Here is a 111232-nt window from a genome sequence, read left to right as displayed (position 1 = left end):
GAGGTTGCCGGTTTCCTCGTGGCTGATGATTTCAGTGATCTGGTGGGCGGCGCAGAGGGATGCGAGGGTTTCGACCGCGTCGCCCTGGCGGATGATCAATGGCGCACCGAGGCCGGCGAGATCTGCGCGCAAACCCTCAAGGCTCTCCGCGACAAAGCGCCATTGGCGGGCGGAGGCGTCGGGCTGCGCCCAGGCCTCAGGCTCGGCAATGTAGAGCGGCAAAACGCAGCCGTCCCGGGCCGCGGCCAGGGCAAGACTTGGGTTGTCCTGCACCCGCAGATCGCGTTTGAACCAAACAAGAACATTTGCCATGAGGCAGAGATAGCATGGCCGTTTGCATCCGCAACCATCCGCGTCGGTTGCGCGCCGTCTGGTCGCGCTCTAGCTATGCAGGATAGCCCAAGGAGCATGCCCCATGAAAGATGCCGCACCCGCCGCCCCCGCGCCGATCCGGTTGGAGGATTATACGCCGTTCGGTTTTCTGATCGATAGCGTGGAGTTGCATTTTACCCTTCATCCGACGGCGACGCGCGTGCGGTCCAAGATCGCATTTCGGCCCAACCCGGAGACCGATGATCGCACGTTCTTCCTGCATGGTGAGGGTCTGACGCTGCTGCGTGCCAGCATTGATGGGCAGGATTGGAAACCTGCGGTCCGCGAGGATGGTCTGGTGGCCATGGTGCCCGATGCGCCGTTCCTTTGGGAGGCGGAGGTGGAGATCAGCCCTGAAACCAACACGGCGCTGGAAGGCCTCTACATGTCCAACGGCATGTACTGCACCCAGTGTGAGGCCGAGGGGTTTCGCAAGATCACCTATTACCCGGACCGGCCAGATGTCATGGCGCCGTTCAAGGTACGGGTGGAAAGCGATCTGCCCGTCCTGCTGTCGAACGGCAACCCGGCGGGTGCGGGCAAAGGCTTTGCGGAATGGCATGATCCGCACCCCAAGCCCGCCTATCTGTTTGCGCTGGTGGCCGGCGATCTGGTGGCGCATTCGGACCATTTCACGACCGCAAGCGGCGCGCCCGTGGACCTCAACATCTGGGTGCGGTCCGGGGATGAGGATAAATGCGACTACGCCATGGATGCGCTGATCCGGTCGATGCTCTGGGATGAAGAGGTTTACGGGCGTGAATACGATCTGGACGTCTTCAATATCGTCGCCGTCGACGATTTCAACATGGGCGCGATGGAGAACAAGGGGCTGAACATCTTCAACTCCAAGTACGTGCTCGCCTCGCCCGAGACCGCGACGGACGCGGATTTTGCCAGTATCGAGGCGATCATTGCCCACGAATATTTCCACAACTGGACCGGCAACCGGATCACCTGTCGCGACTGGTTCCAGCTGTGCCTGAAAGAGGGGCTGACGGTGTTCCGCGACCAGCAGTTCAGTGCAGATATGCGCAGCGCGCCGGTGCAGCGCATTCAGGATGTGCTGACGCTGCGCGCGCGGCAGTTCCGCGAGGATGCGGGGCCGTTGGCGCATAATGTGCGGCCCGAAAGCTATGTGGAGATCAACAATTTCTACACGGCCACCGTTTATGAAAAGGGGGCCGAGGTCATCGGCATGTTGCGCACCCTGATTGGCGAGGATGCCTATCGGGCGGGTTGTACGCTCTATTTCGACCGTCACGACGGGCAGGCCTGCACCATCGAGGAATGGCTGGCCTGCTTTGAAGAGGTCACGGGCCAGGACCTGTCGCAGTTCAAGCGCTGGTATTCTCAGGCAGGCACGCCCAAGGTAACGGCGCGTTGGGGCGTGGAGGGGGATGAATTTGCCCTGCTCCTGAGCCAGGAGGTGCCACCAACGCCGGATCAGCCGATGAAAGAGCCTGCGGTCATCCCGGTGCGTCTGGCGCTTTATAGTGATGGCAAAGAGGTGGTGCCGGAGACGCTGGCGGTCCTGGATGGACCAGAAATGCGCCTGTCCTGGCCGCTGGACCAGGTTGGGACGGGCGTTGTGATGCCATCGCTTTTGCGCGGGTTCTCGGCCCCCGTGACGCTCGATGCGCCGACGACGTTTGCGGAACGGCTGGCGTTGATGCGCGATGACACGGATCCGTTCAACCGCTGGGAAGCCGGGCGCAGTGTGTTGCGCGAGGATCTTTTGAACATGATCGGCGGGCAGGCGTTCGTGGCGCCAGATCTGTTGGCCTCGCTTGAAGTTGTGCTGCGCGATACCTCTGTCGATCCGGCGTTCCGTGCGCTGATGTTTGCCCTGCCGTCAGAGGATGATCTGGCGCAGGCCTGTGTGGAAGCCGGGATCGTGCCGGACCCCACGCTGATCCACGCCAAGCGCAAAGAGATGCGGCGCGCGATTGCCGAAGCGATGACGGAGGAATTGATCCGCCAATATGAGGCCAATGAACCGGCTGGTCCCTATAGCCCCGCCGCCGAGCCCGCAGCACAGCGCAGCCTGCGCAACACGTGCCTGGGATATCTGACGGCAGTGGAGGGGCCGGCGCGCGCTTTGGCGCAGTATGAGGCCGCCACGAACATGACCGATCAGATAGCTGCCTTTGGTCGCTTGCTGGAAGCGGGCGATCCGGACATCGCGGCGCGGTTCGAGGCGCAATGGCAAGGGGACCGGCTGGTGATGGACAAATGGTTCATGTCGCAAGTTGCCTTGGCCGCGCCCGAGACGGCCGTGGAGCGTGCGACGCATCTGACCCAGCATCCGCTCTTCGACTACAAGAACCCCAATCGCTTTCGGTCAGTGATTGCGGGGCTGACGGCGGGCAATCCGGCGGGGTTCCACGACCCCTCGGGCGCGGGCTACCGGTTTGTTGCCGATTGGCTGCTGAAGCTCGATGCGTTGAACCCGCAAACGACGGCGCGCATGTCGACGGCCTTTGACAGCTGGAAACGCTACGATGCCGACCGGCAGGCCATGATGCTGGCAGAGTTGGACCGGATGGCACAGGCCGAGGGCCTGAGCCGGGATCTGGGGGAGATGGTGGCGCGGATGCGCGGTGCCTGACCGCCTTATCGGATCAGTTGCGTGACGCTCCAGACCCGTCCGATGAGGATGGGCTGGTGGAGCAGGTAGATGATCAGGCTGTGTTTGCTCGGAAAGCTCAAAATTCTGAGCGTAGGGGACAGATCAGGCGTATGCAGGCGCGCCCAAAGGCCTGCGCGGTCCATCGCCTTGGCGGCAGCCAGGCCAAGCAAGAACGCCGCAAACCAGGGAAAGATCGGCTCATAATCGACGGTGCGCAGCGGGATGGTTTGCAAGCCGGTCCACCAGAGCCACGGGGCATTGAACAGGTCAGATCGCGCAAAATCCGGCGCAAAGAATACCGTGATGGCGAGAAGCGAGGTGATCGCGGCCGGCAATCGCAGCGCGGCCAGCCCGAAAAGCGAGCAAAGCGCGATCGAGTGCAGGATCCCGAAAAAGACAAATGCATCTGGAAAGGCCATGTAGGTGCCGATCGTGACCAGAAGGGCTGCGCCGCAGACCTTGCCAAAGCGCCACCAGAAAGCGCGCCAGTTTATGCCGGACCCATGGGCCATCCAGAGCGACACACCGGCCAGAAACAGAAACGCGCTTGCCGTGGCCACCGCCAAGGCCCGCCAGGGGCCGGGCAGGGTGGTTGTGCCCGGGTCGAGATAGCCAAACAGTTCAAGATCAAACGCAAAGTGAAACACCACCATCGCGAGCAGCGCCGCCGTTCGCGCTATATCGATTGCGGGTATGCGGGCGCGGGCGGTTACGCTCGGTGCGGCGGGGGGCATGTCGGTTGCTGTCACGGCCTGTCCGGTCCCATTCGGTGATCCATTACGCGGACCCTAGCAGGCCGATTTGCTGCGCAACAACGGGTAATCTGAGGCGAGCAAGCCCAGAAAAAATACCTGAACTGCCCTGACCCGGACGCAGGCTTTCCAAATTGTCGTCACTTTTTGGCTCTTTGGTAAATCCATGACAGAGACATATGAACATTCCGTACGTCCCGGCAGCGCCGCATTGAGTGTGCTGAGCTTTATCGGACTTGGCGTTTTGGCCGCGTTCCTGTGGCAGGTGGCCCCCAGCTTCGTGCTTTTGATGGCAATCCCGGCTTTGATTGCGTGTATATGGCAGGTCATGAGCCTGCCGAAATACGGCATCCGCATCACGCCATCGACCTGGCAATTGCTTGGGGTTGAGGACGATTTCGTCATTCCCACCAGCCAGATCTCGTATCTGCGCATTCAAAAGCGAGACGAAACGCCGATCGTGGGTCTGATGTTGACCGATGGGACTGAAATCCGGTTGCCGACAGAATTCCTGCCTGACCTCAAGCAGCTCGCGCGCGAAGCGGCGGCCCGCAACGTTCCGGTACAAGGCTTGGCTTAAGCGGCCTCTGGTCGCTGAACCGGGCGGGTTTCGAACCCGATGGATGGCTCCGCTTGCGGGGCCATTTCTGTGTCTGGTGCCTGGCCCAGGTTGGCAGGGCGCATCACGGGACGGGTGGGCGAGGGCGGCAATTGGCAATAGTCCTGCCCGCGGACCCATTGGCGCATATCCTCGCGTTTGCGTTGGGAATGGAATGGCCCCCAATCCGCCGCAACGCCGCGCATCCCTTCGGCGATGACCTGATCGCGTGGCACGGTGATGCCCATGATCCGAATGCCGCAGCGCAGGTTTGCCGCGCCGTCCAAAAGCGCCTGTCCGGATTGGACATCGCAGTTGCGCCAATCGGCGGTGCCGGGCGCAATCTGCACAAGGCCGAACCAACGTCCACCGCCGCCGACTGCCGTGGGGCGGTGGGTGCTTTCGTGCCAGGCGAGGGTGGAGATCAGGCCGGTCCAGAAGGCCGCACGCTGTGCGGGTGAGGCTTGGAGGTATCCAGGGCACCAGGCGGTGATGTCGCGCGGCTCGACCTCCAACAGCGGCGCGCCGGGGCCGCGCAAGGCTGACAAGACTGCGGCCGTCCATGCCGATCCTCGCGGGTGGTCATCCCACCGGGCCGCAGGCACCGCCCAGGTGTCGCGTGGGGCGGGGCGCAGGCTGATCGCGGGGGCGAGAGGGCTGATCGACGCAATGTCGCTTTCTTCTATAAGAGGATCGAATTCTTCAGGGAGGGAAAGGCGATCCAAGCCGATGCCGGGATCCATCGCGCCTGCCGTGACCTCCACATCGATATCGTTCGCAGCCTGCCCAAATGCACGCTCCGGCACGGAACTGATGCAGACGGCAAGACCGCCCAACAGATAGAAAAGACGCAAGGCGCCCATGGTTTGGCCATCCCCCCGGATTGGCAGCAGGCAGGTTATTTAGCCTTTTGATCCGTTCTTGGGCAAGAAAAACGTGGCGGGCTATTGGGCGCAGTACGGTTGCGCAGAGATCCAGTCGCGCATCTCTTCGCGTTTGTTGGCTTGTACGAACGGGCCCCAATCTGCGGCGACGCCGCCGCGCCCGGCGGCCACGACCCCGTCACGGGGCACAGTTTGCGCCCAAATGCGCAGCGCGCAGGAGATGTTGGCGCTGCCGTCGCGCAAGGCCGCCCCAGAGGTGGCCTGGCAGCCGTAATGACGCGCGGTGGCGGGGCTGATCTGCACCAGCCCGTGCCAGCGCCCGCCGCCGCCGATGGCCTCTGGGTTCCAGGTGCTTTCGTGGCGGGCAAGGGCCGACAGCAGGCCCGTCCAGAACAATTGGCGTTCCGTTTGCGTGGCGTCGGGGTAGGCGGGGCACCATTCGGCAATGTCGCCGGGCACAAGGGTCGGCAAGACGGCAGCATGGGTTTCAAGCGCTGCAAAAGCAGTGCGGGTCCATTCGCCAGCCTCCGGGCGGTGATCCCAGCGCATCGCGACATCGTCGAGCTGGATATCTGGTGCATCGCGTCCAAAACCCGGCAGGTTGAGGTCGGCAAGGGTGGCGCAGGCGGGAAGCGACAGGAGGGCGAGCGCGGCCAGAAGGGCAGCGGGGGCGCGGGCGAAAATCGAAGGCATACGGGTACCGGTAATCGTGAGCAGACGGCGCGGGCTAGCGCAGCGGGCTGGTGGCCAGCAAGGCGAACGTTGCGCAAGCAACTGAAAACGGCTGATTTTCGCTGATCGAGAGAGGCGGTATTGCAGCCCCCTCTGGCCTTTGGTCGTTCTCGGACCTGCCTTGTGGTGCGCGCGACGCCCCGTGGCACCGCGCGCCCGGCTGTTCAGTAGGTGCGGATCAGGCCGACCAGCTTGCCTTGCACCTTTACCTGGTCGTCGCGGAACATCCGTGTCTCATAGGCCGGGTTGGCGGCCTCAAGCGCGATCATCCCCGACTTGCGACGCAGGCGTTTGAGGGTGGCTTCCTGATCTTCGACCAGCGCCACAACGATATCGCCGTTATCGGCTGTATCGCCCTCTTCAATCACCACGATGTCGCCGTCGTTGATCCCGGCGTCGATCATGGAATCGCCTTTAACTTCAAGAGCATAGTGGCTGCGGCCTGTGCCAAGCATCTGCTGGGGCACGGCAACATGGGCGGCGACCTGGCTGATCGCCTCAATCGGTACACCAGCTGCGATTTTACCCATCACAGGCAGTTCCGTGGCAGCCGCCGCTTCCACGGGCATGGCCCCTGCGGGCGGGTCGGCGCGGTCGCCTTCGATCACGCGGGGGGTAAAGCCGCTGCCACCGCCATCGGCCATTGCGTCGGGCATTTTGACGATCTCAATGGCGCGGGCGCGATGCGCGAGGCGACGGATGAAGCCGCGTTCTTCCAGGGCCGTGATCAGCCGGTGGATGCCGGATTTCGAGCGCAGATCAAGCGCCTCTTTCATTTCATCGAAGGAGGGCGGCACGCCGTCCTTCTGCATCCGCTTGTGAATGAATTCCAGAAGGTCCCTCTGCTTGCGCGTCAGCATCCCCGTCTCCTCGATTGTTGCGCCCGGTTGGGCAACTGCTCAGCTCTGCGGGCATATTCTGTGCCCGTTCAGGGTATGTTCTACCCCTGTTCCGAACAATTTGTCAACGAATCAGGAAAATAGCTGTGCGAGAGGAACATATTCCACAAGATCGCCCGCCCGCTTGCGCCCTTCATCTACCGGACGCACCAGCAGGGCGGAAGCGCCGGAGAGGATCGTCAGCAGGGATGAATCCTGGCTGCCGAAGGGTGTCAGCACTGGCAGGTCGTCGCCAGGTTCCAGGCGCGAGCGCATGTAATGCTCACGCGGGCCATTGGCGTCCAGGTCGACGCCGAGGCGCGCCTTGAGCCGCGGGCGCGGGCCGGAGGGCAGCCCGAGTATCGCGTCGATCATGGGGATCAGGAACAATTCCGCGCAGACCATGGCCGAGACCGGGTTGCCGGGCAGACCAAGGAGCGTCGCGTTGCCCAGTTTGCCCGCCATCAGCGGTTTTCCGGGGCGCATGGCGATCTTGTAGAAGGCGCGGTCGAGGCCGAGGTCCTGGGCCACATCACCCACAAGGTCATGGTCGCCCACCGAGGCGCCGCCGATTGTGACGATCACATCGGCGTCCTTGGCCATTTCGAACACCTGCTCCAGGCTTTCGCGCTTGTCGCGGGCGATGGGAAGTAGGCGGGCATGGCCTCCGGCGGCCTCAATCCGCGCCTTCAGGCCATAGGTGTTGGAGGCGATGATCTGGTCGGGTGCAGGGTCCTCGCCGGGGCTGACAAGTTCATCCCCCGTTGCGATCAGCGCGATGTCGGGCCGTTTGGAGACAGTCAGTTTCGGCGCGTTCATGGCCGCGGCGAGTGCGATATCGGCAGGGCTGAGGCGGCGGGGCGTGTCTAGGGCGGCGCCAGCGACGAAATCCGCACCGGAGGGGCGCATATTGGTGTTCGATCCAAGGTCGCGGCCCAGAATGATCCGGTCGCCGTCGCGTGTGACATCTTCCTGGATCACGACGCGATCAGTGCCTGCTGGCAAGGGCGCGCCGGTGAAGATGCGAAGGCATTCGCCTGGGCCAATGGTGCCCGGCCAATGGTGGCCTGCCGGCGCTTCGCCCACGACCTTCAGGCGGCGGCCGGGGATCGCCTCGACGTCACGGACGGCATAGCCATCCATGGCGGAGGCGGAGAAGGGCGGTTGATCCCGGTAGGCGGTGACGGGTGCGGCGAGCGTTCTGCCGCCAGCGTCTGCGAGGTGCACGATCTCAGAGCCGACTGGTTTGGCCAGCGCGAGGCATTTCGCAAGGGCCTCTTCAACGGAGATCAAGGTGAGACCTCGTACCTGCCGGATTTGCCACCGTCTTTTAGAACGACGCGCAGGCCGCTGATCTCCATGCTTTTTTCAGCCGCCTTCAGCATGTCGTAAACGGTTAGGGCAGCGGTGGAGGCGGCGGTCAGCGCCTCCATCTCTACACCCGTCTGGCCGGTGGTTTTCACGGTCGCCGTGATGCGCACGCCGGGCAGGTCCGTGTCCGGCTCCAGATCGACCGCGACCTTGGTAATCGGCAGTGGATGGCAGAGGGGATGAGGTCGGCGCATTTCTTCGCGCCCATGATGCCCGCCAGTCGTGCGACGCCCAGAACGTCGCCCTTCTTGGCAGTGCCTTCTGTCACCTTTTCAAGGGTTTGCGGGAGCATCTTCACGTAGCACTCTGCCACCGCGACCCGGTCTGTCACGGCCTTGTCAGAGACATCGACCATGTGCGCCGCCCCCTGGCCGTCGAAATGGGTCAGCTCGGCCATCAGGCTGGCACCGGCTCGGCCAGCAGGGCCTTGGTGGCGGCCGTTACATCGTCCTGCCGCATCAGGCTTTCGCCGATCAGGAAGGTGCGTGCGCCGTGGCGGGCCATATCGGCGAGGTCGGCGGGTTCGAAGAGACCGGATTCCGAGATCAGCATCCGGTCGCCGGGCACCCGTTGCGACAGATCGCGGGTGGTTTGCAGCGTCGTCTCGAACGTGTTGAGGTTGCGGTTGTTAATGCCCAGAAGCGGCGATTTGAGCGCCAGCGCGCGGTCCAGCTCGGCCCCGTCATGCACCTCGACCAGGGCATCCATGCCCCAGGCGAAGGCGGCGTCTTCCAGCTCAGCGGCCTGGGCTCCGGAAACGGATGCCATGATGATCAGGATGCAATCGGCGCCCCACGCGCGAGCCTCGGCGACCTGATAGGTGTCGTAAAGGAAATCCTTGCGCAGGCAGGGGAGCGACACGGCGGCGCGGGCGGCCTGCAGGAACTCCGGCGCGCCTTGGAAACTTGGTGTGTCGGTCAGAACAGAAAGGCAGGTCGCGCCGCCAGCTTCATAGGCCTTCGCCAAGGCGGGCGGGTCGAAATCGGCGCGGATCAAACCCTTCGAGGGGCTGGCCTTCTTGATTTCGGCGATCAGGCCGTAGCCGTCGGACTGCGCTTGCTTCAACGCGGCGCCGAAGGGGCGAACGGGGGATGCGGCAAGTGCTGCGGCTTCAACCTCGGCCAGGGGGCGCGCGGCTTTGGCGGCGGCGACCTCTTCCAGCTTATAGGCTTTGATCTTGTCGAGTATCGTGCTCATGGGTCCCGTCTTAGGCAAGGGGGGCAGGGCTGTCGAGAGGCGGGGCTCAGGCAGGCGCTTGTTTGCGGATCACCAGCGCCGCAATCCCGCCGATGGCTGCGAAGACGATGCCAAAGATCGCGCTGACAAGGATCGTGAGGTCATCGGAGCGCGCCGAGATGAACCGATCACCGCGCGTGCCTTCGATCTCCAACGGGTCGTCGGGCAGATAGACGATTGGTATTCGAACCTCTTCCCCGGCCTCATGGGACGCGAAATCCGCCTCACTCAGTGTTACTTGAGTAACGGCGCGCCGGTTATCGACAAGATAGACGATCTGCCCGAGGGCATAATCCGACCGGTTGCAGACCTTGATGGTCCCGCCCCGGCACGACAGGCGTTCGACATACTCCGCTGACACAAGAAGGGCGTCGGTCGCCACGCCGTCATCGATCAGCTGTTCGCCGATCCGCAACTCCCGCACCATGTGCAGGTAGAGGACGAGCGTGATCGTCAGCAGGACCAGCCCGATAAAGCCGAACCCAAGGGGCAGGATGTAGCGCTTCACTTGGCCGAGGTCACACGGGCTACGCCCGCAACCGCCGCCTTGGCTGCACCGCTGTCGATGCTGTCGCGCGCGATTTCCACGCCATCGCGCAGCTCTGTCACACGGCCCGCCACGATGAGGGCGGCGGCAGCGTTCATGAGCACCGCGTCACGGTAAGCGCCTTCAGCCCCGTCCAGAAGCGCCCGGAATGCCTGGCCGTTCTCCTCGGGCGTGCCGCCGAGAATGTCCTTGAAGGGATGCACGGGCAGGCCTGCATCCTCCGGGTGCACCTCGCGGGAGCGCAGCTTGCCGTCCTTCAGCTCGACCACGTTCGTGAAGCCGGAGATCGAGATTTCGTCCGTTCCGTCCGATCCATGGACAAGCCACGCGGCCTCGGACCCCAATTCCAGCAGCGTTTCGGCCATGGGGTAGATCAGGTCGATGGCGAAGGCCCCGGTCAGTTGGCGCTTCACGCCTGCGGGGTTCGTCAGGGGGCCGAGAATGTTGAAGATCGTCTTGCAGCCAAGCTCCTGCCGGATCGGCATGACATGTTTGACGGCCGGGTGGTGCATGGGGGCCATCATGAAGCCGATGCCGGCCTCTTTGATGCTGGCCTCCACCACATCGGCGCCGACCATCACGTCGATGCCCATCTGGGTCAGCACGTCCGCCGCGCCGGATTTGGACGAGAGGTTGCGGTTGCCGTGCTTGGCCACCGGTACACCCGCGCCTGCCACGACAAAGGCCGTGGCTGTTGAGATGTTCAGCGTGCCCATCCCGTCCCCGCCGGTGCCGACGATGTCCATCGCGCCTTCGGGGGCGTTCACCGCGATGCACTTCTCGCGCATGACCTGGGCCGCAGCCGCATATTCGGCCACGGATTCGCCGCGGGCCCGCATTGCCATGATCAGGCCGCCCATTTGCGCCGCACTTGCCGCGCCATCAAAAAGGTAGCCAAACGCCTCCTCGGCTTGCGCGCGCGACAAGGGGCCTTCGGAAGCCGCAAAGATGATGGGCTTCATCGCGTCATTTGGGTCGGTCATGCAGGCTCGCTTGTCTTTTGGGTCGTCTCTAGGAAGGTCTTGAGCATCGCGTGGCCGTGCTCGGACCGGATGCTTTCGGGGTGGAATTGCACGCCCTCGATGGGAAGCTGCCGGTGGCGCACACCCATGATCGTGCCGTCGCTGAGTTCGGCTGTAACCTCAAGCTCCGACGGCAGTGAGGTGCGATCAACGACAAGGCTGTGATACCGCGTGGCCTCAAGCGGCGAAGGCAATCCAGCGAAGACGCCTTTGCCCTCGTGCTGGATGACGCCCATCTTGCCGTGCACGATGTCGGTGTGACGCTCCACTTTGCCGCCGAATGCCGCACCGATGGTTTGGTGGCCAAGGCATACGCCAAAAAGCGGCATCTGCGCGCCAGCCGCCGCTTTTGTCAGGCTCAGGCAAATGCCAGCCTGCTCGGGCGTGCCGGGCCCAGGGCTCAGCACGATCCCGCTTGCGCCCGAGGCCATCGCGTCCTGCACGGTGATCTGGTCGTTGCGCACAACGCGGACATCTGCGCCAAGCTCGCCCAGATAGTGCACCAGATTGTAGGTGAAACTGTCGTAGTTATCGATCAGGAGCAGCATCGTCAGGCAACCTCACGCGAAAAGGGGTGAAGGCGACGCGCGCCCGCGCTATACATGTTTCAAAGCCGTGCGCGCGGGTCAAGGTAGGCCGGCACATGGTGTTGAATGTTCGGGCGTTGAACCCGGGCCAGAGCAGACAGGAGCATGGGCCATGGGCGGTCTGAGTGTCGGTATTCTTTCAGGTCTTTTGGTCTCTGGGCTGGTGCTTGCGGCGGTATCACTGAACACGCCCCTACCGCCGCGCCCCGGTGTCGAGGATGCTCCAGCGCTTGACGTGACGGTGAGCGCGGATGGAGATGAAGCTGAAGCAGCGGCTGAAGAGCCGGTTGCAGAAGAAGCCCCTGAAAATGACGCGCCGAGCGACGAGGCGCCTGCGGCGGATAATGGCGCGCAAGATGCGTCTGCGATTGCAGAGGAACCCTCTGGCGACGCAGAAGCCGCAGAAAGTGAAGCGGCCGTTGAAGGCAGCGCCGCAGTCGCGCCCGTCACAGATGCGGAAGCGGCTGATGCGGAAGCACCTGATGGGACGACGCCCGCCCAAGATGCCGCCCCGTCCGAGGATGCGGCCCCGGCCGAGGAAAGCGAACCAGATGTGGACGCTGCGGCCAGTGACGGTGAAGACACTGGCGCAGCAGCCCCGGCCACGGACATCCCGCTGCCATCAGGCTCTGAATTCAACCGCCCGCCGCCTGAAGAAGAGGCCGCCTTGCCCGCGACGGACGCTGCGCCGAACGCTGCCGCGCCTGCGGCACCGCAGCCAGCGGGCCTGTCCGCCGCCCCAAGTTTCGACACGGCCCCGGCAGCGCAGCCGCAAGTCTCCGCCGAAACGCCCGCAACCATCGCCGCAGCGCCTGCACTGGGCACGGCCCCCGATGCGCCGTCTGGATCGACCGCTGTTGCGGCAACAGGTGATTCCCCGGCGGCATTGAACTTGCCGCAGGTCAGTGCCACGCCAGCCGTGGAAACGGCCACGGCCCCGCTGCCCGAACCGGAGCCAGCGCCTGAGCCAGCGCCTGAGGATGTGCCAGTCGCAGCCGCCGAAGAAGAAGAAGCGCCCGACGTGCCTGAAATCGGCGTTGAAGATGAAGCGGCGTCCGGCGAAGAGATCGCTGCCCTTGATGCGACTGAACCCGAAACGCCGACACTCAATTCCCCACGGTTCCCGACCATTGGCGATGACGCAGCTGACGCGGACGACGCTCCAGAAGATGTTCCAGCGGACACGGCAACGCCGCGCTTCCCGCAGGTCTCTCGCCTGCCGCAAGCGGGTGGTAACGCCACATCGCCCGTGCCGGATGCGGAGCCTGTCGCCGAAGCTGAGGCCGAGGCCGAGGCCGAGGTTGAAGCGGATGTGGATGACTTGCCCGCAATACAGGCCTTTGCTGCGCCGTTTGATCCGGCGGACGAGCGCCCGTTGATGGCAGTGGTGCTGATTGATGAGCCTGACAGCCGGATCGAACAGACGACCCTGACGCGCTTCACTTTCCCAGTGGCCTTTGCCATTGATCCGCTGCACCCGGATGCCGCCGCGCGGGCCGCCATCTACCGGGAGGCCGGGTTCGAAGTGGTTCTTCTTGGCTCAATGCTGCCTGAGGGGGCGACGGCTGTAGATACCGAGGTGGCGGTGAGTGCCGCGCAATCCGTGTTGCCCGAGGCCGTTGCCCTGCTGGACACACCAGACAGCCGGATCCAGGGCGATCGCCCCGTCCTGGATGCGACGGTTGCGTTGCTGGCCGAGACCGGGCACGGGCTTGTCGCCTTCCCACGCGGGTTGAATGCGGCCGAGCAGACCGCCAACCGGGCGGGCGTGCCGAGTGCGACATTGTTCCGTTTGCTGGATGATGAGGGGGAACGCGCCACGACGATCACACGGTTCCTGTCGCGTGCGGCCTTTTCGGCGTCACAAGAGGGCACGGTGATTGTGGCGGGCCATACGCGTCCCGATACGGTGACGGCGCTGTTTTCCTGGGCGCTTGGCGACCGGTCGGCGGGCGTGGCCTTGGCTCCGTTATCGGCGGTCCTTTTGCGCGCGTCTGAGCCTTAGGCCCCACTCGGATATTCTGTCAAACGGAGCGCCTTCGGCGCATTCCTTCTTTGAGGCTGGGGGCGCTGCCCCCGCCGCGCTTTGCGCGCCTCCCCCGAGGTATTTTTGACCAATGGAAGACAGGGTGTTGCTGCGAGGCGGCAGGTCGGAGGAGGGGCCGTACGGGTTAGCGGTTCCCGTCGCGCGAAAACAGGCTGGCATCCTCGGCAGCTTTGCGGATCGCGCGGGATTTGTTGACGGTTTCCATGAATTCCGCCTCGGGATCGCTGTCGTAGACGACGCCACCGCCCGCCTGAATATACAGCTTGCCGTCCTTCACGACCGCAGTGCGCAGCGCAATGCACATGTCCATGTCACCGCCCGCGCTGAAATAGCCGACGCCGCCGCCGTAGACGCCGCGCTTTTCGGGCTCCAACTCGTCAATGATCTCCATGGCGCGGACCTTTGGCGCGCCAGAGACAGTGCCCGCGGGAAGGCCGGCCAGAAGGGCGGAGAGAGCATCATGATCGTCGCTCAACTCACCCACAACGTTCGAGACGATGTGCATGACATGGCTGTAGCGTTCGACGATGAATTCCTCGGTCGGGCGAACGGTGCCGATCTTGGAGACTTTGCCAGTGTCGTTGCGGCCCAGATCCAGCAGCATCAGGTGTTCCGCCAGTTCCTTCTTGTCGGCCATCAAATCGGCCTCCAACGCGCGGTCTTCCTCGGGCGTTGCCCCGCGCGGGCGGGTGCCTGCGATGGGGCGGATCGTGACCTCTTTGTCGAAGACGCGCACCAGGATCTCGGGCGAGGCGCCCACAACCTGGAACCCGCCGAAATTGAAGTAGAACATGAACGGCGAAGGGTTCGTGCGGCGCAGCGCGCGGTAAAGCGCGAAGGGTGGCTCGGGGAAATCGAGGGTCCAGCGTTGCGACGGGACGACCTGAAAGATGTCACCGGCGCGGATATATTCCTTCGCCGTCTCGACCGCTTGCAGGTAGGCCGCGTGTGTGAAGTTGCTGACAGGCTCGCCCAGGGGATGCGCATCGCCCATCTCGCGCGCGGCCACCGACGGCGCGCGTTCAAGATCGCGCAGCGCATCGGAAACGCGTTCTGCCGCCTGTGCATAGGCGGCGCGCGCCGACAAACCCGAAGAGACCCAGGCGGGGCTGACAACCGTGACCTCCCCTTTCACACCGTCCAGCACCGCAATGACAGACGGCCGCATTAAGACCGCATCCGGCAGCCCGAGCGTGTCCGGGTTCACATCCGGCAGATGCTCCACCAGGCGGATCATGTCATAGCCGAGATAGCCGAACAGGCCTGCTGCTGCTGCGGGCAGCTCATCAGGCATATCGATGGCGGAGTCCGCCAGCAGGGCCCGGATCGCATCCAGTGGCGCATCTGTGCACGGCTCAAACGTCTCACGATCATAGCGCGCGGCGCGGTTGATCTCGGACGTCTCGCCATGACAGCGCCAGATCAGATCGGGCTTCATCCCGATGATGGAATACCGCCCCCGCACTTCGCCGCCGGTCACCGATTCAAGAATGAACGCATCGCGGCCCGCATCCGTCAGCTTCAGCATCACCGAAACGGGCGTATCCAGATCAGCCGCCAGACGGGCGTGGACCAGCTGGTTTTCGCCACGCTCCCAGCCTGCGCGGAACGCGTCAAAGTCGCTCAGCTCTGCCATCAGGGGAAGGCTGCGTGGACGGAGTTGATGACGCCGGAATTCGTGGTGAACCCGGCCTCGGCCTGTGTGGCCTGGCCATAAGCCTCAAAGATATCGGTCGCAATGGATTGCGAGATTGTCTGTTCGAGGATCAGCAGAAGGATCGACGTATCCGGCCCGTCGCGCGTGGCAGAATTGATCGCATCAAGGCGGATCACATGGGCGGCCTCGGCGCCGGGGATCATGACAACATCACCCACAGCGTCCATCTGGAACACCTGCGCCACGGTGGTGGGCGGAAGATCGGGCAGCAGATCCTGCCTGCGGATCAAACGCTCCTCAGCGGTGTCGCCCAGATCCTCCAGCGTGGCACCAGTGGCCATCTGACCCAGCAATTCCGTGGCCCGCGCCGCAACCGCATCGCGCAGGGCGCTGATGGTCCAGGCTTCGGCCACCTCATCTTCGATCCCTTCCAGCGGCGGCAGGGTGGGCGGCACGATTTCATCCAGACGCAGAGCGAACAGGCCACCATCGGAGAGTTCCAGCAATTCCGGGAAGTCACGTTCTTCGACGGCTGTCGCCGCATCGCGGAAATTGTCGTAGGCCGCGATGCCATCCTCGGACGCAAGCGTGTAGTCGATGGTGCCAAAGGTCATGGCGGTGTCGTCGGCCAATTCCTCCAGAGTGGCGCCCCCGGCCAGCAGGTCGTCGATTTCCTCGCGCATGGCATCAATCTCGCGGCGTGCCGCGTCTTCTGCCATTTCGGCAGCAAGGTCGTCGCGCGCTTCGTCAAACGTGATTTCCGAGGCCTCGAGCACGGCGTTCACGCGGAACAGGGCGGGGCCAAGCGAGGTTTCAACCGGCCCGATGATTTCGCTTTCCTCGTCGGAGAAGATCGCTTCCGCGGCGGCGGCGCCCAAATCGTCGGCCGAGACCTCCCCGATATCGACGTCTTCCAGGGTCAGGTCACGCTCTTCCACCAGGGTGTCAAAGTCCGTCGCTTCTGCGGCAATCGCGTCAAATGCGGCTTGCGCATCTTCGACCGTTGAAAAGGCCAAACGTTCCAACAGGCGGCGTTCGGGCTGAACATAAAGGCTCAACCGGTCCTCGTAGAGGCCGCGCAGCTCGTCTTCGGCAAGGTCGACGTCATCCAGGATCTGATCCGGCGTGATCCAGGCATAGGTGATGCGGCGGGCTTCGGGCCGGGTGAAGCGCTGCGGGTTTTCCTCGTAGTACGCGGCGAGGTCCTCGTCGCTCGGCTCGGGCAGGTCTTCCGCCAACTCACCACGGCCCACGGTCAGGCGCGTGAAATCGCGCGTCTCGCCCTGATAGGCGGCAATGGTTTCAGCAAAAAGCGCGGGCGGGGTCAGGCCGCCAACCACTGCGGTCTGCAACAGCGCACGCGAGATGTCGTCGCGGGTATCCTCTTCGAATTCACGGGGGAGGCCCCTTGCTGCGCGAGGACGAATTCGTAGGTGTCACGGTCGAAACTGCCGGCGGTGCCCTGGAACGCCTGGATTTGCTGGATCTGACGCGCGACCTCTTCGTCGCCCACAGAGATGCCCATTTGCGCCGCCTCGTGGTTCAGAGCTGCACGCGCGATCAGGCCGGTCAGCACCTGCTCGTCCACGCCACGGGCGCGGAGTTGGGCGAAGGTCACGACTTCACCGGTATCCGCAATCTGGGCGCGGATTTCATTGTTGAGCGCGCGGTAGTAATCATCGGCCGTGATCTCGACATCGCCCACGCTGCCAACCCGGCTGGCCCCGCCCGCGAAGGAGCCGATGCCAAAGCCCGCAAGCGCCACGAAGAGCAGGCCCATCAGGATCCAGACAAAGATATTGCCGACTTTTTTTGCAGCGGATTTTGCCATTGCTCACGAGGCCTTCAGGTTCGGGTCAAAACAGTTCGCAGATCGATAAGCAATCGGCGGGCAGGGGGCAAGCGGTTCAGGCCGTGATTGCAGATAGGCGGTTCACCATTTCGCCCAGACCTGCCGCATCTGCGTTGGCAAATGCGATGCGCAAAGTGGCCTCCGCCTGACCCGAGCCGCCTTGCGCCTTCAATGGCCCGAACATCGTGCCGGGCAGAACCAACAGGCTTGCCTCGTCGACGAGCCGTTTCGCAACAAGGTCCGAGGCCTGGTCGAACGGGTGCCGGACATAGGCAAAGTAGGCCCCGGAGCCAAGCAATTCCCATTCGGGCAGCCGCTGGAAGCCTGCCCGGATCGCGTCGCGGCGGGCCAGAATTTCCAGCCGTTCACCGGCGAGCCAGTCGCCAAGGTTCTGCATCCCCCAAAGCGCGCCGATTTGGCCTATCTGGGGCGGGCAGATCGCGACGGTGTCGAGGAATTTCTCAACTTCGGCCAGCCGTGCCTCCGACGCCATCACGGCACCGACGCGATGCCCGGTAAGCCTGTAGGCCTTGGAGAAGGAATAAAGATGGATCAGCGTGCCGTCCCAATCGGGGTCGGTGAACAGATCATGCGGTGCGCCCTCGGCGGAATGAAAATCGCGGTAGGTCTCGTCTACGATCAGCGCCAGGCCATGGGCTTTTGCAAGATCGTAAAACGCGCGCATCAAGAGGGCAGGATATTCGACACCGGCCGGGTTGTTGGGCGAGACAAGCACGATGGCCTTGGTGCGATCGGTGATCAGGGTTGCGGCCTGCTCGGGGTCGGGCAGAAGATCTGCGCCGGTTGGCAGGTAGACGCCGCGCACGCCGCCCATGTCCAGCCACATCTGGTGGTTGAAGTAAAACGGCAAGGGAAGGATGACCTCGTCCCCCGCACCCGCCAGCGTCGACATCACCGAAGTAAAGGCCTGATTGCAGCCCGCCGTGATCGCGACCTGCGCGGCACGCACCGTCCCGCCATACCCAGTGCTCCACTGCTGTGCCAATTCTTCGCGCAGCGCGCCAAGACCCAGCACAGGTCCGTAAAGATGCACCGACGGGTCCGTCAGCACCGCATCGGCCATGGCCTGCATCAACGGCTCTGGCGGCGGGTCGACGGGTGCCGCCTGGCTGAGGTTCATCAGCGGGCGATCGGCAGGGAAAACCTTGCCCTCGATCCAGCGCCGGGCCTCCATGACCGGGGGCGGAAAGGTTGCCACAAAGGCGGGATTAACCGGTTGCATCTGGATGACTCCTCATACCCATGGCGTGCGGCCTGCCCATTTTTGTTCCATGAAAATGCAAATCAACCCGGCCTCGCCCAACGCGAAACCGCCCGATGCTGCAAACACGCTTCGCCTCACGGAAGCAAATACGGCATAGAGGGCCGGCCAGCCATGGGCGCCAATGGCTGCATCTCGCCTAGAACGGGATTTCGTCGTCCAGGTCGGACCCACCGCCGCCGCCACCGCCGAAACCGCCGCCGCCTTGGCCGCCGCGGTCATCGCCGCCAAAGCTCCCGCCGCGATCGTCGTAACCGCCACCGCCACCGCCGCCATAGCCGCCACCACCGCTGCCGCCGCCGCCATCGCGACCATCGAGCATGGTGAAGGTGCCGTTCAGGCCCTGAATGACCACCTCCGTCGTATAGCGATCATTGCCGGATTGGTCCTGCCATTTACGGGTCTGCAGCTTGCCCTCGACATAAACCTTGGAGCCCTTGCGCAAATATTGCTCCGCCACGCGCACCAGGCCTTCCGAGAAGATGGCGACGTTGTGCCATTCCGTCTTTTCGCGCCGCTCGCCGGTGTTGCGATCTTTCCACGTCTCAGAGGTTGCGACGCTGAAATTGGCGACCTTACCCCCGTTCTGGAAGCTGCGGATTTCGGGGTCGCGCCCCAGATTGCCGATCAGAATGACCTTGTTGACCGAGCCTGCCATGTGAATTCCCCCTCTGTCTGTCTTGCACCGGGCCGCTGATTCAGGCCGCAGCGCTTTCGTCGGTTAGACCATCGCAACTTGGTGAAGAAAACCCTAATCCGGCGCGGATTGACCGTCGCTCTGGATCAACGCGGCCCAAGCCGCTATGTTACGGCCAATTATCCACAGCCCAGTTGTTGCGCCTCGTGTTCCATATTCGTCTGCTGCCCACTGCGCTTGCCGCCGCACTTCTCGCCGTGCCCGCCGCCGCCCAAAGCGGGCTGGACCGGCTTGATCGGATGATGAATGTGCTCGATGGACGTGCGGCCACCCAATACGAATTCTCAAACCGGCTGCGCCCGGAAAGTGAAGTGGAACGGGGTCTGCTAGACTATGAAGGCGGCTATGACGGCCCGTTTCTTGAGGTCGCCCGATCCGCCGCACGGCGGCACGGCATCCCGGAGGATATGTTCCTGCGCCTCGTGCAGCAGGAAAGCGGCTGGAATACCGAAGCGGTCAGCCACGCAGGCGCGCTTGGGCTGGCGCAGCTTATGCCAGACACAGCCGATCTTTTGGGGGTGGATCCGCTTGACCCGGTGGCCAATCTTGATGGTGGCGCGCGCTACCTTGCACAGCAATATCGCCGGTTCGGCAACTGGCGCCTGGCGCTTGCGGCCTACAATGCCGGCCCGGGCGCGGTTGAACAACATGATGGCGTGCCCCCCTTTGCCGAAACCCAGCACTATGTCCGCGTGATCCTTGGCTCGCGCAGCTGACGGGGTCCCTCCCGGACCCGAGGAGGAACCGCAGGATGAGAGCGCCTTTACGCTAACCAATGCGCTCAGATTCGTTGAAGGGCTGGCCTTTTGCTGCCTCGCGACCTTGATGATTGTCTGGGCCGTCGATCGCAGTCGCAACATCGATTTTGATCCGGTGACAGTGCAGATCTGCGAAGGCGCGGACTGTGCTACGCCGCCCGCGGACACTGCTGATCAGGCCTACGCGCAATTTACGGCGACACTTGATGGACGGGGCCTGATTGCCTTTTCATCCGCCAATACCTGCGCCTTTGCCGCCGACGTTCTGCAGAACCGCGCGACGGAGGAAAGCACTGAGCTGATGCTTGAGCTGATCCAGAGCCGCGGGACGATCACGCTGACGCGCCCGGGCGATGGCACCGCCATCGTGGCACCGGGGCCCAACAATGACGGATTTGGCGACATCCTACGCGATGCGTTCCGCTGGCAAGCGCCCAGAGGGTGCCACCCGATGAACTATGCCTCCATCTTCTGGCCGCTGTGGACGGTCTGGATGATTTTGATCAATTGGCGGTTGTTGCGCCACCGCCAAGGTGTGTGGGCAAGCCGCGACAGCTAGCGCCCTTACGCAATGGGCGTATCGGCCCCCAGCGCAACCAGCCTTGCACGCAATGCAGCGGCCCGAGCATCCCCGGCCTCCAGCGCGAACACATAGGCATGTGTCAAGTAGAAGGCCTTTGCTTCCGTGTGCGCCTCTGCCGCCTCCGCATAAAGCGTTACGAGTTTTGCACGGTCTCCGCTGGCATGGGCCGCCAGTAGCGCCGCATCCAGACCCGCTTTATCCAACCTGGTCAGCGTGCCGCCTCGATCCGTTCTGCAACCCAAGCGTGGAACAGATGCGTTGGCCCGTCCATCGCGGGGGAAAAGCGGCCACCATCAAAGCCCTGCGCGGCACGACCCTTCTGCATGCCTTCGACAACGAAAATGTCCTCTTCAAACACCGTCTTCCATTGCGCGGTATTGGCCGCGCGCAGCGCGTCGTCCGTTTCAGCCACCGGATAGTAGAGGTGAATATGCTCGCGCGTGCGGTTGTGGGCCAAAGGCTCCAGCACAATCGCGAAGGCATGGTCGCGATGCACCCCCATCAAGACGTTCGGAAAGACCGAGATATATTCGGCCCCTGCATCCCAATGGTCGCTGAGCCCCGCGAAATCGGGGAACATCGCGCCGTTATCGCCCTTGAGCTGGCGGTAAACATAGGTGCCCTGGCCCGAGAACTTGCCGGGTTCTTCGATATGATAGTGGTCTTCCAGCCGCGAATAGCTGTTCAGGCCGGGATGTACCCAAGGCAGGTGATAGCTTTCGCAGTAATTCTCGACCGCCAGTTTCCAGTTGGTCGCAACTTCCAAAGTAAACCGGCTGTCTGCGCCGCCATGGTAAATCGGTTGTTCGAACTCCACCCAGCGTTGCAGAAGATCCGCGTGCACCTCCTCAAAGGCTGGCGCATCGCCCGAGAGGTTGATGAACACCACGTCACGCCAGATATGGCTGCGCACCTCCGCCAGACCGAGCGTGGCTTTGTCTATCCCCGCATGGGCGTTTTGGCCCGGCCCGCCGACATGGGGCGTGGCCACAAGGCGGCCCGCTTTCGAATAGCACCACGAATGGTAGGGGCACCGGATCGCGCCTTCGATCTTGCGCGGCTCAGAGACGAGGATCATGCCCCGGTGGCGGCAGATGTTGAAAAACACCCGCACGGCCCCGTCATCGTCGCGCAGCAGCAAAAGCGGTTGGCCAAGGAACTCTATCGGTTTGGCATCGCCCGGCTCGGGCACGTCGGCGCCGACCGCAAGGGCGGCCCAGGTCGCCTCCAGCACAGCCTTGTTTTCCGCCGCGATAGTGGCGGGGTCTGTGTAATGTTCGTTGGGCAGGCCATGGGCGCGCTCAATCGGGGCCATGACATCGGCAAGGGGGCGCATCCGGTCGTCGGGCATGGGAAAGGCTCCTGCGGCAGCGAGTTATGCTGCTACTCTGCCGCCCTGTCCGCCGCTGCGCTTTTCCATGGGCGACATTTTTGCTGCCCATGAAGACATGGGCCGCGCTAGCCCGGCTCACCGCCCAAAAGGTCCGTCACCGGCGCACCGGGCGGCAGGTCGAGCACCTCGCGCAGCGTCGCGCGCCCGCGTGCCAGGCGAGATGTGACGGTGCCAAGGGGCAGGCCGGTCTTCCGCGCAATCTCGGCATAGCTGAGGCCATCCATAGCCCGCAGTCGTAAAAGCACCTGCTGATCTTGTGGCAGATCGGCCAGCGCCTCCAGGGCCTCGGCACAGGCAAGTCGCGTGACCCCGTCTGAGCCGCGCGGGGCGGCGATCTCTTCATCCGCCTCTTCGGTGGGCCGCGCGATGGAATAGCGGGCAAAGGCCCGGTGTCGCAGCGTGGCAAACGCATAGGCGCGCAAATCCTCGATCGGGGCAGCATCGCTGTGACCGTCCAAGATCATCGCCATGCGCGACCAGACCCGCAGCAACGTATCTTGCACAAGATCATCGGCATCATCGCCAGTGCGCGCCAACCGCCGCGCGCTGCGCTGAAGGTCGGTCAAAAGTGCCGTGAAAATGCGCGTGTGGGGCAGGGCGGTTGGATCATCGTCTTCGCCGAACGGCATCGGGGGAAGGGCAGAGGGAGCATCGGACATGGGCAGGCGACCTTTCGAAGGGAAAAGGCAGGTTCCGTGAGTGAGGCTCAAAGGCTCTGCCCGCCGCGCAGGTCCCGCAAGAACCCGGACACGCGCGGCCCAAGACGCGCCCTTTGCCGCCCATTACACGCCCCGTCGGGCAAGCGATTGCCGATGATTTCAGCCTCGGCGGGACGTCGCGCATGGACTCGGCCGGTGTTGGGCGGGCGGTTGCCGATCCGGGGCGGCGCTTATGCCCCGGCGGATCATAACGCCGTCCAGACCCTCTTCCCTAATAGACGCGCCGCCAATCCCGGTGACGCGTCTGAACGCAAACCTTTATGGAGGGAAATCTCCCATGCGATCCGAATTCAAAACTCCCCGTCTTGCCGCCGTCACGATTGCCGGCGCATTCGCCGTCCTGGTGGGCGGGGCGTCCTTGGCCATGGGCCAAGCCGAATCCGTGGACACCGATGGCGACGGGATGGTCAGCTTTGCCGAGCTGCTCACGCTTATGCCCGCGCTGACCGAAGAGGAATTCCAGGCGCTTGACGCAGATGCCGATGGCCTGCTCAGCGCCGATGAAGTTGGCGCTGCCGAAGATGCTGGCCTTATTCCGGCCGGATAATCAGTAGCGTTCTCTGACCGGTTCGCCCCTGAACCGGTCAGGGACAAGGCGCGGGGCGGGGCAGACGGCCTCCGCGTCTTGATATGATCTAATCTGCGAACGGGTCCGCGATGGGCGTATAACCCGGCAGCCGGCCCCGGTTCACGCCCCAGATCTGATCCAGATACCGGCCATCGGCCACAATCACCGCATCCAGAACCGACGCATCGGCGACATCTTCGCTGGCGGTGGCCAGCGGTTGGACGGTGACAAAGGACACCACAGTGTCCAACCCTTCGATTTCATAGCTGATGAAATAGACAGCCGTGGGCCCGGCTTCGGCAAAGCGGCCGCGCCCCTCGAATACGATCCCTTCTGATCCGAACCGCGCATGTAAATCGCCGCGCGTGGTCTCTCCGAATGTCAGCCCTTCGATGGGGGTGGGCTGTTGCCCGGCTCCCTCCGACCGCCACATCTCCAGATACAAGACCTCTCCGATTTCGGCGTCGCGGGTTGCCGACATCGAAAGGCCGTCCTCGAACTGCCACAGCGAATAGGCGAAGGGATGCGCCACTTCCGAGCCCAAAGGTTCGGGCGCCGTATCAGGGATCGGCTCGCCAAGAGTGACACCGCGGAAATCCTGCGCTGCGACCGGGCTGGCAAGGATCGCAAGCAGCGCCAGCGCCAAGCGCATCAAAGACCCCGCGCGATGGCGGCAACACCCGTCCGGGCCAGCTTCACTTCGCCAAGCGGGCGCATCAACTCCGTGAAGGCATCAATCTTGTCAGGCATGCCCGTCAGCTCGAACACGAAGCTCTCCAACGTGCTGTCGACTACATTGCAGCGGAAAATCTCGGCAATGCGCAGCGCCTCGACCCGGTGCTCGCCCTTGGCCACAACCTTGATCAGCGCAAGCTCACGGCTAACAAACGGGCCCTCGACCGTCAGGTCCGCCACTTCGTGGACCGGCACCATCCGGCCAAGCTGCATCTTGATCTGGTTGATCACCTGCGGCGTGCCGGACGTCACGATGGTGATCCGCGACCTGTGCCCGCCATGATCGACCTCTGCCACGGTGAGGCTTTCAATGTTGTAGCCTCGGCCCGAGAACAGGCCGATGACGCGCGCCAGCACGCCCGGCTCGTTCTCCACGAGGATCGCAAGCGTGTGCGTTTCAATCGCGTCAGACATATGGCTGCGCAAATCGTAAGCGGAATGGCTGGTGGAGCCTTGTTCGATATTGAGGGCCATGGGCGTCGTGTCTCCTTCGTCGCGGGCGGTGTGCCGCGCGCGGGGTGGAAAGGCAAGAGGTCAGGGGATCAGCGAGGGGAAGGCCTCGTCGATGGTTAGCGGGAAGAGGATGGGCGCGGTGCGGGGGCCACCCAGATAGGTCAGGTCCAACCCCAATCCTTCGAAGTGCGTGCGCAGCGAAAGGATCGCCGAGCTGAACACGGCGTCTTCCGGGATGGGCGGGACGTCCGGTTGAGGGTCTGACAGGCTTCCCCGAACAGGCAGGTCAAAACTCAGGATGACCAGTAAGTCAGGGTCGGAGGCATGGTCGAAGACGAGCGTGACCCTTCCATCAAATGCATTCGGTGCCACCAAGCCCGGCGTGTCGAGGCCCGGCGCATCCCGCCCCAAACGCTCCATCACCTCTCCAAGCGTCATTTCATTGATTTGAAGTCCGCCGTTGTCCGGCGCGCCTGAACCGAACGGAAAAGACGCGGAACTGAGGCGCTGGATCACGCCGGCATCATCGTAGACAACCACCACCGCCTGCTCATAGGGCAAAGGATAGCTGGACCGCGTCAGGCCGTTCACATAGTCGACGGCCGATGCCTCGCCAATCGGCCCAAGGGCTGAGGCATGCATGCCCGGGCGCAGCCCGCGAAAATCCTGCGCCGTGGCGGGCAGGGTGGTCAGCACGCAAAGGGCAAGCGCACGCAGGATCATGAGATCGGCACCCCGCAGGCCGGTTCCGGCGGAAGCTGCGGGAAGTCCGCGTCGAAACTCTCAAGCTCTACAAAGGGGTGCTCGGGCAGAAGGAAAGGCGGCTCACCATCAGCCAAGCCATAACGGTCGCCCGGAAAGACACCGCCCTGAACCACGGTCTCGAACAGGCGCTGTTCCGTGAAGCAGTGGAAGCCGCCGGGATCGAACGGCCCAAACGCCCCCGGCGCATATTCATAGCAAACCTGCGCGCCGAAGGTGGGCGTATCGAACAGGTCGCTCGAGTCGAGCCCCCCATCGCGCCCCTCATCGCCCGACCCGTCGTTCTGCCGTTCCTCAACTTCCGCGTCGCTATAAACACCCCAGGTGCCCACGATCACATCCTCGATCCCGTTGAACCAAAGATAGGCCGTGCCATCACCCGCCGTGTATTCGATCTGGTTGCCGCCAGTGTCGTAGAAATGCACCGTCCGCCCGCAGAGCAGGTCGAACAACGCATCCACGGCGCCCTGCGCGCTGGCAGGACCGGCGGCGAGAAGGGGCAACGCCCCGAGGAGCGTGCATTTACGAAGGAGTCTTTCAAACGACATGACTTCTCTCATTTTTGCCGAAGCATGCGTGCGAAAAAGGCTAGGTGACCAGTGGGTGCAATCCCCATCACCACTAAGAACCAAAACCAATCTTGTTCAAAAAACATCCGATATCGGCGAAAGTCGCTAATGTCATCGAATAGGCGCTCCGAAAAGCCTAGAGCGATTAGCCAACCGACAACGACGCAGATGAACACCAGTACAGCCCAACCCAGCAGCACACGCACCACGCTCAGTTGCGGCCGACCATAATCATCGTTCACCATCGACAGCCCGATCGCATAGATCGAACCAAATGAAATGGCAGCTGCGTTTAAAGCAGCTGTCAAGACGCAGGCAAAGATTGTCATGGGGTCGTCAAACATAAGTACCGTCATGATCCTGTAAAAAAGGAACAGGAACACAAACAGGAACAAACCCATCAAACCAAAACACCCCCGCATCGCCAATGACGCCTTGCGTTTCGGCCTCACCCAAAAGCATCTCGTTATGGGCTTTGCCCGACGGGATCATCGGGAAGCAATTCTCGTGCTTCTCCACGAGGCAGTCGAAAATCACGGGGCCTTCGTAGTTCAGCATCTCCATGATCGCATCATCCAGATCATCGGGATCGCTACACAAAATGCCCTTGGCGCCAAAAGCCTCGGCCAGCTTCACGAAATCGGGCAGGGCTTCGGACCAGCTTTCCGAATAGCGTTCGCCATGCAGAAGCTCCTGCCACTGGCGGACCATACCCAGACGCTCGTTGTTGAGGATGAATTGCTTCACCGGCAGGCGATATTGCACCGCCGTCCCCATCTCTTGCATGTTCATCAGCCAGCTTGCCTCACCGGCGACGTTGATCACCAGAGCCTCGGGATGCGCGACCTGCACGCCGACCGAGGCCGGGAACCCGTAGCCCATGGTGCCGAGGCCCCTGATGTCATCCACCGGTTCGGGTCGTCAAAGCCCAGGAACTGCGCGGCCCACATCTGGTGCTGGCCCACTTCGGTGCAGATGTAGCGATCCTTGCGATGCTTGGTCAGCGCCTCCAACCGCTCCAACGCGTATTGCGGCTTAATCGTCTTGCCTTCCTGCGTGTAATTCAAGCAGCGCACCGCTTTCCACGCTTCGATCTGGGTCCACCAGGTCTGCACGCCAGTCGCGTTCGTCTTACGGCCGCGTGCTTTCCAGACCTTCAGGATGTCCTCCAACACATGACCCACATCCCCGATGATCGGGAAATCAGCATGGATCACCTTGTTGATCGAGGAGGGGTCGATATCGATATGCGCCTTGCGGGAGTTCGGGCTGAAATCAGCGATCCGGCCCGTGATCCGGTCATCGAAGCGTGCGCCCACATTAATCATCAGATCACAGCCATGCATGGCAAGGTTGGCCTCGTACGTGCCGTGCATCCCCAGCATGCCAATCCACTTGTCGCCCGAGGCTGGATAGGCGCCCAGACCCATCAGGGTCGAGGTGATGGGGAAGCCCGTGGCCTCCACCAATTCGCGCAACAACGTGCTGGCCTTGTCGCCCGAGTTGATCACGCCGCCGCCGGTGTAGAAGACGGGCCGCTCGGCCTTTTCCATGGCGTGGACGAGATCGGTGATTGTCTCGATCTCACCCTTCACCTTGGGTTGGTAATGGCTGACCTTCGCCTTGGGTTTGGTCGTGTACTGGCCAGTTGCGAACTGCACGTCCTTCGGGATGTCGACCAGAACCGGGCCGGGGCGGCCCTCGGTGGCGATGTGGAAGGCCTGGTGGATCGTGTCGGCCAGCCGGTCGGTTTCCTTCACCAGCCAGTTCATCTTGGTGCAGGGGCGCGTGATGCCAACGGTGTCAGCCTCCTGAAACGCGTCCGATCCAATCATGAACGTCGGCACCTGACCGGTCAGGCAAACAATCGGGATCGAGTCCATCAGCGCATCGGTCAAGCCCGTCACCGCATTCGTCGCACCGGGGCCAGACGTCACCAGCACGACACCCGGCTTGCCAGTGGAGCGTGCATAACCCTCGGCCGCATGCACCGCGCCCTGTTCATGGCGCACCAGAATGTGCCGGATCGCGTTCTGCTGAAAGATCTCGTCGTAAATCGGTAGGACGGCGCCGCCGGGATATCCGAATACAGTGTCGACACCCTGTTCCTTCAGGGCTTCGACGATCATTTTCGCTCCGGTCATTTGCTCTGACATGCGCTTGTCCTCTTTATTCGCGCTTCGGTTTTGGTGTGCGACACAAAAAAGCCCCCGGTGGGGTTCCGGGGGCGCATGGTTCCAATATGGATGCCGGTTTACCGACCCATGCGCCTTTTTCCTACAAGTACGACAATTTCCGACAACATGCGGGCTTCCTCGTGTTCGCGTGGGCGGGACGATAGGAAGGGGGTTTTCGGGCGTCAACAGGGAAAAGGCCGGCGGCGTGAATAAAATGTCGTTTGAGCGGCCTCTTGCGCAATGAACTGCATTGGATACCCATGCGGCGGGCAGCTTTCACATGGCGCCCGTGTGGCGGCTTGGCCGAGTCGTTTGGTATGCGACGGGTCGGGGCTGGAATGCGACACTTCGGGCGCTGCGAAATAATGCGACTCATGGCGCAGGGGATTCGCAACATAATTTCGACTTAAAACCGCAAAGCATACGCTAAGTGCCTCATAAATAGGCGTAAAACCCAGCCAACTGCGACTACTTGCCTCAAAGTTGTGTTAGCGCAAAACACAACCATCTCAGGTGTATAACTCCCGCTTTTGGCGATATTGGTAAGAAAATTTTACAAAAAGTGACCGTTCAGGCAAGAAAAGCTGTTTTCGAGACATGCGCGCTTCGCTAACGTGCGCTCACTTATACCGACCTTTGACCCAAGCGGGGTCATTGGCGAGGATCCAAACGGGGAGGATAATACCAATGGATCGACGTTCATTCCTGCGCAATTCCACAGTGGGCGGTGCAGCAGCTGCAGCTTCTGCAACGCTGGCCGCACCACTTTACGCTCAGGGCAACCGCACCCTCACCATGGTTACTTCGGTGCCAGACGGGTTTGCGATCTTCGACGACGCCGCTCAGCTCGCGGCAGACCGCATCACGGCCCTGACCGACGGTCAGCTCACCATCCAGAAGATGCCTGCAGGCTCCCTCGTGGGCGCGTTTGAAGTGTTCGACGCCGTGTCGTCCGGTCAGGCCGACATCTACCACTCGGCGGACTACTACTTCCTCAACCAGCACCCGGCATTTGCCTTCTTCACCTCCGTGCCCTTCGGCATGACCGGTCAGGAATTTGCCAACTGGTACTACCATCGCGGTGGTCACGAGCATCACAACAACCTCGCATCCCTCTTCAACCTGCGTTCGTTCGCATGTGGTTGTACCGCGATGCAGCCCGGTGGCTGGTTCAACACCGAGATCAACTCGGCAGAAGACCTCCAGGGCCTTCGCTTCCGTATGCCCGGCCAGGGTGGTCAGGTTCTCGGTCGCCTCGGCGCCTCGGTTCAGAACATCCCCGGCGGCGAAATCTACCAGGCGCTGTCGTCCGGTCAGATCGACGGTGCGGAGTGGATCGGCCCCTATGCGGACGAGCGGATGGGCTTCCAGGAAGTCACCAACCTGTACTACACTTCGGGCTTCCACGAGCCGGGTTCGGTTCTGACGCTGTCGTTCAACAACGACGTGTTCGAGATCGCTGACACCGCAGCAGCAGCTGTTGGTCGACACCGTTACCCGCGCTGTCTACTCGGACAACCTGTCGCTCACGCTTGCTGAAAACGGCGCCGCTCTGGCCCGTCTGCAGGAAGCCGGTGTTCAGACCCGCGAATTCCCCGATGATGTGTGGAACGCCTTCGGCGCCGCCGCCGCAGAGGTTCGCGAAGAGAACATGGGCGACCCGATCTACGCCGAGATCGCAGAATCGTACTTCGGTTCGCTGGCCGAGTCGGCATCGTGGTTCGATCTCGCCGACGGCAACTACATGGATCAGCGTAACCGCGTGAACGCGGGCTGATTTAGGTCAAAGTCGTGACCGCTTCGCCCGGCTAATGTCGGGCGAAGCAGCATGAATTCCACAACAAACACATGGCTGCGCACTGTCCTGTGCGCGTGGGCTGTGGACTGGGAACCGGCACATGGGCGAATTCATCGTTTGGGTCCTGCAAAATTTTGCATTGGCTCCGTATCATCTGTTTCTGGCCATCACCAATCCGGGCGATTGGCTGAACTGGAGCAATCCCGAAGCGCTGGCGCGGTTCATCTATTACGGCGGCTCGGTCGAGTTCTTTTTCGTCGTCTTCACTCTATTCCTCGTGATCACGCTGCTCGGCATGGCCTGGAAGCGCGAGATCCTGTGGGGCTGCGTGCGGGGGCTCGAAGCCTTCGCAAACATCATGGGCCGTGTGGCGGCCTGGGCCGGTCTGCTGATGGTTCTGCAACAGGTGATGATCGTCTTCTTGCAGCGCATCTTCCGGGTCGCAGAGATTCAGCTTGGGCCTCTCGGCACGGCCTTTGTGCAAGATCTCAGCTGGTGGGGGAGGGGCTCAAGCTCTACAACGCCATCATCGTCTGCCTCTGCGTCAGCTACACCTTCGTGCAAGGCGGCCATGTGCGCGTGGACCTTGTCTACTCGGCTGTGAAGTTCCGCACCAAGCGCGTGATCGACATGGTGGGCTCCATCCTCTTCATGATGCCTGCCATCGTGCTCACTTACATGTACGCATGGTTCTTCATGTGGCGTCACCTTGTGGTGCCCGGCCCCTCGGCCTCGGTGGAGCTTGACCGGATGCTGATGCAGGCCCGCGTGCTGCGCTGGAACGTCGAAACCATCGGCTTCAGCCCCAACGGCTTCAACGCCTACTTCCTGTTCAAGATCCTGCTCGTGGCCTTCTGCGTGCTGGTCTTCCTGCAGGCAATGGCCTTCTTCTGGCGCTCGTACCTCGAATGGCTCGAAGGGCCCGAGAGCGAGGGCAAGTATATCGACAAGGACGTGCTCGGCGATGAAACCGCCGAAGCCGCCGCTGCCGCCCATTAATGACGCGACCTCCACACGCGCACCAATGACACTAAGCGCCCCACGACGGGCGCACGTATAAGGGACGAAAACCATGCTCTTCGGTTTGGATGGGGTCGAGATCGGTCTGATTATCGTCTTCCTGACGCTCTTCGCAGGAATCATGACCGGCTTTCCGGTGGCGTTTTCCATCGGCGGCGCAGGCATTATCTCGTTTGCGATCATCGCCGCACTCGATAGCGCGGGACTGCTGATCCACGAGGCGATTGATACGTCCTCCGTGGAATATGGGGCCCTTGTGGCCGAAGGGGTGGCCCGAGACGCCATATCCGTCTTCCGATACCCGGAATTGCCGCGAATAGAGGAACATCTCTTCCCCGGTGGCTGGGAACAGGCGATGGACCGCAACCTGTCGTTCATCGTGAACCGCATGAACGAGCGTGTGATTGCAGGCCAATCCATTGAGACCCTTCTGGCCGTGGCCATGTTCGTCATGATGGGCATCACGCTGGAACGCTCGCGTATTGCCGAAGATCTGCTGACCACCATGGCGCGCGTCTTCGGCCCGCTGCCCGGCGGTCTGGCCGTATCCATCGTGATCGTGGGCGCGTTCCTTGCGGCCTCCACCGGCATCGTCGGCGCGACGGTTGTGACCATGGGCCTGCTGGCCCTGCCCACCATGTTGCGCAACAATTATTCGCCGGAACTGGCCACCGGTGTGATCGCCGCATCGGGCACGTTGGGCCAGATCATTCCACCGTCCATTGTGATCGTTCTGCTCGGCACACTGGTGGGGGACCTCTATGCGACGGGGCAGGAGACACGTGCACAGCTTGTGGGCTGTTCCGACGCGCTGACCTTCCTGGGTGAGCCTGCGGTGCTCTCGGTGGGCACGCTCTTCCAGGCCGCGCTTTTGCCGGGCCTGTTCCTCGCCTTCCTCTATGGCGCCTATGCCTTCGGCTTTGCGCTTGTGCGTCCGGCCTCGGCCCCGCCCGTTCAGATGGGCGAAGTGTCGAGCGGTGAGGTCGTCACGCGCAATGAAGCGCTGCTGTGGTACCTGCTGGCGCCGGTTGCTCTGATCCTTGCGATGGTTGTGGGCGGCATGGGCGGTGTCGTCGGCGGTCAGACCGTAAACGTCTCGGACTATGCCGAGCGTGAGGCCGGGCCGAGCTTGCGCACCAATGTGTCCGAACAATGCGCGGCGGCGATGATCGACCTGCACGGCCAATCGGCCTGGGACGAAGCCGTTGAACTGACCGCTGCACAGTCTGCGGCCGGGGATGATGGCGGCGCCGTCGAATTGACGGAAGAGGAGCTGGTGGAAGCGCGCGCTGCGGCTGCGGCCAATATCGCGCCCATCGGGGTCGGCGTGGCCGTGGTGGTGACGCTGCTGGGTCTGATCCTGATCGTGGCCCGTGGCATCTCGCCCTCGTCCAGCCCCACACCCTGATCATCGGTGGCCTGGGCCTGGTGGCGGCCTTGCTGGTGGACGTGCTGCTGATTGCACCCACAACCTCGTCCGGCAACACCATGCTTCTTCTGGCAATCCCGATTGCAGCGGCGCTCTACGGCTGCCGGGCGGCCATGGGGCGGCTGTCGCAGAATGAGCTTCTGCGCGTGGTCTTCCCGCCTTTGGTTCTGATTGTGGCTGTGCTCGGGTCGATCCTCGGTGGCATCACCAACCCGACGCCTGCTGCGGCCCTGGGTGCTGCAGGGGCGATTATGCTGGCGGCCTACCGCAAGCTGAAGGAAGAGGATGGGCTGTCGAAGATCATCATCTGGGCGAGCTTCGCGGTCGTGATCATGATCCTGGCGGGCGTGAACTTCGATCTGCGGATCACCCGCGCCGATGTGCCGTTCCAGGACTGGGTCGCCTACATCATCGCGCAGATCGCGTACCACTTCGCCTTCTTCGGCCTGCTCTATGGCTGTTACGTGCTGCTTCGAACCTCGGTTCTATCGCCGGTGGTGCGCGAGACGGCGAAGGTCACGAGCATGGTCTTCACCATCCTCATCGGCTCGCAGCTGCTGAACCTGGTGCTGATCTCCTTCGGGGGCGAGCACTACATCCAGCAATTCCTGCGGGCCTTTGACAATGAGATGGTCGTCTTCCTGCTGGTGATGCTGATCCTGTTCATCCTGGGCTTCGTGCTCGACTTCCTCGAGATCATCTACATCGTGATCCCGATTGTGGGGCCGGTGATCTATGGCGGCACGCTGGACCCGAAATGGGTGACGATCATGATTGCGGTGAACCTGCAGACCTCGTTCCTGACGCCACCGTTCGGATTTGCGCTCTTCTACCTGCGTGGCGTGGCCCCGAAATCGGTGACAACGGGGCATATCTACCGCGGGGTGCTGCCGTTTGTCGGCATCCAGGTCTTGGGGCTGGCCTTGCTATGGCTCTTCCCCGGGATCGTGACGATTGTGCCGGACCTGCTGCCGAACTGATCTGCGGCCAGGTTGCGCATCTCAAAAGGGACCCTGGCGGGCCCTTTTTCGTGCGCCGGACAAGGGCCGCCTCCGCACGCGGGCTTCGCCCGCCCTTGTCGGCGGCTCTGGCCCATCGCGCGCTGCGCGCACGATGTGCCAGAGGGGGGCGCTGCCCCCAGCGCCTTTCCCGCTGGGAAAGACGCATCCCCCGAGGTATTTTTGAAACAAGGAAGCCGGGTCAGAGATGCGCCGGTTCGATCAGGTCCCACAGGTTGCCCCAAGGGTCGCGCCATTGGGCCACCGTGCCGTAAGGCTCGTCGCGCGGGTCTTCGATGAAGGTGCCGCCTGCCGCCACGATCCGGTCCGCGTCGCGCGCAAAATCATCCGTATGCAGAAAGAACCCCACGCGGTCGCCGGTTTGTCGGCCGCGCGCGGCTTCTTGTGTTTGGGACGTTGCAACCGAGAGGAGGATTTGCGTTCGGGTCAGATGCGGGATCCGACGACGAGGGCGCACGGCGCAACCGTCACCCAGCGCTTTCGGACCTGGTCTTCATCTGCGGTCAGCGTCCAGCCAAGCCCGTCCACAAAAAAGCGAATACCGTCCGCGTAAGACGGCACTAAAAGCGTCACCAGAGACAGCTGCATTCAATCGTCGCCGCGCAGATCCGGGAGGGTGATTTGCGCAACCTGCTGCGCAATGGGATCCGTCGAAAGCGGGTGGGTCTGCGTCGAGTAATCCTCGGGCTCGCCAATTTCCTGCCACTGCCCGCCGACATAGACCTCCAGCGCCGGGAAGCTGGCCTTGTAGCCCATCTTGTCGCTGCCCGGCACCCAATAGCCGAGGTAAACGTATGGAAGCCCGGCCTCGCGCGCGAGGTTGATGTGATCCAGGATCACGTAGGTGCCAAGCGAGTTCTTGTGCAATTCCGGCGCGAAAAACGAATAGACGAGGCTGAGACCGTCATCGAGGATGTCGGTCAGGCAGACGGCCGCCAGATCCTCCTCTGCGCCGGGATCGCGGTATTCGATCACGCGGGTGCGCACCGGGGTTTCCTCGATCATGGCCGCGAACTCAAAAACATCCATATCGGCCATGCCGCCATCGGCGTGGCGGGCATCGAGGTAGGACCGGAAAAGCGCGTATTGCTCTTCCGTGGCCCAAGCAGAGCGCGGGTTGCGCTGCAGATGCGCGTTGCGCTTGGAGATGCGTTTATGGCCGCGTTTGGGCGCGAAATCCGCCACGCGGATGCGCGCGGACAGACAGGCCGCGCAATCGGTGCACGACGGGCGATAAAGCACATTCTGCGACCGGCGGAAGCCTTGTTTCGACAGCGAGTTGTTGAGCTTTTCCGCCTGATCGCCTTGCAGCGCGGTAAACAGCTTCCGTTCCCGCCGTCCGTCAAGATACGGGCAGGCTTGTGGAGCCGTCACATAGAATTGCGGCGCAATGGGCAGTGTATGGCGCATCGATAAGCGTCCGATATTTTGCGGGCAGGGTGCCGGATAAGCCCCTTGCCCGCAACTGAATTCTCAAACACCGTTACCGCTGATGCGGCCTAGCTCGGGCGGTTCAACATCACCGCGCCGGTGATTTCGTCGGCAAGGCCGCGGTTCAACGGGCGCCCGATCATCATCGCAACAGAAATGATCTGCACAAGCAGGATCATCGCTCCGGCCAGGAAGACAAGCGTGTGCAGTGCGGCCTCCTTCTCGGTCAGCTGGTGGCCTGCGCGGTTGCGAAGCTCGATATTCATCACCCGCATGCCGAACGTCGCCGAGCGGTTCTTGATCGTGATCCAGCGGTAGAGGAAGGCGAGGATGGCGTGCACGGGGATCCACAGGACAAACGCAATGCCCGCGGTGAAAATGCTCAACAGGATCATGGCCGTGAAGATCAGGGCCGCATCAATGACCCACGCGAAAAAGCGCTTGGGAAGGACGCCCTCGTAATATGCCGTGTCGTAGATTGGATCAGGCAGATTGGTCATGAGTGTGGACATGGGGGTTTCCGAAGCGTTTGAAAAGAGACCCCGTGCCCGAAGGGATGAACAGGCACGGGGTTGGGGTGCTGGGGCCTGCGGGGCGGGGGGCGTCCCCGGAGAAAGTGGTTCAGGCCTCAGCGGTCGTGACGGCGCGACGCTGGTCGCGGGCGCGGTCATCCATGAACTGGTCGAATTCGTGCTTGTCCTTGGCGTCGCGCAGGCGATCGAGAAAGCCCTCGAACTGCGATTGCTCTTTCTCAAGCCGATCCAGCAGCGTGGCGCGGTAGGCGTCGAAACTGCTGTTGCCGGAAGACGTGCCCTCTGTCGGCACATCCGGGCGCAACGCGGCGACCCCTGTTTCCAGCGCAAAGCGGCCGCTGACGGCAGGGATGCGTCCCCATTGCCAGGCGAAAAGCGCGGCCAGGGCCAGGCCCACAAGGCCAAACATCGCCATGGCCGTGATCGACACAGAAATCGCGAAGCCCGCGTACAGGATGATCGAAAAGACTTGAACCGAGGTCGGAATACGGGCGAGGGGGGCGTGCTTCCTTGTGTCATCTCAACTGTCCTTGGTCACGCGCTTGGCGCGCGTTTGGGGTTACGAAAAGCCGGTCCCACATGGTTTGTGAGCCCGGCCATCCTATCAGGCAGCGGCGTCTTCGCCGTCTGCGTTTTTCTTGCGGTCGTCCATGAACTGGTCGAATTCCTGCTTGTCCTTGGCGTCGCGCAGACGGTTCAGGAAGCTTTCAAATGCCTCCTGCTCATCTTCCAGACGGCGCAGGGTGTCGGCCTTGTAGGCGTCAAAGGCGCTGTTGCCTGAGGTGCGGAATTTGTGCCCGCGATGGGCGTGACGGCGGGACGAACAGCTTCCGTTGAACATGCGTTTGCTCCAGATCATATAGGCCAGAAGGGCAAGACCAATTGGCCAGAAAAAGATGAAGCCCAACACCATGGCGGCGATCCATGCGCCTTTGCCACGGTCATCAAGCCAATTTTCCGCCTTGCGGAACCAGCCCTGGGCCTCGGCGGGAAGGGCGGGGGCGGTTGTCGTGGTCATGCTCTGTCTCCTTAGGGTTTTAGTGTTGCCGTGAATGTAAATGTTAATCACATTAACTCATATGGGAGGCCGTGCGGCGCTGGCAAGAGGTAAAGTAAATCTTTTTTACATTCCGCCGATTTTTCCACCTATCGGCCATTAACCAAATCCTAGCGATGCGCCGTCTAAGGTTGCGCGATAGGGCAGAACCGCCCGCCTGCATTGGGTGATGAGGTATGATGTGCAAAAGCCATTGAATGTGAAACGCGAAGGGGTGGACACGCTCATCGTGACCCGGGATTTCGCGGGACCACGGGTGCATGTGTGGCAGGCCTTCACCCATGCGGCCCTGCTTAAACGCTGGCTGCTTGGGCCAAACGGCTGGCAGATGCAGCACTGCCGCGTCGATGCGCGCCGGGGCGGGTCCTATGAATGGTCCTGGCGCAATCCCCAAACTGGCGATGTGCTGGGGATCACCGGCGTCTACCACCAGGTGAAGCCCTTGCGCGCGATGGTCGACAGGCAAAGTTTCCACCTTGGCGATGGCGGCGGTGAAATGGGCGACCAAACCAGAAATGCCGTCACGTTCGAAGACCGGTCAGATGGCGGCACACGGGTCACAACCCGGATCGTCTACCCGGACGCTGCAACGCGAGAACTCGTGCTGATGCAAGATATGCCCGCAGGGATGGAGGCGTCCTATAAAAGGCTGGATCACTTCCTCGCCACGCTCAGGCACAAAACCGCAGCAGAATAACCGGTTCCAAGACACAAAGAAGGCCCCTTACAGAAAACCGCCCTGCGCGAGCGACAGGGCGGTCTCTGACACGGGGTGCCCGAAGGCTCCGGCAGCATTGTACGAGGTGCACCTTCAATATGCTGGGTCCGGAACCGAAAATGCGGACATATCTTGGAGTGTCGTGGACATATATGCCACAATTCGCACCCCCACGCTATAATTTTCTTGCGCGGCCATCCTCTGGGCCGGGAATCAGCCGCAAAACGCGGCCTCAAAGCCCTCGACACCCTTTGGCGTAAAGTGAATGGCGCGGCTATGCGCATCGCGGCGCACCCAACCGGCTTCAATAAAACGCGCCAGCAAGGCCCGGCCAAGCGATCCGGCAAGGTGCGTGCGCCGCTCGCTCCAATCCAGGCAGTCCCGACACAGCGGCGCGCGCTGTGCGGCCAAAGCCGCCAGATCGACTCCAAGGTCTGTGACCAGAGCGGCACCTTTATCCGTCAACGTGCCGTTGACCAGATGCCCGCCTGCAATCAACCCGTCATACATCTGCGTGCCCCGATGCCCTGCCAGGTGATTATAGCAAACGCGCGCATGGCGCAGCGCATCGTCCCGGGGGCCGGTCCGCGTGCGCAGATGACCGGCACCGGCGGCGACACCCATCAGCGCCTCCAACACGCGGCTGATATCGTCATTGGCGAGCGACACATATTTGTGCCGCCCCTGGCGACGTTCCTCGATCAGCCCACCGGCATGCAATTTCCCCAGATGGCTGGAGGCTGTCTGCGCCGTCACCCCCGCCTCGCGGGCCAGCTCGGTCGCTGTCAACGCCTTGCCGCTCATCAACGCGGTCAGCATGTTCGCGCGGGCCGGGTCGCCGATCAGGGCGGCAATGCGGGCAATGTCAGGGCCATCTTTCATAGTTCGACCGTAATCGAAGCATCCATGCACGGCAATGGCGTAGAAGGGGGCAGCACAGGATAGGAGACACCATGCTGACATGTATCATCCGCTATCAGATCGATCCGACCAAGAAGGCCGCATTCACCCGCTATGCACAGGATTGGGGCCAGGCGATCCCGCGCTGCGGCGCCGATCTGATCGGCTACTACGCGCCCCATGAAGGCTCGTCCACGCTGGCCTACGGCATCTACAACATCGAAAGCCTCGCGGCCTACGAGGCCTACCGCAACCGCCTCGCCGCCGACCCGCTGGGGCGCGAGAACTACGAATTTGCGCAATCCGAACGCTTTCTTCTGCGCGAAGACAGAACGTGGTTAAAGCAAGTATCACAGCCCCATGGAGCGCCCGCATGATCGCCGTCATTTTCGAAGTTCACCCAAAGGCCGACCGCCGCGACGATTACTTTGACATCGCCGCCGAGATGCGTCCGATGATCGACGAAGTCGAAGGTTTCATCTCGGTCGAGCGGTTCCAGAGCCTGATGGACCCGACCAAGATCCTGTCCCTGTCGTTTTTCGAGGATGAGGCGGCCGTTGAACGCTGGCGCACGCTCGCCGCGCATCGCAAGGCGCAGGCGAAAGGCAGGGGCGGGATTTTTGATAATTACCGCCTGCGCATTGCCTCTGTGATCCGCGATTACGGCATGTTTGAACGGGAAGAGGCGCCCGCCGATAGCCGCGCTTCGCATGGGTGATCGTGGTTAATCAAAGGTAAGTGACATAGGCAAAATCGTTTTTTGTCAGAGATTTAACCCATGGTTGCAATCTTGCAACCAGGCCTAGCTATCCCGCCCACGCCCCTCGAACCGAGGCAACATGGCCGAGAAATCGCGCCCCAGCCCGTCTTCGTCCTCCACGAAGCGCCGATACAGCTTCAGCGCCGCCTTGCCCATCGGCGTATCCGCATCCGCAGCCTCTGCCGCAGCCTGGCTGAGGCCCAGATCCTTCAACATCAACTCCGCCGCGAAGCCCGGCTGATAGTCATTGTCGGCGGGGCTTTGCGGCCCCACGCCCGGCGCCGGGCAATAGGCGTTCATCGTCCACGAATAGCCGCTCGACGTTGAGACGACATTGAACATCGCATCCCGCGACAGCCCCAGCTTGTCGGCCATCGCAAAGGCCTCACACGTCGCAATCATCGTCACGCCCAGGATCATGTTGTTGCAGATCTTCGCGGCCTGCCCATTGCCCGCAGGCCCACACAAAACCGCCTTTTGCCCCATGATGTCGAACAGCGGCGTGACAGTCTCGAACGCCGCCTCCGATCCGCCGACCATAAAGGTCAGCGTCCCCGCCGCCGCGCCGCCCACACCGCCTGAGACCGGTGCATCCAGCCATCCCAGCCCCACCGCCTCCGCCTGCGCCGCGACCTCGCGCGCGGCGTCCACCTCAACGGTCGAGCAATCCACAAACACCGCGCCCGCACGCATCGCCGGGATCACCTCGGCCGCCACCGCCCGCAGGATCGCGCCGTTGGGCAGCATCGTGATGACAACGTCCGCGCCGTCCGCGGCCGCCGCCGCCGAGGCGGCTGTGCCCACCCCGTCCGCGGTGTCGAACCCGATGACCTCGTGGCCCGCATCGGCCAGGTTCTCCGCCATCGGCGCGCCCATATTTCCCAGCCCGATAAACCCGATCTTCATGGCTCAGCCCTCCCTCACGGTTTCCATTCGTCCACACCCAAGGGGCGCAGCATGTTGGCAACGTCCACCGCCGCCACGGCCAAAGGCCCGCCATGGCGCCATTTTGGCGCCCGGTCCTTGTCGATGATCGCGGCGCGGATGCCTTCGATGAAATCCCCATGCTCCATCGAGCGGGCCGTGAACCGGTACTCGTTGCGCAGCGAAATCGCGATATCATCGGCCCCGCGCGCCCGGTGCACCAACTCAACGGCACAGGCCATGGCCAGCGGTGAGTTCCGCGCCATCAGCGCCTCTGCCTCCCGCGCCTCGGGCGCATCACTGGCCGCAAGGTCCGAGACAACATCGCGCAGCGTCTCGCCCGAGAACAGCCGATCCAGCACTGGCTGCGCGTCTTTCAGCGGGCTTTCGGGCGCGTCCTGTGCGGCCCGATCCACGGCCTCCCAATCCCCGGTCTCAACAAGCTCGGCCTTCAGGGCCTCCCACCCGGCCTCCGGCACGAAATAGTCGGCAAATTCCGCATGGATCGCGTCGCCCGGTCCCATCCGCGCGGCGGTCACCCCCAGATACTCGCCCAACCGTCCCGGTGCGCGCGCCAGCAGCAGCGTGCCGCCCACATCCGGCACCAACCCGATCCCGCATTCCGGCATCGCGATCTGAGAGCTTTCGCAGACAATCCGGTGCGAGCCGTGGCAGCCCACGCCGACCCCGCCGCCCATCGTGAAGCCCTGCAGGAACGTCACCACAGGTTTGGGGAAGCGGAACAGTTTGGCATTCATCCGGTATTCATCGGCCCAGAACTTGCGCCCATAGGCGAAATCCCCGGCCGAGCCGGTGTCATACATCTCCTGAATGTCGCCACCGGCGGAAAAGGCGCGCTCGCCCACCGCATCGATCACCAACAGCTTGACCCGATCATCCCCGGCCCAGGCGTCCAGCGCCGCGGCGATCTCCAGACACATCTGGTAGGTCACCGCGTTCAGCGCCTGGGGCCGGTTCAGCGTGATCCGCCCGGCGCATCCGTCAATTCGGATGTGAATATCGTCGCTCATTCTTTGTTCTCTTCCTCAAAACGCTCGCGCAATTCGCGCAGCTTTCCGCGCGTTGGACATTCCCAAAATGCCATCGCTGAATTGATCCAAACTGCCTGTCCAAATGGAAAGTAGGAAAAAAGCAGTACGAGCACCAAGCTGCTTGCGTAAGAACAAATCCTGATCGGCGCGTTGTTTGCGCGCAAAACTATATCCACCACAATCAGAACGAAGGCACATGCAAAACAAGCCCATTAGCTTAAGGATAAATCTGAAGAATGTCCGGTCGCCACGCTCAAGCATCGCGCATTTGCTTTTGATGCCACGTATGCAACGGAGCGCTGAAGCGTAGCCAGATCATCCCGCTCCGCCAGCATCTGACGCGCCACGATCATCCGCATGATCTCATTCGTGCCTTCGAGGATCTGATGCACACGCAGATCGCGCACGATCTTCTCGATCCCGTAGTCGGCAAGGTACCCATAGCCGCCATGCAAGTTGCAGGCATTGATCGGCGATCCGCGAACCGGCCTCGGTGCAGAATTTCTTGGCCATCGCGCAGGCCTTGGTTGCATCGGGCGCACCATGGTCCAGCTTCCAAGCCGCTTGCCGCAGGAAGACACGCGCGGCCTCCAAGCTCAATTTCCATGTCCGCCAGCCGGAATTGCAGCGCCTGGAATTGGTCGATCGACTCTGCCCAAACGCCTTGCGCTCGCCCATATACGGCCAGCGTCGCGCGCAGGCCCGCCGCCGCCGCCCCCAGCGAGCAGGCCGCGATGTTCAGCCGCCCGCCATCCAGCCCCGCCATGGCATAACGAAAGCCCTTGCCTTCCTCGCCCAACAGGTTGCCCGCCGGCACCGCGCAACCGTCCAACTGAACCTGACGTGTGGGTTGCGACCGCCAGCCCATCTTGTCTTCCAGCCCGCCGAACGACAGCCCCTCTGCGCCGTCCTCGACCACCATCGCCGACACGCCCTTGGGCCCGTCCTCGCCCGTGCGGCACATCACGATATAGGCGTCGGAATAGCCGCCGCCGGAGATGAACGCCTTCGTGCCGGTCAACAGGTAGCCTTCGTTCGTGCGCTCGGCGCGTGTCTTCAGCGCCGCCGCGTCCGAGCCTGAGCCGGGTTCCGTCAGGCAGTAGGAGAAGACCGTGTCCATCGTCAGGGCAGGGGGCAGGAACCGCGCGCGCAAGTCGTCCGAACCGAAGCTTTCGATCATTTTCGCGCACATATTGTGGATCGACAGAAACGCCGCGACGGAGGCGCAGCTCTCCGACAGCGCCTCGAACACCAGGGTCGCCTCCAACCGGCTCAGGCCCGATCCGCCATTCTCCTCCGATATGTAAAGGCCCTGCAAAGCCCAGTTCTGCCAGCTTTGGCCAAAGCTCCTTCGGGATCGTCCCCTCGCGCTCCCAGGCCAGGGCGTGCGTCGCAATCTCGGCCTCACCAAAGGCGCGGGCCATGTCATAAATGGCCGTAGCCTCTTCGCTGAGTGCAAAATCCACTGTCCCCTCCCACAAGAATTGAACGCCCGTTTAATTAACGAGTCTTGCAGCAATGTTGCAAGCCTCTGCGTCACGCCTTCCGACGGGCCAGATAACACAAGGCCAGCCCGATCACGGCAGGTACGGTCTGGACCAGCAGGATGCGCGGCGATGCGGTTGCCGCCCCGAAGATGCCCGCCACGGCCACGAACAACAGGAAACAGATCGCCACATTGATCCGCCAGACCGGGTCGCGGATCAGTAGCGACCAGATCAATCCGGCCGCCAAAAACCCGTTGTAGAGACCCTGATTGGCCGCAAGCGTCACCGTCGGTTCGAACAGGTCCTCTGGGAAACTCGTGAAAATTTCAGGCCCCCGTGTCGTCCAGGCGAAGATCTCAAACCACGCAATGTAAAGGTGAAGCGCGGCGATCAGCGCCACGACGATGGCAGCAAGGCGATACATATCAATCTCCGGTTTGTTCGGTCACAGATCGGCGTGGAATTCATCGACCAGATGTTCAACCACCGACCGCATCGCGGCCCCATGATCCCCACCTGCATCCAATGTGCCCTTCAGCACGGCCCTCTGTCGGTCCGCGCTGGTTTGTTGGGCCATGCGTCGAAGGCGTTCGACATCATCCGCGCAGCCAAGCGCTTCGGCATCCTCCGCGGTCAACATGATCAACTCGTCTATAAGTTCCGGCATTGCCACGACCTCGCCCCGTCCAAAGTCGATCAACCCTTCCGACACGCCGTATCGCTGCGCCCGCCAACGGTTTTCGTTCACGAGGAAACGGTCATAGACGCGCCACCTTTGGTTCAGGCCCCGCAACCGGCATAACATGCGCACAAGGCATTGGATCAAAGCCGCAAGCGCCAGTTGATCCTCCAGCCGGGGGGAGACATCGCAAATCCGCGTCTCAAGCGTTGGGAAGTTGGCGGACGGGCGCAGGTCCCACCATATTTTGGAGGTGTCTTCGATCAGACCCAGGTCGATCAGAACATCGACCGTGCGCCGATATTCCCCGAATGATCCGAAATTCGGCGGCAGGCCGGTGCGGGGCAGGTTGTCGAACACGGTCAGCCGGTAGGAGGCCAACCCCGTATCGCGCCCCTGCCAAAAGGGCGAAGACGTCGACAACGCCAGAAGGTGCGGCAGGAAATAGGTCAATTGACGCATGACATCGACGCGAAGGTCTTCGTCCGGCAATCCGACATGGCAATGCGCGCCGCAGATCAACATACGCGACACCACACCGCCCAGATCCCGGGCCAGTTGGTTGTAGCGGTCGCGATCGGTGTTCTTCTGATCCTTCCAGTCGGCAAACGGGTGGCAGGATACAGCGATAGGAGCGAGGCCGAACTTCGCGGCGCAGGCGGCCACCGTACTGCGCAACCGCCTCAGATCAGCGCGCGCATCTGCGATTGTCGGGCAGATGCCGGTGCCGACCTCGATCTGGCATTTCAGGAATTCCGGGCTGACCTGGCCCTCCAACTCCGCTGTGCAAGCCTCCATCAAACCCGCCGGAGCCTCTGCCAGATCGTAGGATTCGCGATCCACCAGCAAATATTCCTCCTCGATCCCGAGGGTGAAGTGATCGTCGGCGAAGTGTTGAGCCATAGCGGGCCTCCCTATGTGGTAGGGTGGTCCGGGGGTGGGGATATGGCAAGGAAAAGCGCCCCTACGGATGGGCAAGCGATTTCCGTCGCTCCGGATTTCCGCAATCGCGTGCGCCGCCGGAATGCGGCATTTCACTGGTGTTCCCCGCGATCGGGGCAATTTGAAACACAACATTTGATAAGGACCCCAACCCATGAACCGCCGCGCTTTTCTATCGACGTCTCTTCTTGCTGCTCCGGCCCTGCTGACACTCTCCGGTCTGCCCGCCGCCGCTGCTTCCACCGGCTCCGCCCTGCTGGAGGCGCCCGGCTTTTCCTCGTCCGGCAGCTTTACGATCCCCGGCTTCGGCGCGGGTGGGAATGGCCGTCTGACGATGGATTTCACCAACGGCCCCAGCGTTCAGGCGCAGTTCGGTGCAAATGCTGTCAGCCGGATCATGGCGGCAGGCTCCAACAGCCGCATCGGCATTCACTATGAAGGCCATAATGGCCTCGACAGCTACGTGACCCGCTGGACCTTGAACAACGCAACCGCCGGTGGTGCGACTGCCGTGTTCAGTGTCGATGGCGGTCTTACGGCTGAGGTCTCGGCGCTTGTCGGCGGTGATCAGGATGCGGGCGCCGGACTGGCCGCGATGATCGTTGCGGCGATGTCGGCGGGCGCGGTGTTCCGTGGCTCAACCTCCGGCCAGTTGCAGGCGCTGGTCGCCACGCGCGCGACACCGGCGGGCGCGGATTTCGGCCTCGACGTGACGGTGCGCGCAAGCTGATCGCCTCACCGCTCTGCGAACTTGGAAAAAGCGTTCACATGAACGCTTTTTTCGCGAAAAATCCGTTCAAGTGAACGCAACTGTGACCAAATGGACGGGTTTTCCTGACCTCTGATTGTCCAAACGTAGGGATTCCCGCAATCGCGGTCGGGCGTCGGGGGAGCCGCTAGGTTGATCGACAAGTTAACCGAAAGGACTTGCACCCGATGTTGATCCGCTCGATCCTGACCATCGCCGTTCTCGGCACCTTCGTTTTCGGCGCGGCTGCCAATGCCGAAACGCCACGCACCACGTCCGCAACACGGTTTTCGTCTGATGCACGGAGTGGACAGCCCCAGCGGTGACATCTACCGGCCTTTTGCCAGCGCGGGCGGTCTTGGAACCACGCGCTGACCCACCCGAATTCTCCCTCCCTGTTGGACTAGCCCCCGGACCTGTTCCGGGGGTCTTTTTTTGCGTGGGCACCAAAAAATAACGTGTCCGGACACGAAACTTGTCCCGTCGGGGCGCGAACGGGCCTATATTATGCGCAACGATGGGCTCAAGCCTTGCGGCACCAAACCCGTCCAATTGCCTGCAGAACACCGGAGGCCACCACATGTCGAAGAAGACTGAGACCATCGAAATCCGCCTCTCGCCTGAGTTGAAGTCCGCCCTGGCGCGGGTCAGCGACGGCAAGGGGCGTTCGATGTCTGAAATGGTGCGCGGTCTGATCGAGGGCGAGGTGGATGGGCGCGGTCAACCGCAACCCATCACCGGAGAGCCCATCATGCTCAGATCCACCTACACACGCGCTTTGCGTGCACTTGCATTCGCCCTGCCGATCCTCGCTTTGGCCTTTATTTACGTGGTCTCAGCGCAGACACCCGCCATGGCAAACGCCGAAATCCGCATCTTCTTCGCGGAGGTCGACGAAAACGGCGATGGTCGCATCACCTTGCCGGAGGTAGAGGCCTTCCTCGCCGACGATTGGCAGGCTGAGCCCGATTGCGCAGAACAAGAAGAGCCCTGCACACTGTCGGCCTATGCCGCGTATCAGTTGAACCGTGCGGATGTCGACCAAAGCGCGGATGTCTCCTATTCCGAGTTCGAGGCCGTCAACATCCGGGACTGGGCCGATGATTTCCTGCATGCCGATATTGATGAGAATGGGCTGCTGACGCTGGATGAGGTGGTCGCGGTCGAGCTTTACTGGGCGCTCGAATATGGCGCGCTTGATGCCGATGAAATGGCCCGTCTTTCGGGTGCTTGCCTGGCGCAGGTTGAGGCGGAAGAGGTCAGGGGCCTGGCGAGCACTTGCGGCCTGCAATCCGAAGGCCGCGCCGAATTGGCGGCCTATGACGCTGACCGGTCGGGCACCGTCAGCCTGTTGGAGTACTTGAACCGATAGGTCTGTCCCAGAGCGGCCCCCAAAAACTGGGCCGCTCAATCCTCCGACACGTGGCGTCTGAGGTCGGCGATGCGCGTCTCAGTACATCCGACAAGGGCAAGCGCTTCCGCCTCATCCTCGATCATCGCGACCGTTGGCCCGCCCACGCCGTCCCAGCTTTTGTAAACCATCTCTGCCATCCGCCTGGAGACCGGCGTCGGACAGTAATAGACCAGCATCGCCGGGAAGATCGGCAACGCCATTTCGCCCGCCTTTTGCGCCTGAAGGGCCATCAGGCGCGGCATGTCATTTTCGACCTCCGTCACACGGGAAAGATCCAAAAGGTGCTTTTGCCCTGGGGCAGCATCGGGGTGTTGCGCAAACTCGGCAAAGACGCGCGCCGTCTCATCAATCTCGGCACGACCCGAATAGGCCACGACGACAAGGCCGCGATTGGGGTAGATGTCGTAGGTGATCGGCATGGTGTTGGCTCGCCCCGGTAGAACAGCCGCCCGTGTTTGGGCGGCTGAAATCGTCTAGTCCTATTATTCCATAACGGGAATGGTGAATTCCCCGCCTTCCTTGATGCCCGACGGCCAGCGCGAGGTGACGGTTTTGGTCCGTGTGTAGAAGCGGAACGCGTCCGGCCCGTGCTGGTTCAGATCACCGAAGACCGATTTCTTCCAGCCACCGAAGGTGTGGTAGGCCAGTGGGACGGGGATCGGCACGTTGATACCGACCATGCCCACGTTCACACGGTTCGCAAAGTCGCGCGCGGCGTCGCCATCTCGGGTGAAAATCGCGGTACCGTTTCCGTATTCGTGGTCCATGGCCAGTTTCAGCGCTTCCTCGTAGGAGCCCGCGCGCACGGTGCTGAGGACCGGCCCGAAGATCTCTTTCTGGTAGATCTCCATATCCGGCGTGACGCGGTCGAACAGGTGCGGGCCAACGAAGAATCCGTCCTCATAGCCTTGCAAGTTGAAATCCCGGCCATCTACGACCAGTTCCGCGCCCGCATCGACGCCCGATTGCACGAGGCGTTGGATGTTTTCCTTGGCCATTGGCGTGACCACGGGGCCATAGTCGACGTCGTCACCCGAGGTGTAGGGGCCGACTTTCAGAGCTTCGATCTTTGGCACCAGTTTCTCGATCAGGCGGTCGGCGGTTTCGTCCCCCACCGGAACCGCGACGGAGATCGCCATGCAGCGTTCGCCCGCAGCGCCATAGCCCGCGCCCACAAGCGCATCCGCAGCCTGATCCATGTCCGCATCCGGCATGATGATCATGTGGTTCTTGGCGCCGCCGAAGCACTGAACGCGCTTGCCGTTGGCGCAGCCACGCTCGTAGATGTACGCCGCGATTGGGGTGGAGCCGACAAAGCCGATGCCCGAGATCGTCTCGTTATCGAGGATCGCATCAACGCTTTCCTTGTCACCATTCACAACCTGCAACAGGCCGTCGGGCAGGCCCGCCTCCTGCATCAACTCGGCCAGCATCAGCGGGACCGAGGGATCACGCTCAGACGGCTTGAGGATGAAGGCGTTGCCGCAGACAAGGGCAGGGGCCATCTTCCACATCGGGATCATGGCGGGGAAGTTGAACGGCGTGATGCCGGCGGCCACGCCGATGGGCTGGCGCAGCGAATACATGTCGATGCCGGGGCCGGCGCTGTCGGTGAACTCACCTTTCAGCATGTGCGGCGCGCCGATGCAGAATTCGACCACTTCAAGCCCGCGCTGCACGTCGCCCTTGGCGTCCGGGATGGTCTTGCCATGTTCGCGTGACAGCGCCTCGGCCAGTTTGTCCATGTCGCGCTGCAGGAGGCTGACGAACTTCATCATCACCCGCGCGCGGCGTTGGGGGTTGGTGGCGGCCCAAGCAGGCTGCGCCTTGGCGGCATCGGCGACCGCAGCGTCCAGCTCGGCCTTGGAGGCCAAGGCCACTTGTGCCTGCACTTCACCCGTGGCGGGGTTCCACACATCCGCCGTCCGCCCGGACGTGCCCGCGACGTGTTTGCCGTTAATCCAATGACCGATCTGTTCCATTTGCTCTCTCCCAAGCGCGAAAACCATTTGCGCAGACAATAGCCTTGCATTTCCGCCGGGAAAAGCGACAGGTTCGCAGGATCATTTTGCAAGGATGCAAGAATGAACTGGGATGATCTGCGCGTATTTCTGGCAACGGCGCGGGCCGAAAGCCTGACGGCAGCGAAGGCAGCCTTGCGTCTGGACCCCGCCACAATCGCGCGCCGCATCGCGCGGCTGGAGGATGCGGCAGGCGCGCCTTTGTTCCTGAAATCACCGCAAGGCTATCGGTTGACGGAAGCGGGCCAGCGCCTTCTGGCCCATGCGGAGGAGGCCGAGGCCGCGCTTGACCGCGGCATGGGTGCTTTGTCAGGCGCGGGTGAGACGCTCTCCGGCCCGATCCGCATCGGTGCGCCCGATGGCTGCGCAACCTACCTGCTGCCGCAGGTCTGTGCCGCGATCGGCCAACAGCATCCCCATCTTGACCTGCAAATCGTGGCCCTGCCGCGCGTCGTCAACCTGTCACGGCGTGAAGCGGACTTTGCAATCACCGTGTCGAAACCCGACACGGCACGGCTGCAGGCGGAAAAGCTGAGCGATTACCGCCTGTCGCTGGCCGCGTCACGGGACTGGCTGGCACAACATGGCGCGCCGAACAGCCTTGGCGCGCTCAAGACCGCCCCCATGATCGGGTATATCCCAGACATGATCTTTGATGCAGAACTCGACTATCTGGGTGCCTTGGGTGTGACACGTGTGGCACTGGCCTCAACATCAATCTCGGTCCAGCTCCAAATGGCGCGGGCAGGGGCGGGTTGGCGGTTGTCCATGACTTTGCCCTGCCCACAGCGCCCGAATTGCAGCGGGTTTTGCCGGACGAGGTCGCGCTTACGCGGACATTCTGGCTTGTGCGCCACAAGGGGCAGAGAGACGTGCGGCTGGACCGCGTCGCGTCGCTGCTCAGGTCCGGTTTGCAGGCTGAAATCGCGCGGCTCGAGGGGCTGGCATCAGCCTAACGCCGCGCAATGCTTCCAGAAAACTTGACAGATCACGGCCTTCGGACCCACGCTTGGCCCAAGGGACGCGCGACCAACCAAGGAGGCACCCGATGCTTGTTCAACAAATTCTCAAGGACAAATCCGATGATGGCGTCGTTACCGTGACGCCAGGATCAAGCGTGGGCGAGGCGGCGAAGACCCTGTCCAGCCGCAAGATCGGCGCGGTCGTCGTCTCCTCCGACGGCAAGCAGATGGCAGGGATCCTGTCAGAGCGGGATATTGTGCGTGCGATCGGTGCAAACGGGCCAGGGTGCCTGGCAGACCCGGTGGACAGCCTCATGACGTCGAAGATCATCTCTGCCACACGCGATGAAACCGTCGACAGCGTGTTGGGCAAGATGACAAAGGGCCGATTCCGGCACATGCCGGTGATGGAGGGCAACGAGATGGTTGGCCTGATCTCCATCGGTGATGTGGTGAAGGCGCAACTGGCGGAATTGGCGATGGAGAAGGAAGCCCTGGAAGGCATGATCAAGGGCTTTTGATGCCAACCCTGCAATAGCGCTGGCGATCCGGTTGCAAATCGGGCCGCAATCGTGTTCCCGTGCCGCCCGGAAAGACGGCGGAGGGATCCCATGCGCACAGGCCTTTATCCCGGCACATTCGACCCGATTACTTTGGGGCATGTCGATATCATCAAGCGTGCCTGCAAATTGGTCGACAAGCTGGTCATCGGTGTCGCCATAAACCGTGACAAAGGACCCTTGTTCACTTTGGAAGAACGGGTCGCGATGGTCGAGGCCGAATGCGCCAAGATGACCGAAGCGTTCGGGACGGAAATCGTCGCCCATCCCTTTGAAAACCTGTTGATCGATTGCGCCCGCGACGTGGGGGCGGAATTCATCATCCGCGGCCTGCGCGCGGTTGCGGACTTTGAATATGAATACCAGATGGTTGGCATGAACCGGAAACTGGATGCGTCCGTGACAACTGTCTTCTTGATGGCGGAGGCCGAGCATCAGGCCATTGCCTCAAAACTGGTGAAGGAAATCGCGCGTTTGGGTGGGGACGTCTCGCAATTCGTGACACCACCCGTAAATGCTGCGCTGCTTGAGAAATTCCCACGCTGAGTGGGCTGGAATTGACATAAGGAGAGCCAAATTGGCCGATATCAAAGATCCCGAAAACACGATCCTGATGGAATTGAAGGGTGGCACCGTCACCATCGAGCTTCTGCCCGACGTGGCGCCCAAGCATGTGGAGCGGATGAAGGAACTGGCCCGCGAAGGGGCCTATGACGGCGTGGTCTTCCACCGTGTGATCGATGGGTTCATGGCGCAGACGGGTGACGTGCAGCATGGCAAGGATGCCGCAAACCTGCGTATGGCGGGCACAGGTGGGTCGGACAAGCCGGACCTTCCAGCAGAATTCTCGCGCATTCCCCACGCCCGCGGGTCGCTCGGCGCCGCGCGCTCGTCCAACCCGAATTCGGCCAACAGCCAGTTCTTTATCAACTTTAAGGACAATGATTTCCTGAATGGCCAATACACCGTTTACGGCAACGTCATTGACGGGATGGAGCATGTGGACGCCATCACCCGGGGTGAGCCGCCAGCGGAGCCTGACATGATGATCACGGTGAAGGTCGCTGCCGATGCGTAAGGCGGGTCTTGCCCTCCTCCGGCCTGTGGCCGTCCTCGCCGCTTTGGCTGTGGGGCCGGTTGGGGCCACGGGGCTTGAGATCGACGTGGATGGTGAGGCGCAGGGCACAATCATCATCGACCTGTTCGAAGAGACAGCGCCGTTGCACGTTGAGCGTATCACAACGCTGGCGGGCGAGGGGGCCTATGATGATGTAGTGTTCCACCGCGTGATCGACGGCTTCATGGCGCAAACCGGTGATGTGGAATTTGGCCGGCTTGGCCAGGACATGCGTTACGCTGGCCGTGGCGGGTCGCAATACCCTGATTTGCCGGCAGAATTCTCGGACGACATTTCGTTTGAGCGTGGCATGATCGGTATGGCGCGGGGGAATAACCCAAACTCGGCGAACAGCCAATTCTTCATCATGTTCGAACCCGCGCCGCATCTGAACGGCGGCTACACGATTGTGGGGCAGGTTGTGGAAGGCATGGAGATTGTCGACCTGATCCGCAGGGGCCGTGGCCGCAACGGCGCGGTGGTGGGCGAACCTGACCGCATGACGGCCCTTCGGGTGCGCGACGATGACCCTGTGCCGCCGCCGCCGGAAGAGGATGAAGAGGTGGAGCTGGAATAGGCTCTCGCCTGCGCACTTCTGTGTGAGGTGGGCTTTGCAGCCTACGTGCAGACCGACAAGATAAGTGGGCGCGCCAGAGGACGGCGCGCCCATTTTCGTGGAGGGGCCTTATGCGCACAATACTGGCGTTGCTGCTCGTATTTGGCGTGCTGACCGGATCACCTGCTGAAGCGCAGGGGCTTGATCCGATCGCTGGCTGGCCCAACACCGATTTCAGCACGGCAACAATTGATCTGGGCGAAGTCCGCTCGGGCGGTGTGCCGCGTGACGGGATCCCTGCCATCGACGGCCCGCGCATGATTGCCGTGGGACGAGAGCGGGGTCTGGACGGGGCAGAGCCTGTCCTGACCGTTGATTTCGAGGGCACCGCCGCGCGCGCCTATCCGCTGCGCTACCTGACCTGGCATGAGATTGTGAACGATGAAGTTGGCGGGTTTCCCATTGCCGTCACCTATTGCCCGCTTTGCAATTCGGCGATGGTTTTCGCCCGCGACGTCGAGGGGCAAGTTCTCAGCTTTGGCGTCTCGGGTAACCTGCGCCATTCCGACATGATCATGTACGACCGCGAAACGGAAAGCTGGTGGCAACAGGCCGTGGGGGAGGGCATCGTCGGGGTCCATGCCGGAACGCGCCTGCGCGAATTGCCGGGCTGGCTGGAAAGCTGGGATAGCTTCCGAGCGGCCCATCCTGATGGTGTGGTCATGGCTGAGCCGCGTGGATATGGCCGGGCCTACGGGCGCAATCCTTACGTGGGCTACGACAGCTCAGGCTGGCCATTTCTCTATAGCGGAGAAGAACCGCCCCACGGCATCAGCCCGCGCGCCCGCGTTGTGCGGGTGGGCGACCGGGCCTGGACGTTGGAACGTTTGGCGTTGGAAGGCACGGTCAATGAGGCCGGGGTGACGATCACCTGGCAGGCTGGTGCGGCCTCGGCCCTCGACACTCCGCAGATCGCAAGCGGTCGGGATGTGGGGCAGATACGGGTGCGCAATGCATCCGGTCAGGACGTCCCGCACGACGTGATATTTGCCTTTGCGTTCCATGCGTTCTGGCCCGATGGAACCTGGATGCGCGCGCGCTGAGGGATTGAAACTCCAACACACGTCGCGTAGCTGGCTGCCATGGCCAGACCTCCACTTTTGCAGCTTTCCGACATTGCCCTGACCTTCGGCGGCGATCCCGTTTTTGCGTCGCTTGACCTTGTGGTGCAGGCGGGCGACCGCATGGCTTTGGTCGGGCGCAATGGCTCGGGCAAATCGACGTTGATGAAGGTGATGGCCGGGCTGGTCGAGGCTGATAAGGGCCTGCGCGTGCTGCCCGATGGAACAAGCGTAGGGTTTCTTGAGCAGGACCCCGATTTCGCGGGATTCGAGACACTGCGCGATTTCGCTTTGGCCTCACTCGGCCCGTCCGAAGAATGGCGTGTCGAGGCCGCGGCAGAGGGGCTGAAACTGCGGCTCGATGCGCCCGTCGATGCGGCCTCTGGTGGCGAACGACGCCGGGCGGCTCTGGCGCGGCTTTTGGCCGAAGCGCCCGACCTTATGTTGCTGGATGAGCCGACGAACCACCTGGATATCGAGGCAATCCAGTGGCTCGAGTCAGAGCTGAAGCAAACCAAGGCAGGCTTCATCCTGATCTCGCACGACCGGGCCTTCCTAAACGCTTTGGCGCGCGGTGTCCTTTGGCTCGACCGGGGGGTCGTTCGGCGTATGGACAAGGGGTTCGACCGTTTTGAGGACTGGCGCGATACGACCTGGGCGGAAGAGGACCTGGCCCGTCACAAGCTCGACCGCAAGATCAAGGCCGAGGCGCGATGGGCCGTGGAAGGGATCAGCGCACGCCGCAAGCGGAACATGGGCCGGGTCCGCGCCCTTGGCGAATTGCGCGCCGAACGCTCCGCCATGATCAGGCGACAGGGCACGGCCGCCATGGCGTTGGAGGCCGGGCCGCAATCGGGCAAGAAGGTGATTGAGGCTGTTGGCATCTCAAAGGCTTATGACGGCAAGGATATTCTCAAACCATTCGATCTGCGCGTTTTGCGCGGGGATCGCGTGGCGTTTGTAGGCCCTAACGGCGCTGGCAAAACGACACTTCTGAAGATGCTGACGGGTGCGTTGGAGCCCGACACAGGTAGTGTCAGCCACGGCACAGGGATCGAGATGGCGGTGTTTGATCAGACCCGCTCGGCCCTCGACCCCGATGCGACGCTTTGGGAAAGTCTCGCAAATGATCCAGAGGTCGGCGTGAAAGGCCGCGCCGATCAGGTGCTGGTGCGCGGCGTGCCAAAGCACGTCGTGGGCTATCTCAAGGAATTCTTGTTCGACGATGCACAAGCCCGCGCGCCCGTCCGCTCCCTCTCTGGTGGCGAGAAGGCGCGGCTTTTGCTGGCGCGGATCATGGCGCGGGAGAGCAATCTGTTGGTGCTCGACGAACCGACCAATGACCTCGACGTCGAAACGCTGGATCTTCTGCAAGATTTGCTGGGGGAATATCCCGGCACAGTTCTTTTGGTGAGCCACGACCGTGATTTCCTCGACCGTGTGGCGAGCACAACGGTTGCGTTGGAAGGTGCCGGGCGGGCCGTGGTCTATGCGGGCGGTTGGACGGATATGGTTGCGCAACAGGGTGCGGTCGCGCCTGAAAAGGTTGAGAAGGCCAAGCCAAGGGTTGAGAAGCGGTCTGTAGAAGCATCTGATAAGACAAAGAAATCGGGACTGTCTTTCACCGAAAAGCATCGCCTTGAAGCTTTGCCAGGCTGAGATTGAGCGTCTGGAGGCTGAAATCGCGAAGCTGTCCGATCTTCTATCAGATCCAGAGATTTACACGTCAAACCCTGTCAAGGCGCAGAAGGCGACAGATGCATTGAGCTGAACGCCAGGCCAAGCTGGATGCCGCCGAAATGGAATGGCTGGAGCTTGAGGAAAAGGCCGGTTAGCGTGCGGCAAGCTGCGTCAGGGCAACGCCGGATGCCATGACCGCGATCCCCAACAGGCGCAGGCCGGACACCGGGCTGACCTGCGCGCCGAACAGGCCAAAATGGTCAATGGCAGCCGCGCTGACCAACTGCCCCAAAAGTACGAAGAACACGGCGTTTCCGACGCCGAAAGTCGGCGCAATATAGGTGATCGTCAGGACGTAGAACGCGATCAATGCGCCCGCGAGGAACAGGTGCTTGGGCTGGCCGGGCAGTTCGCGGAGCGGCTCTAAGCCCGTCACAGCCGCAGTCACACCGGCGGTGATCAGAGCGACCACAAACAGGATCGTTGCCGCCGCAGCAGGTGAGCCGATATTGGCGCCCAACCGCGCGTTCAGTGCCGCGAGGATGGGAATGCCGATCCCGGCGGCAAACATGATGAGGGCTTGGGTCGGCATCAGGAGCAAATCCCGCCAATTGGGGCGTCTGCCCATGGGATGCGGATATCGGTGTCATCTGCGCGCGATTGCAGCGGTGTGACGGGCATGACCTGGCCGATCAAAGCCTCAAGTCGTGCGGTGCGGGCGCCTTGTGGATCGAGGGCGCGGCAACAGACATATTCTTCAACGAGTGAGGCTTGCTGTTCGTATCCGTAGGACAAAAACGAGCGCGGGTCTTCGTTGGAAAAAAGGTAAGGATCTTCGATGGTTGCGTGTTCCCAGAAGGCGCGGAAGGGGTGGTAGTTCGTGACCTCGCGGTTCTGCCATTGCCAGATGTGGGTCATCTCGTGGGCGAAGAACATCGCCGCGACGAGGCCGCGGGTGCCATCCTCGAACCGTGTATAGTCGGGCAGGACCACATCTTCGCGCAGATGCAGGGTGTTGAAGAACACGATGCCCGCCGTCTGGCCGCTGACCGTCGGCGTGTCGGGTGGCGGAAAAATCCGTTCCCGGCAGGTGGTTGGAGGACGTGTTGGGTAGATTTGCGTGAAGATGCCGACCAGCGGGTTTTCCACGATCCGCACGGGCCTTGGGTTGAATGTGGGCCCCTGGATCTCGGCCATATAGGCGATCTCGGCCTCGGTCAGGGGACGGCCGCAGGTGGCCAGAACAAGCGTCGTGAGGATCAGAAAGAGGGTCCGCATGGACCGGATCGTGACCTGCTTTGACCGAGTCCTCAACCTGTAGTTTTTCCGTAATTATTCTGTAACTACAATTGTAGTGCACGGCTATGGCAGCGCGAGCGTCGCCGTGGCCGTGGCGACGGGTTTGCCGCTGTCCTCGGCCGCTAAGATCGGCGCGGGCGAAGGCCAGGATTTGCCGGCCCGGATGATCGTGGCGCGGCAAAGGATGGCCGTGCCGGTGCCGGGGCGCAGGAATTGGGTGTCCAGCGTGACGGTGCCTGCGGGGACGAAATCACCGACGTATCCGGCAAGGGCCAGGATCGTCGTTGTGTCGGCCTGGGCCGCGAGGGCCTGGCCGCTGACGATGCCCGCCCACGCGGGCGAGGCGCGTGTGTGAGGGGCATTCGGGTTGTGGTGTGACCTTCGGTGATCTCGGTCACGGCGAGGTTCGAGGTCGAGGACCCAGGGCGCGAAGTGATCGGCGAGCAGGGCCTGCGCGTCGGCGGGCGTCATTGCACGGCCAGCACGTGGTACATGTCGCGGACCAGAAGGATCTGGCCGTCGATGACCTCCCACAGATGCATGTAGCGGGTCACGACGCGCTGTCTCGCCGACCTGCACGATGGTCTCGCCGATCTCAACCGCGGTGGTGTCGAGAGCCGGTGATGTCGAAGGTCATGAACTGAACGTCGCTGGCACCCGATTGGATGGCGTTTGCATAGTGCTGGACGATGGCATCGCGGCCCTGGATTGAGGCCTCACCGGGCGGCAGGAGGACGGCGTCGGGCGCATAGATCGCGCCAATCGCGGCGAGGTCCTGGGCGTTGTAGGCGTCCACGAGGGCGGCCATGCGGGCGATGACGGGGTTGGAGGTGTCGTTCGATTGGGCCTGGGCCGCGAGGGGCAGGAGGAGGGCGAGGCAGAACAGGAGGGCGCGCATGGGGTCTTCCTTATGGGTCAATCAATGGGCGTGAGTGTGGGCGCGGGAGGTGGGGTGTGGCAAGGGGGGTGAGTTGTCAAGCGTTGCAACCGGGGGTTAAGGTGTTGGCTTTGTTTGGGAAAGGGATTTTTAACGGTTTGTTAAGGTGAGAGCGAGCGAGTTCTTGGTGGGTTTCGCCCACCTTGCGGACAGCATGTAGGGTGGGTGAAACCCACCATTCGAAACCCAGACGTTAACCAAGTTCGCGGCATGGTCTGCCCATGTCCAACTATCGCCGATTGCGGGTGCCCGGTGGCACATATTTCTTCACCGTAAATTTGGCCATTCGTGGCGATGACCTGTTGGTGTCGCGGATCGACGATTTGCGGGCGGCGTATCGTGACGTGGCGAAAGATATGCCATTTCAGACCCGCGCGGTTGTGGTCTTGCCCGATCATCTGCACACGATCTGGACCTTGCCAGAAGGCGACGCCGACTTCTCGACGCGTTGGAAGAAAATCAAACGCGGCTTTTCGGTTCGCATTGGGGATTGCCGGAATCGCAGTTCCAGCAAGCGGGCGAGAGGCGAGGCCGGAATATGGCAGCGGCGGTTTTGGGAGCGCAACATCCGCGATGAGGCGGAGTTGGCGATGGCGTTGCGGTATGTGTGGGGCAATCCGGTGAAACACGGGTTGGTCGCGCGGGCGGTGGATTGGCCGTATTCGTCGGTGCATCGGGAGGTACGGGCAACGGCGCATTGCCGTCATGGGGGATTTGACGGTGTGGGTGTAGAGTGGGTGAAACCCACCGATGGTGGCACGTAGGTGGTCAAGACCCGGTGACCGGTGTGTTGCCGTTGAGAGTGGAGGTTCGGGTTGTTCGGTCAGGTGCGCGAATTGCCGCATGGCAGGCGCGTGAGGATTCGTGTTCGGATGGTGGGTTTCACCCACCCTACGCTTCCGGCTTAATCACGTCTGCCGATCTCTTCGCGAGCTAGGATTGCATAGTTTTCGGTTGGTCAGTTGATGGCCAGCAGCGTAAAAACGTCCTATCGAGCAAGCATCGGTTGTTGCGAAGCCCAAACTTCCGATCTTGTGCCGCCTGCACTGCCTCCAGTTCGGCTGCTGCTGCCATATAGTGCTTCCTCCGCGGCCAAAGCGACAATGCCTCTGCGACCCTCGTAGCTTTGGCTTCCGTCGGCCCATTCGTTAAGTTCATCCATTCCGATCTTGCGTCACTACCGGAAATGAATGTCCTGCGATCATGACTGTAGACCCAAAGTTCTCCGGTAGCTTCTTGAAGACAAGACATTAGCTTCTTGGGCCATTTGCATCTCCGAGATTGACCCGCATCGAATAGTGACCTCGTGTGACCAGATTCCGGCGATGCATCTGGATGCGTACGCCGGAGCACCGTGTTCACAAGCACGTCAACGAAGTCCTCTACAATCGCTGACACGAAAGTCACCGACATTGCACTGAGACAAGCGCCAGTGTTGGAGAACATGAAAGGCGCAACAACTCCTACAGCAATGAGCCACGTCACTCTGACGACTCTTGCGTGGCATCAGATTAACTAGGATTGTGGACTAGAACTGGTAACCAATCGGGACATTTCCCCTCAACGTCACCTGCAAATCAAACACTTCGCCGTCAGTCGTCTCGCACACCCCGATCGCCGTGATGTTCACGCCCGTGTAGCGGAATTCGCAGCGCATGCACCGGCCTCCATCGCTCGTTAAGATCGCCGTGCCAAAGCCCGCTTCGGTGTCGGCGAGGATGGAGGCGGTTTCGCGGAGGATGGAGCCTCCGGCGGCGCTCTGTAGCAGCTCAAGCCCCTGATTGGCGCCCTCGCGGACGGCGACCCAGCGGCCGGTGAAGGTCTCGTATTGGGTCTGGATCGTCATCTCGCCGGAATTGCGCAGGACGGTTTGGGTGATGTCGCCGGTGCCGGTGAGGCCCGTGCGCCGCGACATGATGAGGGTTTCGGGGGCGCTGGCGCAGGCGGTGAGGGTTGCGACAAGAGCCACGAGGGTTCCCCACTTTCCGGCTTTTTCGAGACGGGTTTCCCTGCCTCTCGCCTGCGCCTCGAACGGGAACCCCGTCACACGCTTTTTTGTGACTCCGGTAAGTGGGCTATACATCAAGTTCCTCAACGAAACGGGCGTTCTCCTGGATGTATTGGAAGCGGAGTTCGGGTTTTTTGCCCATGAGGCGCTCGACGAGGTCGCCGGTTTCGCCCGGCACATCGTCGTCGACAGTGACGCGGATGAGTTTGCGGGTTTTGACGTCCATCGTGGTTTCTTTCAGGTCCTTGGCGTCCATTTCGCCGAGGCCCTTGAAGCGGGAGACGTCGATTTTTCCTTTGCCGCCCAGACCTTTGGCGAGCCATTCGTCACGCTCGGCCTCATCAATGCAATAGACGCGTTTGCGCGCCTTGGGTGAGGCGGAAGAGGGCGGGCAGGCGAGATAGAGGTGGCCCTGATCGATCATCGGGCGCATCTGAGTGAAGAAGAAGGTCATCAGGAGGCGACGCGATATGGGCGCCGTCGACATCCGCGTCGGTCATGATGATGATCTTGTCGTAGCGCAGGTCGTCGATGTTGAACTTCGTGCCGAGGCCGACGCCGAGGGCCTGCGTGAGGTCGGAGATTTCGGCGTTGGAGGTGAGTTTCGCGGAGGCAGCACCCAGGACGTTGAGGATCTTGCCGCGCAGCGGCAGGAGGGCTTGGGTCTTGCGGTCGCGGGCCATCTTGGCGGAGCCGCCGGCGCTGTCGCCTTCGACGATGAACAGCTCGGTGCCTTCACGGGCGGTTTGGGAGCAATCGACGAGCTTGCCGGGGAGGCGGAGTTTCTTGGTGGCGGATTTGCGCGCGGTCTCCTTCTCCTGCCGGCGGCGGAGGCGTTCTTCGGCGCGCAGGACGAGGAAATCGAGGATGGCGCCGGCTTCCTTGGTGTTCTGCCCCAGCCAATTGTCGAGGTGGTCGCGGACGGCGCCTTCGACGAGGCGCCCGGCCTCGGTCGTCGCCAGGCGGTCCTTGGTTTGGCCGACGAATTCGGGCTCGGAGATGAAGCAGCTTACAAGCGCGCAGGCGCCGCCGGCGAGGTCATCGCGGGTGATATGGGCGGCCTTCTTGTTGTTGGCGAGCTCGCCGTAAGCCTTGATGCCCTTGAGGACGGCGGCGAAGAAGCCCGCGACGTGGGTGCCGCCTTCGGGTGTGGGGACGGTGTTACAGTAGGATTGCATGAAGCCGTCGCGCGTTGGGGTCCAGTTGATGGCCCATTCGACGGAGCCGGGGACGCCGAAGCGGGGTTGGAATTCGACTTTGCCGGCGAAGGGTTTGTCGGAATAGACCGGCGCGGTTCCGAGCGTCTCGCTGAGGTAGTCGGAGAGGCCGCCGGGGAAGTGGAAGGTGGCCTCCGTCGGGGTTTCGCCATCGTCGATCTCAGACTTCCAGCGGATTTCGACGCCGGAGAAGAGGTAGGCCTTGGAGCGGACCATTTTGTGGAGCCGCGCGGGCTTGAAGCGGTGGGAGCCGAAGATCTGTTCGTCGGCGTGGAAGGTGACGGCGGTGCCGCGGCGGTTGGGGGTGGTGCCGAGTGACTGGACGGGGCCTTGCGGGATGCCGCGGGAGAAGTCTTGCGCGAAGAGCTCGCGGTTGCGGGCGACTTCGACGCGGACGTGGTCCGACAGCGCGTTGACGACAGAGACGCCCACACCGTGGAGGCCGCCGGAGGTCTGGTAGGCCTTGCCGGAGAATTTGCCGCCTGCGTGCAGCGTGCAAAGGATGACTTCGAGCGCGGATTTGTCGGGGAATTTCGGGTGCGGATCGATGGGGATGCCGCGGCCGTTGTCGGTGATGGTGACAGAGATAGTCGGCATGGAGCGTCACTTCGATGCGGTTGGCATGGCCTGCAACGGCCTCGTCCATGGAATTGTCGAGCACCTCGGCCACAAGGTGGTGCAGCGCGCGTTCATCGGTGCCGCCGATGTACATGCCGGGGCGTTTGCGGACGGGTTCCAACCCTTCCAACACCTCAATGGAAGAGGCGTCATAGGCTGTCGCGTCGGGCTGGCCCGAAAGGAGATCGTCTGCCATGGCTCTGCTCTATATTGTAGGCTGTTTCGGCAAATATGGCAGGTTTAGGGGGCAGGGGAAGGGGACCTGCACAGCTTCGCAAACGATATCTCAGGCGCCTGTAAGCAGTGGCTGGGCGGCGCGCTGATCCGGGAACAGGCATTGTGCGAACTGGGGGAGTCTTACTTTTCCAACGCCTCGCGAAATTGCGGGCGGCATTGGCTGGAAAGGGTTGACCTGCCGGATACCCAATACGGCGGCATCGGCATCGATACCGGCTTGGCCGGGCTCAATACTAACAGTGAACAAGCATGGAACCGCGCATGCGCGGTGCTGTCAGCTCGTCTCAGCCGGTGTTTGCGGGACGGTTGTGGTCTGCAAGTAGTACGGATCCGCCCCGTCAAAGCCGAAATAGTGATCCAGCGTTGCGTCGTTCAGCAGGTTGCGATGATAGGCAATTGATCCGAGCGCAATGAGTTCGGACAGTTCCTCAGGGGTCATAGTTCCGTTTTCCAAAGCGGCGATCCCGGCCTCGACCTGGTTCGCGACCTCATAGTTCATCAAATCGAACGCCGTGTCATGGAGGGCCTCAGCGTCTTCCGTCGTCAAAGCGCCCGCTTCGATCAACGGCGCAAAATGGTCGTAGGTGTAGTTCGGCCACCCGTCGGATATGTCGCCGCCGGCCAGTTCGTCATTCATGTTGCCGGACACGAAAGCGGAGTGATCCCGCATGAGGGCCGCCGTTGCCATTGCAAACCCGATCGCTGCTGCCGACAAGCTGACCCAGCTGACGGTCATGGCGCCGTTTTGTTTCGTCACGAATGCGCGCACCCGCATCCAAATCACTTCCGAAGAAAGGTAGGTCAGCATTTTTCTTTGCCTTTGCCGCTCTGATTTGACGATTTTCGGTTATTTTACGCGTTTATCGTCTGGCCCATAGTCAAGGGCTGGTTTCGTATCTTGTTCTGTTTTTGGTGCTTTGCTTTCTCCCTAGATGTCGTTGGTGTCATTTTTGTGGCCGCTGGGGCGGGTAGGGTTCGACTGTGATTTGAAACCGGTTTGTGATCATCGCAGGGCAGCATTCACGCGAGGGGTCGGATCGCTTCGGTACCACATGGCCAGAGGTGTACAGACCGCGCTTTCCCTCAAAGGAGCGCGCGCATTTTGGCATTTTCAGCTTGTCTGCGAGGGCGCCTGTGGGGCGCTTGCAGTCGACATGTAATAGGGATCTGACCCGTCAAAGCCGAAGTAGTAATCCAGAACCGCCGGGTCGACGAGATTACGTTGTCGCGCGATCGAGGCGATCGAGATCAACTGGCCAAGCTGTTCGCTGGTCAGAACATCGTTTTCCAACTGCTCGAGGCCGGCTTCAAGCTCTGACATCAGCGTGTGGTTCATCATCCCGCCGGCCAGATCGTGGAAACCCGCGGCGGTTGCTTCGTCCAGGGCGCCGGCTTCCAGCATGGGCTGGAAATGGCTGGCGTAGAATTCTACCCAATCGTCCTGCATCTGCCGGTCGCGCATCTCGCCATCCACCTGGCTTGCGACCAGGTTGAAAACATCGGTCAGCTCATCGTTGGTGGCCATGGCAAGACCAACGCAAAGCGCGGCCAAGGCGACCCAGTCGGTGGTCGTCACACCGTCTTCGGCCGAAAGAAAATCAGCGAAGTAGCGCGTTGGGCGTGGTTGGTTTTGAACAGACTGTGTCATCCTGTTGGCCCGTTATTGCCGTTGCCATTACCGTTGTTGCCGTTTCCGTTGCCGCCACCGTTGATACAGCCTTGGCCGTTGCCGCCACCGTTGCCTTGGTTGCACGACGGGCCGGAATAGGGGGTGTCGCCCGCATCGGGGGCATTCGAGGCGGTCATGTACGAGGCATCGCCGCTGTCAAAGCCGAAATGTTCGTCCAGCAGCGCATCCGGGACGAGGTTGCGCTGGTGCGCGACGGACGCGATTGCGACGAGTTCGGCGAGTTCAGATGCAGTGATGGTTCCGTTTTCGATGGCCGCGATGCCGGCTTCGAGGCGCGAGAGGACTTCGTGGTTCATCATGTCAAAGGCATCGCTGTGCAGATAAGCAGCCTGGCCTTCGGTCAGGTAACCGGAGTCAATCAGCGGACCGAAGTGTTCCGAGATGTAGTGCGGCCAGTCATCCGCAAGGTCGCCGTCAGCAAGTTCTGCATTCATATTGCCTGCGACCATTCCATTGATATCCGTAAACACGGCGGCCGTGGCCAGCGCGAAGCCCACGGCAAGACCTGTTAACGCGGTCCAATCGGTTGTGATTGCGCCACGTTCTTCGACTGCGAAGGCACTAAACTGGATACAGATACTCACGGACTTGGGCTTTCGTTACTTTGCAACAAAAGTTATGCGCCCAGAAGCGGGCAGGAATGTGGCGCATTGGGCGCCAGCCGAGAACAATTGCCGGGCCATTCGTGGACAATCGCTGCGCAATTGTGTGCCGAGCGGTGCAAAACGGCCCTTGCCCCGCCCGGATGGCCGACCGATACACACGGCCATGCATGTATTCCGTCAGTTGATCCGCGCGGTGACGATTGCGTGCGTGCCTGCCCTGTGGCCGGGCGCGTCGAGCGCGCATCCTCATATCTTCATTGACGCCGGTTTGCGGCTGATCGTGGAAGAGGGGCGGGTGACGGCGGTGGAGGTCACCTGGCTTTACGATGGGCTCTATTCGCTGATCTTGCTGGAGGATTACGGGCTGGACGAGGATTTCGACCTGGCCCTGACCGCGGCGGAGGTTGAGGCGACACTTGGCTTTGACCTGAACTGGAACAGCGGCTTTGAAGGCGGGCTGGAGCTGCGCCGGGGCGATGTTGCGCTTGCAGATCGGCGCGCCCGAGGCGCTTTCAATGGAATTGGTGGGCGAGGGGCAGATACGCACGACCCATCGCCGCCCTGTCAGCGATCCCGGCGGGGACGGCCCCGTGGTGGCGCAGGCCTATGATCCGGAGTTCTACATCGCCTTCGAGATGACCGGTCAGATGGCGGTCGAGGGGGCGGAATGTGTGCCGGAGCTGGTCCGCGCGGATCTGGACGCGGCCTATGCGGCGCTGGATGCCGCGATGGAGGAGATCGGCGGGGCCGTGGCGGCGGAAGACAATTTTCCGCCCGTCGGCGCGTATTTCGCAGACAGGGTTGTGTTTGAATGCGGTGGGTGATGGCCGCCGCAGCCGTGCTGGTGCTGGTGCTGGGTCTATGGTTTTGGCTCTCGGGCGGTGACAGGGTTGTGACCGCATGGGCGCTGGAGGGCCAGCGCGCCGCACAGGAGGCGATGGCGGCCGCCTTGCGCCGGTTGCGCGCCGGGGACCCTGCCGCCGTCTTTGGGCTGATGTCGATCTGCTTCGGATACGGCTTCTTTCACGCGGCGGGGCCGGGCCACGGAAAGCTGTTGATCGGCGGCTATGGGGCGGCGCGTGCGGTGGGCGCATGGCGGCTTTCGGGTGTGGCATTGGCCTCCAGCCTGGCGCAGGGGCTGACGGCGGTGGCGCTTGTAGGCGTGGGCCTGTGGCTGGTCGGGTGGAGCCGCGAGCAGATGACCGAGAGCGCGGATCGCCTGTTTGCGCCGCTGAGTTTTGCCGCCATTGCGCTGGTGGGCCTGTGGCTGGCCGTTCGGGGCGCGCGTGGTCTGTGGCGCGCGCGGCGCGCAGCGGGGCACACCCATGACCATGATCACGCCCATACGGGCGACGGGCAGACCTGCTCCACCTGCGGCCATGCCCATGGCCCTGACCCGGAGGCGCTGGCAAAGGCAACAAGCCCGCGCGAGGTCGCGGCCCTGATCGCCGCCATTGCGATCCGCCCCTGTACCGGCGCGCTTTTCTTGCTGATCCTGACCGCGCAACTGGGCGTGTTCTGGGCCGGGGTCGCGGGCACCGTTGCGATGTCGCTGGGAACGGCATCTGTCACGGTGGCTGTGGCGCTTGCCTCGGTCGGATTGCGGCAGGGCGTGCTTGCGGGCCTCGCAGGCGGAGCGGCCCTCGCACGGGTGCAGCCCTGGATCGAGTTGGTGGTCGGCGCGATCATCGTGGGGCTTGCAACTCAATTGGCCATCGCCGCGCTTTGAACGCGACTTGTCGGTTGGGCACCATGGGCGTAAGCCGCGCCCATGACATTCGCCGAGCATATCCGCGCCACGCTGAAACTCGGCCTGCCCCTGATCGGCGGGCAATTGGCCCAAACCTTCATCGGCGTGACAGATACCGTCATGATGGGGTGGTATGGGGTCGAGGAATTGGCGGCGGTCGCGCTTGGGTCGAGCTATTTCCACCTGATCCTGATCATGGGAATGGGCTTTTCGCTGGCGGTTATGCCGATGGTTGCGGCGGCTGCGGCGAAAGAGGATGCGGTGCAGGTGCGGCGCGTCACACGGATGGGGCTTTGGATCGGCATCGCATTCGGGGCTTTGTCCCTGCCGCTTTTCTGGTTTTCGGAGGCCATCCTGCTTGAGGCCCGGCAAGACCCGCAGGTCGCGGCCGATGCGCAAAGCTATCTGCGCATTGCGGGCCTCGCGATTTGGCCCGGTGTGCTTCTCATCGCGCTGCGATCGCATCTCAGCGCACTGGACCGCCCCGGCATCGTGCTTTGGGCCTGGCTGGGCGGTTTGGTGCTGAACGCCTTCGTCAACTGGGTGCTGATCTTTGGCAATCTTGGCGCGCCAGAACTCGGCATCAAGGGGGCGGCCATCGCCTCGCTTGGCACGCATCTTCTGATTTTCGCCATCCTCGTCCTCTACGCGGCGCGCGGTCCCGGCATGCGGGTCTATGCGCTGTTCGTCCGCTTCTGGCGCCCGGATTGGGAGGCGATGGGGCAGGTCTTCCGGCTGGGCGCGCCCATCGCCGTCACACTGTTGTCCGAGGCGGGGCTGTTCATGGCGACGATGATCCTGATGGGCTGGATCGGAACGCTGGAGCTTGCCGCCCATGGCATCGCGCTGCAGATCATTTCGGTCACGTTCATGGTGCATATCGGCCTGAGTTCCGCCGCCACGATCCGGGTGGGCCGGGCATGGAGCCTCGGCGATCCTGTCGGCCTGCGCCGCGCAGCCTGGGCGGCCCTGCTTTTGTCGGCGCTGATGGTGGCCGCCACTATCGCGCTGCTGATTGCCGCCGCGGCCCCGCTTGTGGGCCTTTTCGTGGATCCCAGCGACCCGTTGCGCCCGCAGATCATCGCCATTGGCGTCAGCCTTCTGATCGTGGCCTGCTTCTTTCAACTGGCCGATGCGGCGCAAGTCATGGCTCTGGGCCTGTTGCGTGGCCTGCAGGACACGACGATCCCGATGCTCTACGCCTTTGTGGCCTATTGGATCATCGGCGTGCCGCTGGCCTACGCTCTCGGCTTCCCGCTGGGCTTTGCGGGCGAGGGGATCTGGGCGGGTCTTGCCATTGGCCTCGCGGGGGCAGGGCTCGTCCTGATCCTGCGCTTCCGCAGTCTGGCCACGGCGCTCGCCCCCGCACAGCAAGCGGCCTGACCCGCCTTCCTTGTTTCAAAAATACCTTCGGGGGCGCGCGCCAGCGCGTGGGGGGCAGACAGCCCCCCGACGACCGCGCCATTCCGCGAGAAGGCCTCCGTTTGGCAAAAGCAGATTTCCCTTGGAAAGCTGCCCCCGGCGACGACGCAGTCGGCGCAATTCCTTTATCTGTCTGTCCCTTAGCCGTCGGCCAGCTTGCCCAACACACGCGCCCAGGATCGGATGCCCTTATGAAAGCTCTCCACATCGTACTTTTCGTTCGGCGAATGGATCGCATCATCATCCTTGCCGAAACCGGCCAGCACCAGAATCCATGCCCAGGATCGTCTTGAAATACCCCGCAACCGGGATCGATCCGCCGCAGCCGATAAAGGCGGCCTCTGCGGGCCATTCGTCTGACAAGCGCCTCTCTTGCCTTCTCGAATATCGGATGGCTTGTGTCCATCAGCCCGGCAGGGGAGGCGCCGTGTTCCTTGAAGCTGACAGAGCAATCGGGCGGCATCTGCGCCAGCACCCAATCGCGGAAATTCTCGCGCAGGCGCAGCGGGTCTTGCCCTGCAACCAGCCGGAAGCTGATCTTGGCATGGGCCTCAGACGGCAGCACGGTCTTGAAGCCGGCGCCGGTATAGCCGCCCCAGATGCCGTTCACTTCTGCGGTGGGGCGCGACCAGATCATCTCAAGCCCCGGGCGGCCCACTTCGCCGGCCGGGTGGCTGAGGCCCACGGGGCCCAGGAAGGCCTCTGCGTCAAAGCCAAGCCCGTCCCATTGGGCTTTCAGGTCCGGTTCCAGTTCCGGGATGCCATCGTAGAAGCCGGGCACCTGGATCACGCCGTGATCGTCGTGCAGATTGGCCAGCACACGGTTCAGCACGCGGATCGGGTTCATCGCGACGCCGCCGAACATGCCCGAGTGCAGGTCGATGCGGGGGCCGGTCACCGTGATCTCTTCCTGCAACATGCCGCGCAGCTGGGTCACGATCCCCGGCACGCCATCGGCATAGAGGCCTGTGTCACAGATCAACGCGACCTCGGCCTTCAGCTCGTCCGCGTTTTCCTCAAGAAACGGCACCAGCGAGGGGGAGCCGCTTTCTTCTTCGCCTTCCAGGAATATCGTGACTTTTGCCGGTAGCTTGCCCGTTTCGGCCTTCCAGGCGCGGCAGGCCTCCACAAAGGTCATCAACTGGCCCTTGTCGTCGGCGGCACCCCGCGCGCGTATCACGGGCGTGCCGTTCTGATCCTCGATCACCGGATCGAAGGGGTCACGGTTCCACAACTCCAGCGGATCGACCGGCTGCACATCATAATGGCCGTAAAACAGGACATGTGGCCCGTCATCGCTGCCGTGGGCCACAACCATCGGATGACCGGTTGTGGGGCGGACCGACGCCTCAAACCCCAGACCCGACAATTCCTCCGCCAGCCAATCGGCGGCGCGGCCGACATCAGCATCATAGGCCGGGTCGGTGGAGATGGAGCGGATGCGCAGCAGGTCAAACAGGCGCGCGGTGGCGGCGTCGAGATCTTGGTCGATGCGGGCGAGAACGGCGTCGAGGGACATGGGACCTCCGATTGGGGTTGGGATTTTCCGCAACTTGGGCGCTTGTCGTGCGGGGTGCAACCAATCTGCTGCGACTGCGGCTCCCGCGAATGTGAACGCCTGTGAGATGGGTTTCTGCACTGTATGCGATAGCGTACCGCTATCACGCCCGTCACGGGCAGGGACACACCAGACAGCCAGGGATAGACCTCCACATGAGCCATCGTATTTTCGCAGCGAGCGCAATCGCCGCTGCCCTTTTCGCCACCTCCGCCGCCGCAGACGGTCATAGCTGCACTTTTGAGGCCGAAATCCCCGATTTCACGCAAGAACAGATCGACGCGCTTTACGAATGTGTCGCGGATGAGCTGCTGGAGAATTACCAGAGCGGCGACAACGAAGTGGCTGCCGTCTACCGCGACTGGGGCCATGCCCAGACCGGTCCTGCGGCGCCCGGGCATGCATGGCGGCAGGTTCCTGAACACCTTCGTCAATGAAGTGGGTTATGAGGCCTATATCCAATACGAAGAAGATGATGAGAGCTTCGAGATGCCGGTTGGCACCGTCATCGCCAAGGAAAGCTATACGTTGCGTGACAACGCTCCGCGCCGTGGCCCGCTGTTCATCATGACGCGCGGCACAACCGACGAATTCCCGGACACCGATGGATGGTTCTATTCGGCCGTGCAGCCCAACGGGAACCCAATGAACATCAGCCAGTCGTTCTGCCATGATTGCCATGGCGGGTTCAGCTTTTCGGACAGCCTTGGCTACCCCGCCTTTGACGTGCGATTGGGCAGCGAATAACCTGTCACAAGTCAGGCCCCTGCCGAAGGGCTGGGGCCTTTTCCCATTTGACGTCACGGCTTGACCCAGATCAAAGTCGGCAACGCGGCATTTTGTAACTTGGCCTCACAGGCCTTTGCGCCATATGTCAGGCCAAACGGGGGAACCCCCGCAGCCATCGAACTGACGGGCCAGGAGGCTGGCCCGCTCAAGGAGACCGCCAGTGAACTACGACACCGCGCTCGACGCTGCCCTGGGCAAGCTGCACGAGGAAGGCCGCTACCGCACGTTCATCGATATCGAACGGCACAAGGGCAACTTCCCCATGCAGTCTGGAAAAAGCCGGATGGGTCCGAGCAGGAGATCACGGTCTGGTGCGGCAATGACTATCTTGGCATGGGCCAGCACCCGGTTGTTCTGGAGGCGATGCACGAGGCGCTGGAGGCGACCGGCGCAGGCTCGGGCGGGACACGCAACATCTCGGGCACCACAGTCTATCACAAGGCGTTGGAGGCAGAGCTTGCGGACCTGCACCAAAAAGAGGCCGCGTTGGTCTTTACCAGTGCCTATATTGCCAATGACGCCACTTTAAGTACGCTGCCTAAGCTGTTCCCGGGCCTCATTATTTATTCCGATGCGCTCAACCATGCCTCGATGATCGAAGGTGTGCGCCGCAATGGCGGAGCCAAGCGGATCTTCCGCCACAATGATGTAGAACATCTTCGTGGATTGCTGGCGGCGGATGACCCGGAGGCGCCCAAGCTGATCGCGTTTGAGTCGATCTATTCGATGGACGGCGACTTTGGCCCAATTGAGGCGCTGTGCGATCTGGCCGAAGAATTCGGCGCGCTCACCTACCTTGATGAAGTGCACGCGGTCGGCATGTACGGCCCGCGCGGCGGTGGCGTTGCAGAACGCGACGGTCTGCTGGACCGGGTCGACATCATCAACGGGACACTTGGCAAAGCGTTTGGCGTACATGGCGGCTATATCGCAGCCTCTGCGAAAATGTGTGATGCTGTGCGGTCTTACGCGCCGGGGTTCATCTTCACGACGTCGCTGCCACCGGTGGTTGCGGCGGGCGCTGCGGCCTCGGTCCGGCACCTCAAGACCGATCAGGCCTTGCGCGATCTGCATCAAGAGCGTGCGAAGGTCCTCAAGCTCCGCCTGAAGGCGCTGGGGCTGCCGATTATTGACCATGGCAGCCATATCGTGCCCGTCATGGTCGGCGATCCGGTGCACACCAAGGCGATCTCGGACATGCTGCTGGAAGATTTTGGCATCTACGTGCAGCCGATCAACTACCCGACCGTGCCACGGGGCACGGAGCGTCTGCGGTTCACGCCGTCGCCGGTCCACGACCCGAACATGCTGGACGGTTTGGTGCAGGCGATGGATGGGCTGTGGTCGCATTGCGCGCTGAATCGCCAGGAACTGGCCGGGTAATCGCGCTGCCCTGTGCCTTGATCCGCGCCAATGTGGCACAGGCTTGGGCATCCCCCGAATTTTCGGAAAAATAATGGGCTGAAACGCGCCGAAACGCAGCGTTTCGCCTGCATGCGGGGTGCAACCGATGCGCACGCCATGGTATCGGTCGAAAAAGTCGGCGGATATTCTTTGGGAATCATCCGTTTTGGGGTAACATCTTGGGACAAACGGGCGGCACACCACAATTCGTGGTGGCTGGACCCATAGAGATCGGGGCAGGCCGCATGGGCCATGACAACGATCAGTATAGGGGCGATGGACAGTGGGACGCACATGGCGCGTTCGACGTCTCCTCTGATGCCGATCCGTCTCCAGCCCCCGTCTTCGATGGTTATGATCTGCACGACGTACCCCTTGGCGATCTGCTGAGGGGAGAGCGCGCGACTCTCGGAAAAAGCCTGCTTGATGTGGAGCGTGAGTTGCGCATCCGCGCCACGTATATCGCGGCCATCGAAAACGGCGATGTGGGCGCGTTCCAATCGCCCGGTTTCATTGCGGGCTATGTCAGGTCTTACGCACGGTATCTGGGCATCGATCCGGAATGGACCTTCCGCCGCTTTTGCGAAGGGACGGGCTTTCGCGGTATCCACGGCGGAGCGGCCGGACAGGCCGGTGACGTCAAGCGTAGGGTCAGCGAGGCACCGCGCCGGCTGGACCCGAACGAGGTCATGTCGTCGACCCGGATCTCTTACGCGCCCGTCAAAGACAGCGTGTTTGCGCAGGTGGAGCCCGGCGCGCTTGGTTCGATTGCCGTGTTGGTCGTTCTGGCCTGCGGCATTGGCTATGGCGCTTGGGCCATTCTGCACGACATTCAGCGCCTGAACATCGCCCCCATTGATGAGGCGCCCGCCGTGCCGCTGGCACAGCTTGATCCCCTTGCTGGCGCCTCGGGAGGGGCGTTCGATGTGGCGCAAGGCTTTGATATCGCGGTTCCCGGACCGGAAAGCGTGGATCGCCTCTACCGTCCGCAAGCGCTTGAGGCGCCGGTCCTGACCCCAAGGGATGGCGCGATTGGAACCGTGGACCCGAACGAGGTCGGCGCGTTGGCCGACGCTGCGCCGCGCGTCGCACCGCAACTGGGCGGCGGGGCCGTTGCCCCGACCGTGCAGGTGACGCAGGCGGCGGATCAGGTGATGATCTTTGCTACGCGGCCCACATGGGTGCGGATTTCGTCCCCCTCGGGCGACACGATTTACGAAGCCACGCTGAATGCGGGCGACTCTTACGTCGTGCCGGAAGGCGATGTGGTGCCCACGTTGCGGTCTGGCAATGCGGGATCCCTGTATTTCGCGGTGAACGGTGTGGCGCTGGGGCCTGCGGGTATCGGCGCCTCCATCGTGCGCGATGTGGAATTGACCGCGGATGCGCTGACGCAATCCTACTCCATCGCCGACACGGAGGCCGATCCGGACTTGACGGAAGTGGCCTCACTTGTGCTGGACGCTGCCGCCATTCCGGCGGCCCCTGTGCAGGTTCCGGTGCAGCAGCAAGCCGTGGTCTATGACCCGACTGGCGCGGGCAATGGGCAGGTGGAAACGGCGCTGGCCCTGTTCCCAGACATTCCGGCGGATGTTGCCGCAGCCATCGTGGCCAGCAACGCATTGCCCGTGGTGGTTCTGACGCCCGATGCCGAGACGGAACGCCCGCTGCCCCGCCCTGACGGCCACCCCAAGCGCCCGGATTTTCCTTGAAAATCCGCCCCTGGCGACCGCCTTGGCGGGCGCAACCTGGACAGCTGGCAAGACCATCCCGACAATTCGCATTGCTTGCATTGTCCAGCCCGCCTGACATGTCTATCTTGGCGGCAAGACCTCAAAAGGGCTGCTCCAGATGTCACATAATCCCATCCGCCCCTGGCGCAACATTGACCGGCGCACGACGCGCCAGATCATGGTGGGCAACGTGCCCGTGGGCGGCGATGCGCCGATCAGCGTGCAGACGATGACCAACACGCTGACGACGGATGCGAAGGCAACGATCGAACAGGTGCAGGCCGCAGCCGAGGCGGGCGCCGATATTGTGCGCGTCTCGGTGCCGGATCAGGAGAGCTCCAAAGCGCTGCACGAGATTGTGCGCGAAAGCCCGGTGCCGATCGTGGCCGATATTCATTTCCACTATAAACGCGGGATCGAAGCGGCCGAGGCGGGTGCGGCCTGCCTGCGGATCAATCCGGGCAATATCGGCAGCGCCGAGCGCGTGAAAGAGGTCATCCAGGCGGCGCGCGACAACAACTGCTCCATCCGGATCGGGGTGAATGCGGGCTCGCTTGAGAAGGCCCTGCTTGAGAAATATGGCGAGCCGACGCCCGACGCGATGGTCGAAAGCGGGCTCGACCACATCAAGATCCTGGAAGACAATGACTTCCTGAACTTCAAGATTTCAATGAAGGCGTCGGACATCTTCATGACGATGGCGGCCTATCAGCAATTGGCGGAACAAACCGACGCGCCGTTCCATCTGGGCATCACCGAGGCGGGCGGTTTCGTGGGCGGCACGGTCAAATCGGCCATTGGCCTGGGAAATCTACTTTGGATGGGCCTGGGCGACACGATGCGGGTCAGCCTGAGTGCGGACCCCGTCGAAGAGGTAAAGATCGGGTTCGAAATCCTCAAATCCCTGGGGCTGCGGCACCGTGGCGTCAACATCATCTCCTGCCCGTCCTGTGCGCGGCAGGGCTTTGACGTGATCAAGACTGTCGAGACGCTGGAACGACGGTTGGAGCATATCAAGACGCCGATGAGCCTGAGCATCATCGGCTGCGTGGTGAACGGCCCCGGCGAGGCGCTGATGACGGATGTAGGGTTCACCGGCGGCGGGGCCGGGTCGGGCATGGTCTATCTGGCCGGCAAACAAAGCCACAAGATGAGCAACGACCAGATGGTCGAGCATATTGTCGAACAGGTCGAGAAAAAGGCCGAAGAGATCGAGGCCGCACGCGCCGCCGCCGATCAGGCCGCGGAATAAGGGAGCGCATGATGAAAACTGCGAAGGATTATTTGGAAGCCGCAAATGCCACGGTCCCGCGCCTATCGGCGGAAGAGGCTGTTGCCAAACACGGCACGGACGGCGCGGTCTTTATCGACGTGCGCGATGGCACCGACATCGCGGCCTCAGGCACGATCGCGGGCGCGCACCGCGTGCCGCGCGGCATGATCGAGTTCCGCGCTGATCCGGCCGTTGAGGCGCTCTACAACCCGATCTTCCAAAAGGATGCAGAGCTTTACCTGATCTGCGGCGCGGGCGGGCAGGCGGCCCTTGCGGGCAAGACCCTGCAGGATATGGGCTTTACCAATGTGACCAACATTGGTGGATTTGCGGCCTGGAAAGAAGCGGGCGGACCAACCGAAAGCTAAGGGCGCAGGCCCTCCCGTGTTGGCATGATGGCTGTGTCATCACGCTGCACTTTGGGCGTGGCGCCGCGGGCGCGGCCAAGGCCGCGCGTCGCGGCGTCGGCGCGCCCTCTCATCGGTGCGATCTGTTTTGGACGTCGCATTCAGGTATTTGAAAAACGAGGAAATGGACAGTTTCCCCTCTAACCGAGGGTCAGCCCCCAGACAGCGCCGGGGCCTTCCTCGTTTGCGGTCATCGGCTCCTCAGCCTGTACCGCGCCGTCACCATGCGACCGCCTTGGTAAACGAAGCGTAAATGCGCCCCTTCCTTGTTTCAAAAATACCTCTGGGGGTTTGGGGGGCTGGCCCCCGATCTGAGCAATGTCTGAGCCACGGGCTGCGTTGCTTGAGTGCGCACACGACGACTGGTAGTTAGCACAAACAGAATTGGGGGAGCTTTTCCAGATGGCGCTGATCGCAGACTTGCCGCGCAATGAAGACGGCATCGCGACCGTGCTGGGAATCCTGACCCAGAGGTTCGGGCCGCGCGTTGAAACAGGGCAAGCCCTGCGCGAACAGCATGGCCACACGACCACATGGCTGCGCAATCAGCCGCCCGACGCCGTTATCTTCCCCGAAAGCACCGATGAGGTGCAGGAGATCGTGCGCATCTGTGCGACCCACCGCGTGCCCATCATCCCGTTTGGCACCGGCACCTCGCTTGAAGGGCACGTGAATGCACCCGCGGGCGGCATCAGCCTCGATTTCAGCCAGATGAACCAGATCCTGTCCGTCCATGCAGAGGATATGGATGTGACCGTCCAGCCCGGCGTGACGCGTAAGGCGCTGAACACGCATTTGCGCGACACGGGGCTGTTCTTTCCGATCGATCCGGGTGCCGATGCCTCGCTTGGTGGCATGGCGGCCACCAGTGCCTCGGGCACCTGCGCCGTGCGCTACGGCACGATGAAGGACAATGTGCTGGCCTTGAAGGCCGTGCTTGCCCTCGGGTGAAGTATCCTGACAAGCGCCAAACGCGCGCGTAAGACCTCGGCCGGGTATGACCTGACGCGCCTGATCGTGGGAAGCGAGGGCACGCTTGGCCTGATCACCGAGTTGACGCTGAAATTGCAGGGCATCCCCGAGGCGACGTCGGCTGCGACATGCTCTTTCCCGAGTGTCGAGGCGGCGTGCAACGCTGTGATCGCGACGTTCCAATACGGGCTGCCAGTGGCGCGGATCGAGTTGCTGGATGCGCTTCAGGTGAACGCCTGCAACGCCTATTCCAACCTCACCTTGCCAGAGACACCGCTATTGCTGCTGGAATTCCATGGCACGGACGCGGGCGTCACCGAGCAGGCCGAGGTCTTTGGCGAGATTGCCGGCGAATATGGCGGCACAGGCTTTACTCTTCACCACGCGCGAGGAGGAGCGCACCAAGCTTTGGCAGGCCCGCCATGACGCCTATTGGGCGGCACTGCAACTCAGACCCGGCGCGCGCGGGATTTCCACCGATGTGTGCGTGCCCTTGTCGCGACTGGCCGAATGCGTTGCGGCCGCGCAGGACAAACTGGCCGAGCTCGGCTTTATCGCGCCGGTGGTCGGGCATGTGGGCGACGGGAATTTCCACACGCTTTTGCTGATCGACATGGACAACCCAGCCGAGATCACAAAGGCCGAAGGTTTTGTCGGCTGGCTAAACGATCTGGCGATTTCGATGGATGGAACCTGCACGGGTGAGCATGGGATCGGGCAGGGCAAGGCCCAGTATCTCGAGCGTGAGCTAGGGCCCGCGGCGATTGCGATGATGGGGGCGATCAAACGTGGCGTGGATCCCCTCAACATCTTCAATCCCGGCAAAATGCGGTTGCCGGACTGATGGTGCGCCCCACGGCCTCAAACGTGCCCTCGGCCCATGCCGAGCCGCATCTGTCTGGCCGCTCCGGCTGGTTGCGAGCGGCCGTCATGGGGGCCAATGACGGCATCCTGTCCACGGCGTCGTTGATTGCTGGTGTTGCGGCCGGGTCCGGCGACAAGGCAGTGATCCTGTTGGCTGGCCTGGCGGGCATGGTCGCGGGCGCGCTGTCGATGGCGGCGGGCGAATACGTGTCTGTCTCAAGCCAGGCGGACGTGGAAAAGGCCGACGTGGCCCGGGAGCGGGCTGAGCTGGAGAACAACCCAGAGGGCGAATTGGCCGAGCTGCGCGCCATTTATGAGGAGCGCGGCTTGCGGCCCGATCTGGCCGCTGAAGTCGCCGAGGAGTTGACCCGACACGACGCGCTCGCGACCCATCTGCGCGATGAGATCGGATTAACGGACCTGTCCCCACCGCAGCCGGTTCAGGCCGCCTTGGTGTCGGCTGCGACCTTTGCAGCAGGCGCCGCGGTGCCACTGGGCGTGGCGGTGCTTGCGCCGGTCTCGGTGCTGATCCTGTGGGTCGCCGTGGGAACCCTTGCTGCTTTGGGAGCACTGGGCGCCTTGGGGGCCCAGGCGGGCGGTGCCCGCGCGCGCGCGCGGCCTTACGGGTCATGCTGTGGGGCGCGCTGGCGATGGCGGCGACCAGCGCCATCGGCGCCCTGGTGGGGCAGGGGCTATAGGACCGCGAACGCCTCAGTCCTTTGCGTAGTAGCCCGACGCGTAGCCGTCATATCCGTACTGCCCGGCATAGCCGTAGCCCTTCATCTTGCGCTGGTCGACTTGGGTGAGGACGACGCCATCGGCGGGGTGGCCGACACTTTCCAGCATATCGAGGCCTTGCCGGACCTGGGTGCGGGTTGTGCCGCCCCAGCGGACGGCAAAGACAGACGCGTCCGCGTACCGCGACAGCACGCGGGCATCCGGCACGGCAAGGACAGGCGGGCTGTCGATGATGATATAGTCGTAATGTTCGCGCAGGGTTGTGATGAGGTCCTGGAAGCGGCGGGATTCGAACAGGTCCGCTGCGTTGAAATCGCCACCTGAGCCCATCAGAACCTCAACGCCCAGATCCTCATCCATCAGGTTCGCGTTCTCAAGCGACGTTCGGCCAAGGACAACGTCGATCAGCTGCACGCCAGCCTGGTGGCCCTCGCCCACATAAGCGCGCAGGGTTTGGCGGCGGACATCGGCTTCCATCAACAACACGCGCTTGCCCTCCAACGCGCGCAAATAGCGGCTGAGGGCGATCGACAGGGTGGTCTTGCCTTCGCCCGGAATAGACGAGGTCAGCAAGATCACCTGCGGTGCACGGTCGAGATTGGCCATCAGGATCGATGTGCGCAGGTTCCGCACCGCCTCGGCAAAGACCGAATTGGGTTTTTCGCGCAGATGCGTCAGAACGTCGACCCGGTTGCGGCTGGACATGGCCGGCAGTGAGCCAAGGACCGGAACAGAGAGGGTCTGGCGCAGCTCATCCGTCGTGCGGAAGCCCGCAAAGCGCCATTCGCGGATCAGCGCGAGGGCGGCCCCGACAAACGCACCCAGCATCATTGCGACAAAGAGGGTCACCAAAATGCGCGGGCTGGACGCGCTGCGCGGGATCGCCTCGGACAGGATGCGGCTGTCCGCCGTCTCCAGGCCCTGCTGAACGCTTGCTTCCTGCAGGCGGGTCAGGAAGGTCTGATACAGCAGGCGCGCGGTGTTGACCTCACGCTCAAGCTGCTGAAGCTCGATGAGCTCATCGGATTGATTGTTGAACTGCGCCGTCAATTCCATTTCCGATCGGCGCAGGCTGGCCAGCTGTGCCTCCAAGCGGCGCTGGTCGGAGGCGATATCATCCTGCACTTCGCGAAGCGCAATTTCAGTCGCCGCTTCACCAAGCCGACCTGTGCGAAAGCGCTGCACAATGGCGCTGAACCGGGTGTCGCCAGATGCTTCTGCAACGGCAATCAGCGCCTCGGCCCCTTCGGCACTTGCCATGGCCTCGCCCAAAGCCGCCGTGTCTGCCAAGCGGGCCTCGGTTTCAGAGATCCGGTCACGTGTGTCGCGCAATTGCAGGTTTTGAGCCTGAAGCACGTCAGCGTCGATGACGTCTGATTGCTCCATCCGTTGCGCAAGAGTTTGTTCAAGCTGTTCAAGGCTGGCTTCCAGCTCGGTCGTTCTGAGGGACAAGAATTCGATGGCGCGGGTTTGTTCATCAAGCTTTCGCTGGATCTGGTTTTCCACGTAAAGCTCGGCCAAGCGGTTGACGATGCGTGCTGAATCCTGCCGGTTCTGCGTTTCGATCGAGATATTGAACACGAAGGACTGGCGGATATTTGTGATCGACAGCCGGGCGATCACACGGTCAATCACAAGGTTGCGCAGATCTTCGCCTTCGATGGCAGGTGGCTCCCAATCGCTGATCAGGGCGCGCACCAAACTGACCACTCCGCGCCATTGGGTGTCACTGAATTCAGGATGCGTCACGAGATCGAGGTCATCAACCAACCGCCCGATTAGATCGCGGGAGCGGAACACCTCAATCTCGGTATTGATCGCCGATACATCTGTGCCTGCGCCCGCAAAGACGCTCTCGATGTCCGAGATCACCTGTTGATCCTGTACCTCAAGGACGACACTTGCCCGCGCGGGAAACATGGGCGCTACAAATCGGATCGTGTAGAAGCCAGCAGCGAGCATGGAAACGATGGCAAATAGCAAAATCCAATATTTGCCGCGCCAAAGCGTGCGAACGAGAGCGACGAGGTCGATGGAGCCGTCAAATGTCCCGTTCGTTTCCGTATCGCGTGCCGTCGTCATTCCACCCAAACCTCAGAGATCACTCAGTCTGTTTTTTTGTCGGGGCGAAGCCCCGATACGCCCACTATTGTCAGATGCATTTGGCCTGGTAAATGACTGTTGAGAGAGGGGAATTTGCCCAAGCGATCGGCAAAAAACGAGAAGTAGAGGTTCTTTGGGCGCTCATGTGATCACCATATTGCGGAATCTTGCCGTCGGCGGATTTTTCAAGGGTCTGTTTTCAAACGGTTTTTGCAATGATCTTTGGATTTGCGAGGCTTGACCCAACTGTGTCGGTTTTTCCCATTACCTCATGCAACAGAACGCGGTTAATGTAGCTGGGGTCGGCCACGAAAGTGTCTTGGTCGGAATGGGGGAGCAAAATGCTCAGTACGCTGACGCGTCGTCAGAAGCGATACTTCTTTCTCGCCTTTGATAGTGCGCTTGTTCCGGTTGCCTTCTTCCTGGCCTACGTCTTGCGCTTTTCGGTTCTATTTCCCGCGCACTACCTAAGCGACGCATTGCCGCTGATCGTTGCAATGACCCTGTTCGGGCCAATTGTGGTCCTGGCCATGCGGTTGCCGTGGATCAAGCTCACATCGCTCGATATGTCTGCGCTCAGCCGGATAGCCGGGGCGACAGCCATTCTGATTCTGGTGGCGATGGCCTGTAGCTTTGCCTTGAACATAAATGCGCCGCGATCGATCCCGTTTCTGTTTGGTGGCGTGTTCTTTGTCTTGTCGGTGATGGGCCGCAACCTGGGCTACTTGCTGGTGTCGCGGTCGATGCAGCGCGGCAATGCAGGCGTGCCGGTCGCGATTTACGGGGCTGGGGCGGCGGGCATTCAGCTGGCGGCGGCGTTGCGCGCGTCGTCGGAAGTGGAGCCGGTGGCCTTTGTCGACGACAACGCAAACCTGCATGGATTGATCATTTCCGGTCTGTCGGTCTCTTCGCCGGTGCGTCTGCGCGAAATGGTCGAAAGCGGTCAGGTCAAGCGTGTCCTGCTGGCCATGCCGTCTCTGAGTCAGGCGAAAACCGATGCGATCCTGGCGGATCTGCATGCGCTTGGGTGCGATGTTCAGGTGCTTCCATCCTATGTTGATCTGATCTCAGGCCAAGCCACGACGCTGCAAACCGTGGCACCCGATGCGCTGTTGGGCCGCGACAAGGTGGATCTGGATGTGCCCGACATTGCGAAGGCCTATGCGGGCCGAGTCGTGATGGTGACAGGCGCGGGCGGCTCTATCGGGTCCGAGCTTTGCCGCCAATTGCTGGAATGCGCGCCTGCGCGGATCGTGCTGTACGAGCAATCGGAATTTGCGCTCTACCAGATCGACCGGGAACTGCGCGCCCGCGCCGAGGCGGTTCAGATCGGCCTCTCGGCGCGTCTGGGATCTGTGACAAATCCGACGCGTGTGGCCAATGTTCTTGAGGAAGAGGGCGTGGAGACCATTGTGCACGCCGCTGCCTACAAACATGTTCCGCTGGTCGAGGATAACGTCCTTGAAGGCGCAAGTAACAACTTGCTGGGAACGCAAGTGGTCGCGGCGGCTGCCGAGGCCCACGGAATCGAGCGCTTTATTCTCGTGTCGACCGACAAGGCAGTGCGGCCCACCAATATCATGGGCGCAACCAAACGGATGGCCGAGATGGTGATCCAGGACATGGCATCGCGCGCAAGCGGGACACGGTTCTCGATGGTCCGCTTCGGCAATGTCCTTGGCTCCTCCGGGTCGGTGTTGCCACTGTTCCAGGACCAGATCAGATCCGGGGGCCGGTGACCGTCACACACCCGGAGGTGACGCGCTTTTTCATGACGATTCCGGAGGCCGCGCGGCTGGTCCTGCTTGCCGGTGCCTTTTCCGAGGGTGGCGATGTTTTTGTGCTGGATATGGGCAAGCCCATGAAGATCCTCGATATCGCGCGGCGCATGATCGAGCTTTCCGGCGCCCGCGTTCGCAATGGGGAAGAGGGGGAAGGGATCGAGATCAAGATCACCGGTCTGCGGCCCGGCGAAAAGCTCTACGAAGAGCTTCTGATTGATGATGCCTCCCTGATCGCCACGCCGCATTCCAAGATCCTGAGGGCGTCCGAAGACATGCTCAGCCAGATCGAAGTCGCCGCCATGTTGCGCGAGGCCCGCGGCGCGGTTGAGGGATGCGATGCTGACCGGTTCCGTGCGGCTGTTGCGGGCTTTGTGAAAGGTTATCAACGCCCGGCTGTTGAAGCCGACACCGCCTAGGGCAGGGCGCGCGCCAGCGCAAGTGCGCCGTCCAACGCGCTGCCTTGCGGGGCTTGGAGGCCAGCGGTGATCTGGCCGCTTAACCGATCCGCCAGGGCTAGACCCATGCCTCCCGTCAGTGCCCAGGGCGTGCCGTTCGGATGGCCGACACCGCTCAGACCCTGTTCCACGCAGGTTTGGACATATCGCTGCAATAGCTTAGCCCAAGGGGTCCGGCGGTTGAATATGACGGGGGCCAGGGCCGCGAAGTCGTCCGGTGCGGCGTGCATGGCAAATTCGGAAGGATGCTGCCCGTTGATGGCGTCGCGAAGGGCGTCACGTAAGGGGTCATCTGTGTGCACAGGCATCCGCCCATCTTCCATCCGCGTCAGCTCACGCAGAGCCTCGCGCCCCAGCCAGGCCGCAGACCCTTCATCCCCCAGAACGAAACCCCAGCCGCCGTGATGCGTTACGCCCCGCGCATCCTTGCGGATGAAGAAGGACCCGGTGCCAAGGTTCACAAGCGTCCCGTGCCCGCCGCCAAACGCGCCCTCCAAGGCGGTGACACTGTCATCCACGACATAGGCCAGAAACGGCAGCCGCATGGCAAAGGCATCGGCGACACCGGGCAGGCGGCATCCGGCAAGTCCGGCCACGATGCGGGCGTGTTCGAGGTCATCGAGGCCAAGACCAAACGCGCCAAGCGCCTCAAGCAATGTCTCACGAATAGCCGCCTCGGCCGCGGCGGGATCGGTCACGACATTGGCGGGGCCGCCCTCGGCGCGGGCCGTCGCGGCCTTGCATGGACACCACCACGCGGCAGCCAGAGCCGCCGCCATCGATGCCAATGTCGATCCGATCATTCATGAGCGCAGCCTAACGCGCCGCTCAGATCAGGGAAACCGCCCGACCGGTGATCGCACTTTCCTGTGCCGCCATGCCGATGCGCACAGCCGCCGCGCCATCGGCCAGCGTGACCTCCGGCCGCCAGCCTTTGCGCACCACGTCCAGAAACCGCAGATGCTGGTAATAGGTTGACCCGTGGTGATCGCCCGCCGTGAGCAGATCCTTGTCGACCGGCGTTTCGTGCACGACCTTGCCGGTTGTGGGCATCCGCGGGCTGACGATGACTTTGGGTGTCGGTGCAGGGCCAATGTCGAAATTCCAGAACCGGGTCGGGCCGGGCACCTTGGCCTCGATCTTTCCGGCGGGGCCAACGGCGCTAATCTCTTCCTGATATTCGCTGCCTTCGGCGAACATGCACAGATCCAGCATAGCGCGCGCGCCGCGGGCGAAATCGACGATCACGAAGCCATTGTCCCAGATGTCCGGCGTCTCACCACCATAGCTTTCATCCAGATGGTTCACTGATTGCCCGGCAGAGGCCATCACGCGCACCGCCTCATCGCGCAGGATCAGGCGCATCAGGTCGAAGAAATGGCAGCACTTCTCGACCAATGTGCCGCCGGAATTGCGGTTGAAGCGGTTCCAGTCACCGACTTTTTCAAGGAATGGAAAGCGATGTTCCCGGATCGCCAGCATTTTGATTCCGCCGGTGGCCTGATTGCAAAGATCGCGGAATTTCGCGACGGGCGGCATGTAGCGGTATTCCATCGCGACCCAGATGGGCGCGGGGTAATCCTCGACCAGCTTGGCCAGAACCGCCTCATCCGCGGGATCGGTATAGAGCGGCTTTTCCATCAGCACGGGCAGGGGTCGGGTGGCCGCGATGCGTTTGAGGACATCGACATGGGTGTGGTTGGGCGAGGCCACCACAACCGCGTCCACATCGTTGCGCTGCACGACGCCTTCCAGATCGGGGCAGCGCACCGCGCCGGGCACAAGGGCCGCCGTGGCCGCCGCCATACCTTCATCCGGTTCGCAAAAGGCGCTGACCTCGGCCCCCGCCAAAAGCGCGATATTGCGGATATGCTCTTGCCCCATCATCCCGGAGCCGACGATGCCGTAACGCGTCATATCTATTGTCCTGTGCTTCGGGGTGTCATGGCACCCGCGCGAAATATTGGGCCCGGGTCGGGTCGTACCATGTCCAACTGGCCTCAGCTGGCGTGCCGTTTTGGTCAAAGGCGCGACGCTCGATCAGCGGCACGTTGGCGGCAGGCGCAAGGCCCAGAGCATCCGGCGCCCAATCCGGCAAGGCGCCCATGCGGATGACGTCCTCAGCTTCGCTGATTTTTAGCCCCAGCCGATCCTCATAGCTGCGGTAGAGCGATTCCGAGACGTTGTTCGGCGTCAACGGCCCCTTGTCGAGCCAGCGGGCATCAAGCCAGATTTCCTCAACAGCAACAGGCACATCCGACAGGAACCGCAACCGACGGATGCGCAAGCCGATGTCGGACGCCCCGATTTTGGGCAGCGTCACGGGCTTGGCCGCGCGCGTCATATCCAGCAGGCGCGCGGTGGGCAGGCCACCGCCTTGGCCCGCCAATTCCAGACGCAGCAGCGCGTAGGTCCCGACGGAGCGGTTGCCGCCTAGCACATAATTGCCCGACCCTTGCCGCCGTTCGATCAGATGGCGGTCCACCAAAAGCTGCAGCGCCTTGCGGAGTGTTGCCACCGCCACGCCTTTGTCTGCGGCCATGGCGCGTTCGGGGGGCAGTTTATCGCCCTCGGCCAACCGGCCCGAGCCAATATCACGGGTCAGCTCTTCCGCGATGCGAAGATAGGTCGGCAAGGCGCCTGTGGGCGCCTCAAGCGGCGCGGGCGCAGGTGTGGCGCGCAGCGTCTTCGGCATCGCGCGTCCTCCCTCGCTGGCCGGAATTGATATACCATTGATATACCGTCTATGCGGTGCTACCCGAGAAGAGTTGACCGCGCAAGGGAGGACGCGAAGGATGACAGTGGTTCCCGTCACATCGGCAGATCTGGATGCTGCCGAAGTCAGCTGGTTCGCAGCCCTTTGCTCGGACGATTACGAATTCCTCGGCGTGCCGGATGGCAAGCTGCGGTCGTCCTGGGCGCATTGCTCGGGCATCGTTCAGGAGGCGGAAAAGCAGGGTTTTCGCAACATCCTCTGCCCGTCCTCCTATCAGGTGGGCCAAGACACGCTGTCTTTCGTGGCCGGCTGCGCGCCGATCACCTCACAGATCAACCTGCTCGCCGCCGTGCGCTGCGGCGAGATGCAGCCGATCATGCTGGCCCGCACCATCGCCACGCTCGACCACATGCTGGAAGGGCGGCTGACCGTGAACATCATCTCGTCCGACTTTCCAGGCGAGAAGGCTGAAAGCGGGTTCCGTTACCAGCGCTCGCGCGAGGTGGTCGAAATCCTCAAGCAAGCCTGGACGCAGGACGAGATTAACTTCCAAGGTGAAGTCTATGATTTTGCAGGGTTAACGACTGATCCCGTACGCCCCTATCAGACCGGTGGGCCGCTGCTTTATTTCGGCGGATATTCCCCGCCTGCGCTGGAGCTGTGCGGTCAGCATTGCGATGTCTACCTGATGTGGCCCGAGCCGAAAGAGGCCTTGGCGCAGCGGATGCGCGACGTGAACGCGGTGGCGGAACGCTATGGCCGCACGCTCGACTACGGCCTGCGCGTGCACATGATCGTGCGCGACACGGAGGCCGAGGCACGCGAATATGCCGAACATCTGACCTGCAAAGCTGGACGACGAATATGGCCAGTTGATCCGCGAACGGGCGCTCGATCCCAGCGGCTCGCTCGGCGTGTCTCGCACCAAGCCAAGGCGCGCGAATTGGCCGACAAATACGGCTATGTTGAGCCGCATCTGTGGACCGGTGTGGGCCGGGCACGGTCGGGCTGCGGTGCGGCGCTGGTGGGCTCCGCCGACCAGGTCCTCAGCGAGATCGAAGAGTACAAGAAGATGGGCATCCGCGCCTTCATCTTCTCGGGCTATCCGCATATGGATGAGTGCAAGCATTTCGGGCGCCTGGTGATGCCCGAGCTGAAAACATGTTCAATGCCAGAGGTTTACGGCCGGGTGCCTGCGAGCACACCCGCCACGCCTTTGGGCACAGGGGAGCGTCGTTAAATGGATCGCGTCGAATGTTGGGGGCCTTGAGATGTCCCAGATCGTCTACGGCATGTGGCGGCTTGGGGGATGATGACGATACATCGCCCGCCCATGTCCAGGCGAAGGTCGAAGCCTGCCTTGAGCAGGGCATCACGACGATGGATCAGGCCGACATCTACGGCGGCTACATTGCCGAGGCGCTATCTGGGCGATTGTCTGAAGGCCGCGCCGCAACTGCGCGATCAGATCGAGATCGTGACGAAATGCGATATCGTGGCGCCGATCGGGAAGCACTCCGACAAGCGCGTGAAGTACTATGACACCAGCGCAGATTATGTCTCAGCTTGTGTCGATAACTCCCTGAAAGATATGGCGATTGACGTCATCGACCTTTTGCTGATCCACCGCCCCGATCCCCTGATGGATCATGCGGAAACGGGCGCTTGCCTCGACAAACTGGTAGCCTCCGGCAAGGTCCGCGCGGTGGGTGTGTCGAACTTCCGCCCCTGGGATTGGGAGCTGCTGCAATCCGCGATGGACACCCCGCTGGCCACCAACCAGATCGAGATGTCTGTTTTGCACCACGCGCCCTTCACCAACGGGGATTTGGCCTTCCACCAGCGTCAGAACCAGCCGCTGATGGCTTGGTCGCCGCTGGCGGGGGGTACATTGTTTGGCAGCGAAGGGGCCGCCGTGCGTGCGGTGCTGGACCGGATCGGGGCTGAGCAAGGCGTCGGCGCGGACGCCGTGGCTGTTGCCTGGCTGCTGCGACACCCGGCCAAGATCCTGCCTGTGATGGGAACGAACAATCTCAACCGGATCAAGGGCTTGTCGGACGCTGTTAAAGTCGATCTCAGCCGCGTTGACTGGTTTGAAATCTACACCGCCGCCCTCGGTCACGAGGTCGCGTAAACGGGCCTAAAGATGGGAAAGATGATTGGCGCAGCCCGTCAGGGCCGCGTAGTCATCGCTGACCACGCTGATCCCGAACTGCTCCATAAAGCCGGAAAAACGGCCCTTGGCCCGGAAGGCATCGACAAAGCCGAAGCGGTCCAGATGCGGAGCAAAGGCGCGGGTGACGCCGCCGACAAGGTAAATGCCGCCAAAGGGCAGGTGCGACAGGGCAAGATTGCCTGCCACTTCCCCCAGCACCGTCACGAACAAGGCGCCGGTTTCGCAGGCCGCCTTGTCCCCGGCTGCGATCTGGTCCAGCACGTCGGCAGGCTCAACCTTGGTGCCATGCAGCGCCCGGTGCAAATTGCTGACGCCGCGCCCGGACAAAACCTCTTCAACCGATGGAAAGCCCTTGGCGTCCCCCAAGGCACCAAGCAGCGCGTGCAGGGCAGGGATCGACGCCGGAAGGCTGACATGGCCCGCCTCGGACGGCGGAACAAAGCGCCCCGCTGCCGTGTCAAAGACCGGGCAGGTGTTGAACCCGGTGCCCAGGCCGATCACCAGCTTGGCGGCTGTTTCCGGCACGTCCGGCTGCGGCAGCACAACTTCAAGATCCTCCGCCGCGATATGTCCGATCGCGTGACCTTGTGCCTGTAGATCGTTCAGCACCGCGACCTTCTCGGCGGTCAACGCCTCGGCCAACACGGTCTTGTCGATCCGCCAGTCCAGATTGGTCAGCGTGCCCACGCCATCATGGACCGGCCCCGCCATCGCCACGCAGACACCGGATATCCGGTCACGGTCCACGCCGCTTTCCTCAAGGAAGCGAGCGATCACATGGCCGATGCCATCATGGTCCGCATTCTTGAAGCGCTTGACCGACGCACGGTCCACATCTGCGCCGCTGGCCAGAGCGACACGGGTATTGGTGCCGCCGATATCGGCTACAAGCGAGCGGGACATGTGGGTTCCTTCGGGGTCGTTTTAATTTTGATCGCCAAAATAAATGACGAAGCCGCCAAGTGCAATGCCGCGCCGGTTCAGGCGCGCCACCACTCAGCGAGGGCGTGATAGGACGCTTTGGGCGTTCTTGCCAAGGTCTCGAAATCGACGTGGACCAAACCGAAGCGTTTCTCGTAGCCCAAGGCCCATTCGTAATTGTCCATCAGCGACCACACGAAATAGCCCGCCACGGGCGCGCCCTCGGCAATTGCGGATTGCACGGCTTTCGAGGTGCTGGTCGAGGTAATCGATGCGGTCGGGATCCGGATCCGTGGCCGAGGCCATGCCGTTCTCGGTCACAAAGATCGGCAGATCGCCAGTATATTCGCGCGCCATCCGGGTCAGGAACATCTGCAAGGCGTCGGGATAGATCTCCCACCCCATATCCGTGGTGGGCCCCTGTGTCGGCATCTCGGCATAGGCGGGCCACGGCGCGCCGGGGACGTCCGCGATGCGTTTGCGGGTGTAGAAGTTGATGCCGGCCCAATCTAGGGGGGATTGGATGACCGGGAAATCGTCTTGCCAGCCGTGGGGCAAGTGCGGCTCCAACCCCTCCAGAACTTCGACCGGATATTCGCCCTTGAACAGGCCGCCGAGGAAGAAGCGGTTGTAGATCGCGTCGTAGCGTGTGGCGGCGGCGACGTCTTCCGGGGCATCTGTCGCGGGCGTCGCCCATTCGAAATTGCAGACAGCGCCCAGATTTTGCACGCCCAATCCTTTGCACACCTGAATGGCGCGCCCGTGGCTGACCAGCACATGGTGCATCGCGCGCGCGGTAGCGCGGATGTCGCGCAGGCCGGGTGCGTGATGGCCATCGAAATGCGACAGCCAGCCCACGCACCAAGGCTCGTTGATCGGGGCCAGCGACCAGAGCCGGTCGCCCAATCGCGCGGCCACAACCTCCGCATAGTCCGCGAACCAGTTCGGCATGTCCGCATTCCGCCAGCCGCCCCGGTCGGCCAGCGCCTGCGGCAGTTCCCAATGATAGAGCGTCAGTGCCGGCGCCACGCCGCGCGCCAGCAACCCGTCGACCAGCCGGTCGTAGAAATCGAGGCCCTCTCCGTTCACGGCGCCGGTGCCCTCGGGCATGACCCGCGCCCACGAGGTTGAGAAACGATAGACATCCGCGCCAAGCCCCGCGATCAGATCCAGATCCTCGTCCAGCCGGTTATAGTGGTCGCAGGCCAGCGCGCCATTCTCGAACCGCACAACGTTGCCGGGTGTGCCGGCGAAACTGTCCCAATGGGTCAGGCCAGCGCCGCCGAACTGGTGGCCCTCGATCTGATAGGCGGACGTGGCAACGCCAAAGCGGAAGCCGTCAGGAAAGTCGGCGCGGGTGAAGTTCATGGTGCTGTCCTTGTGAGGCAGAAAGGGTCAGGCGGGGGCAGGGCCGGTGGACCGCCCAAGCGATAGGTCGGTGTCCCAAAGTTCCTGGATGGCGGGCTGGTTAGGATTGTCGATCAGGCTGAGAAGGATTTCCGCGCAACGCTGACCAGCGGCCCGAATCGAGGACCGCGTGGCGGTGAAGGCCGGACCATCTGGCGCGCTGATACCCTCGTTGCCCATATAACTGAGACCGTCATCATGGCAGATGATCGACACATCGCGCCCGATCCGCAGCCCACGTTCGCCCGCAGCGCGGCGGATCCCGATGGCGGGGATGATGGATGAGGCCAGAAATGCCGTGGGCCCATCGCCCGCATCCAGCATCTCGCACGCGGCGCGGTAGCCATATTGCTCGGTCATAACGTCTGAGCGCATCCATGCGGCGTTAGGCGAAACCTCCCGCGCGGCCATTGCCTGTTCGAACCCCAGACGTCGGCGGCGGGCGAAATCGAGCGTTTCCTGACCGTTGATCAATGCGATCTTGCGATGCCCCAGATCCAACAGAAAGTCTGTGGCGCGTCGAAAGGCGCGGATATTGGCCACGTCGAGCCAGGAATACCCGTCCGGCGCGCCCGTGCGCCCGTGAACGAGGAAGGGCAGGCCGAGTTCCTGCAGCAGCGGAACGCGCGGATCGTCCATCGTCGGGGCCTGGACCATGACGGCATCGACGGAGGCGTTGGCCGCCATCTGGCGATAGGCGGCCTCGGTCCCCTCGGCCGGAACCATCGACAGCAGCAGGTCATAGCCTTCGCGGGCATAGATCTCGCCGGCGCCTGCAATGAAATCCGCAAAGATCGGGTTCACCAGCTCCTCTTTGCCGGTCAGGGGCATGACGTGCCCGATGGCCATCGCCCGCCCGGTCGCCAGGCGACGGGCCTTGGCGTTCGGCGTGTAATTCGCAGCCTCGGCCGCCGCCTGAACCCGCAGCCGGGTTTCTTCCCGAACCTCGGGGTAGCCGTTCAAAGCGCGGCTGACGGTGGTTTGGCTCAGCCCAAGCGACTCGGACAATTGTTTGAGATTCATACGAAATTGGCTTTCAAAGCGCTTCGAAAATCAGAGGTAAGCTAGCGGCTGCGCGGCGATGCTGTCAAAGGGGGAAATGCAGATTTCCTGACCGTTCAGTCGAAAATTCCATGATTTTTCTGTTGTTTGCAGAGTCTCATTGACACAGGCCGTTGCATCGGCAAGTGTGTCGACAACCCAAAGCGCTTTGGAGAGAAGCGCAGCGGGGCACTGCACGCGCCGGGCGACACGGCCCGCGCGAAACTGACTGGGAGGTCACCTATGAAGAAGATGTATCTGGCCAGTGCGGCTGCACTGGCGCTTTCCGCGAGCGGCGCACTGGCTGATGGTCACATCAACCACGTTTTTGCCGTTGGCGAAGGCGATTTTAACTGGGACAGCTACAACGCCTACGCCGAGGCATTCGACCTCGCGGGTGAAACCGTCACCATCACCGGCCCCTGGACGGGTGCTGACGCGGAACTGGTGAACTCGGTCCTCGACTACTTCGAATCCGCGACTGGCGCGGTGGTCGAATATTCCGGCTCCGACAGCTTCGAGCAGGACATCGTGATCGCCACCCAGGCCGATTCGGCGCCCAACGTGGCCGTGTTCCCGCAGCCCGGCCTGATCGCGGACCTCGCCTCGCGCGGCGAACTCACTCCGATGAGCGAAGAGACCGCCGACTGGATCCGCGAAAACTACGCCGCAGGCGACTCGTGGGTGTCGCTGGCAACTGCCGCTGGCCCCGATGGCGAAGAGGCGCTTTACGGCTTCTTCTACAAGGTCGATGTAAAATCGCTGGTCTGGTATTCGCCGGAAGCCTTCGATGAAGCGGGCTACGACATTCCCGAAACCATGGAAGACCTGATCGCGCTGTCCGAGCAGATCGTGGCAGACGGCGAGACGCCTTGGTGCATCGGTCTGGGTTCCGGCGCGGCCACCGGCTGGCCGGCCACCGACTGGGTCGAAGACATCATGCTGCGCACGCAGGATCCCTCGGTTTATGACCAGTGGGTTGCCAACGAGATCGGCTTTGACGATCCGGCGGTTGTGAACGCAATCGAAGTCTTCGGCTCGTTCGCGCGCAACAACGATTGGGTCAATGGCGGGTCCGAGGCTGTGGCCTCCACTGACTTCCGCGACAGCCCTGCCGGCCTCTTCACCTTCCCGGCCGAGTGCTACATGCACCGTCAGGCGTCGTTCATCCCGACCTTCTTCCCGGAAGATGCGGACAGCGACTTCTTCTACTTCCCCGCGTTCGCTGGTGAAGACCTTGGCTCGCCCGTTCTGGGTGCAGGCACGGCCTTCGGCATCACGCAGGACAGCGCAGGCGCACAAGCGCTGATCGCGTTCCTGCAGACGCCCATCGCCCACGAAGTGTGGATGGCACAGTCGGGCTTCCTGACACCGCATTCGGGCGTGAACAGCGATCTGTTCGCCTCGGACACGTTGCGTCAGATGAACGACATCCTGCTGGGTGCCACGACCTTCCGCTTCGACGCATCGGACCTGATGCCGTCGGAAATCGGTCAGGGCATCTTCTGGTCCGGCATGGTCGACTATGTCGGCGGTGAAGACGCCGCGTCTGTCGCAGGTCGCATCCAGGATCGCTGGTCCGAAATCCAGTAAGCCGTCCACTCACGGAAAATGACACCGGCTTCGGCCCGCAGGTTTGCGGGCCGGACGCCAACCAAGCCGGACAAACCGGTACACGACCGGCCCAATGTGGCCCGCCGGGCGCGAGCGTATCCGCCAACACCATTCGACCGGGGGAGGGCGCTTACCATGTCGCCAGTCATTCAAGGCATCATCACGATCATCATCGGCGTCGGCGGCTGCGTGGGGTATTTTTACTTCGCCAACCTCTTCATCGATAAGGTGCTGTTCCCGGCACGGGGTGCGAATGCGGGGCGCAACATCAACCGCGCCAATATGATCCGCCCGTGGATTTTCCTGTTCCCGGCCATGTTCGCGCTGGGGCTGTACCTGATGTACCCGGTGGTGGGCTCATTCTTCCGCTCGCTCTACGACCGCTCAGGCGACGAATTCGTTGGGCTTGGCAATTACGCCCGCCTCTTTAACAACCCCGATTTCCGGCAAGCCTTCCTCAACAACATCCTCTGGGCGCTTGTGGTGCCTGCGGGTGCCACGTTCCTGGGGCTGGTTATCGCACAGCTCACCGACCGTCTGCGCTGGGGCAACATCGCCAAGTCGCTGGTCTTCATGCCCATGGCAATCAGCTTCGTGGGTGCCTCGCTGATCTGGCGCTTCGTATACGCCCAGGACGGTGACATCGGCATCATCAACGCCATCCGCTTCTACTTCGGCGCGGAAGAGGGGATCGACCCGCTTCAGATCCCGTTTTGGAACAACTTCCTGCTGATGATCATCCTGATCTGGATCCAGACCGGCTTTGCCATGGTGATCCTAAGCGCCGCCCTGCGCGGTATCCCGGAGGAAACGGTGGAGGCCGCCATCATCGACGGCGCGAACCCGTTCCAGGTCTTCTTCAAGATCAAGGTGCCGCAGATCATGGGCACAATCGTGGTGGTCTGGACGACGATCACCATCCTGGTCCTGAAGGTCTTCGACATCGTCTACACCATGACGGGGGGCAATTTCGGAACAGAAATTCTGCCGTCCTTCATGATGGATTTCATGTTCCGCGACGACGGGCAGGCCACGGCTGTGGCCTTCGTGATCATGCTGGTGGTTTTGCCGGTGATGGTCTGGAACATCGCGCAAGCGCGCAAAGAAATGCGCTGAGGGGGAAGAGCAATGGACAATATCGCAGGACAGAAAAGCAGCCTTTCCCTTGTCACCAACATCGCGGTGCTTCTGATCGTGATCGCGTGGCTGATCCCGACCGTGGGGCTCTTCGTCAGCTCGTTCCGCGATCGTGATCAGATCGCGGCGTCTGGCTGGTGGGTCGCACCGTTCTCGGTGGAGCTGACGTATCGGACGCGTGCTGACGCCACGCCGACCGAGCAGGGCAATCTCTTCGTGATCGAAGGCAATATCTTCGAATCCGAGGAAGTGCGCGAAAGCTTTGAGGATGGCGAAAGCTCCATCGCAGCCTTTGGTTTGCGGGGTCGTGAGCCGGGCGCGTTCGAAGCCGGAACGGAGGCCGAGAACCGCGATGGTGGCACCATTCAGGTCAACGCAGACGGCTCCTACGTCTATACCTCGCCCGAGCCAATTGATGGCGCGCCGAGGGTTTACTTTGTCGCGGAAACGCCCCCGCAATTCACGCTCGACAATTACCGAACGGTTCTGACCGCCGACAACATGGACCGCGCCTTCATCAACACGCTGACGGTGACGATCCCGGCGACGATCATCCCGATCCTGATCGCGGCCTTTGCGGCCTATGCCCTGGCGTGGATGGATTTCCCGGGCAGAGGGCTTTTGATCGCGACCGTGGTGGGCCTGCTTGTGGTGCCCTTGCAGCTGGCGCTCGTGCCGCTCCTGAACCTGCACAACCAGTTGGGCATCGGGCAGAGTTTCGTGGGGATATGGTTAGCCCATACAGGGTTCGGCCTCCCGCTCGCGATATACCTCTTACGCAACTACATGGTGGGCTTGCCCCGCGACATCATCGAGATCCGCTAAAGTCGATGGCGCCACGGATTTCCAGATCTTTACCAAGATCATCCTGCCGCTCAGCTTCCCGGCGCTCGCCTCCTTCGCGATCTTCCAGTTCCTGTGGACATGGAATGACCTGCTGGTCGCCAAGGTCTTCCTGCCCTCCGCAGGGGATGCAGCCGTGATGACCGTGAAAATCGCAGACGATCTTCTGGGCTCTCGCGGTGGCGATTGGGGCATCCTTGCGACGGCCGCGTTCGTGTCGATCGCGGTCCCGCTCCTCGTCTTCTTCACCATGCAACGTTACCTCGTGCGCGGCCTGCTGGCCGGCTCGGTCAAGTAAGGAACGATACGGCCATGAACCTGATGCAGGACATGCCCCAAGGCGACATCATCGCGCCCGACAAGGACTGGTGGCGCGGTGCCGTGATCTATCAGATCTACCCGCGCAGTTTTCAGGACAGCAACGGCGATGGTATCGGCGATCTGGCCGGTATCATCCACCGGATGGAGCATATCGCCGATCTGGGTGTCGACGCGATCTGGATCAGCCCGTTCTTCCGCTCACCGATGCTCGATTTCGGCTATGACGTCAGCGATTACCGCGACGTCGATCCGATGTTCGGCACGCTTGGCGATTTCGACGCGCTGATTAATCGCGCCCACGATCTGGGGCTGAAGGTGCTGATCGACCTGGTGCTCAGCCATACCTCGAACCAGCATCCCTGGTTCCAGGAAAGCCAGCAGAACAAGACCAACGCCAAGGCCGATTGGTATGTCTGGGCGGACGCGAAGCCCGACGGCACGCCGCCCAATAACTGGTTGTCGATCTTCGGCGGCTCGGCCTGGGAATGGTCGGGGAGCGGATGCAGTATTACCTGCACAACTTCCTGAAAGAGCAGCCGGATCTGAACTTCCACAACCCGGCGGTGCAGGAAGAATTGCTGTCAGTCGCGCGCTTCTGGCTGGATCGCGGCGTCGATGGCTTCCGCCTCGACACGATCAACTTCTACTTCCACGACGCCGAGCTGCGCGACAATCCCGCCCTCGATCCCGAGGCGCGCAATGCCACCATCGCGCCCGAGGTGAACCCCTATAACTGGCAGGATCACATCCACGACAAGAACCGCCCCGAAAACCTCGATTTCCTCCGCCGCTTGCGTGCGGTGATGGATGAATATCCGGCGGCCACAGCCGTGGGCGAAGTGGGCGATGCGCAATACGGCCTTGAGATTCAGTCCGAATACACGTCGGGCGGCGACAAGATGCACATGTGCTACTCGTTCGAATTCCTCTCGGGCCTGACACCCGATGCCGAGCGTGTGGTGAAGGTCCTTTCGGATTATGAGAACACCGTGGGCGATGGATGGGCCTGTTGGGCCTTTTCCAACCACGATGTCGTGCGCCACGCCACGCGGTGGGCTTTGGATGATGACGCGATCCGGCTTTACGCCGGGCTGCTGCTCAGCCTGCGCGGCTCCGTCTGCCTCTATCAGGGCGAAGAACTTGGCCTGACAGAGGCCTATGTCGCCTTCGAGGATCTGCAAGACCCCTACGGCATCCGCTTCTGGCCCAAGTTCAAGGGCCGCGACGGCTGCCGCACGCCGATCCCATGGGTGGCCGACAACCAGAATGGCGGCTTCTCGGAAGCCAAGCCTTGGCTGCCGGTCGCGCCTGAGCATTTGGCGCGTGCGGTCGCAAAACAGACCGGCGCACAGGAAAGCACGATGGCCTCCTACAAGCAGATCATCGACTGGCGCAAAACCCAGGCCCCGCTGATCAAGGGCAAGATGCGCGGCTTGCGCGCCGTGGGTCCGGTGGTGGAATTCATCCGCTGCCATGAGAGCGAAGAGGTGCTGTGCGCCTTCAACCTCAGTAACGACGTGCAACGCATCCCGCTGGCCGATGGCACGTGGGAGCGGATCGTATCCCCCTTCGACGGCGAACCGATGGGCGATGAAATGATGTTGCCACCCTATGAAGCCGGCTTTGCGCGGCGCACCGACCTAAAGACAGAGGGATAAGAGAGATGGCCAATCTGAAGCTGACCGACGTCGAAAAGACATATGGCGGAACCGTGCAGGTCCTGCGCGACATCAACCTGGACATTGAGCAGGGCGAATTGATCGTGTTTGTTGGCCCCTCGGGCTGTGGCAAGTCCACACTTCTGCGCATGATCGCGGGGCTGGAAAAAATCACCGGCGGTGAATTGGTGATCGACGATATGGTCGTCAACGACGTGCCCCGTCCGAGCGTGGCATCGCGATGGTGTTCCAGTCCTACGCTCTGTACCCCCACATGACCGTGCGCGATAACATGGCCTTCGCGCTGAAGATCGCAGGCGACAGCAAGGAAGAGATTGACCGCAAGGTCGAGGCCGCCGCCGCAAAACTGCAGCTTGAAAATTTCCTCGACCGCCTGCCCAAGGCGCTCTCTGGTGGTCAACGTCAGCGTGTCGCCATTGGCCGGTCCATCGTGCGCGACCCGAAGGTCTACCTTTTTGATGAGCCGCTCTCAAACCTCGACGCATCCCTGCGTGTCGCCACCCGCATCCAAATCGCGCAGCTAAAGGAAGAGATGCCGGAATCGACGATGATCTATGTGACCCACGATCAGGTGGAGGCGATGACGCTCGCCTCGCGCATCGTGGTGCTCGCAGGCGGCGGCGTGGCGCAGGTGGGCTCCCCCTGACGCTCTATGAAAAGCCCAACTCGACCTTTGTAGCCAAGTTCATCGGCTCCCCTGCCATGAACCTGATGCGGGGCAAGATCGTGGGCACGGGCGCCACGACGACGCTCGAGATGGAGCAAGGCGGCGGCACGATCACCTCCGACTATCCCTCCACCGACGCCGATATGGGCGCGGAAGTTGAGGTTGGAATCCGGCCTGAGGATATGGTTGAGGCCACAGGCTCCGACTTCGCCTATCACGGCACGGTCGAGATTACGGAGGCTCTGGGTGAGGTCACGCTGCTCTACTTCCAGCGCGCCAACGCCGAAGATGACCCAGTCATCGGCAAGCTCGCCGGCATCCACAAGGGCCTGCGTGGCAATGACGTGAAGCTGACCGCGTCGGCCGACAAGGTGCATGTCTTCAAGGACGGGATCAGCCTGCTGTACCGGGACGAGGCCGTGTTCCTGCCAGGTGTGCAGCCGCACTAGGGGCAGGGCCGGTGCGCCCGCCTCCGCTGCTTTCATCGGTTCTTAGGAAAGATCAGGCAAGCCCTCACCGACAAAAGCAGGTGAGGCGATGTCCGTATATATTTCCGAATGGAACAGCTACTCCGCGTTCAGCGGTGGCGATTTTGTTGAGATTGCAGCGCCGGTCGGAACCGACCTCTCTGGCTGGACGCTGTATGTCTACGACGACAACGGTCTGATCGAGATCCGGCCCGTTCAGCGTCGGCACGGCAGACGGCCAAAGCAACGGCAATGATGTGTTCCTCATCGACGCCGCGAACGACGGCATTTCGCTGTCGGTCAACAGCCAGATCGCTTTGGTCGATCCAGACGGCAATGTCGTCCAGTTCCTGTCCGAGCCGCGATTTGCCACCCAAGCCACCGAAGGCCCGGCGGCGGGCATGACACCGTCAGGTGGTGCAAACACCACCAATGGCCAATCGAACCAAACGGAAGATAGCGGTGCCACTTATTCTGCATCCAGTGCGCAGTCCAGGGCACGGTCGCCTGCTTTGCCGCAGGAACGCGGATCCAGACGGATCGGGGGATGCTGGACGTCGCCACGCTGCAGGTGGGGGATCGGGTCCTGACGGTGCAGGGCGAATTTGAGCCTGTGACCTTCATCGCCGCACATAAAGCCGATGAACGGGATTTCGCGACATTCGGGCACCCCATCCTCATCAAGGCTGGGGCATTGGGATTCCACAGACCTGCACAGGACCTGATCGTTTCGTCGCAGCACCAGATCCTCGTCGGGGCGGCGATGCAGCTTCTGGGCTATTCAGACGAGGTCGTTCTGGTGCCCGCAAAAGCTCTATTGGGGCTGCCCGGCATCCGCTCCATGTCCGGCAAACGCGGGATCCAGTACCATCATTTTGCCTGCGCCCGGCACGCGGTTGTCATCGCCAATGGCGCCGCGGCAGAGACTTTGCTGCCCGGCAAAATGGTGCGATCACAATTGCCGCGTCTCAAGCGCTTGGCCCTTAACATGCACATCGCCAATGGCACCGTCGGGACGGATCCCGACTATCCGTGCTTGTCGGTTGGTCAGGCGCGGGCATTGTTTGGCATGAAACGCGCGCAGAGGCGGGAAGCAGCTTAGCCGTCGCTATCGCCACGCGGCCCAACGTGCCGCTTGGCCAGAACAATCGCATCGTCTGTATCCAGCGCCACTTGCCATCCGCCGCACCACAGGCGGAACAGGATGGCTTGCAATGCGTCCCAGCGCGGATCAAACATCGCGCCCGTCACCCAATCGCGCAATTGGTAGTAGTTTCCGGCCGCCGCATAGAGGGGTTCTGTCAAAAACAGGCGAGCGGCCACCGCGGCGATATCTGTCGAGGCATATGGATCAACCGTCGTGTGCTCCAGCGTGTAGGTCAGGTTGTCCGTATTTTGCAGGACGTCCATTCCCTCCGGCGTGTCACGGTCCACGATTGTGATTTTTGAGAAATTGACCTTTTCGTGCGGGCCCAACGCCGGCAATAACTCTGCAATCTCGGCAACACCCGCGCGCGCTTCGTCCTCCGGTAGGGGTAGGAGGTCGGTGCTGAGAAATTGATCGAACCGCGCCGCCATTTCTGCCCCGTTCGGAAACAGCGCGAAACACGCCTCCCGCGTGGCAGGCTCGGCCTGTCGCAATCCAAAGATCAGGCGGAAATCCAGATCTTCCCGGTCGGGCAGGGGATCGGGCCGCTCAAACTCACCCGCCGCGATCAGGGATTGGTCGGCGTCGAACAGGTCATGCCAGGCAATCCGCCAATCGTGGATATGCGTCTTGATAGCCTGATTGCGCGCGGCACGAGCGTCAACGGGCTCGGTCTGCCCCGCCGTCGAAGGCTCAAAATGGACCTCGGCCTTCGACGCAAATCTCGCTTTGCCTGAGCCCTGGATCGGGTGTCGTCCTGCCCGGCCCTGCCGGAAAATAGCTTCCTGAAAAACCCGGCCATCGTCCGTCACTCTCCCGCAAGTCCATGCCCGGAGCACACGGCGCCGGGCATGGATGACGTTAGGCAAGCGGGATCCAGATTTCCACCTCACCGCGCCCTGTCACTGCATCAAAGCGCTCATCATAGCGTTCGAATTCCGGGGCCATGGCAGGCTCCAACCCGGCATCAGGCAGCGCCTTGTTCCAGATCGAATAGATCGTCTTGGGCAAATCCCCGATCCCGCCCTTATGGGTAAAGACCGCATAACGCCCGCCGGGGATGTCCACGGTTGTCATGCCCTCGGGCACATTCGGCCCCTCCATCCCGGCCATGTAGTGAAAATCGCCCGCGTCCCCCATGTCGTAGCTGACGCCGTAGGTCACACCGGGCGGCCCGATCTCCAGCCAGCGCTGCGCAAAGCTCTGCCATAGGCCGGGCACTGCGCTGATGTCGAACCCGCGCACATCCGTGCCAAGGCCCACAACGCGAAACGGTTTATGTTCCCGCATCTCGGGCGCGGGCACATCCACAAGCATTGATTTATCCATTTCCAAAGGCTCCATTAGCTTCAAGTCACTCAGATCCCGCGCCTTTTTGACGTCCGAGGGCGCACCCCCAGATAGGCCACAAAGGCGCGCGTGAATGCCTCGTGAGAGCCATAGCCCGCATCCAGCGCGACGCTCAGCAAGTCAGGCGCGCCGCGAGATATCTCCTGCGCCGCAACACTCAAACGCCGGGCACGGATATAGGATTTGATCGTCAGGCCGGTCGCCTGCTGAAACGCACGGCACATGTGGTGCACGTTCACCCCACATCTGTCGGCAATATCGGCAAGGCTCAGCGCCTCGTTCAGGTGAGTCTCGATCTGCCAGATCAAGCGATCAATCAGGGCCATGTCTTTCTCCGTTGCATCGCAGCCTCCTTGCCACCGAGGCGATGCCGCGCGCTTGATCGTATGTGACTTTCACCCCGCATTCAGGCTAACCTCCCCCATCCGGCAGTGGAGCGCGCCCATGAGTGTCACTCAAATCATCTACTCGTCCACACCCTTTGGCTATGATGAGAACCTGCTGAACGGCCTGCTTGCCGATGCCCGCCGCTGCAACAAGCGCGACGGGATCACCGGCGCGCTGGTCTGTCGTCGCGATGTCTACCTGCAATTCCTTGAAGGCAATGACGCGGCCGTGCGCAACACGCTGGATCGCATCGCCCGCGATGACCGCCATGTTGAGGTGATCACCCGCTTTGACGCCACATCCGACGCGCGCCTATTCTCCGATTGGGCCATGCTGCATGATCCGGCCCATTCATGGGCCTGGTCCGAGGATGCGGTCGCCAAGGGGGCGCTGGACCGGGCCGAGCACAGTGATTTCCGCTCCGTTTTCGAAGGAATTGCCGCGCGTCACCCGGCCTGAATGCTGACGTCGCACCGTGCCAGTATGCCTTGCGATTCCGGCTGGCGCTGTTAGCGCTAACATGTTATGGCCTCCCTCAACCGAAACGTTTGCCAGCAGGAAGAGTGCGCAAATGCCCCTCGACGCCCGAATTGCCGAAGTCACTGACCGTATCATCGAACGCTCCCGCCCCACGCGGGAGCCCTATCTCGACCGCATGCGCCAACTGGCCGAGGCCGGCCCACGTCGCGCGCATCTGACCTGCGGCAACCAGGCCCATGCCTATGCCGCCATGGGGGCCGACAAGGATGCGCTGGTCGCCGAACGCGCGCCAAATATCGGGATCGTGACGGCGTATAATGACATGCTCAGCGCCCACCAGCCGTTCAAGGATTACCCCGATATCATCAAGGATGCGGCGCGCAGGGCAGGGGCCACGGCCCAGGTTGCAGGCGGTGTGCCGGCCATGTGTGACGGCGTCACGCAAGGCCAGGTGGGGATGGAGCTTTCGCTTTTCTCCCGCGACGTGATCGCGCTCGCCGCCGGTGTCGCGCTGAGCCACAACACCTTCGACAGCGCGCTTTATCTCGGGGTCTGCGACAAGATCGTCCCCGGCCTCGTGATCGCCGCCGCCACCTTCGGCTATCTGCCCGCCCTCTTCGTGCCCGCGGGCCCCATGGTTTCAGGCCTGCCGAACGACGAAAAGGCCCGCGTCCGTCAGGAATTCGCCAAGGGCAATATCGACAGGGCAGAGCTGATGAAGGCCGAGATGGCCTCCTACCACGGCCCCGGCACCTGCACCTTCTATGGCACCGCCAATTCCAACCAGATGCTGATGGAATTCATGGGCCTCCACATGCCCGGCGCGTCCTTCGTGAACCCCGGCACCCCCTTGCGAGAGGCGTTGACCGTCGCCGCGACTGAGCGCGCGGCCCAGATCACCGGTCTCGGCAACGAATACACGCCGGTCGCCGATATCCTTGACGAAAAGGCTTTCGTGAACGGCCTTGTGGGCCTCATGGCCACGGGCGGCTCCACCAACCTTGTGATCCACCTGATCGCCATGGCACGCGCCGCGGGCGTGATCCTGGAATGCCGCGATTTCAACGACATATCGGATGCCACGCCCCTCATGGCGCGCGTCTATCCCAACGGACTGGCCGACGTGAACCACTTCCACGCCGCTGGGGGCCTGCAATACATGATCGGAAAACTGCTCGATGCGGGCCTGATGCATGGCGATGTCAAAACCGCCGCCGGGGAGGGGCTCGACCTCTACCGGCAGGAGCCGATCTTGCAGGACGGTGCCGTCACCTACCGCGATGGCCCCACGGACAGCCTCAACGAAAAGATCCTGCGCGCGCCCGCCGATCCGTTCCAGCCCACTGGCGGCCTGAAAGAACTGAGCGGCAATCTTGGCCTCGGCGTGATGAAGGTCTCCGCCGTCGACCCCGAACGCCACGTGATCGAGGCCCCCGCCGCCGTCTTCCACTCTCAGGCGGACGTCAAGGCCGCCTTCCAGAACGGCGATCTCGATCGCGACGTCGTGGTCGTCGTCCGCTTCCAGGGGCCGAAAGCCAATGGCATGCCTGAACTGCACAACCTCACCCCTGTTCTGTCGGTCCTGCAGGGCAGGGGCCACAAGGTCGCCCTCGTCACCGATGGCCGCATGTCGGGTGCTTCGGGCAAAGTCCCCGCCGCGATCCACGTGGCCCCCGAAGCGCTTGACGGCGGGCTGATCGGCAAAGTGCAGGACGGCGACCTGATCCGCGTTGACGCAAAGGCAGGCACCCTGAATGTGCTGGCCGAAGGCGTCGCCGACCGCCCCGCCGCCCAACCCGACCTGTCGGCCAACAGCCACGGTGTCGGTCGCGAGATGTTCGAAATCTTCCGCCAAACCGCAGGCCCCGCCACCGCAGGCGCAGGCGTCGTCGTCTAACCCAATACGGGCGCGGGCCACTCGGTTGCGCGCCTGCCTTTCCTGTTTCAAACCTTCCTTGTTTCAAAAATACCTCCGCCGGAGGCTCCACCACTCGCTCCTGACGCCGAAAGTCGCCCCCTTACACGCCCAGGGCGCCCCATATCCCGCAATTTTCCCTCGGAAAATTGCCCCCGGCGACCGCGAAGCGGGCGCAAACCCTGATCTGACGAAAGACAAAGCCCATGATGCCCCAAGCCCAATCCAACGAAGCCCGTCGCATCGCAGGCCTCGCCCCGATCATCCCCGTGCTCGTCGTGGACGACCCAGCCCATGCCGCCCCCCTGGCGCAGGCCCTTGTCGATGGCGGGCTGCCCGCCCTTGAGGTTACGCTGCGCACCGACGCAGCCCTCGATGTGATCCGTGAAATGGCGGGCGTTGAGGGCGGTTTGGTCGGCGCGGGCACGCTTTTGACACCCACCGATGTCGAACAGGCCAAGGCCGCTGGCGCGCGGTTCGGTGTCTCGCCGGGCGCAACCCAAAAGCTGATCGACGCCTGCATTGCCAACGAATTGCCGCTTCTGCCCGGTGCGGCGACTGCGTCCGAGGTCATGGCCCTCTACGAGCAAGGCTTTGACATGCTGAAGTTTTTCCCGGCCGAGGCCAATGGCGGCGCACCGGCGCTCAAGGCCATCGGCGCGCCCATTCCGCAAGTGGCGTTCTGCCCCACCGGCGGCGTGTCCCCGTCCAATGCGCGCGACTATCTCAGCCTGCCCAACGTGATTTGCGCCGGCGGCTCCTGGGTTGCCCCCAAGGCGGCGGTCGTTAAGGGAGATTGGGCCGAAATCAAGCGTCTTGCGGCTGACGCGGCAACGCTTCGCTGATCCCCCGCTGCCCGCTCGGCATCTTTTGGCCGTCCCGTTGCACTGCACAACCTCGTGAAGTGCAAACCGCGCGCCGCTCCCTATCTGTCGGATTGGAACCAACGCGCGGAAGTCGCGTTGGACCAACGGAACCACGACACGGAACAAAAGGATCCGACAGATGAAAATTGCAGTTCTTGCAGGCACCCTTGCCCTGGCCCCCTTCGCGGCCACCGCAGGCGGTTATGTTGAACCCGCAGCGCCCGCACCGGCGCCCGTTGCCCCGGCGCCCGCACCAATCGGTTATGATTGGTCTGGCTTCTACGGCGGTGTTCAACTCGAATATGGTGACATCACCGCAGATGATGCGGCAACCGGCGCCGAAGCCGCCGCAGGCGACAACGCGCTTTACGGTATTTTCGGCGGCTACCGCTATGATTTCGGCAATTTCGTGGTCGGCGGTGAGATCGACTACAACCTCGCCGACATCGACCTCACGACGCCCGCCGGTGCCGCTGCCGGCACCCTCGACTCCGTGCTGCGCGCAGGGGTTGAGGCCGGCTACGATGCGGGCCCCGCATTGATCTACGGTACGGCAGGTCTGGCCCAGGCCACGGCGACCCTTGGCGGTGTGGAAGATACCGACAACGGCTATTTCTATGGCGTGGGTGTCGACTATCTCGTGACCGATCAGATCGTTCTCGGTGCCGAAGTCCTTCAGCACGAGTTTGAGGACTTCACCTCGACCGGTCTCGCAACCGATCTCGATATCTCGGCCACCACGTTCGGCATCAACGCTGCCTTCCGCTTCTGATCCAGCCTATACGATAGACTTCGAAAGGCCCGCGCCGCAGGCGTGGGCCTTTTCATACGCCGCTCCGGCCTCAAGTGGCGAACAGCGCCTAAGGCCATTCAAAGGCGCCCCACGCGTTAGGCGTGGGCCTTTTCCATTTGCCGACCGGCAAAGGCAAACAGCCGATCCAAAGCCTCGGCGAATACCTCGTCCGGTAAGGTCAGGGCGACGCGGATATGGCCTGCGGCTGCGGTGCCAAAGCTTTCACCCGGCATGATCGCGACGTCCTCTTCATCCAGCAGGCCCGCGCCAAAATCTGCCCCGCTCAGCCCCGTCGCGCGCACATCCAGCATCACGTACATCGCCCCCGCCGGTGGGATTGCCCGCAAAGCCTGTTGTCCCTCTAGCCGCGCCAGCACCATGTCGCGCCGCCGCCGGAACGGCGCTGCCACTTCTGCCTCTGCGTCGGCGCCCCGCCGCAGCGCGAAAAGGCCCGCCTCCTGAATATAGCCGGGCACACCATAGGTCGTGTGGGTGGCGAGGTTCTCCAGATGCGACATCGCCTCGCGCGGCCCGGCCACCCAGCCAAGCCTTGAGCCCGTCATCGCATGGCTTTTTGACAGCGACCCAACCGTCAGCGTCCGCTCGAACATGCCCGGCAGGCTCGCAAAAGGCCTGTGCGCGCCGTCCCAAACCTGGCTGTCATAGACCTCGTCCGAGATCACCCACAGATCATAGGCGTCGGCCACCCGCGCAATTCCTGCGAGCGTATCCGCGCTGTAAACTGCGCCGGTCGGGTTGTTGGGCGAGTTGATCAGCAGGCTTGCGGCCCCTGCCGCCATCGCATCCAGATCCGCCGCGCGCGGCTGAAAGCCATCCTCGGGCCGGGTGGCAACCGGCACCGGCACTGCGCCCACCCCGGATCGTGCCTGGGTAAGTCGCATAATAGGGGTCGATCAAAAGCGCCCGATCGCCCTCGTCACAGGCCGCGTGATGCGCGGCAAACAGCGCCGCTTGGCCACCGGGCGTCACCAGCACATTGTCCGGCCCATGGGTCACACCGGTGCTCTCGCTCAGCCGCTCAGCGATGGCCTGTCGCAGCGCCAGGATCCCCGGCACAGCGGCATAGCCGGTATGCCCGCCCTTGGCCGCTGTGTGCATTGCGTCAAGGATCAACGGATCCGTGCGCACGTCATGCTCGCCGATCGTCAGCTCCAGGATCGGTTGGCCCGCCGCTTTCCGTCTGCGGGCCTCATAGAACAGGCCCCAGCCATCATCGCCCCCACCGGTCAAACCCCTGATCCGTTTCGACAGCCCGGGCATGGCGCGGCCCTCCTTGAATGCACGTTGCAAGCCGCAAATGGCCACGGCCAACGGTCAGGTGCAACCCGCCATCTTTGTTCCATGAAAATGCAAATAATCCGTCTGCGCCACGCAAAGCACTGGCACCAACGCCAACAGAAATCGCACCAAGCGCCCAATTTTCCCTTGGAAAATTGCCTCGGGCGACCGCGACAGCGTGCGCACCCCCTCAGCTTTCGCGATTGCCGTCGTCGCGCACCAATCGGTAGCTTTTGTTGATCCTGCTGCGCAATTCGTCCGGCGGCGTGTCCCACGGCAGCAGAACCCAGCCGCCCCCGCGCAGATACTCGGGTGATGTCGCCCGGCCTTGTCCCACCATCTGCTGTGCTGCAATCCGGCCGCTCATGCGCACCGAAACGCCCTCGCCGTCTGTGGCATAGGCGGCAAACATGTGCCCGCGCACCGTCCAAACGATCGTATCCTCGCCGAAGGGCGTTGTACGCTCCGTTTCTAGCAGAGCGCCACAGTATCTATCTACGAAGAGCTCCCGCATGCCCGGAAACTACACGCCAAATTCAAAAATTGCACATGAAATGATCAGCGACTTGTTAGCGCAGGGCATGCCATGGTATTCAAACGCCCATGACCCGTCGCATTTGCATCATTTGTATCTGCATTCCCCGCTAATCCAGCGGGCCGGTCAGTCGTGGTTTTCAACACAATCGCAAGCTGCTAGGCCGGACCCGCCGCCGCCTCAACACGCGCAGTGAAAGCCCCGACGAAAGCCTCCAACCCATGGCAGACATCACCCTCAAGAACTCCAAAACCCGCCAATTGGAACGGCTCGATCCGATCGTGCCCGGCAAGGTGTCGATGTATCTGTGCGGGCCGACCGTTTATGACCGCGCCCATATCGGCAATGCGCGCTCGGCGGTGGCGTTTGACCAGCTTTTCCGCCTTCTGCGCCATGTCTATGGGCCTGAGAACGTGACCTTCGTGCGCAATTTCACGGACGTGGACGACAAGATCAACGCGCGCGCCGCGGAAACCGGCCGCTCGATCTCCGACATCACAGCCGAGACGGCGCAATGGTACCTCGATGATATGGGCGCACTGGGCGTGCTGGAGCCCAACCATATGCCCCGCGCCACCGAATATATCGCGGAAATGGTGGCCTTCATCGAAGATCTCATTGCCAAGGATCATGCCTATGCGCGGGACGGCCATGTGCTCTTCCGGGTGCGCTCCTTCGCCGAATACGGCAAGCTCTCCGGTCGCTCGGTCGACGACATGATCGCAGGCGCAAGGGTTGAAGTCGCGCCCTACAAGGAAGACCCAATGGATTTCGTGCTGTGGAAGCCGTCCACCGACGACATACCCGGCTGGGACAGTCCGTGGGGCAGGGGGCGGCCCGGCTGGCATATCGAATGCTCCGCCATGAGCCACGCGATCCTGGGCGAAGAATTCGACATCCACGCCGGCGGCGCGGACCTGCTCTTCCCGCACCACGAAAACGAGGTCGCCCAAAGCTGCGCCGCAGGCCACCCTTCGCGCGCATCTGGATGCATAACGAGATGCTGCAGGTCGAGGGCAAGAAGATGTCCAAGAGCCTTGGCAACTTCTTCACCGTGCGGGATTTGTTGGATCAAGGCGTGCCGGGTGAGGTGATCCGGATGGTGTTCCTCGGCACCCATTACGGCAAACCGATGGACTGGACCGAGAAGAAGCGGGCAGAGGCCGAGAAGACGCTGCGCAAGTGGTATGACGCCGCCGAAAGTGGCGGCGCGGTGCCGGAGGCGGTGGTCACGGCCTTGGCCGATGATCTCAACACCCACGCCGCGTTGACCGAGATGTACAAGCTGGATGGCGCCGATCTGGGAGCGGCGCTCTCGCTTGATGGGGCTGTGGGATGGAAAGGTGCCCAAGTGGGCTAGCAATACACAGGAAAATCTGGGGTCTGAAGGCGCGCTTAGGCCGCTTCTAATCAGACGGCAGAAAGCGAAAGAAGCAAGGGACTTTGTGACCGCTGATAGGATCAGAAACTATCTAGCTGGCAGGGGGATTACGCTTGTTGATTTGGCTGGCGGGAAAGTGCAGCCGAAGACCGATCTTGAGGCGGTTGCTGAGTTCTTGAGAAATGATGGGCAAGTAGAACGCGCGAACCAACTCATGGAAATCCCAGAAGATACAGAGATTGAAAGATGTGTATTTGTGTATTGGCAACACGTCGTGGCGAGCTTTGAATTTAGTGAGGACCCATGACCGACCGCCTCACCCTCTACGACACCACCCTCCGCGACGGCCAGCAAACGCAGGGCGTGCAATTCTCGACCCCTGAGAAAATCCGCATTGCGCAGGCCCTCGATGCCCTCGGCCTCGACTATATCGAAGGCGGTTGGCCCGGTGCGAACCCCACCGACAGCGCCTTCTTTGAAGACGCCCCCAAAACCGCCGCCAAGATGACCGCCTTCGGCATGACCAAACGGGCCGGGCGCTCGGCTGAAAATGACGATGTCCTCGCCGCCGTCCTCAACGCCGGCACCGACACCGTTTGCCTTGTCGGGAAAAGCCACGATTTCCACGTCACCGACGCGCTTGGCATCACGCTGGAGGAAAACGTCGAGAATATCCGCGCGTCTATCGCCCATCTCGTGGCCCAGGGCCGCGAGGCACTATTTGACGCCGAGCATTTCTTCGATGGCTACAAAGCCAATCCCGATTATGCGCTGCGCTGCGCCAAAGCCGCGCACGATGCGGGCGCGCGCTGGGTTGTGCTGTGTGACACCAATGGCGGCACGCTGCCCCATGAGATCCACGCGATCACCAAGGCCGTCATCGCCTCGGGCATTCCGGGCGAAAACCTCGGCATTCACACCCATAACGACACCGAAACCGCCGTGGCAGGCTCCCTTGCTGCGGTCGATGCGGGCGCACGGCAAATCCAGGGCACGCTCAACGGCTTGGGTGAGCGCTGCGGCAATGCCAACCTGACCACGCTGATCCCGACGCTGCTTCTCAAGGAGCCCTACAAAAGCCAATTCGACACCGGCATCGCCGTGGAAAAGCTGGAAACTCTAACCCGCACCAGCCGCATGCTCGATGACATCCTCAACCGCGTGCCCTTCCGGCAAGCCGCCTATGTCGGTGCGTCTGCCTTCGCCCACAAGGCGGGCCTGCACGCCAGCGCCATCGTCAAGAACCCCGCGACGTATGAGCATATCGACCCCGCCACCGTCGGCAATGAACGCATCATCCCGATGTCCAATCAGGCGGGCCAATCGAACCTGCGCAAGCGGCTGGCGGAAGCGGGCCTGGACGTCGCAAAGGACAATCCAGCCCTGCCGCACATCCTCGACGATATCAAAGCCCGCGAAGATCAGGGCTACAGCTTTGACACCGCGCAGGCCTCGTTCGAACTTCTCGCCCGCCGCGCCCTTGGCCTTCTGCCCACCTTTTTTGAGGTCAAGCGATACAAGGTCACCGTGGAGCGGCGCAAAAACAAATACGATCAGATGGTCAGCCTGTCCGAGGCTGTTGTTGTCGTAAAGATTGGCGACGAAAAGAAGCTCTCCGTCAGCGAAAGCATGGATGAAACCGGCTCGGACCGGGGCCCGGTCAATGCGCTCAGCAAGGCGCTCGCCAAAGACCTTGGGCCGTACCAGAAATATATCGACGATATCCGCCTGGTCGACTTCAAGGTCCGCATTACCCAGGGCGGGACCGAGGCTGTTACACGCGTCATCATCGACAGCGAAGACAGCCACGGGCGGCGCTGGTCCACCGTGGGCGTCTCTCCCAACATCGTTGACGCGAGTTTCGAGGCCCTGTTGGATGCGGTCACATGGAAACTCATTCACGAAGGCGCCTCTGTTTGATCCGCACACTGTGCGTGGCTCTGTGCATTGCACCCGCATCGGTGGACGCGCAAACGTCGGCGGACATGATCTGCTTCTCGGTCGGCGGCAACGGAAGCTGGACCCAAGTGGCGCTCTATGGTGCGGACGACACCGCCCTTGTCATGGCCATCCCGCCGGAAGGCGACGAAGCCGCGATGGAAAGCCAGGCTGTGACGCTGCCCGCAGGCGCGTTTACCGATATGGTCGTCGCACTTTTGCCCGAACTGGCGGCCATGCCTGCCCCACCTGAGGCTACCGAATGCGCCGACGACGCGCTTGGTCCGGTCTCCATCGCAGTGCGGCAACTGGGGTCAGATCCGATGCGCTACGACGCGCCGTGCACCACGCAGGCCCTGCTGGACCTCAACGATACCCTGATCGCGGCCACCGGTGATCCGTCGGGCGACGCGGCTCAGGCCTGGACAAACCCCGTGATCCCCGCGATGCGCGACATATGCCGCGCTCTGCGGTAGGCGGCCTCGCAACCTGTTGCTCGAAAAGGATATTTCAATGAAGCACTTCGTTCTTGCTCTGGCCCTCGCCGCACTGCCGTCCGCCGCAATTGCACAAGACATGATGTCGGTCTGCTACTCCCGCGGGTCAGAGGCTGAAGGCGTCACAGGCTTCCTTCACTATCTCGATGGCCGCGCGCTGCGCATCGACAGCCCCAATTCAGGCGAGGCCCGCACCCGCCTCACCGAATGGCAGGATCCCGGCTTCGCGGAAGAGATGCTCAGCCAACTCACGCGTTACTGGGGTGACATCCCAACCGACCTGCTGGACCAATGCGACGATGGATGGCGCGACACGGTTGTGGTCCGCTACGATGACGGCTCGACCGCGGTGCGCGAAGGCTCCTGCATCCGCAATCCCGTGGCCCAAGCCCTCGATGCAATCTTCGCGCAAACCGCATCCTTGGCGGAAAATCCGACACGATCTTATATCGACGGCGCCGCCGAAGGGGTTTATGCCCTGTGCTTTCACAACTGGTGATCCATGAGCTTCATTGACCCCGAGATTTTCTTCACCGTCCACGCCGATCTGCCCCGTGAAGGCCCGGGCGAGACGGCAGATGTGGCCTGGGCGGCCGAGGTTGCAGGCGTCACCTCGCGCGCCAACATCCTCGATGCGGCCTCCGGCCCCGGGGGCGATATCGGCGCGCTTCTGCGTGTCGCAGCGCGTGGTCACGTCACGGCCATCGACAAGCACGCCCCGTTTATTGAGGCGGCAGAGGCGCGCTGGGGCAAGAACGACAACGTGGCCCTTCTAACCGGCGATTACCTCACGCCCGAAGGCCCGTTCGATTTCATCTGGTGCGCGGGCGCGGTTTATTTTGTTGGGATCGAGGCCGCGCTGGCCGGCTGGCGCAATGCGCTCGCCGAAGGCGGGTCGATTGCCTTTTCTGAACCCTGCCTCTTCACCGACACCCCCTCTGATGGGGCCATTGCGTTTTGGGACGGCTATGACCGTTTGACCGATGCCGATGGGATTGCTGCCCAGATCGATGCCGCGGGCTACGACGTGGTGGCCACCCGCCGCATCTCCGATATCGCCTGGGAAAGCTACTATCGCCCAATGGAAGACCGTATCTCGAAATTGCGACGTGGCGCCGACGAAAAGATGATTGCCGCCCTCGATGAACACAGTGCCGAGATTGAGGCGTGGCGCACCCACAAAGACGAGACAGGCTACCTTCTGTCGGTGGTCAAACCAAAGCAATGAGCCTTCAGGCCTGTGCAGATCTGGTCGCGCGGGGTGATCCGCGCCGGTTCCGGGCGGCCATGGCAGCCCCGCTAGAGGCGCGCGAAATCCTGCTGCCGCTTTACGCCTTCAATATCGAGGTCAGCCGCGCGCCTTGGCTGACCGAAGAGCCGATGATCGCAGAGATGCGCCTGCAATGGTGGCGGGATGCGCTGGAAGAAGTGGCCGCGGGGCGCGGGCGTCGGCACGAAGTCGTCGATGCATTGGGCTTTCTCGACGCCGAAGGGGCAGGGCGGCTCGACCAACTGGTCGCGGCCCGGCGCTGGGACATCTACAAGGATGCCTTCGAGGATGAAGGGCATTTCCACGAATATCTGGACCGGACAGGTTCGGCCCTGATCGAGGTCGCCTGCCATGCCCTTGGCGGAACGGTGGACGATGACGTGCGTGCCATCGGCTATGCCTCTGCCCTCGCGCGGTATCTGGTGGCTGTGCCAGCGTTGGAGGCGCGCGGCCGTCTGCCGCTGGTCGATGGCCGGGCTGAGGCCATTGCCGCCCTCGCGAAAGACGCGCTTGATGGGTTGCCACACCGCCTGACATCTCCGGCCCTCTTCGAGGCGGCGGGCGCACCCGCCATTCTGCGGCGTGCCGCCCGCGACCCGATGGCCGTGGCCGAAGGGCGGCTGGAGGGCAGCCCCTTGTCCGACCGCTGGAGCCTAATCTGCGCCGCGACGCTGGGGCGGCTTTAGCGCAAAATGCGTCCAAACGGTCACATCCTGCGGATCAGCCCCAAACTGTGACCATCTGGACGGAGTTTTCCGGAAAAAAGCGACCAGATGGGCGCAACTGTGACCATTTGGTCAGGGTTTGGCTCTTCGCCTCAGGCGGGTTGAGAGGACGGTTTCATCGCCAGGTAGATCAACGCAGCCCCGGCCAGAACGAGGAACGGCGCCATGGCCAAATTCACGCTTGTCCAACCCGCCACAACATCTTCGCCACCTGAATGCATCAACACGCCCGAACTCAGCGAAGCGATGGTCACGCAGCCGAACACCACGAAATCATTCATGCCCTGAACGGCTCCGCGTTCCTCCGGCTTATGGGCCTGTGTCAGCATCGCCGTGGCGCCGATGAAACCGAAATTCCACCCTAATCCCAATAGGATAAGCGCCGCGAAGAACTGATACAGCTCCACCCCCGTTAGGGCCACAACACCGGCAGCGGCCAGCAGGACAAGGCCAGTGGCGACAATCTTGGTGGTTCCGAACCGTGCGATCAGATGGCCGGTGAAAAAGGACGGCGCGAACATGGCGATCACGTGGGCGGAGACGACATCTGCCGCATTGCCGGTCGTAAACCCACATCCGACAACGGCCAAAGGCGTCGATGTCATCATGAGGTTCATCAACGAATAGCTGACCGCCCCGCAAATCATGGCCACAACGATCTTGGGATCTTTGAGCAATTCCAACCGGTTACGCCCACGCGGCGCGTCCGCTGCAACAGCCTCGGGCTTCGGCAGATCAAGAAATGCAAACAGCGCCGCGCCCAAAAGGTTGATCACGATCACCGCAGCATAGGTGCCCAAAAACGGGATCACGGTCGCCTCGGACGTGGCTTTCACAAGCTGCGGCCCGACAAAGGCAGACAAAAGACCACCCGCCATCACATAGGAAATCGCCTTGGGCCGGAAGCTGTCAGACGCCGTGTCGGTGGCCGCGAAACGGTAAAAACCCTGCGCGCTCATATAGATACCGGTCAGGTACGAGCCTGCGAGGAACAGCGGAAAACTGTCGATCCACAACCCCGCCGCCGAAACAGCAGCCCCCGCCGCACCGCCTGCGGCGCCGATGTAGAAGCCCAAAGTGCGCCCATAGCGCTGCATCAGCGCGGACAACCAAGGCGCCGTTGTCATGGAGCCGAACACGATCAACGAGATCGGGATCGTCGCCAACGCCGGGTTGGGCGCAATCATCAACCCCGCAAGGCCGCCAACCACGAAAATCATCGGCATCTGCGCGCCCAGAAGGGCCTGCGCCAGCACCAGAACGACCACATTCCGCTTGGCGCGGCTGTCGTCTGAAGCGGGAAGGGATTGCGTGCTTTCGACCATGGATTGAGCGGTATAGGGTTTGCCCGACAGGGTCCATAGACGCAAATGTCACGTTTTCGGGCACCGGGGGATATTGGGGATTTTGAAACCAGTGGACAACATGGCCGTGCCCGTGCCCAACCGGATCGTGACAGAGGATGATGTCGCCGCGGGCCATGCGCATCTGTTGCGGATTGAGCCCAGATTTTCCCGTATTCCCGGACCTTTACCGCTGCGTCGGCGCCCGGATGGGTTCAGTGCTCTTTTGCAAGCCATTGTCGGGCAACAGGTCTCAACCGCGTCCGCCGCTGCGATCTGGGCGCGTTTGCAAGCGGCTGATCTTTGCGAGGAGGGGGCCGTGGCAATGGCCACTGAGGAAGCTTTGCGTGCCTGTGGTCTCTCTCGCCCCAAGGTGCGCTATGCCCATGCCCTGGCCCGCGCCCGGATCGACTATCCCGCCCTGCGCGACGCGGAAACCGAGACGGTCATCGCGACCCTCACCTCTGTGACAGGCATCGGGCGTTGGACCGCTGAAATCTATGCGAAATTCGCCCTTGGCCATGCGGATGTCTTCGCGGCCGGGGATCTAGCCCTGCAAGAAGGCGCGAAGCTGCTGTTTGACTTGCCAGCGCGCCCGTCCGAGCGTGAGATGCGCGACATGGCCGAGGCGTGGAGCCCGGTTCGGGCCATTGCCGCCCGCGC

At 62.3% G+C, this 111232-nt stretch carries 104 protein-coding genes and 19 pseudogenes (2 of these 123 running past the window's edge); 58 read left to right on the top strand and 65 right to left on the bottom strand.

The genetic code is table 11. The features are described 5' to 3' along the window. Nucleotides 1–312, bottom strand: the 5' end (the start) of a protein-coding gene (locus tag ACZ1HK_RS03575) for a deoxyribodipyrimidine photo-lyase (RefSeq protein WP_472627491.1). Its footprint begins 444 nt before the window's first position; 312 of the gene's 756 nt are visible here — the first part of the coding sequence; it begins with the start codon at nucleotides 310–312; its stop codon lies beyond the left edge, outside the window. Between the two features lie 103 nt (nucleotides 313–415). Between ACZ1HK_RS03575 and pepN the strand changes: the two genes are divergently transcribed. After that, nucleotides 416–2983, top strand: coding sequence for an aminopeptidase N (pepN, locus tag ACZ1HK_RS03570; RefSeq protein WP_472627490.1), 2568 nt, complete (start codon nucleotides 416–418; stop codon nucleotides 2981–2983). Nucleotides 2984–2988: 5 nt separating this feature from the next. On the opposite strand, the gene ACZ1HK_RS03565 is transcribed toward pepN, so the two are convergent. Then, nucleotides 2989–3753, bottom strand: a complete 765-nt coding sequence (locus tag ACZ1HK_RS03565; protein WP_472627489.1) for a heparan-alpha-glucosaminide N-acetyltransferase — start codon at nucleotides 3751–3753, stop codon at nucleotides 2989–2991. Nucleotides 3754–3922: 169 nt separating this feature from the next. On the opposite strand from ACZ1HK_RS03565, the gene ACZ1HK_RS03560 reads away from it, so the two are divergent. Next, complete coding sequence (locus tag ACZ1HK_RS03560) at nucleotides 3923–4336, top strand: hypothetical protein (protein WP_472627488.1); 414 nt, start codon at nucleotides 3923–3925, stop codon at nucleotides 4334–4336. Here the strand turns inward: ACZ1HK_RS03560 and ACZ1HK_RS03555 are convergent. The 9 genes and pseudogenes from ACZ1HK_RS03555 to ACZ1HK_RS03515 all read right to left on the bottom strand — a co-directional run bounded on the left by ACZ1HK_RS03555 (nucleotide 4333) and on the right by ACZ1HK_RS03515 (nucleotide 11572). Continuing rightward, nucleotides 4333–5217 carry a transglycosylase SLT domain-containing protein gene (locus tag ACZ1HK_RS03555; protein ID WP_472627487.1) on the bottom strand — a complete coding sequence of 295 codons (885 nt, stop codon included), beginning with the start codon at nucleotides 5215–5217 and terminating at the stop codon, nucleotides 4333–4335. The genes ACZ1HK_RS03560 and ACZ1HK_RS03555 overlap by 4 nt on opposite strands. An 81-nt stretch (nucleotides 5218–5298) precedes the next feature. Further along, on the bottom strand, nucleotides 5299–5931 hold the full coding sequence (locus ACZ1HK_RS03550) for a transglycosylase SLT domain-containing protein (protein ID WP_472627486.1): 633 nt from the start codon (nucleotides 5929–5931) through the stop codon (nucleotides 5299–5301). Nucleotides 5932–6134: 203 nt separating this feature from the next. Next, on the bottom strand, nucleotides 6135–6830 hold the full coding sequence (gene lexA / locus ACZ1HK_RS03545; protein ID WP_472627485.1) for a transcriptional repressor LexA: 696 nt from the start codon (nucleotides 6828–6830) through the stop codon (nucleotides 6135–6137). A 111-nt stretch (nucleotides 6831–6941) separates the two neighbouring features. After that, nucleotides 6942–8141 carry a molybdopterin molybdotransferase MoeA gene (locus ACZ1HK_RS03540; RefSeq protein WP_472627484.1) on the bottom strand — a complete coding sequence of 400 codons (1200 nt, stop codon included), beginning with the start codon at nucleotides 8139–8141 and terminating at the stop codon, nucleotides 6942–6944. Continuing rightward, a pseudogene (gene moaC / locus ACZ1HK_RS03535) lies at nucleotides 8138–8616 on the bottom strand (cyclic pyranopterin monophosphate synthase MoaC). The gene ACZ1HK_RS03540 and the pseudogene moaC overlap by 4 nt, the downstream one beginning before the upstream one ends. Then, entirely contained in the window at nucleotides 8616–9416 is an 801-nt protein-coding gene (gene trpC, locus ACZ1HK_RS03530) for an indole-3-glycerol phosphate synthase TrpC (protein WP_472627483.1), read from the bottom strand. The pseudogene moaC and the gene trpC overlap by 1 nt, the downstream one beginning before the upstream one ends. A gap of 46 nt (nucleotides 9417–9462) precedes the next feature. Beyond that, nucleotides 9463–9963, bottom strand: a complete 501-nt coding sequence (locus ACZ1HK_RS03525; RefSeq protein WP_472627482.1) for a hypothetical protein — start codon at nucleotides 9961–9963, stop codon at nucleotides 9463–9465. Next, the gene (trpD, locus tag ACZ1HK_RS03520) at nucleotides 9960–10985 is read right to left on the bottom strand and encodes an anthranilate phosphoribosyltransferase (protein ID WP_472627481.1); all 1026 of its coding nucleotides are present in this window, start codon (nucleotides 10983–10985) and stop codon (nucleotides 9960–9962) included. The genes ACZ1HK_RS03525 and trpD overlap by 4 nt, the downstream gene beginning before the upstream one ends. Further along, the gene (locus tag ACZ1HK_RS03515) at nucleotides 10982–11572 is read right to left on the bottom strand and encodes an anthranilate synthase component II (protein ID WP_472627480.1); all 591 of its coding nucleotides are present in this window, start codon (nucleotides 11570–11572) and stop codon (nucleotides 10982–10984) included. Before ACZ1HK_RS03515 ends, trpD begins: the two co-directional genes overlap by 4 nt. A gap of 151 nt (nucleotides 11573–11723) precedes the next feature. Between ACZ1HK_RS03515 and ACZ1HK_RS03510 the strand changes: the two genes are divergently transcribed. After that, nucleotides 11724–13616, top strand: a complete 1893-nt coding sequence (locus ACZ1HK_RS03510) for a divergent polysaccharide deacetylase family protein (protein WP_472627479.1) — start codon at nucleotides 11724–11726, stop codon at nucleotides 13614–13616. Nucleotides 13617–13782: 166 nt separating this feature from the next. Here the strand turns inward: ACZ1HK_RS03510 and trpE are convergent, their stop codons facing one another. The 5 genes from trpE to ssb form a co-directional block, all read right to left on the bottom strand. Beyond that, nucleotides 13783–15294 (bottom strand): anthranilate synthase component I, encoded by a 1512-nt coding sequence (gene trpE, locus ACZ1HK_RS03505; protein ID WP_472627478.1) that lies wholly within the window; start codon nucleotides 15292–15294, stop codon nucleotides 13783–13785. Continuing rightward, the gene (locus ACZ1HK_RS03500; RefSeq protein WP_472627477.1) at nucleotides 15294–16667 is read right to left on the bottom strand and encodes a peptidylprolyl isomerase; all 1374 of its coding nucleotides are present in this window, start codon (nucleotides 16665–16667) and stop codon (nucleotides 15294–15296) included. Before ACZ1HK_RS03500 ends, trpE begins: the two co-directional genes overlap by 1 nt. Further along, nucleotides 16640–17146, bottom strand: a complete 507-nt coding sequence (locus tag ACZ1HK_RS03495) for a SurA N-terminal domain-containing protein (protein ID WP_472627476.1) — start codon at nucleotides 17144–17146, stop codon at nucleotides 16640–16642. Before ACZ1HK_RS03495 ends, ACZ1HK_RS03500 begins: the two co-directional genes overlap by 28 nt. Before the next feature lie 76 nt (nucleotides 17147–17222). Then, nucleotides 17223–18410 carry an aminotransferase gene (locus tag ACZ1HK_RS03490; RefSeq protein WP_472627475.1) on the bottom strand — a complete coding sequence of 396 codons (1188 nt, stop codon included), beginning with the start codon at nucleotides 18408–18410 and terminating at the stop codon, nucleotides 17223–17225. A gap of 178 nt (nucleotides 18411–18588) precedes the next feature. After that, nucleotides 18589–19107, bottom strand: coding sequence for a single-stranded DNA-binding protein (gene ssb, locus ACZ1HK_RS03485; protein ID WP_472627474.1), 519 nt, complete (start codon nucleotides 19105–19107; stop codon nucleotides 18589–18591). A 185-nt stretch (nucleotides 19108–19292) separates the two neighbouring features. Here ssb and ACZ1HK_RS03480 point away from each other — a divergent pair, with 185 nt between their 5' ends. Together ACZ1HK_RS03480 and ACZ1HK_RS03475 are read left to right on the top strand one after the other, a co-directional pair. After that, nucleotides 19293–19862 (top strand): lytic transglycosylase domain-containing protein, encoded by a 570-nt coding sequence (locus tag ACZ1HK_RS03480; RefSeq protein ID WP_472627473.1) that lies wholly within the window; start codon nucleotides 19293–19295, stop codon nucleotides 19860–19862. A gap of 109 nt (nucleotides 19863–19971) precedes the next feature. Further along, nucleotides 19972–20463 carry a hypothetical protein gene (locus ACZ1HK_RS03475; protein WP_472627472.1) on the top strand — a complete coding sequence of 164 codons (492 nt, stop codon included), beginning with the start codon at nucleotides 19972–19974 and terminating at the stop codon, nucleotides 20461–20463. A gap of 5 nt (nucleotides 20464–20468) precedes the next feature. Here the strand turns inward: ACZ1HK_RS03475 and ACZ1HK_RS03470 are convergent, their stop codons facing one another. The 3 genes from ACZ1HK_RS03470 to ACZ1HK_RS03460 form a co-directional block, all read right to left on the bottom strand. Next, on the bottom strand, nucleotides 20469–20690 hold the full coding sequence (locus tag ACZ1HK_RS03470; protein WP_472627471.1) for a hypothetical protein: 222 nt from the start codon (nucleotides 20688–20690) through the stop codon (nucleotides 20469–20471). Nucleotides 20691–20695: 5 nt separating this feature from the next. Next, nucleotides 20696–21838, bottom strand: coding sequence for an aromatic ring-hydroxylating oxygenase subunit alpha (locus tag ACZ1HK_RS03465; protein WP_472627470.1), 1143 nt, complete (start codon nucleotides 21836–21838; stop codon nucleotides 20696–20698). Between the two features lie 107 nt (nucleotides 21839–21945). Then, nucleotides 21946–22539, bottom strand: coding sequence for an RNA polymerase sigma factor (locus ACZ1HK_RS03460; protein ID WP_472627469.1), 594 nt, complete (start codon nucleotides 22537–22539; stop codon nucleotides 21946–21948). Between the two features lie 337 nt (nucleotides 22540–22876). Here ACZ1HK_RS03460 and ACZ1HK_RS03455 point away from each other — a divergent pair, with 337 nt between their 5' ends. Next, a complete protein-coding gene (locus ACZ1HK_RS03455; RefSeq protein WP_472627468.1) occupies nucleotides 22877–23146 on the top strand; it encodes an EF-hand domain-containing protein in 270 nt (89 codons plus the stop codon). Between the two features lie 88 nt (nucleotides 23147–23234). On the opposite strand, the gene ACZ1HK_RS03450 is transcribed toward ACZ1HK_RS03455, so the two are convergent. The 6 genes and pseudogenes from ACZ1HK_RS03450 to ACZ1HK_RS03425 form a co-directional block, all read right to left on the bottom strand. Then, complete coding sequence (locus ACZ1HK_RS03450; protein ID WP_472627467.1) at nucleotides 23235–23819, bottom strand: hypothetical protein; 585 nt, start codon at nucleotides 23817–23819, stop codon at nucleotides 23235–23237. Beyond that, complete coding sequence (gene ilvN / locus ACZ1HK_RS03445) at nucleotides 23819–24376, bottom strand: acetolactate synthase small subunit (protein ID WP_472627466.1); 558 nt, start codon at nucleotides 24374–24376, stop codon at nucleotides 23819–23821. The genes ACZ1HK_RS03450 and ilvN overlap by 1 nt, the downstream gene beginning before the upstream one ends. Nucleotides 24377–24436: 60 nt before the next feature. Further along, the gene (locus tag ACZ1HK_RS03440) at nucleotides 24437–25078 is read right to left on the bottom strand and encodes a hypothetical protein (RefSeq protein ID WP_472627465.1); all 642 of its coding nucleotides are present in this window, start codon (nucleotides 25076–25078) and stop codon (nucleotides 24437–24439) included. After that, complete coding sequence (locus ACZ1HK_RS03435) at nucleotides 25075–25665, bottom strand: hypothetical protein (protein WP_472627464.1); 591 nt, start codon at nucleotides 25663–25665, stop codon at nucleotides 25075–25077. Before ACZ1HK_RS03435 ends, ACZ1HK_RS03440 begins: the two co-directional genes overlap by 4 nt. A gap of 8 nt (nucleotides 25666–25673) precedes the next feature. After that, nucleotides 25674–26030, bottom strand: a complete 357-nt coding sequence (locus tag ACZ1HK_RS03430) for a hypothetical protein (protein ID WP_472627463.1) — start codon at nucleotides 26028–26030, stop codon at nucleotides 25674–25676. A gap of 70 nt (nucleotides 26031–26100) precedes the next feature. Next, a pseudogene (locus tag ACZ1HK_RS03425) lies at nucleotides 26101–27842 on the bottom strand (acetolactate synthase 3 large subunit); the annotation flags it as partial. Between the two features lie 708 nt (nucleotides 27843–28550). Between ACZ1HK_RS03425 and ACZ1HK_RS03420 the strand changes: the two are divergent. The 3 pseudogenes from ACZ1HK_RS03420 (at nucleotide 28551) to ACZ1HK_RS03410 (ending at nucleotide 33090) form a co-directional block, all read left to right on the top strand. Then, nucleotides 28551–29640, top strand: a pseudogene (locus tag ACZ1HK_RS03420) (TRAP transporter substrate-binding protein). Between the two features lie 121 nt (nucleotides 29641–29761). Next, nucleotides 29762–30660: pseudogene (locus tag ACZ1HK_RS03415) on the top strand (TRAP transporter small permease subunit). Between the two features lie 73 nt (nucleotides 30661–30733). Further along, a pseudogene (locus ACZ1HK_RS03410) lies at nucleotides 30734–33090 on the top strand (TRAP transporter large permease subunit). Nucleotides 33091–33310: 220 nt separating this feature from the next. Here ACZ1HK_RS03410 and ACZ1HK_RS03405 read toward each other — a convergent pair. The 6 genes from ACZ1HK_RS03405 to ACZ1HK_RS03380 all read right to left on the bottom strand — a co-directional run bounded on the left by ACZ1HK_RS03405 (nucleotide 33311) and on the right by ACZ1HK_RS03380 (nucleotide 36111). Beyond that, complete coding sequence (locus ACZ1HK_RS03405) at nucleotides 33311–33478, bottom strand: VOC family protein (RefSeq protein WP_472627462.1); 168 nt, start codon at nucleotides 33476–33478, stop codon at nucleotides 33311–33313. 77 nt (nucleotides 33479–33555) lie between these two features. Then, entirely contained in the window at nucleotides 33556–33717 is a 162-nt protein-coding gene (locus ACZ1HK_RS03400) for a hypothetical protein (protein WP_472627461.1), read from the bottom strand. Then, the gene (locus ACZ1HK_RS03395; protein ID WP_472627460.1) at nucleotides 33718–34539 is read right to left on the bottom strand and encodes an arginyltransferase; all 822 of its coding nucleotides are present in this window, start codon (nucleotides 34537–34539) and stop codon (nucleotides 33718–33720) included. Nucleotides 34540–34628: 89 nt separating this feature from the next. Then, complete coding sequence (locus ACZ1HK_RS03390) at nucleotides 34629–35072, bottom strand: RDD family protein (protein WP_472627459.1); 444 nt, start codon at nucleotides 35070–35072, stop codon at nucleotides 34629–34631. 109 nt (nucleotides 35073–35181) lie between these two features. Continuing rightward, a complete protein-coding gene (locus ACZ1HK_RS03385) occupies nucleotides 35182–35523 on the bottom strand; it encodes a DUF2852 domain-containing protein (protein WP_472627458.1) in 342 nt (113 codons plus the stop codon). 174 nt (nucleotides 35524–35697) lie between these two features. After that, complete coding sequence (locus ACZ1HK_RS03380) at nucleotides 35698–36111, bottom strand: DUF2852 domain-containing protein (RefSeq protein ID WP_472627457.1); 414 nt, start codon at nucleotides 36109–36111, stop codon at nucleotides 35698–35700. 220 nt (nucleotides 36112–36331) lie between these two features. Between ACZ1HK_RS03380 and ACZ1HK_RS03375 the strand changes: the two genes are divergently transcribed. Further along, nucleotides 36332–36847 carry an SRPBCC domain-containing protein gene (locus ACZ1HK_RS03375; protein ID WP_472627456.1) on the top strand — a complete coding sequence of 172 codons (516 nt, stop codon included), beginning with the start codon at nucleotides 36332–36334 and terminating at the stop codon, nucleotides 36845–36847. Nucleotides 36848–37081: 234 nt separating this feature from the next. On the opposite strand, the gene ACZ1HK_RS03370 is transcribed toward ACZ1HK_RS03375, so the two are convergent. After that, nucleotides 37082–37750 carry an ArsR/SmtB family transcription factor gene (locus ACZ1HK_RS03370; RefSeq protein WP_472627455.1) on the bottom strand — a complete coding sequence of 223 codons (669 nt, stop codon included), beginning with the start codon at nucleotides 37748–37750 and terminating at the stop codon, nucleotides 37082–37084. A 71-nt stretch (nucleotides 37751–37821) separates the two neighbouring features. On the opposite strand from ACZ1HK_RS03370, the gene ACZ1HK_RS03365 reads away from it, so the two are divergent. Together ACZ1HK_RS03365 and ACZ1HK_RS03360 are read left to right on the top strand one after the other, a co-directional pair. Further along, nucleotides 37822–38145, top strand: coding sequence for an NIPSNAP family protein (locus ACZ1HK_RS03365; RefSeq protein WP_472627454.1), 324 nt, complete (start codon nucleotides 37822–37824; stop codon nucleotides 38143–38145). Further along, the gene (locus tag ACZ1HK_RS03360; RefSeq protein ID WP_472627453.1) at nucleotides 38142–38486 is read left to right on the top strand and encodes an antibiotic biosynthesis monooxygenase family protein; all 345 of its coding nucleotides are present in this window, start codon (nucleotides 38142–38144) and stop codon (nucleotides 38484–38486) included. Before ACZ1HK_RS03365 ends, ACZ1HK_RS03360 begins: the two co-directional genes overlap by 4 nt. A gap of 84 nt (nucleotides 38487–38570) precedes the next feature. Here ACZ1HK_RS03360 and mmsB read toward each other — a convergent pair whose 3' ends face one another. The 8 genes and pseudogenes from mmsB to ACZ1HK_RS03320 all read right to left on the bottom strand — a co-directional run bounded on the left by mmsB (nucleotide 38571) and on the right by ACZ1HK_RS03320 (nucleotide 43573). Next, nucleotides 38571–39434: a 3-hydroxyisobutyrate dehydrogenase gene (gene mmsB / locus ACZ1HK_RS03355; protein WP_472627452.1), complete on the bottom strand. Its 864-nt coding sequence runs from the start codon at nucleotides 39432–39434 to the stop codon at nucleotides 38571–38573. A 14-nt stretch (nucleotides 39435–39448) separates the two neighbouring features. After that, nucleotides 39449–40483, bottom strand: a complete 1035-nt coding sequence (locus tag ACZ1HK_RS03350; protein WP_472627451.1) for an enoyl-CoA hydratase/isomerase family protein — start codon at nucleotides 40481–40483, stop codon at nucleotides 39449–39451. 15 nt (nucleotides 40484–40498) lie between these two features. After that, nucleotides 40499–40765 carry a hypothetical protein gene (locus ACZ1HK_RS03345; protein ID WP_472627894.1) on the bottom strand — a complete coding sequence of 89 codons (267 nt, stop codon included), beginning with the start codon at nucleotides 40763–40765 and terminating at the stop codon, nucleotides 40499–40501. Further along, nucleotides 40717–40911 carry an acyl-CoA dehydrogenase family protein gene (locus ACZ1HK_RS03340; RefSeq protein WP_472627450.1) on the bottom strand — a complete coding sequence of 65 codons (195 nt, stop codon included), beginning with the start codon at nucleotides 40909–40911 and terminating at the stop codon, nucleotides 40717–40719. The genes ACZ1HK_RS03345 and ACZ1HK_RS03340 overlap by 49 nt, the downstream gene beginning before the upstream one ends. Further along, entirely contained in the window at nucleotides 40854–41822 is a 969-nt protein-coding gene (locus ACZ1HK_RS03335; RefSeq protein ID WP_472627449.1) for an acyl-CoA dehydrogenase family protein, read from the bottom strand. The genes ACZ1HK_RS03340 and ACZ1HK_RS03335 overlap by 58 nt, the downstream gene beginning before the upstream one ends. 13 nt (nucleotides 41823–41835) lie before the next feature. Next, nucleotides 41836–41970: pseudogene (locus tag ACZ1HK_RS03330) on the bottom strand (acyl-CoA dehydrogenase family protein); the annotation flags it as partial. A gap of 70 nt (nucleotides 41971–42040) precedes the next feature. Beyond that, complete coding sequence (locus ACZ1HK_RS03325; protein ID WP_472627448.1) at nucleotides 42041–42415, bottom strand: DUF1304 domain-containing protein; 375 nt, start codon at nucleotides 42413–42415, stop codon at nucleotides 42041–42043. Nucleotides 42416–42436: 21 nt separating this feature from the next. Further along, complete coding sequence (locus ACZ1HK_RS03320) at nucleotides 42437–43573, bottom strand: carboxylate-amine ligase (RefSeq protein ID WP_472627447.1); 1137 nt, start codon at nucleotides 43571–43573, stop codon at nucleotides 42437–42439. Between the two features lie 193 nt (nucleotides 43574–43766). On the opposite strand from ACZ1HK_RS03320, the gene ACZ1HK_RS03315 reads away from it, so the two are divergent. The 3 genes from ACZ1HK_RS03315 to ACZ1HK_RS03305 all read left to right on the top strand — a co-directional run bounded on the left by ACZ1HK_RS03315 (nucleotide 43767) and on the right by ACZ1HK_RS03305 (nucleotide 45732). After that, nucleotides 43767–44342: a hypothetical protein gene (locus ACZ1HK_RS03315; RefSeq protein ID WP_472627446.1), complete on the top strand. Its 576-nt coding sequence runs from the start codon at nucleotides 43767–43769 to the stop codon at nucleotides 44340–44342. 206 nt (nucleotides 44343–44548) lie between these two features. After that, nucleotides 44549–44686 (top strand): hypothetical protein, encoded by a 138-nt coding sequence (locus tag ACZ1HK_RS03310; RefSeq protein WP_472627445.1) that lies wholly within the window; start codon nucleotides 44549–44551, stop codon nucleotides 44684–44686. A 254-nt stretch (nucleotides 44687–44940) separates the two neighbouring features. Further along, on the top strand, nucleotides 44941–45732 hold the full coding sequence (locus ACZ1HK_RS03305; protein ID WP_472627444.1) for an EF-hand domain-containing protein: 792 nt from the start codon (nucleotides 44941–44943) through the stop codon (nucleotides 45730–45732). A 35-nt stretch (nucleotides 45733–45767) separates the two neighbouring features. Here the strand turns inward: ACZ1HK_RS03305 and ACZ1HK_RS03300 are convergent, their stop codons facing one another. Together ACZ1HK_RS03300 and ACZ1HK_RS03295 are read right to left on the bottom strand one after the other, a co-directional pair. Next, entirely contained in the window at nucleotides 45768–46193 is a 426-nt protein-coding gene (locus ACZ1HK_RS03300) for a hypothetical protein (RefSeq protein ID WP_472627443.1), read from the bottom strand. A 63-nt stretch (nucleotides 46194–46256) separates the two neighbouring features. Then, complete coding sequence (locus tag ACZ1HK_RS03295) at nucleotides 46257–47756, bottom strand: CoA-acylating methylmalonate-semialdehyde dehydrogenase (protein WP_472627442.1); 1500 nt, start codon at nucleotides 47754–47756, stop codon at nucleotides 46257–46259. Between the two features lie 102 nt (nucleotides 47757–47858). Here ACZ1HK_RS03295 and ACZ1HK_RS03290 point away from each other — a divergent pair. From ACZ1HK_RS03290 to ACZ1HK_RS03255, 8 genes and pseudogenes are all read left to right on the top strand, one after another. Next, nucleotides 47859–48751, top strand: a pseudogene (locus ACZ1HK_RS03290) (LysR family transcriptional regulator). 92 nt (nucleotides 48752–48843) lie between these two features. Further along, nucleotides 48844–49278, top strand: a complete 435-nt coding sequence (locus tag ACZ1HK_RS03285; RefSeq protein WP_472627441.1) for a CBS domain-containing protein — start codon at nucleotides 48844–48846, stop codon at nucleotides 49276–49278. 90 nt (nucleotides 49279–49368) lie between these two features. Further along, the gene (coaD, locus tag ACZ1HK_RS03280) at nucleotides 49369–49863 is read left to right on the top strand and encodes a pantetheine-phosphate adenylyltransferase (protein WP_472627440.1); all 495 of its coding nucleotides are present in this window, start codon (nucleotides 49369–49371) and stop codon (nucleotides 49861–49863) included. A gap of 31 nt (nucleotides 49864–49894) precedes the next feature. Beyond that, complete coding sequence (locus ACZ1HK_RS03275) at nucleotides 49895–50395, top strand: peptidylprolyl isomerase (RefSeq protein ID WP_472627439.1); 501 nt, start codon at nucleotides 49895–49897, stop codon at nucleotides 50393–50395. Further along, nucleotides 50388–51011, top strand: coding sequence for a peptidylprolyl isomerase (locus ACZ1HK_RS03270; RefSeq protein ID WP_472627438.1), 624 nt, complete (start codon nucleotides 50388–50390; stop codon nucleotides 51009–51011). The genes ACZ1HK_RS03275 and ACZ1HK_RS03270 overlap by 8 nt, the downstream gene beginning before the upstream one ends. Before the next feature lie 110 nt (nucleotides 51012–51121). Then, nucleotides 51122–52093, top strand: coding sequence for a DUF3179 domain-containing protein (locus tag ACZ1HK_RS03265; RefSeq protein ID WP_472627437.1), 972 nt, complete (start codon nucleotides 51122–51124; stop codon nucleotides 52091–52093). Between the two features lie 39 nt (nucleotides 52094–52132). Next, a complete protein-coding gene (locus ACZ1HK_RS03260) occupies nucleotides 52133–53770 on the top strand; it encodes an ABC-F family ATP-binding cassette domain-containing protein (protein WP_472627436.1) in 1638 nt (545 codons plus the stop codon). Beyond that, on the top strand, nucleotides 53751–53882 hold the full coding sequence (locus ACZ1HK_RS03255) for an ABC transporter C-terminal domain-containing protein (protein ID WP_472627435.1): 132 nt from the start codon (nucleotides 53751–53753) through the stop codon (nucleotides 53880–53882). Before ACZ1HK_RS03260 ends, ACZ1HK_RS03255 begins: the two co-directional genes overlap by 20 nt. A gap of 60 nt (nucleotides 53883–53942) precedes the next feature. Here ACZ1HK_RS03255 and ACZ1HK_RS03250 read toward each other — a convergent pair whose 3' ends face one another. The 4 genes from ACZ1HK_RS03250 to ACZ1HK_RS03235 form a co-directional block, all read right to left on the bottom strand. Further along, nucleotides 53943–54383 (bottom strand): DMT family transporter, encoded by a 441-nt coding sequence (locus ACZ1HK_RS03250; RefSeq protein WP_472627434.1) that lies wholly within the window; start codon nucleotides 54381–54383, stop codon nucleotides 53943–53945. Then, entirely contained in the window at nucleotides 54383–55069 is a 687-nt protein-coding gene (locus tag ACZ1HK_RS03245; protein WP_472627433.1) for a hypothetical protein, read from the bottom strand. Before ACZ1HK_RS03245 ends, ACZ1HK_RS03250 begins: the two co-directional genes overlap by 1 nt. A gap of 84 nt (nucleotides 55070–55153) precedes the next feature. Beyond that, nucleotides 55154–55561 (bottom strand): PaaI family thioesterase, encoded by a 408-nt coding sequence (locus tag ACZ1HK_RS03240; protein ID WP_472627432.1) that lies wholly within the window; start codon nucleotides 55559–55561, stop codon nucleotides 55154–55156. Between the two features lie 124 nt (nucleotides 55562–55685). Continuing rightward, nucleotides 55686–55988, bottom strand: a complete 303-nt coding sequence (locus tag ACZ1HK_RS03235; RefSeq protein ID WP_472627431.1) for a YybH family protein — start codon at nucleotides 55986–55988, stop codon at nucleotides 55686–55688. Nucleotides 55989–56248: 260 nt separating this feature from the next. On the opposite strand from ACZ1HK_RS03235, the gene ACZ1HK_RS03230 reads away from it, so the two are divergent. Then, nucleotides 56249–56791 (top strand): REP-associated tyrosine transposase, encoded by a 543-nt coding sequence (locus ACZ1HK_RS03230; protein WP_472627430.1) that lies wholly within the window; start codon nucleotides 56249–56251, stop codon nucleotides 56789–56791. A gap of 764 nt (nucleotides 56792–57555) precedes the next feature. On the opposite strand, the gene ACZ1HK_RS03225 is transcribed toward ACZ1HK_RS03230, so the two are convergent. The 5 genes and pseudogenes from ACZ1HK_RS03225 to ACZ1HK_RS03205 all read right to left on the bottom strand — a co-directional run bounded on the left by ACZ1HK_RS03225 (nucleotide 57556) and on the right by ACZ1HK_RS03205 (nucleotide 62294). Continuing rightward, entirely contained in the window at nucleotides 57556–57996 is a 441-nt protein-coding gene (locus ACZ1HK_RS03225) for a hypothetical protein (RefSeq protein WP_472627429.1), read from the bottom strand. A gap of 106 nt (nucleotides 57997–58102) precedes the next feature. Then, nucleotides 58103–60066 (bottom strand): annotated as a pseudogene (gene parE, locus ACZ1HK_RS03220) (DNA topoisomerase IV subunit B). A 315-nt stretch (nucleotides 60067–60381) separates the two neighbouring features. Continuing rightward, nucleotides 60382–60915, bottom strand: coding sequence for a hypothetical protein (locus ACZ1HK_RS03215; protein ID WP_472627428.1), 534 nt, complete (start codon nucleotides 60913–60915; stop codon nucleotides 60382–60384). A gap of 303 nt (nucleotides 60916–61218) precedes the next feature. Next, on the bottom strand, nucleotides 61219–61755 hold the full coding sequence (locus ACZ1HK_RS03210; RefSeq protein ID WP_472627427.1) for a hypothetical protein: 537 nt from the start codon (nucleotides 61753–61755) through the stop codon (nucleotides 61219–61221). Further along, entirely contained in the window at nucleotides 61752–62294 is a 543-nt protein-coding gene (locus ACZ1HK_RS03205) for a hypothetical protein (RefSeq protein ID WP_472627426.1), read from the bottom strand. Before ACZ1HK_RS03205 ends, ACZ1HK_RS03210 begins: the two co-directional genes overlap by 4 nt. Nucleotides 62295–62565: 271 nt before the next feature. Here ACZ1HK_RS03205 and ACZ1HK_RS03200 point away from each other — a divergent pair, with 271 nt between their 5' ends. Genes ACZ1HK_RS03200 through ACZ1HK_RS03185 form a run of 4 tightly spaced genes read left to right on the top strand, consistent with a single transcriptional unit; the run spans nucleotide 62566 to nucleotide 65535 of the window. Beyond that, nucleotides 62566–63012 carry a DUF1007 family protein gene (locus ACZ1HK_RS03200; RefSeq protein ID WP_472627425.1) on the top strand — a complete coding sequence of 149 codons (447 nt, stop codon included), beginning with the start codon at nucleotides 62566–62568 and terminating at the stop codon, nucleotides 63010–63012. Beyond that, the gene (locus ACZ1HK_RS03195) at nucleotides 62918–63226 is read left to right on the top strand and encodes a DUF1007 family protein (protein ID WP_472627424.1); all 309 of its coding nucleotides are present in this window, start codon (nucleotides 62918–62920) and stop codon (nucleotides 63224–63226) included. The genes ACZ1HK_RS03200 and ACZ1HK_RS03195 overlap by 95 nt, the downstream gene beginning before the upstream one ends. Beyond that, complete coding sequence (locus ACZ1HK_RS03190; protein WP_472627423.1) at nucleotides 63226–64131, top strand: nickel/cobalt transporter; 906 nt, start codon at nucleotides 63226–63228, stop codon at nucleotides 64129–64131. The genes ACZ1HK_RS03195 and ACZ1HK_RS03190 overlap by 1 nt, the downstream gene beginning before the upstream one ends. Nucleotides 64132–64173: 42 nt before the next feature. Next, a complete protein-coding gene (locus ACZ1HK_RS03185) occupies nucleotides 64174–65535 on the top strand; it encodes an MATE family efflux transporter (protein WP_472627422.1) in 1362 nt (453 codons plus the stop codon). Between the two features lie 179 nt (nucleotides 65536–65714). Here ACZ1HK_RS03185 and ACZ1HK_RS03180 read toward each other — a convergent pair. Next, nucleotides 65715–67093: pseudogene (locus ACZ1HK_RS03180) on the bottom strand (M20/M25/M40 family metallo-hydrolase). Between the two features lie 194 nt (nucleotides 67094–67287). Between ACZ1HK_RS03180 and ACZ1HK_RS03175 the strand changes: the two are divergent. The 8 genes and pseudogenes from ACZ1HK_RS03175 to ACZ1HK_RS03140 form a co-directional block, all read left to right on the top strand. Further along, nucleotides 67288–67569, top strand: a complete 282-nt coding sequence (locus ACZ1HK_RS03175; protein WP_472627421.1) for a hypothetical protein — start codon at nucleotides 67288–67290, stop codon at nucleotides 67567–67569. Beyond that, a complete protein-coding gene (locus tag ACZ1HK_RS03170; protein ID WP_472627420.1) occupies nucleotides 67532–67879 on the top strand; it encodes a hypothetical protein in 348 nt (115 codons plus the stop codon). Before ACZ1HK_RS03175 ends, ACZ1HK_RS03170 begins: the two co-directional genes overlap by 38 nt. Nucleotides 67880–68081: 202 nt before the next feature. After that, a pseudogene (gene hemA / locus ACZ1HK_RS03165) lies at nucleotides 68082–69304 on the top strand (5-aminolevulinate synthase). A gap of 200 nt (nucleotides 69305–69504) precedes the next feature. Continuing rightward, a complete protein-coding gene (locus ACZ1HK_RS03160; protein ID WP_472627419.1) occupies nucleotides 69505–71037 on the top strand; it encodes a helix-turn-helix domain-containing protein in 1533 nt (510 codons plus the stop codon). Between the two features lie 139 nt (nucleotides 71038–71176). Beyond that, nucleotides 71177–72310, top strand: coding sequence for a flavodoxin-dependent (E)-4-hydroxy-3-methylbut-2-enyl-diphosphate synthase (ispG, locus tag ACZ1HK_RS03155; RefSeq protein ID WP_472627418.1), 1134 nt, complete (start codon nucleotides 71177–71179; stop codon nucleotides 72308–72310). Between the two features lie 11 nt (nucleotides 72311–72321). Beyond that, entirely contained in the window at nucleotides 72322–72699 is a 378-nt protein-coding gene (locus ACZ1HK_RS03150; RefSeq protein ID WP_472627879.1) for a rhodanese-like domain-containing protein, read from the top strand. A gap of 441 nt (nucleotides 72700–73140) precedes the next feature. Next, nucleotides 73141–74554, top strand: a pseudogene (locus ACZ1HK_RS03145) (FAD-binding oxidoreductase). Further along, nucleotides 74554–75123: pseudogene (locus ACZ1HK_RS03140) on the top strand (VIT1/CCC1 transporter family protein); the annotation flags it as partial. The pseudogenes ACZ1HK_RS03145 and ACZ1HK_RS03140, both read left to right, overlap by 1 nt. A gap of 162 nt (nucleotides 75124–75285) precedes the next feature. Here the strand turns inward: ACZ1HK_RS03140 and ACZ1HK_RS03135 are convergent. Beyond that, nucleotides 75286–77394, bottom strand: coding sequence for a GumC family protein (locus ACZ1HK_RS03135; protein ID WP_472627417.1), 2109 nt, complete (start codon nucleotides 77392–77394; stop codon nucleotides 75286–75288). Nucleotides 77395–77756: 362 nt separating this feature from the next. On the opposite strand from ACZ1HK_RS03135, the pseudogene ACZ1HK_RS03130 reads away from it, so the two are divergent. Beyond that, nucleotides 77757–79615 (top strand): annotated as a pseudogene (locus ACZ1HK_RS03130) (polysaccharide biosynthesis protein). Here ACZ1HK_RS03130 and ACZ1HK_RS03125 read toward each other — a convergent pair. From ACZ1HK_RS03125 to ACZ1HK_RS03115, 3 genes are read right to left on the bottom strand one after another with little or no spacing between them, the layout of a single operon-like run. Then, nucleotides 79612–80457, bottom strand: coding sequence for a glucosamine kinase nucleotide-binding domain-containing protein (locus ACZ1HK_RS03125; protein WP_472627416.1), 846 nt, complete (start codon nucleotides 80455–80457; stop codon nucleotides 79612–79614). The pseudogene ACZ1HK_RS03130 and the gene ACZ1HK_RS03125 sit on opposite strands and share 4 nt — an antisense overlap. A 25-nt stretch (nucleotides 80458–80482) precedes the next feature. After that, nucleotides 80483–81571 (bottom strand): Gfo/Idh/MocA family protein, encoded by a 1089-nt coding sequence (locus ACZ1HK_RS03120; protein WP_472627415.1) that lies wholly within the window; start codon nucleotides 81569–81571, stop codon nucleotides 80483–80485. Between the two features lie 25 nt (nucleotides 81572–81596). Beyond that, nucleotides 81597–82349 carry a GntR family transcriptional regulator gene (locus ACZ1HK_RS03115; protein WP_472627414.1) on the bottom strand — a complete coding sequence of 251 codons (753 nt, stop codon included), beginning with the start codon at nucleotides 82347–82349 and terminating at the stop codon, nucleotides 81597–81599. Between the two features lie 100 nt (nucleotides 82350–82449). Here ACZ1HK_RS03115 and ACZ1HK_RS03110 point away from each other — a divergent pair, with 100 nt between their 5' ends. Then, a complete protein-coding gene (locus ACZ1HK_RS03110; RefSeq protein WP_472627413.1) occupies nucleotides 82450–83610 on the top strand; it encodes an LLM class flavin-dependent oxidoreductase in 1161 nt (386 codons plus the stop codon). A gap of 69 nt (nucleotides 83611–83679) precedes the next feature. Next, nucleotides 83680–84504 carry an aldo/keto reductase gene (locus tag ACZ1HK_RS03105; protein ID WP_472627412.1) on the top strand — a complete coding sequence of 275 codons (825 nt, stop codon included), beginning with the start codon at nucleotides 83680–83682 and terminating at the stop codon, nucleotides 84502–84504. 6 nt (nucleotides 84505–84510) lie between these two features. Here ACZ1HK_RS03105 and ACZ1HK_RS03100 read toward each other — a convergent pair whose 3' ends face one another. From ACZ1HK_RS03100 to ACZ1HK_RS03090, 3 genes and pseudogenes are all read right to left on the bottom strand, one after another. Next, on the bottom strand, nucleotides 84511–85449 hold the full coding sequence (locus tag ACZ1HK_RS03100; RefSeq protein ID WP_472627411.1) for a glucokinase: 939 nt from the start codon (nucleotides 85447–85449) through the stop codon (nucleotides 84511–84513). A gap of 77 nt (nucleotides 85450–85526) precedes the next feature. After that, a pseudogene (locus ACZ1HK_RS03095) lies at nucleotides 85527–86835 on the bottom strand (GH1 family beta-glucosidase). 27 nt (nucleotides 86836–86862) lie between these two features. Then, a complete protein-coding gene (locus tag ACZ1HK_RS03090) occupies nucleotides 86863–87897 on the bottom strand; it encodes a LacI family DNA-binding transcriptional regulator (RefSeq protein WP_472627410.1) in 1035 nt (344 codons plus the stop codon). A 261-nt stretch (nucleotides 87898–88158) separates the two neighbouring features. On the opposite strand from ACZ1HK_RS03090, the gene ACZ1HK_RS03085 reads away from it, so the two are divergent. From ACZ1HK_RS03085 to ACZ1HK_RS03050, 8 genes and pseudogenes are all read left to right on the top strand, one after another. Further along, nucleotides 88159–89508 (top strand): ABC transporter substrate-binding protein, encoded by a 1350-nt coding sequence (locus ACZ1HK_RS03085; protein WP_472627409.1) that lies wholly within the window; start codon nucleotides 88159–88161, stop codon nucleotides 89506–89508. A gap of 156 nt (nucleotides 89509–89664) precedes the next feature. After that, nucleotides 89665–90645, top strand: a complete 981-nt coding sequence (locus ACZ1HK_RS03080; RefSeq protein ID WP_472627408.1) for a carbohydrate ABC transporter permease — start codon at nucleotides 89665–89667, stop codon at nucleotides 90643–90645. A gap of 12 nt (nucleotides 90646–90657) precedes the next feature. Continuing rightward, nucleotides 90658–91807, top strand: a pseudogene (locus ACZ1HK_RS03075) (carbohydrate ABC transporter permease). Nucleotides 91808–91821: 14 nt separating this feature from the next. Further along, nucleotides 91822–93488 (top strand): annotated as a pseudogene (locus ACZ1HK_RS03070) (alpha-glucosidase). Nucleotides 93489–93493: 5 nt separating this feature from the next. After that, nucleotides 93494–94625 (top strand): annotated as a pseudogene (locus tag ACZ1HK_RS03065) (ABC transporter ATP-binding protein). Nucleotides 94626–94713: 88 nt separating this feature from the next. Continuing rightward, nucleotides 94714–94899: a hypothetical protein gene (locus ACZ1HK_RS03060; RefSeq protein ID WP_472627407.1), complete on the top strand. Its 186-nt coding sequence runs from the start codon at nucleotides 94714–94716 to the stop codon at nucleotides 94897–94899. Between the two features lies 1 nt (nucleotide 94900). Continuing rightward, the gene (locus tag ACZ1HK_RS03055) at nucleotides 94901–95233 is read left to right on the top strand and encodes a hypothetical protein (RefSeq protein ID WP_472627406.1); all 333 of its coding nucleotides are present in this window, start codon (nucleotides 94901–94903) and stop codon (nucleotides 95231–95233) included. Further along, complete coding sequence (locus tag ACZ1HK_RS03050; protein ID WP_472627405.1) at nucleotides 95191–95745, top strand: Hint domain-containing protein; 555 nt, start codon at nucleotides 95191–95193, stop codon at nucleotides 95743–95745. Before ACZ1HK_RS03055 ends, ACZ1HK_RS03050 begins: the two co-directional genes overlap by 43 nt. Here the strand turns inward: ACZ1HK_RS03050 and ACZ1HK_RS03045 are convergent. The 3 genes from ACZ1HK_RS03045 to ACZ1HK_RS03035 are packed head-to-tail and all read right to left on the bottom strand — an operon-like array spanning nucleotide 95742 to nucleotide 97466. Beyond that, nucleotides 95742–96602, bottom strand: coding sequence for a hypothetical protein (locus tag ACZ1HK_RS03045; protein ID WP_472627404.1), 861 nt, complete (start codon nucleotides 96600–96602; stop codon nucleotides 95742–95744). The genes ACZ1HK_RS03050 and ACZ1HK_RS03045 overlap by 4 nt on opposite strands. Before the next feature lie 49 nt (nucleotides 96603–96651). Next, the gene (locus ACZ1HK_RS03040; RefSeq protein ID WP_472627403.1) at nucleotides 96652–97119 is read right to left on the bottom strand and encodes a GyrI-like domain-containing protein; all 468 of its coding nucleotides are present in this window, start codon (nucleotides 97117–97119) and stop codon (nucleotides 96652–96654) included. A gap of 29 nt (nucleotides 97120–97148) precedes the next feature. Next, nucleotides 97149–97466, bottom strand: coding sequence for a helix-turn-helix transcriptional regulator (locus ACZ1HK_RS03035; protein ID WP_472627402.1), 318 nt, complete (start codon nucleotides 97464–97466; stop codon nucleotides 97149–97151). Nucleotides 97467–97584: 118 nt separating this feature from the next. Between ACZ1HK_RS03035 and ACZ1HK_RS03030 the strand changes: the two genes are divergently transcribed. From ACZ1HK_RS03030 to ACZ1HK_RS03015, 4 genes are all read left to right on the top strand, one after another. Next, nucleotides 97585–97986: a BLUF domain-containing protein gene (locus tag ACZ1HK_RS03030; protein WP_472627401.1), complete on the top strand. Its 402-nt coding sequence runs from the start codon at nucleotides 97585–97587 to the stop codon at nucleotides 97984–97986. Nucleotides 97987–98098: 112 nt separating this feature from the next. Continuing rightward, complete coding sequence (edd, locus tag ACZ1HK_RS03025; protein WP_472627400.1) at nucleotides 98099–99904, top strand: phosphogluconate dehydratase; 1806 nt, start codon at nucleotides 98099–98101, stop codon at nucleotides 99902–99904. A gap of 224 nt (nucleotides 99905–100128) precedes the next feature. Continuing rightward, complete coding sequence (eda, locus tag ACZ1HK_RS03020; RefSeq protein ID WP_472627399.1) at nucleotides 100129–100767, top strand: bifunctional 4-hydroxy-2-oxoglutarate aldolase/2-dehydro-3-deoxy-phosphogluconate aldolase; 639 nt, start codon at nucleotides 100129–100131, stop codon at nucleotides 100765–100767. Nucleotides 100768–100927: 160 nt separating this feature from the next. Continuing rightward, nucleotides 100928–101560, top strand: coding sequence for an outer membrane protein (locus ACZ1HK_RS03015; protein ID WP_472627398.1), 633 nt, complete (start codon nucleotides 100928–100930; stop codon nucleotides 101558–101560). A gap of 116 nt (nucleotides 101561–101676) precedes the next feature. Here ACZ1HK_RS03015 and ACZ1HK_RS03010 read toward each other — a convergent pair. Further along, a pseudogene (locus ACZ1HK_RS03010) lies at nucleotides 101677–102862 on the bottom strand (pyridoxal phosphate-dependent aminotransferase). 208 nt (nucleotides 102863–103070) lie between these two features. Continuing rightward, nucleotides 103071–103394, bottom strand: a complete 324-nt coding sequence (locus tag ACZ1HK_RS03005; protein WP_472627397.1) for an MmcQ/YjbR family DNA-binding protein — start codon at nucleotides 103392–103394, stop codon at nucleotides 103071–103073. A 242-nt stretch (nucleotides 103395–103636) separates the two neighbouring features. On the opposite strand from ACZ1HK_RS03005, the pseudogene cysS reads away from it, so the two are divergent. The 6 genes and pseudogenes from cysS (at nucleotide 103637) to ACZ1HK_RS02975 (ending at nucleotide 109187) form a co-directional block, all read left to right on the top strand. Beyond that, a pseudogene (gene cysS / locus ACZ1HK_RS03000) lies at nucleotides 103637–105103 on the top strand (cysteine--tRNA ligase). Next, nucleotides 105100–106716 (top strand): citramalate synthase, encoded by a 1617-nt coding sequence (gene cimA / locus ACZ1HK_RS02995; protein WP_472627396.1) that lies wholly within the window; start codon nucleotides 105100–105102, stop codon nucleotides 106714–106716. The pseudogene cysS and the gene cimA overlap by 4 nt, the downstream one beginning before the upstream one ends. Beyond that, nucleotides 106713–107210 carry a hypothetical protein gene (locus ACZ1HK_RS02990; protein ID WP_472627395.1) on the top strand — a complete coding sequence of 166 codons (498 nt, stop codon included), beginning with the start codon at nucleotides 106713–106715 and terminating at the stop codon, nucleotides 107208–107210. The genes cimA and ACZ1HK_RS02990 overlap by 4 nt, the downstream gene beginning before the upstream one ends. Nucleotides 107211–107247: 37 nt before the next feature. Further along, nucleotides 107248–107730: a hypothetical protein gene (locus ACZ1HK_RS02985; RefSeq protein WP_472627394.1), complete on the top strand. Its 483-nt coding sequence runs from the start codon at nucleotides 107248–107250 to the stop codon at nucleotides 107728–107730. A 3-nt stretch (nucleotides 107731–107733) separates the two neighbouring features. After that, on the top strand, nucleotides 107734–108459 hold the full coding sequence (locus ACZ1HK_RS02980; RefSeq protein WP_472627393.1) for a class I SAM-dependent methyltransferase: 726 nt from the start codon (nucleotides 107734–107736) through the stop codon (nucleotides 108457–108459). Beyond that, nucleotides 108456–109187 carry a squalene/phytoene synthase family protein gene (locus ACZ1HK_RS02975; protein ID WP_472627392.1) on the top strand — a complete coding sequence of 244 codons (732 nt, stop codon included), beginning with the start codon at nucleotides 108456–108458 and terminating at the stop codon, nucleotides 109185–109187. The genes ACZ1HK_RS02980 and ACZ1HK_RS02975 overlap by 4 nt, the downstream gene beginning before the upstream one ends. A 131-nt stretch (nucleotides 109188–109318) precedes the next feature. Here ACZ1HK_RS02975 and ACZ1HK_RS02970 read toward each other — a convergent pair whose 3' ends face one another. Continuing rightward, entirely contained in the window at nucleotides 109319–110551 is a 1233-nt protein-coding gene (locus ACZ1HK_RS02970) for an MFS transporter (protein WP_472627878.1), read from the bottom strand. 100 nt (nucleotides 110552–110651) lie between these two features. Here ACZ1HK_RS02970 and ACZ1HK_RS02965 point away from each other — a divergent pair, with 100 nt between their 5' ends. Continuing rightward, nucleotides 110652–111232 carry the 5' portion of a DNA-3-methyladenine glycosylase family protein gene (locus ACZ1HK_RS02965; RefSeq protein ID WP_472627391.1) on the top strand. 49 nt of this gene lie beyond the right edge of the window, so the window shows 581 of its 630 coding nt (coding positions 1–581); the start codon lies at nucleotides 110652–110654; the stop codon falls past the right edge of the window.

The sequence above is a fragment of the Gymnodinialimonas sp. JB5-7 genome, from assembly GCF_055693405.1.
This window is presented reverse-complemented; position numbering and strand designations above follow the sequence as displayed.

Coding starts and splice junctions, on each gene's coding strand:
- ACZ1HK_RS03170 (WP_472627420.1), top strand. CDS start 67,532: ATGCATGGCGGCAGGTTCCTGAACACCTTCGTCAATGAAGTGGGTTAT.
- ACZ1HK_RS03460 (WP_472627469.1), bottom strand. CDS start 22,539: ATGTCCGATGCTCCCTCTGCCCTTCCCCCGATGCCGTTCGGCGAAGAC.
- ACZ1HK_RS02985 (WP_472627394.1), top strand. CDS start 107,248: ATGAAGCACTTCGTTCTTGCTCTGGCCCTCGCCGCACTGCCGTCCGCC.
- ACZ1HK_RS03490 (WP_472627475.1), bottom strand. CDS start 18,410: ATGCAACCGGTTAATCCCGCCTTTGTGGCAACCTTTCCGCCCCCGGTC.
- ACZ1HK_RS03455 (WP_472627468.1), top strand. CDS start 22,877: ATGCGATCCGAATTCAAAACTCCCCGTCTTGCCGCCGTCACGATTGCC.
- ACZ1HK_RS03115 (WP_472627414.1), bottom strand. CDS start 82,349: ATGCCGAAGACGCTGCGCGCCACACCTGCGCCCGCGCCGCTTGAGGCG.
- ACZ1HK_RS03005 (WP_472627397.1), bottom strand. CDS start 103,394: ATGCGGGAGCTCTTCGTAGATAGATACTGTGGCGCTCTGCTAGAAACG.
- ACZ1HK_RS03080 (WP_472627408.1), top strand. CDS start 89,665: ATGTCGCCAGTCATTCAAGGCATCATCACGATCATCATCGGCGTCGGC.
- ACZ1HK_RS03555 (WP_472627487.1), bottom strand. CDS start 5,217: ATGGGCGCCTTGCGTCTTTTCTATCTGTTGGGCGGTCTTGCCGTCTGC.
- ACZ1HK_RS03230 (WP_472627430.1), top strand. CDS start 56,249: ATGTCCAACTATCGCCGATTGCGGGTGCCCGGTGGCACATATTTCTTC.
- trpE (WP_472627478.1), bottom strand. CDS start 15,294: ATGGCAGAGCTGAGCGACTTTGACGCGTTCCGCGCAGGCTGGGAGCGT.
- ACZ1HK_RS03510 (WP_472627479.1), top strand. CDS start 11,724: ATGGGCGGTCTGAGTGTCGGTATTCTTTCAGGTCTTTTGGTCTCTGGG.
- ACZ1HK_RS02980 (WP_472627393.1), top strand. CDS start 107,734: ATGAGCTTCATTGACCCCGAGATTTTCTTCACCGTCCACGCCGATCTG.
- ACZ1HK_RS03295 (WP_472627442.1), bottom strand. CDS start 47,756: ATGGAACAGATCGGTCATTGGATTAACGGCAAACACGTCGCGGGCACG.
- ACZ1HK_RS03185 (WP_472627422.1), top strand. CDS start 64,174: ATGACATTCGCCGAGCATATCCGCGCCACGCTGAAACTCGGCCTGCCC.
- ACZ1HK_RS03050 (WP_472627405.1), top strand. CDS start 95,191: ATGCTGGACGTCGCCACGCTGCAGGTGGGGGATCGGGTCCTGACGGTG.
- ACZ1HK_RS03190 (WP_472627423.1), top strand. CDS start 63,226: ATGGCCGCCGCAGCCGTGCTGGTGCTGGTGCTGGGTCTATGGTTTTGG.
- ACZ1HK_RS03365 (WP_472627454.1), top strand. CDS start 37,822: ATGCTGACATGTATCATCCGCTATCAGATCGATCCGACCAAGAAGGCC.
- ACZ1HK_RS03100 (WP_472627411.1), bottom strand. CDS start 85,449: ATGTCCCGCTCGCTTGTAGCCGATATCGGCGGCACCAATACCCGTGTC.
- ACZ1HK_RS03060 (WP_472627407.1), top strand. CDS start 94,714: ATGTCCGTATATATTTCCGAATGGAACAGCTACTCCGCGTTCAGCGGT.
- ACZ1HK_RS03235 (WP_472627431.1), bottom strand. CDS start 55,988: ATGCGCGCCCTCCTGTTCTGCCTCGCCCTCCTCCTGCCCCTCGCGGCC.
- ACZ1HK_RS03105 (WP_472627412.1), top strand. CDS start 83,680: ATGATGACGATACATCGCCCGCCCATGTCCAGGCGAAGGTCGAAGCCT.
- lexA (WP_472627485.1), bottom strand. CDS start 6,830: ATGCTGACGCGCAAGCAGAGGGACCTTCTGGAATTCATTCACAAGCGG.
- ACZ1HK_RS03380 (WP_472627457.1), bottom strand. CDS start 36,111: ATGACCACGACAACCGCCCCCGCCCTTCCCGCCGAGGCCCAGGGCTGG.
- ACZ1HK_RS03210 (WP_472627427.1), bottom strand. CDS start 61,755: ATGACACAGTCTGTTCAAAACCAACCACGCCCAACGCGCTACTTCGCT.
- ACZ1HK_RS03200 (WP_472627425.1), top strand. CDS start 62,566: ATGCATGTATTCCGTCAGTTGATCCGCGCGGTGACGATTGCGTGCGTG.
- coaD (WP_472627440.1), top strand. CDS start 49,369: ATGCGCACAGGCCTTTATCCCGGCACATTCGACCCGATTACTTTGGGG.
- ACZ1HK_RS03550 (WP_472627486.1), bottom strand. CDS start 5,931: ATGCCTTCGATTTTCGCCCGCGCCCCCGCTGCCCTTCTGGCCGCGCTC.
- ACZ1HK_RS03325 (WP_472627448.1), bottom strand. CDS start 42,415: ATGTATCGCCTTGCTGCCATCGTCGTGGCGCTGATCGCCGCGCTTCAC.
- ACZ1HK_RS03305 (WP_472627444.1), top strand. CDS start 44,941: ATGTCGAAGAAGACTGAGACCATCGAAATCCGCCTCTCGCCTGAGTTG.
- ACZ1HK_RS03265 (WP_472627437.1), top strand. CDS start 51,122: ATGCGCACAATACTGGCGTTGCTGCTCGTATTTGGCGTGCTGACCGGA.
- ACZ1HK_RS03350 (WP_472627451.1), bottom strand. CDS start 40,483: ATGAGCGACGATATTCACATCCGAATTGACGGATGCGCCGGGCGGATC.
- ACZ1HK_RS03320 (WP_472627447.1), bottom strand. CDS start 43,573: ATGGCTCAACACTTCGCCGACGATCACTTCACCCTCGGGATCGAGGAG.
- ACZ1HK_RS03360 (WP_472627453.1), top strand. CDS start 38,142: ATGATCGCCGTCATTTTCGAAGTTCACCCAAAGGCCGACCGCCGCGAC.
- ispG (WP_472627418.1), top strand. CDS start 71,177: ATGTCACATAATCCCATCCGCCCCTGGCGCAACATTGACCGGCGCACG.
- ssb (WP_472627474.1), bottom strand. CDS start 19,107: ATGGCAGGCTCGGTCAACAAGGTCATTCTGATCGGCAATCTGGGGCGC.
- ACZ1HK_RS03515 (WP_472627480.1), bottom strand. CDS start 11,572: ATGCTGCTCCTGATCGATAACTACGACAGTTTCACCTACAATCTGGTG.
- ACZ1HK_RS02970 (WP_472627878.1), bottom strand. CDS start 110,551: ATGGTCGAAAGCACGCAATCCCTTCCCGCTTCAGACGACAGCCGCGCC.
- ACZ1HK_RS03030 (WP_472627401.1), top strand. CDS start 97,585: ATGAGTGTCACTCAAATCATCTACTCGTCCACACCCTTTGGCTATGAT.
- ACZ1HK_RS03175 (WP_472627421.1), top strand. CDS start 67,288: ATGAGCCATCGTATTTTCGCAGCGAGCGCAATCGCCGCTGCCCTTTTC.
- ACZ1HK_RS03110 (WP_472627413.1), top strand. CDS start 82,450: ATGACAGTGGTTCCCGTCACATCGGCAGATCTGGATGCTGCCGAAGTC.
- ACZ1HK_RS03440 (WP_472627465.1), bottom strand. CDS start 25,078: ATGATCCTGCGTGCGCTTGCCCTTTGCGTGCTGACCACCCTGCCCGCC.
- ACZ1HK_RS03560 (WP_472627488.1), top strand. CDS start 3,923: ATGACAGAGACATATGAACATTCCGTACGTCCCGGCAGCGCCGCATTG.
- ACZ1HK_RS03435 (WP_472627464.1), bottom strand. CDS start 25,665: ATGTCGTTTGAAAGACTCCTTCGTAAATGCACGCTCCTCGGGGCGTTG.
- ACZ1HK_RS03400 (WP_472627461.1), bottom strand. CDS start 33,717: ATGCAGCTGTCTCTGGTGACGCTTTTAGTGCCGTCTTACGCGGACGGT.
- ilvN (WP_472627466.1), bottom strand. CDS start 24,376: ATGGCCCTCAATATCGAACAAGGCTCCACCAGCCATTCCGCTTACGAT.
- ACZ1HK_RS03135 (WP_472627417.1), bottom strand. CDS start 77,394: ATGACGACGGCACGCGATACGGAAACGAACGGGACATTTGACGGCTCC.
- ACZ1HK_RS03430 (WP_472627463.1), bottom strand. CDS start 26,030: ATGTTTGACGACCCCATGACAATCTTTGCCTGCGTCTTGACAGCTGCT.
- ACZ1HK_RS03195 (WP_472627424.1), top strand. CDS start 62,918: ATGGAATTGGTGGGCGAGGGGCAGATACGCACGACCCATCGCCGCCCT.
- mmsB (WP_472627452.1), bottom strand. CDS start 39,434: ATGAAGATCGGGTTTATCGGGCTGGGAAATATGGGCGCGCCGATGGCG.
- trpD (WP_472627481.1), bottom strand. CDS start 10,985: ATGACCGACCCAAATGACGCGATGAAGCCCATCATCTTTGCGGCTTCC.
- ACZ1HK_RS03120 (WP_472627415.1), bottom strand. CDS start 81,571: ATGACGCGTTACGGCATCGTCGGCTCCGGGATGATGGGGCAAGAGCAT.
- ACZ1HK_RS03285 (WP_472627441.1), top strand. CDS start 48,844: ATGCTTGTTCAACAAATTCTCAAGGACAAATCCGATGATGGCGTCGTT.
- ACZ1HK_RS03370 (WP_472627455.1), bottom strand. CDS start 37,750: ATGAAAGATGGCCCTGACATTGCCCGCATTGCCGCCCTGATCGGCGAC.
- cimA (WP_472627396.1), top strand. CDS start 105,100: ATGACCGACCGCCTCACCCTCTACGACACCACCCTCCGCGACGGCCAG.
- ACZ1HK_RS03465 (WP_472627470.1), bottom strand. CDS start 21,838: ATGCCCGACGACCGGATGCGCCCCCTTGCCGATGTCATGGCCCCGATT.
- ACZ1HK_RS03270 (WP_472627438.1), top strand. CDS start 50,388: ATGCGTAAGGCGGGTCTTGCCCTCCTCCGGCCTGTGGCCGTCCTCGCC.
- ACZ1HK_RS03245 (WP_472627433.1), bottom strand. CDS start 55,069: ATGCGGACCCTCTTTCTGATCCTCACGACGCTTGTTCTGGCCACCTGC.
- ACZ1HK_RS03260 (WP_472627436.1), top strand. CDS start 52,133: ATGGCCAGACCTCCACTTTTGCAGCTTTCCGACATTGCCCTGACCTTC.
- ACZ1HK_RS03035 (WP_472627402.1), bottom strand. CDS start 97,466: ATGGCCCTGATTGATCGCTTGATCTGGCAGATCGAGACTCACCTGAAC.
- ACZ1HK_RS03015 (WP_472627398.1), top strand. CDS start 100,928: ATGAAAATTGCAGTTCTTGCAGGCACCCTTGCCCTGGCCCCCTTCGCG.
- ACZ1HK_RS03040 (WP_472627403.1), bottom strand. CDS start 97,119: ATGGATAAATCAATGCTTGTGGATGTGCCCGCGCCCGAGATGCGGGAA.
- ACZ1HK_RS03315 (WP_472627446.1), top strand. CDS start 43,767: ATGAACCGCCGCGCTTTTCTATCGACGTCTCTTCTTGCTGCTCCGGCC.
- trpC (WP_472627483.1), bottom strand. CDS start 9,416: ATGAGCACGATACTCGACAAGATCAAAGCCTATAAGCTGGAAGAGGTC.
- ACZ1HK_RS03215 (WP_472627428.1), bottom strand. CDS start 60,915: ATGCTGACCTACCTTTCTTCGGAAGTGATTTGGATGCGGGTGCGCGCA.
- ACZ1HK_RS03300 (WP_472627443.1), bottom strand. CDS start 46,193: ATGCCGATCACCTACGACATCTACCCCAATCGCGGCCTTGTCGTCGTG.
- ACZ1HK_RS03395 (WP_472627460.1), bottom strand. CDS start 34,539: ATGCGCCATACACTGCCCATTGCGCCGCAATTCTATGTGACGGCTCCA.
- eda (WP_472627399.1), top strand. CDS start 100,129: ATGATGCCCCAAGCCCAATCCAACGAAGCCCGTCGCATCGCAGGCCTC.
- ACZ1HK_RS03240 (WP_472627432.1), bottom strand. CDS start 55,561: ATGACGCCCGCCGACGCGCAGGCCCTGCTCGCCGATCACTTCGCGCCC.
- ACZ1HK_RS03390 (WP_472627459.1), bottom strand. CDS start 35,072: ATGTCCACACTCATGACCAATCTGCCTGATCCAATCTACGACACGGCA.
- ACZ1HK_RS03250 (WP_472627434.1), bottom strand. CDS start 54,383: ATGCCGACCCAAGCCCTCATCATGTTTGCCGCCGGGATCGGCATTCCC.
- ACZ1HK_RS03150 (WP_472627879.1), top strand. CDS start 72,322: ATGAAAACTGCGAAGGATTATTTGGAAGCCGCAAATGCCACGGTCCCG.
- ACZ1HK_RS02975 (WP_472627392.1), top strand. CDS start 108,456: ATGAGCCTTCAGGCCTGTGCAGATCTGGTCGCGCGGGGTGATCCGCGC.
- pepN (WP_472627490.1), top strand. CDS start 416: ATGAAAGATGCCGCACCCGCCGCCCCCGCGCCGATCCGGTTGGAGGAT.
- ACZ1HK_RS03495 (WP_472627476.1), bottom strand. CDS start 17,146: ATGGCAAAATCCGCTGCAAAAAAAGTCGGCAATATCTTTGTCTGGATC.
- ACZ1HK_RS03345 (WP_472627894.1), bottom strand. CDS start 40,765: ATGCTTGAGCGTGGCGACCGGACATTCTTCAGATTTATCCTTAAGCTA.
- ACZ1HK_RS03475 (WP_472627472.1), top strand. CDS start 19,972: ATGATTGTCTGGGCCGTCGATCGCAGTCGCAACATCGATTTTGATCCG.
- ACZ1HK_RS03310 (WP_472627445.1), top strand. CDS start 44,549: ATGTTGATCCGCTCGATCCTGACCATCGCCGTTCTCGGCACCTTCGTT.
- ACZ1HK_RS03090 (WP_472627410.1), bottom strand. CDS start 87,897: ATGAATCTCAAACAATTGTCCGAGTCGCTTGGGCTGAGCCAAACCACC.
- ACZ1HK_RS03125 (WP_472627416.1), bottom strand. CDS start 80,457: ATGATCGGATCGACATTGGCATCGATGGCGGCGGCTCTGGCTGCCGCG.
- ACZ1HK_RS03085 (WP_472627409.1), top strand. CDS start 88,159: ATGAAGAAGATGTATCTGGCCAGTGCGGCTGCACTGGCGCTTTCCGCG.
- edd (WP_472627400.1), top strand. CDS start 98,099: ATGCCCCTCGACGCCCGAATTGCCGAAGTCACTGACCGTATCATCGAA.
- ACZ1HK_RS03450 (WP_472627467.1), bottom strand. CDS start 23,819: ATGCGCTTGGCGCTGGCGCTGCTTGCGATCCTTGCCAGCCCGGTCGCA.